This is a genomic window from Exiguobacterium sp. JMULE1, assembly GCF_013337175.1.
GTDB lineage: Bacteria > Bacillota > Bacilli > Exiguobacteriales > Exiguobacteriaceae > Exiguobacterium_A > Exiguobacterium_A indicum.
On the sequence record NZ_SGWC01000002.1, the window covers coordinates 864034 to 979376 of the forward strand.

Here is a 115343-nt window from a genome sequence, read left to right on the forward strand (position 1 = left end):
TTGCGGCAACGATGCCCGTCAACGTCTTGATTCGCGGTGAATCCGGAACCGGCAAGGAATTGTTTGCACATGCGATCCATGCAGCGAGCGAACGTAAATATGAACAATTCGTCCGCGTCAACTGTGCGGCAATCGCACCGACGTTACTCGAAAGTGAACTATTCGGGTACGAGGAAGGCGCGTTCTCAGGAGCGCGACGTGGTGGGAAGCGGGGATATTTCGAAGAAGCACACGGGGGTTCGCTATTCTTAGATGAGATTGGCGAACTACCACTCGACGTCCAGGCCAAACTATTACGGGTGTTACAGGAAAATGAAGTCGTTCGCGTCGGTGGGACGAAGGCGATTCCAGTCGATGTCCGGATTATCGCGGCGACGAATGCGAATCTAGAGCAAAAGATCATCATGAATGAGTTCCGAGAAGATCTCTACTACCGGATCAATCGTTTACCGATTCACATACCGGCACTACGTGAGCGACCGGATGATATCGCACCATTGACCTTGCACTTACTCCGTAAATTGAATCAAAGTTATGGACGATCGGTCGGACGGATCTCAGATGATGTACTTGAAGCAATGAAGAAGCAACCGTGGAAAGGAAATGTCCGCGAGCTTGAAAATGTCATCGGTCGCGCGTTGATTTTTACGGATAAAACAGAAACCGTCTTACGAAAAGGTCATCTTCAGCTTGTCGTGCCACAAACAACGAAAGTCACGACGAGACAGAAAAAGGAAATCAAGCATTTATCGGACGAGATGTCACACGTCGAAGAACGGTTGATTCGGGAAGCGCTTACTGCCTTTAATGGCAACAAAACAGAAGCGGCGAAACAACTCGGAATTTCTCTTCGGGCACTTTATTACAAAGTGGAACGATTTAACATCTATTCGTGAAGCGCAAATTTTTGCGTGCAATATATTGCAAAAAATGCAAAAGCGTGCAAAATTAAAGACGTTCTTGCTTAACCTACCGTCTCTTTTGAATTGGCACGAAAATTGCTATTACTATTTATGTATGACAGGTGAGGGGGGAATACGGTGAGATTCAGTGAAATGGTCGAGCAGGCAGCTCGACTCGAAGATTCCGTCGTTGCGATTGCAGCTGCGGATGACGAAGAAGTGATGGATGCTGTCGCATTAGCAATTGAGAACGATTTAGCACGTTTTCATTTGTTCGGGGATGCGACACGGATTCAGCAGATGATTCAAAAACGAGCATTACGAGAGTCACAGTTCGTGATCACGCACACTTCTACATCACAAGAAGCGGCAGAGCGTGCCGCTCATGCCGTTCGCAAAGGGGATGCGAGCGTCTTGATGAAAGGTCTTGTTCCGACAGCAACGTTCATGAAAGCTGTCTTGAACAAAGAAACGGGTCTGCGTTCAGGGAATGTCTTGTCGCATGTCGCCTTGTTCGAAGTACCGGGGCGTGAATCAGCAATCGGATTAACCGATGCAGCGATTCACATCCAACCGACACTCGAAGACAAAGTAAAGATCATCGAAAACGGTGTCTCCGCCTTACGAGCGCTTGGATACGGCTTACCAAAAGTCGCAGTCTTAGCAGCTGTCGAAGTCGTCAATCCAACGATGCAGGCAACGATTGATGCCGCTCTGCTAACACAAATGAACCGACGTGGTCAAATCAAGGATTGCCTTGTAGACGGACCACTCGCACTCGACAATGCCGTAAATCTCGTCGCTGCCCAGCAAAAAGGGCTAACGGGAGACGTAGCAGGTCAGGCGGATTTACTCGTCGTTCCGCAAATTGAAGTCGGAAACGTCATCTACAAATCACTCATGTATTTCGCACATGCCTCGGTTGCGGCGATTCTCGTCGGAGCGCGGGCGCCAGTCGTTTTGACCAGCCGTGCCGATACAGCAGAAGCAAAAATGTACTCACTAGCCTTTGCGCTATTAAATGCCCAACAGACGAAAAAAGTAAAACAAACAATCTGAGGAGGAACTTAAAATGGTCGAAACAAACGTAGAGTCACGCTTCAGCATCTTTGAAACAATGGAGATGGAAGATTACGAACAAGTCGTTTTTTGCCACGATAAAGTATCAGGATTAAAAGCAATCATTGCGATTCATGACACGACACTCGGACCGGCACTCGGTGGACTTCGCATGTGGAACTATGCATCAGACGAAGAGGCATTGATTGATGCGCTCCGTTTATCAAAAGGAATGACGTATAAGAACGCAGCCGCTGGGTTGAACCTTGGTGGTGGTAAAGCGGTCATCATCGGCGATGCGAAGACACAAAAGTCAGAAGCACTCTTCCGGGCATTCGGACGTTACGTCCAGTCACTGAACGGTCGTTACATCACAGCAGAAGATGTCAATACGACAGTTGCAGACATGGATTACATCCACATGGAGACAGATTTCGTTACTGGTGTCAGCCCAGCATTCGGATCAAGTGGTAACCCATCACCGGTTACGGCATACGGTGTCTATCGTGGAATGAAAGCAGCGGCAAAAGAAGTGTACGGAACAGATTCACTTGGTGGAAAAACGATTGCGATCCAAGGTGTCGGTAACGTTGCCTTTAATCTATGCCGTCATTTACATGAAGAAGGGGCGAAACTGATCGTCACAGACATCAATCAAGAAGCACTTCAACGTGCAGAAGAAGCATTCGGTGCCTTGATCGTCGCACCAGAAGACATCTACAGTGTCGAAGCAGATATCTTCGCACCATGTGCCCTCGGTGCGACATTGAACGACGAGACGATTCCACAATTGAAAGTCAAGATCATCGCCGGTGCAGCAAATAACCAACTCAAAGAAGACCGTCACGGTGACATGCTCGAAGAACGCGATATTTTATACGTACCAGACTTCGTCATCAATGCTGGTGGTGTCATCAACGTTGCCGATGAACTCGATGGATACAACCGTGATCGTGCCATGAAAAAAGTTGAACTCGTCTACGATGCGGTCACGAAAGTGTTCGAAATCGCAAAACGCGATCATTTACCGACATACCGTGCGGCTGAGAAAATGGCAGAAGAGCGTATCGCAACGATGCGCAGTGCCCGCAGCCAATTCTTGCGTCGTGATAAAAACATTCTAGGATCACGTGGCTGATCAGAGGAGGATATCCATGAGCGAACGTATTTTAACGATTAATCCCGGTTCGACGTCGACGAAGATCGGTATCTTCGAAGGGGCGAACCAGGTGTTCACGAAGACGTTACGCCATCCAGCGGAGGCGGTCGGAGGACCGCTTCCAGCGCAGCTGGAGATGCGTCGTCATGTGTTACTCGAAGTATTGTCTGAAGAGCAGATTGATTTGAAAGCGCTTACTGCAGTCGTGGGTCGCGGAGGACTACTCCGGCCGCTCGTCAGTGGTACGTATGCCGTCAATCGAGAAATGCGAGAAGACTTACTCAGCGGTATTTTTGGCGTCCATGCCTCGAATCTCGGCGGACTCCTCGCGGATGAGATTGCTCGGACACTCGATATCCCATCGTTCATCGTTGATCCAGTCGTCGTTGACGAACTCGAGCCGATTGCGCGGATTACAGGCTTACCTGAACTTGAACGAAAGAGTATTTTCCATGCTTTGAATCAAAAAGCTGTCGCGAAGCGGTACGCGAAGGAAATCGGGCGTCCCTATGAGGAACTGCGCCTGATCATCGCACACATGGGCGGCGGGATTACGGTCGGTGCGCACCAAGAGGGGCGTGTCATCGATGTCAACAACGGGCTCGATGGAGAAGGACCGTTTTCGCCAGAACGCAGCGGATCGCTACCTGTTGGTCAACTAGTAGAACTATGTTATAGTACCAAGTATAAACTTGAAGAGATGAAGCGTCTGGTCGTTGGGTCAGGCGGACTTGTCGCGCACTTGGGAACGTTTGACGCGATCGAGATCGAACGCCGGATTGAAGAAGGCGACGAAAAAGCGGCGTTGTTATATGACGCGATGGCGTACCGGGTCGCAAAAGAGATCGCTGGTCAAAGTGCCGTCTTGTTCGGTCAGATCGACGCGATCATCCTAACAGGCGGACTTGCCTATAGTGATCGGTTGACGCGTGCGATCGAAGAACGCATCGCCCACCTCGGTCAAGTCGTACGTAGTCCTGGTGAAGATGAGTTGCAGGCGCTCGCAGAAGGAGTGTTGCGTGTCTTACGTGGGGAAGAAGAAGTTAAGGAATATGGAGGCGAACCAACATGGCTAGAGAATTCGACGTCGTTGTCCTAGGTGGCGGACCCGGTGGATATGTCGCCGCGATCCGTGCGGCACAAGCCGGGAAGTCGGTAGCAATCGTGGAACAAGGAAAATTAGGCGGGACATGCTTACATCGTGGCTGTATCCCATCTAAAGCCTTTTTGAAATCAGCAGCAGTCTATCAGACGGTCAAACACGCTGCTACATATGGCGTGGACGTACCGGAATCGTTTTTACGATTCGAACAGGTCAAACAACGTAAACAAGAGATCGTAGATGGATTAGAAGCAGGCATTCAGCACCTGATGAAAAAAGGAAAGATTGAAGTCTTTCATGGTCGGGGTTCGATTCTTGGACCAAGTATCTTTTCACCGATGCCGGGAACGATCAGCGTCGAACCGGAAGAAGGCGAAGGTGAGTTGATCCTTCCGCGTCAATTGATCGTCGCGACAGGGTCACGTCCACGTCCATTGAACGGACTTGCTTTTGATTCAGAGTATGTCCTCAGTTCGGATGATGCACTCGATATGGCAGATTTGCCAAAATCGATCGTCATCATTGGTGGTGGCGTCATCGGTGTCGAATGGGCATCGATGTTGACGGATTTTGACGTCGCAGTAACGGTCGTTGAATTCAGCGATCGGATTTTACCGACGGAAGATGCGGCAGTCAGTCGTGAAGTCGCCCGTCAACTGAAAAAGCGGGGCGTCAAGATTCATACCGGCGCAGCTGCACAAAGTGACACATTCCGGATGTCAGAAGACGGTGTCTCGATCGCGATTGACCGTAATGGAGAACAAACGACGCTTGAAGCGGATAAGTTGCTCGTCGCGATCGGTCGAATGGCGAACGTCGAAGGCATCGGGATCGAAAACACGAATATCGTCGTCGAAAATGGCTTCATCCAAGTAGATGACCATTTCCGGACGAAGGATCAACATATCTATGCGATCGGAGATGTCATCGGTCGCTTACAACTGGCGCACGTCGCGTCAGCAGAAGGTGTCAAAGCGGTCGAGGCGATCGTCCACGGAACGACGACACCACTTGAATATGCGTTCGTACCACGTTGTATCTACAGCGTACCGGAAGCGGCATCGGTCGGTTTGACGGAAGACGAAGCAAAACGTGCCGGAATGGACGTCAAGGTAGGGAGCTTCTCGTTCAATGGATTAGGGAAAGCGCGGATCGAAGGAGAGGCGGCAGGCTTCATCAAGCTCGTCTCCGATGCGAAGACAGATGATCTCGTCGGCGTTCACATCGTCGGACCAAAAGCAACGGAACTGATCAGTGAAGGTGGATTAGCGCTCGTACTCAATGCAACGGCATGGGAAGTCGGACAGCTCGTGCATCCGCACCCGGCCTTGTCAGAAGCATTCGGTGAAGCAGCACTTGCCGTCGACGGACTCGCGGTTCACGCCTAAGGAGGAATTACGGATGGAAAAAATAGAATTCAAAGAATTAGTAGAACTCGGATTAACGGAACAGGACGCGATTCAGATGTTCGAAACGATGGTCCGTGCGCGGAAGATCGACGAACGGATGTGGAAGTTGAACCGAGCGGGTAAAATTCCCTTCCTCGTCTCATGTCAAGGACAAGAAGCGGCTCAAGTCGGTGCAGCGTTCGCCCTTGAAAAAGGAACGGACTACATTTTGCCGTATTACCGGGATTTAGGCGTCGTCTTACACTTCGGTCAAACGTCACGCGATATCATGCTGTCGGCATTCGCAAAGGCAGAAGATCCGAACTCAGGTGGTCGTCAAATGCCAGGACACTACGGTTCACGTGCCTTGAACATCGTCACGGGTTCAAGTCCGGTCACGACACAAGTCCCACATGCTGTCGGGATCGCACTTGCTGCGAAGATGCGTAAGGAACCACTCGTTGCTTACGTCTCGTTCGGAGAGGGCTCTTCAAACCAAGGAGACTTCCATGAAGGGGCGAACTTCGCCGGAATTCATAAACTCCCGGTCATCTTGTTCTGTGAAAACAATAAATACGCGATTTCGACACCACTTTCGAAACAGCTGTCGGCGAAACACGTCGCTGATCGGGCAATCGGCTACGGAATGCCTGGCTATACGGTAGACGGCATCGATCCACTCGCTGTCTATAAGGTCGTCAAGGAAGCACGCGAGCGCGGATTACGGGGAGAAGGTCCGACCTTGATCGAAGTTGAAGTCGAACGCCTCGTGCCACACTCATCCGATGATGACGATAAATCGTACCGTTCTGCTGAAGAACTCGATGCCTTAAAAGCACGTGACGGGATCAAACTCTTCCGTGCGCGTTTGATTGAAATGGGCGTCCTGACGGAAGAATCAGCGACTGAAATCGAACAAGCGATGGAGAAAGAAGTCGACGAAGCAACGGCTTATGCGGAAGCAGCAGCTTACGATGCGCCAGAAAATGCATTACGTTACGTGTACGACGAGGAGGAAACGAAATGACGACGTTAAGTTTAATCGAAGCGATCAATAGTGCAATCAAAGAAGAGATGGAACGCGACGAGTCCGTCTTCATCCTCGGCGAAGACGTCGGTGTCCGTGGTGGTGTTTTCCGGGCGACACAAGGATTGCTCGAACAATTCGGAGAAGAACGGGTCATCGATGCACCACTCGCTGAGAGTGCGATTGCCGGTGTCGGAATTGGAGCTGCGATGTACGGCATGCGTCCGATTGCTGAAATGCAATTCGCTGACTTCATCATGCCAGCGGTCAACCAAATCGTCAGTGAAGCAGCGAAGATTCGGTACCGTTCGAACAATGACTGGACGTGTCCGATCGTCATCCGCGCACCGTTCGGCGGCGGTATTCACGGGGCACTTTATCATTCTCAGTCGGTCGAAGCGATGTTCAACTCGACGCCTGGTCTGAAAATTGTCATCCCATCGAATCCATATGACGCAAAAGGATTGCTAAAGGCAGCGATTCGTTCGAATGATCCGGTCTTGTTCTTTGAGCACAAACGAGGCTATCGTCTGTTAAAAGGGGATGTTCCTGAAGGCGACTATACGGTCGAAATCGGTAAAGCAGACGTCAAGCGTGAGGGTGAAGACGTGACAATCATCACTTACGGACTATGTGTTCATATGGCACTTGAGGCAGCAACACGCCTTGAAAAAGACGGAATCGATGTCCACATCCTTGACTTGCGGACCGTCTATCCAATCGACCGCGAAGCAGTCGTCGAAGCAGCGAAAAAGACGGGGAAAGTCTTGCTCGTCACGGAAGACAATAAAGAAGGTAGCGTCATGAGTGAAGTGTCGGCGATCATTGCAGAAGAAGCATTGTTCGATCTCGATGCACCAATCGAACGACTCTGTGGTCCAGACGTCCCAGCGATGCCATACGCTCCGACGATGGAGAAGTTCTTCAACATCTCAAGCGAGAAAATTGAAGATAAAATCCGGACGTTACACGCATACTAAGGGGGAACTGACCGATGAAGACTGAAACACTTACGATGCCACAACTCGGGGAAAGTGTTACTGAAGGAACGATTTCGATGTGGCTCGTCAAACCGGGCGATACTGTCAAAAAATATGATCCGATTGCAGAAGTCATTACCGATAAGGTAACGGCAGAAGTCCCATCTTCGTTTGATGGTGTGATTGAAAAACTACTTGCAGAAGAAGGCGATACGTTGCAAGTCGGTGACGCGATCGTCACGATGCAAGTCAGCGGCGGATCAACGGAAGTCGCGGCGACTGAACAAGAAGTGCCAGCTGTCGAAGAGACGACGTCGGCTGATACATCGATGAAAAAACGCTATTCACCAGCGGTCTTGAAATTATCAGGCGAACACGGCATTGATCTTGAACAAGTGACGGGAACGGGAGCGGGCGGCCGGATTACCCGGAAAGATCTCTTGAAATTGATCGAGTCTGGATCGATCCCGACACCACAAGCAACGGAACCAAAACCGGAAGCGCAAGCGGCTCCGGTAGCGCCTCCGGCAGAAGCACCACCCGCACCAAAACGTCCGGTCATTGCACCACAACCGACGGAAACAGGCGACATCGAGATTCCGACTGCCGGTGTGCGTCAAGCAATCGCTTCGAACATGGTTCGCGCGAAGCACGAAGCGCCACATGCTTGGTTGATGATCGAAGTCGATGTCACGAACTTGGTCGAAGCACGTAATCGTCATAAAGATGCGTTCTTCAAACAAGAAGGGGTCAAATTGACGTTCTTACCATTCTTCATGAAGGCGACAGTCGAAGGATTGAAGAAACATCCAATCATGAACTCGACATGGGCGGGAGATAAGATCATTCAAAAGAAAGCGATCAACCTATCACTTGCTGTCGCGACGCAGGACGCTCTGTTCGTACCAGTCGTCAAGAATGCGGATGAACTAAGCATTAAGGGGATCGCACGCGCGATTGATGACTTCGGGAAACGGGCACAAGCCGGCACGTTGTCGTCTGCAGAGATGCAGGGCGGGACGTTTACGGTTAACAATACGGGCTCATTCGGTTCAATCCAATCAGCACCGATCCTTAACTTCCCGCAGGCGGCGATTCTATCCGTTGAATCAATCGTCAAACGTCCAGTTTGGGTGAACGGCATGTTTGCAGCACGCGACATGGTCAACCTCTGTATGTCGATCGACCACCGGGTGCTCGACGGACTCGTTGCCGGACAGTTCCTACAAACTGTCAAACAAGCGCTCGAATCGATTGATCCGAACCAACTTTCCTTATACTGAGTTTTTCCAGTTGACAGGGAAGAAGAAGCATCGTAATATAAGAATCAATTCAACACACGATAGCAAAGACGAAGAGAAGTAACTTGTGAAACGATTCAAGAGAGCTGATGGGTGGTGCGAATCAGTATCGGGCAACAAGCGAATGGCCTTCTGAGCTTCAGACCGAATCCCTTCAATGGGTAGTAGGCTCTGACGGGTTCCTCCCGTTATCGGGGTCGACGAATCAGGACAACGGTCCGGTTCGTTTCAAAGGGGACGGTGTCAGCATCGTCAACGAAGGTGGTACCGCGGGTCTTCCCGTCCTTCATGTTCTACATGAATGGGCGAGAAGACCCTTTTCGTATACAATCGAATCGAACAAATCGTAGAGTGAGTTAAGTAGCGAGACAACATCGGCGTTTCAGAGAGCGGAAGAATGGTGCGACTTCCGTACGGCGAGGTTTCGTGAATGGTCTCATGAGAGCGTGGCTGAACGAAGAAGTAGGTCGCGACGGATGCCCCCGTTATCGTAGGCTATGATGTCTCTTATTAGACGCATCAGACAGAGTGGGAACGGTCGAACCGTTCCAATCGAGAGGTGGCACCGCGAGATAATCGTCCTCCATGCAGCATACGCTGTGTGGGGGACTTTTTTATATTCCAGGAGGCGAACAGGGATGGTTCAGACAGACACACTTATTATCGAACAACTTGAACTAAACGGCGACGAGATGACGCCAATCATGATTTTTCAACAACTGAGCGGAACACAGAAATGTTTGCTTGAAAGTTCTGCGCATACGGATCAAGGACGGTATTCGATCATCGGTGTTGATCCGGTGGAGATGATTCGCGCAGAGGGACGGACCGTGACGCGGGAACAGTTGACGACAGGTCGATTGACGCAGGAAACGGGTGATCCAGTACGACTGATGCAACAGATGATCCTCCGGGGTGGAGTTGAAGAAGACCTTCCGTTTTTAGCGGGTGGGATCGGATATGTCGGTTACGACATGATGCGCGCCTATGAAACGCTCGGAGCGGTTCCGGAACAAACGCGCCAACTACCGGACGCGCTGCTCGCCGTATACGACCAAATCATCATGTTCGATCATCTCGAGCATCGTGTTCATTTGATTCAAACGTCACTTGGTGGCATCACTGATCGTGATGAATTACGTCAACGTTTAGCAGAACGGAAAGCGCAACTTGAGCAACCACGGGAGCGAACGGACATCGAGCGTCCACTCCGGGATGTCGTCTATGAACCGTTAATGGATCAAGAGACGTTTGAAGGACTCGTCGAACAAGCGAAGAGACACATCCGCCAAGGCGACGTCTTCCAACTGGTTCTCTCGCAACGACTTGATGCGACGTTCTCAGGTGATCCGTTCCAATTTTATCGGAAGCTCCGCAAGGACAATCCGAGCCCTTATCTCTTCTATATCGACTTAGGCGAAGCAATCGTACTCGGGGCCTCCCCGGAAAGTTTGGTCCAAGTCAAAGGGAATCGCGTGACGACGAATCCGATTGCCGGTACACGCCGCCGGGGGAAGACGAAAGAGGAAGATGGACGGTTAGCAGAAGAGTTGCTGCACGACGAGAAGGAACGAGCGGAACATCGAATGCTTGTCGATCTTGGACGCAACGACCTCGGTCGGATTTGTCAGATTGGTACCGTCGAGGTGACGCGATTCATGCAAATCGAGCGCTTCAAGAACGTCATGCACCTTGTCTCCGTCGTTGAAGGAACGTTAGCAGACGGAAAGACCGGCGCAGACGCACTCGTCTCTTGTCTACCGGCTGGGACGGTCACGGGAGCTCCGAAAATCCGAGCGATGCAGTTGATTGACCAGTACGAGCAGGTGAAACGAGAAGTATATGCCGGGGCTGTCGGCTATTTCGATGTTCGGGGGAATATGGATTTTGCCCTCGCTATCCGGACGATGGTGATCAAGGATGGTGTCGCTTCTGTTCAAGCAGGGGCTGGTATCGTTTACGATTCGATTCCACGCCTCGAGTACCAGGAGACGTTACACAAAGCGAAATCACTACTGGAGGTTTGGAAATGATCATCCTAATTGATAATTATGATTCTTTTACCTATAACCTATACCAATACGCATCCGTTTATACGGACGTTCACGTCATTCGAAACGATGCGGTCAGCATCGAAGAACTACGCGAGATGAAACCAGACGGCATCATTCTCTCACCCGGTCCCGGTCGCCCGGCTGACGCTGGCATCTGCATCGATCTCATTCGTCAATTATCGGGTCGAGTACCGATTCTCGGTGTCTGTCTCGGACATCAGGCAATCGGCGAAGCATTCGGAGGACGCGTCGTCGAAGCACCGGTCATCATGCACGGGAAGACATCGATGATTCGACAATCGGGACAACTCTTCGACGAAATGACGGAAACGTTAGAGGTCATGCGCTATCATTCGCTGATCGTCGCTCGAAACGACTTACCGACGGAGCTCGTCATCACGGCAGAAACGGATGACCGGACGATCATGGCACTCGAGCACCGGACGCATCCGACGTTCGGAATCCAGTTCCATCCGGAATCCGTCGGAACACCACAAGGACAGCAGATGATTGAACGATTCATTGAATTGACAAAGGAGTGACGAACGATGAAAGAGACGTTATTGAAACTAGCAGAAGCGAAACATTTACGATACGAAGAGATGCAACAGGCAGCACGCGAACTGTTTGCGGAAGACGTGACCGATAGCGAAATTGCCGCTTTTCTCGTCGCATTGAAAGCAAAAGGGGAGACTGCAGAAGAACTAGCCGGTCTCGCTTCGATCATGCGCGAGGTCGCCCTCGACATTCCAGTCACCGGCGATTTCATGGATAACTGCGGCACGGGAGGCGACGGCTCACAATCGTTCAACATCAGTACGACAGCCGCCTTCGTTCTAGCCGGTGCCGGCATGAAAGTCGCAAAGCACGGAAATCGGAGTGTCTCAAGTAAAACAGGCAGCGCTGATGTGCTCGAAGCACTCGGGGTTTCACTTGATACGACACCAGAGCGTTTAGCAGAACAGCTCGAGTCGAACGGAATCGCCTTCTTGTTTGCGCAACGGATGCACCCACGCGTCAAGCAAATCATGAAGGTCCGACGCGATCTGCGGATTCCAACGATCTTTAACTTGATCGGACCGTTGACGAATCCGGTCCCGCTCAAGACACAACTATTAGGAATTTACCGGGAGGATATGCTTGAGACGATGGCGTTGACATTGCACCGACTCGGGCGGAAGCGAGCAATCGTCTTACATGGTGCGAATGGAATGGATGAAGCATCCCTTGCCGGAACGAACCAACTCGTCTTACTCGACGAAGGTGAGCTGATCCGCTTCAGTCTTCACCCGGAGGAAGTCGGACTGAAGACCGCACCGCTTGAAGCAATTCGCGGAGGTAGTGCACAAGAGAATGCGGCGATTTTACTCCGTGTTCTTGGTGGAGAGCATGGTGCTTATCGCGACACGGTTCTACTCAATGCGGGAATTGCTCTCTTTGCAGCAAATCGGGCGAAAACGATCGAAGAAGGGATCGCCTTAGCAGCAGATAGCATCGACTCAGGACGGGCGATGGAACGATTGAATCAATTACGACAAATGACACGGGAGGAAGCAATCGGATGAATATCTTAGATCGCATCATCGAAACGAAACGGACAGAAGTCCTGCAATTAAAATTAACTGGTGTCGAACGGATTGATCGGGAGGCATTGAAGCCGTCGATTAAGCAACGACTAGCCGGAGCGGATTTATCCGTCATCGCGGAAATTAAACGAGCTTCGCCATCAAAAGGGGCCATCGCACTCGACGTCGACGTCATCGCTCAGGCCAAACAATATGAAGCGAGTGGGGCGACTGTCATCTCTGTCTTGACGGACGAGACGTACTTCAAAGGATCGATGGACGATTTAGCGGCAGTCGCTGCAGCAGTCGACATCCCGGTGCTTTGTAAGGATTTCATGATTGATCGGATTCAAATTGACCGGGCAAAAGCACATGGGGCACGGTTGATTCTCCTGATCGTCGCCGCTCTCGAGCAGGAGACGCTTGCTGACTTGTATGCATATGCTTACGCGGAAGGACTTGAGGTCTTAGTCGAAGTCCATGACGAAGAGGAGTTACGCCGGGCAGAGGCGATCGGTGCGCAAATCATTGGCATCAACAACCGGAACTTGAAAAAGTTCGAAGTCGATTTACAGACATCGGTCGGATTACTCGAACAAAAACAACCGGACGTCCGGTATATCAGCGAGAGTGGCATCAAGACAGTCGAGGAAGCACAGCGATTACACGCTGCCGGTGCAGACGGGATCCTCGTAGGTGAGACGTTGATGCGGGCAGACGATCCACAAGTCTTCATTCGAGAAGTGAGTGGCGTTCGCGTATGACACGGATTAAGTTCTGTGGTCTCCGGGAAAGAGAACATGTCGAAGCGGCAGTTCGCTTAGCGGACTACATCGGCTTCGTCTTTGCTAAAAGCAAACGACAGGTCACGCTAGAAGAGGCGGCGCGTCTTAGACGCGACATTCCGAGTACGGTCCAGGTCGTCGGTGTCTTCGTCTCCCCGACCTATCAGCAGGTGACCGACGCCGTCGAGCAAGTCGCGCTAGATCTCGTCCAAATTCATGGTGTCATTCCGGACGGAGAGATACCAGTTCCCGTCATTCAAGCGATTCCGGTAACGAACATCGCAGAAATAGAGCAACAGACGGAGTATTTGCTCGTCGACGCACCGGTTGCTGGAAGTGGCGAGACATTCGACTGGTCACGAGACATTCAAGCCGATCGTCCACTATTCATTGCCGGTGGCTTGACAGCAGGAAACGTCGGAGAAGCAATCAAACGATATCACCCGTTCGCCGTCGATGTCTCAAGTGGCATCGAGACGGATGGACGGAAAGATCCCATCAAAATGCAGGCATTCGCAGATGCCGTAAAGGAGAGAGAAGTATGAGCTACGCACAACCAGATACACTCGGACAATACGGTAAATACGGAGGACGCTACATCCCGGAAACATTGATGCACGCGGTGATCGAACTCGAAGAAGCTTACGCAACGGTAAAAGAAGATCCAGCGTTTCAAGCGCGAATGGACGAGTTATTGAAAGAATACGTCGGACGTGAAACACCACTTTATTTTGCCGAACATTTGACGCAAACGATCGGTGGCGCAAAGATCTACTTGAAACGAGAAGACTTGAACCATACTGGTGCCCATAAAATCAACAATACGATCGGTCAAGCGTTATTGGCTGAACGGATGGGGAAACGAAAAATCGTTGCTGAGACAGGGGCAGGACAACACGGTGTCGCGACTGCGACGGTCTGTGCCTTACTCGATCTCGAGTGTGTCATCTTCATGGGAGAAGAGGACGTCCGTCGTCAAGAGTTGAACGTCTTCCGGATGGAGTTACTTGGAGCAACCGTCATCCCGGTCACACAAGGCAGTCGGACACTTAAAGATGCCGTCAATGAAGCACTCCGTTACTGGGTCAAACATGTCGAAGACACGCATTACTTGATGGGTTCTGTTCTCGGACCCCACCCATTCCCGCAACTCGTCCGTGATTTCCAAGCGGTCATCGGAAAAGAGACACGACGTCAAATCATCGAAAAAGAGGGGCGTCTGCCAGAGGCGATCGTCGCTTGTGTCGGCGGCGGTAGTAATGCGATCGGGATGTTCCATCCGTTCATCGATGATACAGATGTAAAATTGTACGGAATCGAAGCAGCGGGCAGCGGAATCGACACAGAAAAACACGCAGCGACGATGACAAAAGGAGAGGTCGGTGTCTTGCACGGCTCGATGATGTATCTCTTACAGGATGCCCATGGTCAAGTACAAGAAGCGCACTCGATCTCAGCTGGACTGGATTATCCGGGTGTCGGACCGGAGCATAGCTTGCTAAAAGATATCGGTCGCGTCCAATATGAAGCGGTGACCGATGAACAAGCACTCGAAGCACTTCAGCTGTTGAGCCGCAAGGAGGGAATCATCCCGGCACTTGAGTCGGCACACGCCATTGCCTATGCGACACAACTCGCTGCAGAGATGGACAAGGAAGAAATTCTCGTCATCTGCTTATCAGGACGGGGCGATAAAGACGTCGTCACTGTCAGAAACGCACTAAAGGGGGAAGCGTGATGCGATTAGAAACAGCCATTCGTACCGTTACGAGCAAAGGGGAGAAAGCCTTCATTCCGTACGTCATGGGGGGAGATGGAGGAATCAATCAACTCCCGGAAATCCTGTCGTTTCTCGCTGAATCCGGAGCGACAGCGATTGAAGTCGGTGTTCCGTTTTCGGATCCTGTCGCTGACGGTCCAGTCATTCAAGAAGCGGGACTCCGGGCACTAGAAGCGAACGTTGGACTGAAGGATGTCCTCGAGGCAGTTCGCGTTGCTCGTCAGACCGTCGATGTTCCGGTCGTCTTGATGACGTACTTAAATCCGATTTTCCGCTACGGATTAACGGCGTTTCTAGCGACATGTCGCGAAGTCGGGGTCGACGGACTGATTATTCCTGATTTGCCGCTTGAGCAGAGCGAACAGTTCTTCGAACAAGAAGATAAGTCGGACATCGCGCTCGTTCAACTCGTCTCCTTGACGAGTCCGATGGAGAGAATCCAAAAGATTGCCGATAAAAGTGAAGGATTCCTCTATGCGGTCACGGTCAACGGAACGACAGGCGGACAGACGACGTTTGATACTGCGCTCGAAGACCACTTAGCGAACGTTGCAGCAAACAGTCCAGTACCTGTACTTGCCGGGTTCGGGATTAGTACACCGGAACATGTCAAACAACTGAGCCGCCCAGTCTCGGGGGTCATCGTCGGCAGTAAAATCGTCGATTTACTGCATCAGAACGATCGAGAAACAATTCAACAGTTGATGGCAGCACGTCTTGCGGCGACGCCGTCGCATTAATAAAAAGGAGCTGACTCAAAAGTCAGTCTCTACAAAGATAAGGGTGGCAGAATGATGATTTGCCACCCTTATCTCGTAACAAAAAGAATGACGCGTCACACACCACTCTTACAGGAACAGGCGCATTTATGCGCTGTTAGAGACGAACAAGACCCGCTTTTCTGCTTGAATGAAGCAGGAAAGATGGCTTGTGTCTCGCCTGAGGAAAGGGTGTGAAAAGACGCGTCATTCTTTTTTTGAGTCAGCTTCTTTTTCATATAGATGTCACTGTTGAACGAGCGACTTCTGCAAGTTGGTATACAGTGGTTCGAATCCGAGTTCCTCATAAAACGTTGCGGCACGGTCGTTGACCGCCCAGACGTTCAATCGAACCGCAGCAACACCTCGCTCGAGCGCGAGTTCTTCTGCCGCCTGCATCAACTGGCGACCAATTCCGGATGAACGATGGGAAGCGTTGACACCGACGTCAGTGATGTTCAAGATCCGGACAGGCGTGAATCGATTGGCTGCTGGCGCTGTCCACTTACCAAACAAGTAACCGGTGATGTCGTCTCCGTTGAGTGCCGTCAGACAGAGGTGTTGTTCTGAATCGAGCATTTGTCCTAATGACTCGAGCGTGTATGGCGTCAAAACATCCGGATGAAAATGAGACGATAACCGCTTATGATGCTCGAACGTCTCTGCCGTCAGTGCAAGCAGGGCAGGGAGGTCTGAAGTACGGCTCGTGCGGATCATCAAGCAATCACTCCGATCATCGATTTTGTTTGAGTACTTCGGCGACAAGTCCCGATACATACGGACTACCACGATCTTCTTTTTCGACCGATTCAATCATGATGGCAACGAGAAGATCTTTTTTGTCGTTATCGAAACCGACGAAGAAGCCATTCTCTTTTCCATCGGTTTCGCCTGCCTTTTTCAATTCTGCCGTACCGGTCTTACCGGCAACATCGACTTCCTTGATGTCAGCTGGGAGCGTATAACCGTTATGGACGACGTCATAAAGATCATCGCGAATCATCTTCGCGTCTTTTGCATCCAGCAGATCCTTTTTAAAGACTTGCTTCGTTTTTTCCTCTTGTAAAAGGGTCGGACGATAGATTGTTCCATCTGTCAGGAAAATTTCATACATCGACGCTAGATGTAGAATGTTCGTCAGCATCTGTCCTTGTCCGTAGGACGTATCCATCAGCTGTCCATCTGAAGCGATCGTCCCGTCGTTTGAGATTTGAGAAGCGCGTAACGGATACGCAAACGGTAGCTTCTCTCCGTAGCCGAGGGCTTCAAGTCCAGACGTGAACGCCTTCGTTCCGACCTGTTCGAGTGTGGAGCGGGCGAAATAGATGTTATCTGAATAAACGAGCGCATTGTGCAGATTCACAGGTGCTGGCGTCTCGTGAATCCGCGTGACGTTAAAACCATCGATCTTATTTTTCAGTCCATTGATCGTATAGGCTTTTTCCGGGTCGAGTGTTCCACTCTTTAAGCCAACGGCGGCCGTCAGGGGTTTTTGGGTCGAACCGGGTGCGAAAGCACTCGTGAATCGGTTCAACAATGGTTGATCCGGATCCTGCGTCAGTTCATCGAGTCGCGCTTGCGAGATCCCTGACATGAATTCAGAAGGATCAAAGCCCGGGGAGCTGAGTAAGACACGTGTCTCACCAGTCCGCGGATCGATTGCCGATGCCGTTCCTGGATCCTCTTTCATCGTGTCATACGTCTTTTTCTGAAGCGTAGCATCAATCGTCAACGGGATATCCTCACCATCGGACGGTTTCGTTTCAGCGACGGTGACGCTTGATCCGTCTTTCTTTTGTAGAATGATCGAAGCTCCGGCTTTACCGCGTAACCGATCATCAAGGACTTGTTCGAGACCCCGTTTCCCGACCTGTTCGCCAGCTTGGATTTTATTTTTTGATTCTTTAATCTCGTCTGCTGTCGCTGAACCGATATAACCGATCAAGTGTGAAGCGGCCTTCCCGAGCGGATATGTTCGGACTTCCGTCTCTTTGACGCTGATACCTGGAATGTCACGCAATTTCGCAACCGTTGCTTCGTCGGTCAGTGTTTTGAGCGGAACGAATTGTCCGTCCTTGACCCAACTTGCTTTTAAGGAATCTTCGACCGATGAGGTCGGGCGATCGAGCAACTCGGCAACTTGGTCGACATCTTTAAGTTGTCCTGCAGTTGCGCCGACAGCATATCCTTTACCAGAGGTCGCGAGCGGTTTATTGTTCGCGTCGAGTAAATCACCACGTTTGCCTTCTACGGTTTCTAACTGAACCTTGTCTTCTTTCTTAAAGTCTTTTAGAACAAACGAAGAGTCCCAGTCAATGAACCAGTTTTCTGTTTCTCCTTGTTTCTCGAATGTTAACGGGACTTGTTTATCATAAGCAACGGCTCCTGCCACCGTATCAAAGGAGATCCGCACGGGAAGGGACGCTTTTTCGTCATCCGTTGCTTCCTTTACTTTCTTCCGTTCGACGGATAACTTTTTGATATCAAGCGTTTTCGACAACTGTTTCGTCCGTTCGATGAATTCTTTTTTGCCGTATTCCTTTTTAGTAGCCGTACTCGCGTACGTATACATCTTATCGTAATCTTGTTTCTCCCAAAGTTTGATGTAGGCATCAAGCCGTTCTTCAGGTGTCGGCTGATCTTGACAACCGGCAAGCAGTGTCACGCCGAAAGATGCTGATAGAATCAGGGGAATGGTTCGTTTCATGTGATTGTCCTCCTATATGGATGAGAGCCTTGAATATACCGTACCACTCCTGTCAGGAGATTTCATCTGAAACAAAAAACCGGACTTCTCACGGGGAGAAGTCCGGTGAATCAAGCTTAGTTGAAGTAATTGAGTGGATTAACGCTGTTGGCAGCAGAAGTTCCGCTGTAGACGTATGGACCACGATGCATTTCGAAGTGGAGATGCGCACCGAATGCGTTACCTGTTGCACCAATCGTACCGATTTTCGATCCTTTAGCAATCGTCTGTCCGACTGAGACAGAGCGACTGTTTAGGTGTGCATATACCGTCGTGTACTGGATGCCGTTGACGGTATGTGTCATCATGACATGATTTCCGTATGCGCCGTAATAACGGGATGTGATGACTTTACCGGCAGCTGATGCATAGACAGGTGTGCCTGTTGGAGCACCAATATCGATACCGTTATGGAACGTGTAACCGTAAACGCCACTTGCAGCACCATACCCTTGCGTGATTGGACCACTTGCTGGACGCGAAAAACCAGTCGTTGCTTTTGACGAAGTCGTTGTGCTGTATTTTTTTACATATGTAGAAGAAACATAGCGTGAGGCGCCGCCGTACGAAATTTTCGTCCATGAACCGGAAACACCGAGATAATTGAATGTCTGTCCTGTATTGACGCTACCGACGATTTTATAAGCCGTTGATGGGCCAGTACGGACACGAAGTCCGTCTGCTGTGACCTTTACCTTATATGTCGTTGCAGCTTCAACTTTCGAAGCACTCGTTGTTGCAAAACCTGAAACTACCAAAGCTGTCATTGTCATTGTTGTAAGTAAACGTTTCATTGAGTGTATTTCCTCCTTAAAAATCTGAAGCGACAGAACGGATCATTACAAAATTGTAAGATTTTATGTATATTTATTTATTTTAGGGAATGATTTTTCGCCTGAGATGATTATAGCATCGTCAATAACACAAAAATATTTCAAATGTATTTCAAAATTATGCGTTATTAACATATATTGTAATGGATTAATAAGTAAAAAAGAACTGACGAAGAGTCAGTTCTTTTTTCGATGAACCTATACTGTTATTCAGCAGAAGAGGGTGAAAACACGGTTAAATGTTGCGGGAGCACCTCGACAGTCACAGGAACATGACCTGCTGTGTCCCCATCGGCATTAATCGGCAATTCTTCTTTCGAGCGAATTTCGACACGTGTCGTCGTGAAGTGTTCGATTTGATCGGCTTTTGATAATCCACCCGTGATGAGTTTAGGTAATGCTTGGAGCGCATCAAAGAATCCAAGCTTCGTAATGATGAAGCCATGCAGCAGTCCATCATCGACTTTTGCGTCTTCTGCAAACGATTCGAATCCTCCGACGGAATTCGTCAAGGCGATGATCAACAAGTGTGCTTCTCCATCAAATTGTTTCTCAGCAGAATCAATTTCAATCGGATAGGGACTATGATCCTTGAAGGCTTTTAGACCTTCAATGAAATAAGCGACCGATCCGAGTGACGTTTTTTGTTCGACACTGACCTCCTCAACGGCTTCTGCAATCAGACCAACAGCGATGACGTTCATGAAGTAATGGTCATCATATTTACCGATATCGAGCGGTCGGGCAGGGGCATCAGCTAAAATCTGGATTGCCTCTTCGGGATCCGTCGGGATGTGTAATGCGCGCGATAAGTCATTGACCGTTCCGAGTGGGACGATCCCGAGTGTTGGCCGATGCGGTTGCTCGGCGATTCCGGTGATGACTTCATTGACCGTTCCGTCACCTCCCATGGCGATGACAGCGTCGTAATTAGACTGGGCAGCATGACGCGCGAATTCCGTCGCATCGTGTTCTTTTTCCGTAAACCGAACGTCGACGGTTTCAAAGCGAGTAGCAAGCGTCTCTTCAGCGAGCGTCGCGTGTTTTTTTCCGAGTTCTTTACCAGAAGACGGGTTGATGATCAACATGGCTTGAGACAAGATGAATTCCTCCTTCAGGACAATCTGTTGACTTTTTCCCTGTCCGATGAAAACATAATCCCAATTCTTTTTTACAAATAAAAACACCGAGTAGGCACATGGCTTACTCGGTGTTGAAGTTCGAACTCAGAAGTGATTTATTGTGATGGTGGCACTTCACCAGCCGCAGGACGTGCTTCTTCTTCAACGTCCCAACACTCTGTATTTTCGATCCCGAGTGCTTTTGCTGAGAAGACAGGATCGAGTCCCTGTTTCCGTTGTTCCTGGTAGTCTTTGATGACTTTGAAGGCGATGCCGCTCAAGAGGAGAATCGCCGTCATGTTAATCAATGTCATGCCTGCCATGAAGAGGTCGGCAAAACTCCATACCATACCTAGGCTAAGAACAGATCCGATGAAGACGAAGCCCATTGTCGCAATTCGGAAACCGAAGACAGCTGCTGGACTTTGTTTGATGAACTCGATGTTCGTCTCACCGTAGTAGTAACTACCAACGATCGAACTGAAAGCAAACAAGAAGACACTGAGTGCGATGAATGGTGGAGCAATTGCACCAAATTCTTCGGAGAGCGCGTTTTGCAACATGCCGATTCCTTCGCCATTTCCAGCCGCATAACTATCACTGAGGAGAATGATCGATGCTGTCGCTGTACAGACGATCAATGTATCAAGGAATACACCAAGTGTTTGCAAGAAACCTTGTTTTGCTGGGTGTGAGACTTCAGCAGCAGCAGCGGCGTTCGGAGCAGACCCCATCCCGGCTTCGTTCGAGAACAATCCACGTCTGACACCGAGTGAGATCGCAGCACCGACCGAGCCACCGAATGCTTGCTCAATTCCGAAAGCACTTTTAAAGATCATTGCGAACACACCAGGAAGCTCCGTCAGGTTCGTGACGACGACATAAAGGGCAGCAAGCAAGTAAAGACCTGCCATGATAGGAACGATGATCGCAGAGAATTTCGCGACGCGGTGGACACCACCAAAGATGACGAGTCCCGTCAAGACGACAAGTACAACACCGACGATAGTTGTATTGATACCAAACGCATTGTCAAAGGCAGCAGCAATCGTGTTCGATTGAACCGAGTTGAAGATAAGTCCGAACGTAACGGCAATCAAGATTGCAAAGACAATTCCGAGAGCTCGGTTTTTCAAGCCTTTTTCGATGTAATAGGCAGGACCACCACGGTACGCGTTTGATTTCGTATCGCGTACTTTATAGACTTGAGCCAGTGTACTTTCGATGAGAGCTGTCGCACCACCGAGAAGAGCGACCATCCACATCCAGAAGACGGCACCGGGTCCACCAAGTGTGACGGCAATCGTGACACCGGCAAGGTTACCCGTACCAATCCGTGTCGCAGCTCCGATAAAGAATGACTGGAGAGAAGTGATGCTTTCCCCTTTGTCGTCTGTTGTTTGTTCACTTTTATCGAGCGTGACGCGGAACATCTCTTTTAAGTACGTGAACTGGATAAATTTAGTTCGGATCGTGAAGTAGATCCCACCGCCGATCAATACGGCAACTAGCACATACGCACCTAAAATATTGTTGGCGTAATCGACACTTCCTTGAATGACTTGCTGAATGGCGTTCATGATGGTGTATTCCTCCCAAAGAATAATAAAAGCTATACGCTAAATTATACGAATTTTCTGAAAATAAGCAACAACAAAATAAAATAAAATTTTAAAACTTAATAAGGTTAGCTAAAAAAACATATGATGAAATCTTATGAATGAACGAAAAACTGTCACTCTCGGTATCGAGAGTGACAGTCAAGTAAAGCTGGATCATCCATACTGTAGTAACTGTTCGTATAGGTCATCGAGTTGCTGTTGGATGCTTTTAGAAACGGTATCGGTCGGTTTTTCACGTTTTGCTAATTTCTGTTCAAGCCGCTCGATCTGCACTTCTAACTCGTGTTGTGACAAGCGTTTTGGTTTTTGAGGGGTTACGTGGAGTGAGGAAGACGTAGCGACCTTAGTACGCTTCTGTTGAGCATACGTATACGTACCATGATAACGCGTCAGACCATTTTCGAGCCACAGGATCTGCGGAAAAAGCCGATTCAAGAAATAGCGGTCGTGTGAGACGGCAATCAATGTACCAGAAAAATTCTCGAGTGCTTCTTCGAGTGTCTCTCTTGATTCAATATCGAGATGGTTCGTCGGCTCGTCGAGAATTAATACATTGATCGACGAATGAACGAGGACGGCGAGTTGCAATCGCACACGTTCGCCTCCGCTCAGTGACAAAATGGACCGAAAGACAGTTGGTCCAAAGAACAGGAACCGGGCTAGGATATGGCGGGCTTCCGCTTCTGGAACGGCAATCCGGTCTCTAAACCAGTCGATTAACCGCGCGTCCTCTTCGAAATGGGCATGCTGGGACAGGAAACCGATCCGATTCGATGGTCCACGCGTGAGTGTGCCTGCGTCAGGTGATAATTCGTCAAGCAGCAGTGAGAGCAACGTCGATTTTCCGCTTCCATTCGTTCCGACAATCGCGATCCGATCCTGTGCCATGATCTCGAACGAGACGTCATCAAAAATGTGGCGGGTTCCGTAAGCAAACGAGAGTTCTTCAGCGCGAAAAACGACTTGGCTCGTGTGATCAGTGGAAGAGAAGGAGACATCAGCGGTTTTGGCTTCGAGTTGTGGTCGTTTAATCCGTTCGATCCGCTCGAGTGCTCGTTCCATTGATTTTGCTTTACGGAATAATTTCTCACTCGGTGGAGACGCTTCGTTTGCCCATTGCCGGAGTCGACGAATCGCTTCCTTCATTTTCTTTATTTTTTTCTGTTGCTCTTGGTAGGCGTGGAACTGTTCCATCAAGCGACGTTCACGTTCGACGACGAACGCGCTGTAGTTCCCTATATAGGTTGTCAGTTCACCGTCCTCGAGTTCAACGATCGAGGTGACGACGGCGTCTAAGAAGACCCGGTCGTGAGAGACGAGCAGGATGGTTCCTGTGTAGTCCCGTAAGAACTGCTCCAGCCATTCCACGGCAGCTAAATCAAGATGGTTCGTCGGTTCGTCAAGAATGAGCAGATTTGGCTCCATGAGTAACATGCGACCGAGACAAATCTTCGTCTGTTCACCACCACTCAACTGGTGGAAAGGACGAGTGAGTAACGGACGAAGGTGTAACCCGTTCACCATGCGCTCGATTTTCGAGTCGAGTAGATAGCCATCCTTTTGTTCGAACGCATTCGTCGCTTCCGCATATCGTGCGAGTAACGCATCAAGATTCTCTGGTGCTGTCGCCATCATTTGCTCCAACTGTTGCATCCGAGAACGGATCGCGAGGATGTCTTCAAACGCTGTCCAAAGGACGTCGAGTCCGGTCATCGTTTCACTATATACAGGAAGTTGTTCCAAGTAGCCGATCGTCAAACCGTTCTTTTGATAGATGACACCACCGTCCGGTTGCTCAAGGCGAGCAAGCAAGCGGAGTAATGTCGTCTTACCACTCCCGTTTCGTCCAATCAGACCGACACGGTCGTATTCGTTTAAGAAGAGGGAAACATCCGTTAAGATCGTTTCGCCTCCGAATTGTTTGGTCAGGTGTTGAATGTCGCAAATCATCATAATCAATTGATCCTTTCGCGCGCATCAAAAAAGGAGAGCGCAAATAGCACTCTCCCTAACGTGTGAAAGATGCGCTTTGCAGTATTTTTCATTCATGAAGTTCTTAAAAAAGGACAGACGGGTGCCTTAGAACGCCATTTCATGAAAAATCGCGCGCAACAGATACAATTGTTCCATCAACCAGTGTTTGCACGCGGCAAAGTCCATCTTTTCACACCACCTTTCGTTTCAGATATCTCTAGTTTACTATTTTTTTGTCAGTTACGGAAGTCTGAATTATTTGAACACACCCGCGATTGAACTGAAGAAGTCACTGAGTCCATCGAATAATTTAGCGAAAAATCCTTTCGTTTCTTCTGATGTTGCGAACGCGTGGATGTCTTGCCCCGCATTTTTCAAACCACTCTCGATTTGTCCCCAGTTGATGTTCGCTTGCTCCATTTGATTGAATAGATTCGTCAACCGGTCCATTTGTGCGTCAGACAACTGGATATTGTTGTTTTGAATGACTTGGACGATCAGGTTTTCGACCTCGACTTTGGTTTCCGGTTTTTGATTGGCGATCTCAGCCTTGATCTCATTCATTAAGTCAGCGACTTTATCCGTGCCGACCGTTTTTCCGACGTCTGATGTGACCGATAATTCTTGCTGTGCTAAATCCTTGCGTTCGTCACTTAACTTAATTCCCGTCTCAGCGGAAGTTTGATCGTACGCTTTCATGATTCCTGTCAGTGCCGATGTCCCGGTCACCTTGTAGGGAGAAGTGATCGTGATGTCGGCATCTTTGACACCCGCTGTGACGAGAGCGTTGAGATACATATCCTTCGTCACCCACGTGATGTTCTCCGTCGAGACGGAAAGTCCATCTCCTTTTTCCGTCAGTTCGATCTTAGCTGACGAATACATGTTGCCACCTTTTTGCGACTGTGGAATGTTTTTCCCAAGATATTTTTCTTCGTCAGCAGAGGTTGCGATGATTGGCGTGATGCCTTCCGGTGCATTGAGACGGGAAAGCACCCAAGCCTTATCCTTTTCGCCGAGCGACTCACCGAGTGTGACGATCGTCTTATCAACGACTTGTTCGGCAGAAGCGGCTGTCGGAAGTAATAGAGCAGAAGCGATAACGGCTGATGCCATGATTTTTGTTGGTGTATGCATAATGAAATCCTCCAATTGTAAGTAACAGAATGAATTATAGTATCAGGTACTAAATTTAGTGTACGGTAACGATGTCTGTTCGGAATCGGTCTGCAGATGGAGACGGTATCCGTCTTCTGACACTCCATAGTATAGCGAAAAAAGGACAACTTGACTTCCGTTTTCAGCATGCTATAGTGGATGAGAATCGAATAATGACCACTAGGGGAGTCAGTAGGCTGACTGAGACGAACGAAGACGTTCGGACCCTTTGAACCTGATTAAGTTCGTACTTACGGAGGGAAGTGGCGTCAAGTCTTGTTCTTCTTGCGCCATGCCCGTGTGTTTCGGGGTGGTGTTTTTTCGTTTCATACCAAACGAGGAGGATGAGATCATGACATTCACACAAGAAATCAAACAAGCGGCACAAGCGTATTGGGATAGTAGTTTTACGCACCCGTTCGTACAAGGAATCGGGGAGGGGACGTTACCACTCTCGAAATTTCGGCATTACGTCATGCAGGATGCCTATTACTTAAAACACTTTGCGAAGATTCAAGCGAAGGCAGCGTCAAAAGCAGACGACTTCGCGACGATCGCGACACTTGCCGAACATGCTACTTCGACTTACGAGGCAGAGCTGAGCTTACATCAATCATTTTTTGAGCCGCTCAGTATTACGGCAGCAGACCTTGAAGCATTTGAACCGGCACCGACAGCATATGCGTACGTCTCGCACATGCATCATGCGAGTGAAGGAACGCTTGGTGAGACGATTGCTGCCATCTTGCCATGTTACTGGTTGTATTACGAAGTCGGGCAACAATTACTGACGTGTACACCGGAAGAAAAAATCTATCAGCAATGGATCGACACGTATAGCTCGGAATGGTTTGAAAAGGTCGTCTTGGAACAGATTGCACGGCTTGATGCGCTGGCGGAGCAAGCGAGCCCAACGGAACGCGAGCGGATGAAACGTCATTTCGTGACAAGTTGTTACTATGAGTTACTCTTCTGGCACATGGGGTGGACGGAAGAGACGTTCACGTCGGTCTACGAAACGATTCCAGCACGCCCGGTATCTTCTTAAACCAGTAGATGGTAGAATTAGGAATACCATCTAGTGAAAGTAGGGATTGGAATGGAAATCGTAGTCATCGCACTCGTGATCCTCGCGGCATATGCTATGCAACGAATGCTTGGTAAAGTCAAAGTAAGATTTGTAGGACTTATCATCCCAACGTTGATTGTGTTATCCGGTATATCCGCATCGACTCGAAACTTCAAGGTAGCGTATAGCATGGGAAGCTATATTTCTGCTGTTCTTGTCATCGTCGTCTATGCACTGCTGACTTATTGGTTATACCGCGTCTACCATCGTGCGAAAGAAGAAGCTGAATATCCGTATCAATCATTAAAAGACCGAGGCATCCTTTAAGGAGCTTCGGTCTTTTGGTGTATCACGTCATCATTTTTTCCAGTTTTTAAAGCCGTCACCGAATTCGAGATGCAGTTGATCGGTAAAGACACCGTTCTTAAAGACCGGCACATCAACCGGTAAAGTGCCTTGCGGTTTGAACGTTCCGAAGATTGCTCGGATACCTGCAGGCAGGTTCGGTCCCGCTGATTTTAGATTGCCTGCTTCGGAGTCTGGACCGTTTGGATCGCCTTTGAAGCCATAGACGAGGACGTGTGCCGGTGCGTCCGGTTGAACGGCGACATCGTATGGGTTACGGAGACTGAGCAGGACGGATGGTGTATCCGTTTGTTTCGCATAGCGGAAGATCGAAGCCGGAATCGCTTGTTCTGGTGCAGTAGGTAGTAGTTTAGCACTCGTGTTGACGTTGGAACCGACGATGATGTAATCTGCTGCATCGAGTTGCGCCCGTAATGTCGGGTTTTGGTCGAGCGGTAGCGTAGTAGCCGAGTAATTCGCTGTCGTCACGTGCCAGTTCCGATTCTTCGGTAGGGAAGCGATCGTTTTTTTCATGCTGTCCGTTTGATCCGCCGCAGGAGCGATCACAAGAACGTTGGCATTCTTTTTCGGTTTGAATGGTAAGGTCCGCTGATCATTTTTCACGAGTGTGACCGCGGCTTCCGTCATCGCACGTTCTTTTGCTTTATGCTCGGGACTACCGACGATTTGGTTCGATTGCGCGATTTTTTCAGCTAGGGATGTCGTGTCAGTCGTACCGTTCCAAATTCCGCGTTCTGCTTTCAGTGTCAGAATCCGCTCAACCGATTGATCGATCCGTTCCTCTGAGAGGCGACCATCTTTGACTGCTGCGATCACATCCTTGAAAATCCGGTCGAGTTTTGTGACATCCTGCTCGGAACGAAGGATCGTCGGCATGAGCGCGATATCGACACCGGCGTCAAACGTCTTTAAGACGGCTTCTGATTCCGTGAAGTTGTCGGCGATCGCCTGCATGTTCAACGCGTCTGTGATGACGATGCCATCGTAGCCAAGTTTTTCGCGCAGTACGCCCGTGATGACATCATCCGATAACGTCGCAGGTAAAGGGAAGGTACCATTTGTCGACGTGACGACTTCAGGTTCGATTTGCGGCATCCCGATGTGTCCTGTCATGATCATATCGATGTCTTCAGCAATAGCTCGCTTGAACGGTACGAGCTCGACTTGTTCTAGCTCCTGCAGGGACCGGTCAACGACCGGTAATCCATAGTGGGAATCGGTCGCCGTATCGCCGTGACCCGGGAAGTGTTTGGCGGTCGCCGCGACACCTTCAGACTGAATTCCCTTCATTAGAGCGGAACCGAGTGTGCCGACGAGCTCCGGATCACTCGAGAACGAGCGGACACCAATGACAGGATTTCCAGGATTGCTGTTGACGTCGAGAACCGGACCAAAGTTGACATTGATGCCGAGCGCACGCAGTTCCGAACCGATGATATGACCGGCATCATTCGCGTATGCACTACTGCGGGTCGCACCTAACGCCATGTTGCCAGGTAAGTTCGTCCCTGTTCCGAGCCGAGTAACGATTCCACCTTCTTGGTCGATCGTGACGAAGAGCGGAATATCGTTGCTAGCGTCTTGTTTGACGACTTCTTGCAGATCATGAACGAGTTTCGTCGTCTGTTCGGTTTCGCTGACGTTCTCAGCAAACAAGATGACGCCGCCTAAATCATAGCGATCGATGATGTTCGCGACTTCTGGGGCAAGCGACGTATGATTGCTGCCATTCCACTGCCGGAAGTCCGGCATGATCATCTGCCCGATTTTTTGTTCGAGTGTCATCGTGTCGATTTTGTGACTGATCCGATCGGCTGAAGATCCTGCCTCTGCCATGACAGGTAAACTACTTGAGACGAGTACTGCTGCGAGTCCGGCTGTTAACGTGAACTGTCCGATTTTTTTCATGATGTATGTCCTCCTTTAGTCAAACCGTGACTGGAATTCTTTTCAATACGGACAGTATAGCAAGGTGTTTGTTTTAAAACAATATTTTATTTGTAAACGATTTCAAATTGAAATAAATTTCAAAGATGTTTTTAGACAAACTGACTTGAATGAAAAAAAGTGACTCCCCCTGAAGAGGAATCACTTTCAAGTAAAGTCGATCGATTGATCAGCTATAGCGTTCCACGATGCTTGTCAGCTGACGTTCGACGAACGATTGATCCTGCAGTTCACTATTGGACAGACGCAGTTTGATCATCGACTCATCCGCACCAGCCATTTCACTGAATAATGAACCAAGACTGTGCGCACGACGGTCGACTTGGACGATTAAATCAATCCCTGAGCTGTCTTGAAGCATGATGATTTCGATCTCATCCAGTTTATGGGCGTAGTGTGTATTGCGAGCTGAATACTCAAGCTCCTGAGCAATCGGTAAATCTTTCCGGAATCGTCCAGGTAATTTTTCCGTATCGGCTTTTTTCAATCGGAAGCCAAGTGACTCCATCGCGTCTAAGACTGTCGCTTGGTAGCGGTTTGCTTCGACGATGACGGCGTCACGGTCCGATGGATCGACGGCTTGAGCGATGTCGAGTCCCGTCTCGATCCACGATTTCGATTGACTGACGGAGAGTGGTGTATTCAGCGGTACGCGTAATGTAAAGGGAATTTCCCGCTCGACACCCGCTTCAATCGTGAACTTCGCTTCATTTAAGGCAAATCGGTCGAGCGTGAAGGTCGTAAACGTCGTGCTATCATTGACTTCTTGTTTGTACTGCGTGTTGAATTCAAGATAAATTCGATCAATTTCTTGATCGACGTTTCCACCCTTGATATGGACGACACCGTGAATTTGACCGCCTGGTTCACAGCGGTCATCCGTCAAGCGTGTATCGACCGTTGCGGCACCGATTCCGATTTGTGAGAGAATTTTTTTGAACATGATGAATTCCTCCTTTTGATTACGTACGAATGATAAAGCGTGTAAACTTGTCGAACAGGTACGAATTTGCTACAGTTTCGAAAGAACATCAGAAAAGGACGGGACGACTAGTGGAACTACATGAATTAAAAGCGAGTCTTGCCTCGCAAATCACGCAAGGAACACTGATCCATGCAACGATAAGTAATCCGCGTCAAAAATCAAATGATCTCCGACGAATCAAGGTAAAACCGATTCTATTAAGAGATACGGTGATGATGCAGGTAGAGTTTCAATTTGAACGCGTTATGAAGCATGAAAATATTTTAATTGACGATTTCGTCGGACGACTCGATGACTGGTTCACGGAATTCCGTCAATTCTTATTCCGTTTTGAAGAAGAAGAATGGCAATTCCAGCTCTCGAAAAAGATGAAAGTCGCGATCAAGACATCCAAAAAGGAGCCGATGAAAGCTCTCTTGTCGCATGACCGAAAAAAAACCTATCTATTAGAAGACGGTGTGCCGGTTCCGTTTCTGATTCGCTTAGGCGTCATGACGGAAGCGGGTCAAGTCAAAAAACAGAAGTATGATAAGTTTAAACAAATCAATCGCTTTCTTGAATTCGTTGAGGATAGCATTGCTGCCTTGCCAAAAGGAAAAAAACTCCGGATCTTGGACTTCGGATGCGGGAAGTCGTATTTGACGTTCGCTCTCTATCATTATCTAAAAGTCGTCAAAGGATTCGACCTCGAAGTGACAGGTCTTGATTTAAAGAAAGAAGTCATCGAAGAATGTACGCAAATTGCGCGTGATCTGGATTATACCGATCTGACATTCCGCGTCGGGGACGTTCATGATTACACAGGGGAGACGGAAGTCGACCTGATGGTGACACTTCACGCTTGTGATGTCGCGACGGACGTCGCACTCGCACGAGCTGTCGACTGGAATGCATCAGTCATCCTGAGCGTACCGTGCTGTCAAAAGGAATTGAACCGTCAACTGGACTGTTCGCCACTCGATGTCATGCTCCAGCACGGACTGATCAAAGAAAAATTCGCATCACTGGCGACAGATTCGATTCGTGCTGAGTTGCTAACACTGGTCGGATATGAAGCGCAACTTCTCGAATTCATTGATCTCGAGCACACACCGAAGAACATCTTGATTCGAGCATACAAACAAAACAAGCGACCAACGGAAGAGAAAATCGATCGTTACATCGCGTTCCGTGATTTGTTGCATGCCCGACCATTTTTAGAAACTGAATTAAGCGGCAGACTTGGACAGATTTCACCGAAACTCGTACAATAAGAAGGAGAACGAATCAAAGGAGGCAATACGATGGATTTCCAAATGTATTTTGAAGATGTCGTCCAAACAGCCCGCAAAGAAGCGCAAGCTGCTGGATTTGAAGAATTAACGACGCCAGAGAGCGTGGATGAAGCAATGAAACGCGAAGGGCTAACACTTGTCCTTGTCAATTCGGTGTGTGGATGTGCTGGCGGGATCGCCCGTCCTGCTGCAGCGTACGTTAATCGGAAAGAGGGTATCAAGCCCGATCATTTCGTCACGGTATTCGCTGGACAAGATCGCGAAGCGACAGACCGTGCGCGTGAATACTTCGAAGGTTACCCACCTTCATCTCCATCATTTGCATTAATGCAAGATGGAAACATCCTCTCGATGGTCGAGCGCTTCGACATCGAATCGTTCACGGCGGAAGAGGTCGTCGAGAAACTTGAATCATTGATTGAAATCTACGCATAAGCAAAGAAGGCTCCTGATAAAGGAGTCTTTTTTTGCGTATTCATGAGATTAAAATAATAAATTTTAAAATTGAAAGCGTTTGCAAAATTGTATAAAAAGTCATTTATGCATGATTTATGAATAGAAACTCAAAAAAATTTATATATTTATGCTTTACAGTGAATAAATATTCGTATATCCTAAAAGCAATAGAACAGGTCAGGCTTTTCGGTATTGAATTGGACATACACATAAGTCATACTATTGTTAAAGTTCTGACAATTGAGCGTTGGAAGGGGAAAACTCGAATGAAAAAATTATTAGCAACGGCAATGGCAGGCATTCTGGCAGTCACGATGGCAGCATGTGGCGCGTCGGAAGAATCAACAGGTGGATCAAGCAAAAGCGATAAAGTATTGACGATGGGAACGTCAGCGGATTACTTCCCATTTGAATACATCGATACGAAAAAAGGAGAGGACATCGTTGGGTTCGACGTTGCGATCGCCAAAGAAGTCACGAAAAATCTCGGGTATGACTTAAAAATCGAAGACATGGAATTCGGTAGCCTACTTGGTGCCCTCAGCTCAGGTCGTGTCGATTTCGTCATGGCGGGTATGACACCGACAGAAGAACGGAAGAAAAATGCTGACTTCACAGACATTTACTTCGAATCGAAAAACTTGGTCATGACGAAGGATAAAGCGATCAGTTCGGAAGACGAACTCAAAGGCAAAAAAATCGGTGTCCAGCTTGGATCCATCCAAGAGGGACTCGCAAAAGATCGCTTCAAAGATAGCGAAGCGGTTCCTTTGAACAAAATCCCAGAAATCATTCAAGAATTGAATACAGGTCGGATTGATGCCCTCATCATTGAGGACGCAGTTGCCGTCAAATACATGGATCAAGATGCATCCCTGAAAACGTACCAGATTAAAGAAGATGGTCCAGCTGGATCAGCGATCGCCTTCAAAAAAGGGGACAAGATGCGTGACGATTTCAACAAAGAGTTGAAGAAGATGATTGACAGTGGTGAAATCGATAAATTGGCAGAAGAATGGTTCCAAAAAGAAGCAAAATAAGTCAAGTGCATGGGGGTGGGGGTAACCTCATCCCTTTTGTGCGACGTTAGGAGATTGATTATGATAGACTTTACAAAGATTCAAGATTCAATTCCATATATTCTTGAGGGGATTCCGGTCCTGTTCCAAGTCGTCATCGTGGCGGCCATTGCCGGGATGCTGATCGGAATCGTCGTCGCGGCACTGAAAATCACGAAGAGCCGTTTCCTCCGTTTCATTGGTCATGCTTACACAGCGATCTTCCGGGGGACACCATTGATTTTGCAACTTGCGATCGTCCACTTCGGATTACCACAGTTGACAGGGTATGTGACGACAGGATACCAATCGGCAATCATCGCCTTCTCCTTGAACTCCGGAGCATATATCTCGGAAATCATTCGGGCAGGGATTCAGGCTGTTGATCGTGGACAATGGGAAGCGGCAGATGCGCTTGGTATTTCGTATTTCAAACAACTCCGTTCGATCATTTTGCCACAAGCCTTTAAAAATATCCTTCCGGCGATCATGAACGAATTGATCACGTTGACGAAGGAATCGGCACTCGTCTCGACAGTCGGTGTGCTCGACGTCATGCGTCGTGCGCAAATCGTTGGAGGAGAAAAGGCGATTTATTTCGAACCGTTGTTGTTTGCCGGATTCGTATATTTTGTTCTCGTCATGGGATTGAGCTTGATAGGCCAACAAGTCGAAAAAGCTATGAGAAAGAGTGGGTAATCAGATGGAACCTATGATCCAAGTCACCGATTTGCATAAGCAGTTCGGAAAATTAGAAGTATTAAAAGGTATCTCGACGACAGTCACACGCGGTGAAGTCGTCGCTGTCATTGGACCGTCGGGATCCGGTAAATCAACATTTCTACGGTGTATCAACTTACTTGAGCAACCAACGAGTGGAACGATCATCGTCGATGGTTTTGAATTAACGAAACCAAAAGCGAACATCTCGAAAGCACGTCAGAACATCGGCATGGTGTTCCAACAATTTAACTTGTTCCCACATAAGTCTGTTCTTGATAACTTGACGTACGCACCAATCAACGTCCTTGGTATCTCAAAAGACGAGGCAGTCAAGCGGGCAGAGACATTGCTTGAACGTGTCGGTCTAGCTGAAAAACGCGATAATTACCCGAACCAGTTGTCAGGTGGACAAAAACAACGGGTCGCAATCGCACGCGCTCTTGCGATGGAACCGAACGTCATGTTGTTTGATGAACCGACGTCAGCGCTTGACCCAGAGATGGTCAACGAAGTACTGGACGTCATGAAACAATTGGCGGAAAGCGGAATGACGATGGTCATCGTCACTCACGAGATGGGCTTCGCCAAAGAAGTCGCGGATCGCGTCTTGTTCCTCGATGAGGGGATTCTGATGGAAGAAGGTTCACCGGTCGAACTCTTCGACAATCCGAAGACGGACCGGGCGAAAAAATTCCTCGAAAAAGTTTTATGAGCACAGCACGCTAACTCTGAAGAGGGTTAGCGTTTTTCGGTTTTTAGTAGAGAGGGGGATAAGAATGAAAAAATTGCTTGAAGGTCATCATACTCGTCTGACGCGTTTTCAGTCGGAAGATACCGAAGTGATGCAACGTCTGCTTGACGATGCAACGTTTGCTCGTCATTTCAGTGCGACGCCATATCGTCACTTATCGAAGGAAAAGATTGAACAGATGATGGCGACGGATGCTCCGGAGACGTTTCGGTTTGCGATTCGTAACTTCGAAGATGAACGGATGATTGGGGTGGTCGCATTAGAAGATATATTACCGACACACGGAACAGCATGGCTGATGATCGGCATCGATCCGGATTGTGAAGGACAAGGGTATGCGACGGATGCGCTACAGACGATACTAGAGTACGCCTTCTTAGAGTTGAACTTGTACCGGATTCAATTGACGGTCTTTGAGTATAATACACGTGCGGTTAAGCTGTACGAACGACTCGGGTTCGTACAGGAAGGAAGATACCGTGCCTTTTTACGACGAGACGGAGAGCGGCATGATATGTTACTGTACGGATTACTCGAACCGGAATGGAGAGATCGACAATGATTCAAGAAACGGAAATCTTCGTCCGGTCGTTTCACGCGACGGACTTTTCAGGTCATGATTATGCCCATATCGAACGGGTTCGCCGTTTAGCGTTACATATTGCCAAACAAGAAGGCGGGAACGTCAAAATCATCGAACTATCTGCCTTACTCCATGACGTAGCAGATAGTAAACTCGGAGGAACGGCAGAGACGGTCGCAACATTTTTGCAAGGAAAGGTGACGGAAGAAGAACAAGAACAGATTCTAGACATCATCACGAGCCTGTCCTATAAAGACGGTACACGCCCACCGATGCAAACAATCGAAGGGCAAATCGTTCAAGATGCTGATCGTCTCGATGCCATCGGTGCAATCGGGATTGCGCGCACATTTCAGTTCGCTGGTCGGTTCGGGGAGCCGATGCATGTACCTGGTCTAGCACCACGAGAACCGGGTGACCGAACGGGAGAGACGAGTGCCCTGAATCATTTTGAAGAAAAGTTATTCCGGCTAAAAGATTTAATGAATACGAACACAGCACTTCATTTAGCAGAGGAGCGACATCGCTACATGGAAGAGTTCGTTAATCGTTTTAAGCAGGAATGGGAGGGTGCTACGGGAGAAATAGGTGATATGTAAATCGATTTAAACACATAAGGCGCGTTGTCCGGTTCATTTTCCAGACAACGCGCTTTATGTTGTATTTAACTAAGGATGATGGCAGTAATTAACCCAAGTGCTGCGAACAGACCAACGATCGCACCACCTTCCTCGTGAGCTTCCGGCATCATCGTCGAAGCAAGCATCGCAATGATCCCACCGCTTGCGAAGCTACCGATCATGGCGAATTGCATGTCCGGGAGTTCTGCGAGAATCGTGTAGCCGGCGAGTGAGGCGAGGGCGGAGATCAACCAGACGACTCCCCACATCAGTAATACTTTGTTCTTCGAAAAGCCATCTTTTCGCAAACCGGTCGTACTCGATAAGCCTTCCGGGATGTTGCTGACGAAAATCGCCGCGACGAGTGCCGCGCTGACATTTCCCGATAACAGACTGGCACCGATCATGATTGATTCCGGGATCGCATCAAGAATCGTCCCGAAAAAAATCGCTGTTCCCGTGCCTTCGTTCCCACCAGACGAGCGTTTCCGTTTACTCGCGCCGCGTGACGAAACGAATAGGTCAAAGCCCGTAAAGACGAGTGCGCCGACGATGAAGGAGATTGCGACGACGAGCGTCGTTGACTTCTTTAATGCTTCATCGAGTAACTCGAACGTCGCTGCTCCAATTAAGATGCCGGTCCCAAACGACATGATATAACCAATCAGGCGTTGCTTTAAGGGTAAGTAGAGCCCGAATAGGGCACCGATGACAACGGCCCCACCTGCTAGCGCTCCCCAACCGAACGCTTCCCACATACGATCGCCTCCTTCTTGTCCTTTCTACCTGTTCTAGATAATTCATAAACATAGCGAAAAGAAAGAAAAAAGTTCGCGACGCATGCAAGGGGCTGACTTAAAAACAGAATGACGCGTTATTTCACGCCTTTTCCTCAGGGGAGATACAAAATCCTGTAGGAGTGGCGTGAAACGCATGATTCTTATCTTTGTGGAGACCGACTTCTTGAGTCATTCCATCTCAATCATTAGAACGGTTGTTTATTTAACCAATGTCCACCGTCAAGAGCGATACATTCTCCGTTCAAGTAGCGGGCTTGATCTGACACCATCCATGTTGCAAGTGTTGCGATCTCTTCCGGTGTCCCGAATCGACCGAGCGGGACGTTGCGGCGAATTCGTTCCGCGTGTTCCGGTGACAATGCGAGTTTATCAGCACCACCTGTCCGTTCGATCGGTCCCGGACTGATCGCGTTGACACGGGCTTGATATTTATAGCCCCATTCGACGGCAAGCGTCCGCGTCAAGTTCAGGACACCGGCTTTCGCAGCGGCGCTCGGAGCGACACCAGCGCCAGCCTGCCACGCATAAGACGCAACGATGTTGACGATTTGTCCGCCAACGACTTGATCTTCCTGCCATCCTTTGACCAGAGCGTGACAGCAGTTGAATGTCCCGTTGAGGACGATATCGATGACCGTCTTCCATCCATTCGGTGATAACTCGTCGGTCGGGCAGATGAAGTTCCCGGCAGCATTGTTGATCAATGCTTCGAGACGACCGAACCGTTCCCGTGCTTGATTGACAGCAGCCAGACAAGCGTCAGCATCACGGACATCCATCTGAATCGTCAGATGTTCGCCTTGAATCTGCTCCAATGCTTCATCCATCAGTCGCAAGCGTTCCGCGTCGCGTCCTGTAACGACGACGTTCCAGCCGGCTTCCTTTAAGGCGAGCGCCATCGCTTTCCCCATTCCGTTCGTTCCACCCGTCACCATGATCGTTTGTGTCATATTGATTCCTCCTTTATGTAATGAATGAACAGCCATTCATATTCTTTATTCAAAAAAGAAGGAGCGAACTCCTTCTTTTTCTGACTTATTGTGTTGCAAGAGCCGTATCTGTTAAGACAGGAACGACTTGTTTCTTACGTGAAACGACACCTTCAAGGTAAACAAGGTTGTTCGTCGCTTCAAGACCGTAAGCACGCTCGACGAGATTCGCTTCTTTCCCGAGGACGAGTCCAACAGAGTTGTTCGTCAAGATATCCGTGACGATGAAGACGAACAGATCAAGACCTTTTGCAAGGATGACTTCGTTGATCGCTGTTTCGAGTTCTTCTTGGCGAAGCAAGACTTCTGCTGTATCGACCGTGTTGACTTGAGCGATTTCGACTTTGAGTGTTCCCATCGTGAATTCTTTTGCATCAAGTGAGATCAATTCAGGAACGGATTTTTTCGAGAGATCAGCTCCAGCTTTGAGCATCTCAAGACCATAGACGTTCGCATCGACACCAGCGATTTCTGCGAGTTCACGTGCTGCGATGATATCTTGCTCCGTGCAAGTCGGCGATTTGAATAGGAGCGAGTCAGAAATGATCGCTGATAACATCAACCCAGCGATTTCTGGTTTGATGGCAACACCATGCTCTTTGTAGAGCTTGTTCAGGATCGTTGCTGTACAGCCGACCGGTTCTGCCCGGTAGTAAACAGGATCCGATGTCTCAAAGTTTGCGATCCGGTGATGGTCGATGACTTCTGTTACCGTAACCGCATCGATATCGTTCGCACTTTGTTGACGTTCGTTGTGGTCGACTAAAATGACGTGTGACGCTTCTGTCGCGACTTCTGTCACTAAACGTGGTGCTGAAACTTTGAACGTATCGAGTGCGAATAACGTTTCATCATTCATTTCACCGAGGCGGATGGCTTCGGCATTGACACCGAGTGCTTTCTTTAATTCTGCATAAGCGATTGCCGATGTGATCGTATCGGTATCAGGATTCTTGTGACCAAATACTAAAACTTTTTCCATGACGTGTTCACTCCTCAATGATTGTTGTCTCGCCCTATAGTGTATCATATCTCCGATTTAGAAAGCGTTCATTTTCACCATGATACCAGCGATTTTTTCACTCCAGAAGGGGTCTGACGCGTAAAAGACGTTCATGCCTTTTTGTTTGTTCCCAAGGTACGCCCCACGGTAATAACGTCCATCCCGATCGAGATAATCCTTTGCGATGAATCGACCGGTCTGCTCGATCGAGTCCGTCAAGGATTTATAGACGGTCGCATCTTCTCCCGGTGCGGAATCGGTCGCATTGACGCCGAACAAGTTATTTTTCTCGCGGGCAATCTCAGAACGTCCATAATCGGATTCGTGAATCGCATGTGCAAGCAGATAGGCCGCGTTGACACGGTATTTCTTTTCAACGGACTTAAAGACTTTTCCTTTACCGATCAAGGGACTGTCCGGTGCTTGCTCCTTGATGAACGCATCGAGTTGTTTGGCACTGAGACGCGTCGGTTTCGTCAAATCACGTGTTAATGTCTTCGATTCAACATATTTGCTCGTCCGAGGCGTCGTTTTCGTCGCTTCGCCGGCAACGATCAGTCCACCAAGTCCGCTGTCCGCGACGATGTAGTGAAGGAGTCGATCGCCCTTCGTCTGATAATACGATGCATTCGAGACACGTTCTGCCGGGAACGGACGTAAGCGGTCCGTTGGGACATGCCCCGTCACACCGGCGATACTGACACGACTCGTCTGTTCACCGAACTCAAGCAACTGGACACGTGTGCCAGAAGCGACGTAAGTGAGCCGTTTCTTTAACTCAGGGTCACGATGAATCGATAGGATACCACGATCGTCGACGATCCCAGTACCTGGTCCACCGAGGTAGACGTAGCGGTCGTCCGATGAACGTTTCACGGCACCACGCTGACCCGCATATTCCTTCGCCTCGGCGAACGTCTGGAACTTTTGCTCGTTGATTTTACCTTTTTCATAGCGCTCAGCCGAATAAGGCGCAGGTGGGGTTAAGACGGTCTTCGGTTCCTCGCGGAGCCAAAAGAACAAGAGAACTCCGATGAGGAAGAAAAAAAGTAATCCTTTTATCGAACCGGTCCGGCGCACGGGGCGACCGGGGCGGATAGTGCGTGTCGTCAAAGTAAATCACGTCCTTTAAAAAGCAATGGACATTCGTGTCCAACGTAGGTAGTCTAACAAAGAAAAACAAAAGGGGGTGAACCTGTTGCAAATCGGTTATCGCACGCTGAAGACAGCGGTCGCTGCTGCGCTCGCGATGTGGATCGCAGAACAACTCAAGCTCGACTATTACGTCTTCGCTGCCATCATCGCCATCTTGAGCATCCAGTCGACACGAAAGAAGACGTTCCGGTCTTCTTACGAACGCATCATGGCATCATTACTTGCCATCGTGCTTGGATTCATTCTATTCGAGGTCATCGGCTATCGTCCGGTGACGTTATTGATCTATTTCATTTTATTCCTTCCATCCGTTCAACGCCTCCGACTTCAGGACGGTTTCATCACGAGTGTCGTCATTCTGACACATTTGTATACGGAACGTCAGCTTAACGCGCACATCTTATTGAACGAATCCTTATTGCTTGGCATTGGTGTTGGTGTCGGATTACTTGTCAACATGTACATGCCAAGTCTCGATTTGTTGATTGACGACCGACGAGAAAAGATTGATCAACGGATCGCCGCCTTATTTTTTGAAGTCGCCGCTGCGATCGAGACAGGGCGGGTCAATCATCATGCGTTGACGCTTGACGAGACAGAACGTCTGTTACGTGAAGGAAAGGATGCCGCCTTAAAACGGATGGGAAACGCGATCGGTCGTCGGAACGATGATGAAGATTATGCCTACTTCCGGATGCGCGAACAACAATTCGAGTTACTGCGCGGTATCGTCCATCATGCCGAGGAACTCGTCCTCGTCGTCGAAGAAGGAAAAAAAGTCGCCGACTTCTTTCGGACGATTGGTGACAATGTCCGACCTGAAGCCGACGCAATGGTGTACATTTCAGAACTAGAGGCATTATTGACACGTTTTCGTGCCTCTGCCTTACCCGTCACGCGGGAGGAATTTGAGGTCCGCTCTGCCTTACTGCACATGCTACAAGAAGCGGAGCAGTATTTACGTTTAAAACAACGCTACGTCAATCAAAAGAAATAAAACATCGTCGAGGCGAACGTACCGATCAGGAAGATTGCTAAAATCCCGATCGTCGTCCATTTGATGATGCGTTGTTGTTTCGATGGTTTTGCCATATCCACTACTCCTCTCTTACATCAACTGATTACTGCCATTGTACAAACAACCTTTCAGAAGTGCAAATGACGATGGGGATGGTATACTAAAAAAGCGCTAGTGGATTGAAACATATTAGGAGGAGGGTTTTGTCATGGTCAATGAACAACGCGTATTAGATACGTTTTTAGAACTTGTCCAGATCGATTCGGAATCAAAAGAGGAGGCACGCATTTGTGCCCATTTGAAAAAAACGTTCGAGGATCTCGGATGTGATGTGTTCGAGGATGACGCTTCATCCAAGACGGAACATAAAGGAAACAATTTAATCGTCACACTTCCGGCAACAAAAGAAGGCGTCGATAAAATTTATTTCACTTCCCATATGGATACGGTATTCCCGGGTCAAGGCATTAAACCGATCATCGAGGACGGTTACGTCAAGACGGACGGCACAACGATTCTTGGGGCAGATGATAAAACCGGTCTCGCATCTCTGATCGAACTCGTGCATGTATTGAATGAAACGAAACAACCGCACGGGAAAATTCAGTTCGTCATCACAGTCGGTGAAGAATCTGGACTTGTCGGTGCGATGGTGCTTGACCCATCAAAAATCGATGCCGATTATGGTTTTGCACTCGATTCAGATGGAAAAGTCGGAGACATCATCACGGCTGCCCCAACACAAGCAAAAGTCAATGCGAAGATTTTCGGGAAAACAGCGCACGCTGGTGTAGCACCGGAAAAAGGTGTCTCGGCGATTACGATTGCGTCAAAAGCAATCGCGAAGATGCCGCTCGGTCGGATTGATGAAGAGACGACAGCGAACATCGGACGGTTCAGCGGTGGTGGTCCATCAACGAACATCGTTTGTGATTATGTCGAAATCTTCGCGGAAGCACGGTCACTCGTCGCTCCGAAGATGGAAGCACAGACAGAGAAGATGAAAGCGGCGTTCGAAGAAGCGGCAGCAGAGCTTGGTGGTCGTGCTGAAGTCGAAGTCAAAGTCATGTACCCAGGCTTCAAGTTCGAGGATGGAGATCAAGTCGTCGAAGTCGCGAAAGCAGCGATCACACAACTCGGACGCACGCCACGCCTCTTACACTCTGGTGGTGGATCAGATGCCAACGTCATTGCTGGTTTTGGTATCCCAACGGTCAACTTGGCGGTCGGATATGAAGATATCCACACGACGAATGAGAAGATGCCAATCGAAGAACTCGTCAAAACAGCGGAACTTTGCGTGACGCTAGTTGATTACATCACGAACAAATAAGCTGATGAAACACAAAAAAGAGTGTACCGCAACATTGCGGTACACTCTTTATCATTGTACGATTAAACTACTTGAGGACGATCAACATATTCCATAGACTCTAGAACGAGTTCTTCTGTACATAATAAGGTCGAAGCGATTTCATCGATTTGAATCGACTTTCCGTATTTTTGCCGATAACTCTCGTTCAGTTTGCGGGCTTCCCGGACGATGCGGGCATAGGTCCGTTCAATCTTAGTCATGGAAAAAACCACCTTCCAAATCTGAATAGGTACAGTTTACCATGCTTCAACAGAAGAAAGGTGTATTTTGTGTATAAAAAATGCTAATTTTACGAAAAGGGGAAAAAGATGGAATTTTATTTTTTAGGGACAGGAGCCGGTATGCCGTCGAAACAACGAAACGTCACATCGATTGCCTTGTTACACCCCAAAATGACATGGTTGTTCGATTGTGGAGAGGCGACGCAACATCAAATCTTACACAGCCCGATCAAGCCACGAAAAGTCAACGCGATCTTCATCACCCATTTACACGGAGACCATATCTTTGGGTTACCGGGGTTCATTAGCACAAGAGCAGCGCTGGAAGGAACGACACCGCTAACGATCTATGGACCGACCGGGATCAAAGAATGGATGGACGCGACATTACGCATCACAGGAACATATCTACGTTATCCACTCCGGATCGTTGAAGTCGAAGACGGTCAAACCTATGAACAGGACGGATTCCGCGTGACGGTGCGGTCGCTTGAGCATCGTTTCCCGGCGTTCGGTTATCGACTCGAAGGTCCCGAGGAAAGAGGCGCCTTGCGTGTGGATGCACTGAAGGCACTAGGAGTGCCATCCGGTCCGATCTATCGCCGAATCACACTGGAAGAAACCTTCGAATTCGATGGAACGGTCTATCCATCGTCCGACTTTTTAGAGTCACCAAAACCGGGTGTCAAGCTAGCTGTTCTTGGCGATACGATGCCGTGCGCGGCCTCGGTCGAACTGGCGCGAGATGTTGATGTATTAGTTCATGAAGCGACGTTTGCCGATCGGGAAATCGAACATGCGGGACGCTTCGGTCACTCGACCGCTCGACAGGCAGCTGTCATTGCAGAAACGGCACAAGCGAAAAAGCTTCTATTGACGCACGTATCCGCTCGTTATGTCGATCAAGAGGAAGTACTGGAACAAGAGGCACGAGAAGTATTCGCGAACAGCCATCTCATGTTTGATCACCGGGTCGTCCCGGTCAAAGGATAGACGATGGACTTTCTCATTCTATGGGCACTCTTTTTACTGGCTGCTAGCGGATTAGGTTTTTTACTCGAACGTCGGACGGAAAAAGAAAAATACTTGTACATGAAGTTCGTTTTTTATGCGTGTCTCGGTGCCGTGTCGTTTCCAGTCTATGATATTCAGTTACCGCTCGGCATCATCATTTTCCTGATCGTCCTGCACCCGAAAAAGAACTCGCGTTATAAACGGTACATGGCACTCTTTGGGTTCTTATTCTTCCTGTTCCAACTCTTTCTCGGTCCGTTTGATGCGGGGATGTTGCGGGAAGAAACACAACAGATTGGTCGCGTGACGATCACGGATGACTCATTCGACAATTTCCTTTCTCAAATCGAACGTCGTGTCGGTGAAGAGGGACTGCGGATGGAACAAAGTCAGTTGATGTTCGATCGGGGCGGGAATCTCCGTAACGCCTCGTTTGAGATGCTCGTCGAAACACCGAAACGTTTCATTCGTTACGATGTCAGTTACCAGGAGCTGACAGGAACGATTTCCTATCGACCACGTGAAGAGTTGACGACAAAATCGTTGACGTCGTATTACCAGAAACTGATTGATGCGAATCAATCGTTTGAGACGTTGCGAAAGCTTTCGATTCATGAGATCTTACATGATTCCAAAACACCCTATGTCGAGATGGATCTCGATGGGCTCTATGAAACGTTTAGTCTACAGGATGCAACGGTCTTCTTGATTGATGACGAAGGGAAATTGATTCCGTACGTCAATACAGGGGACGATGTCTTAGCGAATGCGGTCCGTTTGACGTATTACCGTTCTGACGGTCAATCCTTACGAAATAAAACCATTCTGTTATACAATTACAGCTTTGAGACATCAAGGCGAAAAGGAGTCGTACGATGAAAAAATGGCTATTTGCTGCAAGTATCGTGTTACTTGCCGGTTGCGCGGAAGCAAAAGAGGAACAACAAACAGCGTCTTGTGAGGCGGAAGTCAAGGTATCGGTCGTGGATCACGTCAAGGATAAAACGTTATTTAATAAAGACGTATGCTTGAACGAAAAAGATACGGCACTTGATGCACTTGAAGATACGACGCTCGATGTCGTCAAAACAGGCAAAGGTGAGATGGCATATGTCACGGCAGTCGATGGGATTCGAGAGAAATCAGCTGGAACAGGTAGTGGCTGGGTCTTCGGAGTCAACGGCAAACCGGGCGAAGTCGGTGCTGGAAGTTATGAACTGAAAAAAGGAGATCGTCTCGAATGGCGATTTGAAAAAGATGCAATGGCTTATTTTGAGTAAACCAGAACGGGAGCGACTTCACCCAGTGAACGTCGCTCTCTTTTTCATCGGGATGATTACGATCCCGTTCGTCCTCACACATGATCAATCAGTGATCGTCGTCTATCATCTGCTCTTGTTTTTATTCGTTCAAGAACGGACTGTGTTTCGCTATTTAGTCCTCCCGGCTCTTTATGCCGTCATGATGTGTGTCCCGCTTCTTTATGGTGCAAGCATCGACACGGTGGCAATCTATGAAACGACGGTCCAAGTGACGCTATTCATCACGTCGAGTCAATGGATTTTTACGTTGGTTCGACTCGAGCAGATGGGACCGTTGTTTCGTTTCTTACCTCGACTGACACGATTGACGGGTATGGTGCTGGCACTGATTCCGTCTTTCTTACGCACTTGGCCCGAAGTCAAGATGAGTCATCCGAATGCGTCGCTTGCTGTTCGACTGGAGCGGATGGCCGCCTATCATATCGTACCGATCGAAGCGGTGCCGTCTCGCTTAAGACCGATCACGCGACGTGATGTTCAGACAGGCTTATTGCTTGCGGCAGGACTGGCTCTTTGTCTGACACCATGGGCAATCATTTCGGCGATGATTTTGCCCGTAGCACTATTATTTACAAAAGGGGGAATCCGGGATGCCTATCATGTATACCGACACCGATCGCGAAGAGCGACTACGTCAACAGGCGGGCGAACATGAACAATTGATATTGACACCGGAGCGGTTGCTTCATGGACGTGTCCGAGATCTTCTGGCGACGGATTCCTTGTTTCGAGCAGGAGAACTCGCGACCTTGCTTGGGCTAGAAGCTTTTTTTGAAGCGGAGTCGAGTGAACTCTCATCCGGAGAACAACAGCTCGTCGGACTCGGTCATGCGTTGTCTTCGTCACCAAAGAGCTTGTTCTTGTCGGAACCGTTTCTCTTTCTTGATCATGTCAGGCGAAAGCGATTGATGGGATTGCTTGAAGAAATCGAAAGACGGTTTGATTGTCAGATCCATTGCTCGATGACGATACAATCCGACTTGGCGATCACGAGTCGCGCAACTGAACTGACAGGTCGTGTCCTGAATCGGATCGAAAACGTCCAACACCGTTATCCGTTACAGACACGCTATGCACTCGTGACAGCAAAATTGTCGTTTCATCAAGGTGAACGCATTGCGATCATCGGTGCGAACGGTAGTGGGAAATCGACGTTACTACGACTCGCGCTCGGTGTCGAGCGACCACTATACGGAAAAGTCCGACGGTCAGGGGAGACACATTATGTACCAGCGCATCCGATGCTTGCGCCATTAGACGATCGAAGCGGCAGTTTTACGACGCAAAAAAAACGTCTCTTGGACGGTATCGATTGGAGTAAAGACAGCTATTACTTTGATGAACCGACGGCTGGACTTGATGACAGCGCACGAATGGCTTTCGTCGCATCGTGGAAGCAGAATTCGGCGAATCTGATCGTCATGGCGACGCATGATCCAGTTCTCATTCAGGCAGCAGAGCGGATCATTTATCTCGTGCACGGAGAGGTTGCTTTCGATGGACCGACGAAGGATTTTTTACAAGAAAGTCGGTTGTTCGTATGATTTTCGCAACGGTTCTAATCGTCTGTCTGTTTTTAGTCATGTTCGAGAGACTTCAGATGACGGATCAACGATTACGGTTCATCGCCATCATCACGGCAGCGGCAATCGTCGGACGATTGTTGTTCTCCAGTTTGCCGAACGTCCAGCCGGCAACGGCACTCGTCTTATTAGTAGCCGTCTTCATCCATCCGATCGTCGGAGCCATTTCTGGGATGCTTGTCGTCGTGTTAACGAGCTTATTTCTCGGAAGCGGTCCGTTCGTCCTCTTTCAAGCGCTGGCGTATGCAACGATTGCCAGTTTAGGATTTGTTCCGTTTCTTCGATCCCGGATCGTATTGACTGGGTATGGATTTCTCGCTGGTTTCTTATATGGATGGGTGAGCAATCTCGGGTTCTTGGTATTGACCGGATTCTCGTGGCAAGCTTTTTTGACACTGCTTGTAGCCGGAGGAACGTTTGATATGCTTCACGGATTCAGTAACGCGATATTCATTTGGATATTGTTTCCGATTTTTTTACGAATTATGCATTCATTCGATGAAAAGAGGGGTACAGAATAGTAACATACCGAACAGGAGGGAAGGCATATGCTGGGATCGTCGATTTCGCTTGCTTATGTCGTCATGTTGCTCATCGTCTCGAGTGTCGGCTTAGTGTTTGGCAGTATTCTGTTGATGAAAGGTACGATTAGAGGACGTTATGCTGCTTGTTACTTACTTGCTGCCGCCATCTTCCCAAGCGCCATGCTCATTACCTCATCAGAAGGATTACTTTGGCAACATTTACGATTCGAGAGTTCATGGTTCCTCGCGATTGTCTCCTGGTTACTCGTCTTATCGACGGGCTACATCGTCTCGATCACGGGTGCGCTCGTCATTCGTTATCTGTATCGCTATACGACGACCTTTGATCGCGTCAAACGTTATGCGACGCGGCGTTTTCGTCATCACGAGGCATAAATACAAAAACGGAAGAACCAGCTATCTGGTCCTTCCGTTTTTTTCATGAATTCGCGTACAGGAGTTCTTCTTCTGTCGACGATTCTTGCTGGCGAGCAGGGTCTTGAATGCGACCGGTCACTTCTGTCAGGAGACGGCGTGGCAAGAGACGGGACAAGGAAACCATGGCGCGGTTGCTTGCACCTGGAACGACGACGCGGCGTCCTTTGAGCATGCCACGGTACCCGGCGAATGCGACGAGGTGTGACGGCATACTCTTAAACGGTAGCGTGATGTTCGCCCGATCGAAGAAGTTCGTATCGGTCGGTCCCGGGCAGAGACAAGTCACACTGACACCCGAGCCGTCGACTTCTGTCGCAAGTGCTTCCGAGAACGACAGGACATAGGCTTTCGTTGCGTAGTAGACACTCATGTAAGGTCCTGGCATGAAGGCAGCGACCGACGCGACATTCAGGATGCGTCCGAAGCCACGTTCAACCATTCCTGGTAAGAGACGTTTCGTCAAATCCGTCAAGGCGACGACGTTGACCTGGATCGAGTTAATGTCTTCTGTTGGATCGATTTCCGCAAAGCGTCCTGACGTGGCGAAGCCGGCGTTATTGAACAATAGATCGACTGTCAATTCTTGTTCCTCTAAGTATTGCACGAGACGATCAACGCTGTCGCTTAGTGATAAATCAGCAGCGAATACATAGACTTTGATCTGATAGCGTTTTTCAAGGACCTGTTGAAGCTCCTTCAATTTTTTCTCATTGCGGGCAACGAGTACACAATCGAAGCCATCTCGCGCCGCGAGAACAGCGAGATCGAGTCCGATTCCACCCGATGCACCGGTAATCAGTGCCGTTTTTCGTAACATAGGACATTCCTCCATTCGAAATCGTGAATCTGAGTCTAGTGTATACCATTCCATACCGTTCCCGCGAATCCTGTTTCGTAAGCATTTACTTTTCTTATCACTGGTCCAACCAGTATGATAGAACAGTAGAGGGGAAGTGGAACAGATGAGGAAAAAAGTAACCGTCGCCTTGTTGCTCGCGACGTTTTTAGCCGCGATCGAGGGGACGATCGTCGCAACAGCAACACCTGTCATGGCGAGTGAATTGAACGGGGCGAAATTAGTCAGTTGGATCTTTGCCGGGTTCTTGTTGTTCATGGCGGTATCAACACCGATTTACGGCAAGATGGCAGATTTATATGGTCGAAAACGAGTTCTGTTATTCGGAATCGGCGTCTTCACCGTCGCTTCGTTAGCCTGTGGACTTGCTCAATCGATGGAGATGTTGATCGTCTTCCGCGCCGTCCAAGGAATCGGGGCAGGAGCCGTATTGCCGATCGCGATGACGATCATCGGTGATTTGTATACATATGAGGAACGGGGGAAAATCCAAGGAGTGCTCAGCGCTGTCTGGGGGATCTCGGGTGTCGCTGGACCACTCGTCGGTGGATTCCTCGTCGAATCGCTTTCGTGGCGGTATATTTTCTTACTAAACGTACCGTTTGCGTTATTGTCTTTCTTCATGATCGTCGTTTACTACAAAGAGACGGTCCGTGAAACGGAGCGGAAAATCGATTACCGGGGCGCGTTATTGTTTGCGCTCGGGATGAGTGCGTTTCTATACGGTTTATTGTCGGGGAGTGAGTCGGAGACGTTCTTGCGTCCGATCATTCTAGCGAGCTTTTTCATTAGTTTCGTGTTGTTGTTCACGTTCTATCGGGTCGAGAAAAAGGCGAGCGATCCACTCTTACCACCAGCAGTCATTCGCCATCCGGTCATTCTCGTGATCAACTTAGCGGTCTTCTTTTCCGCCTGGGTGCTCGTCTCGATGTCAGCGTATATTCCGATTTTTGCCCAAGGGGTACTCGGGAAGAGTCCGACCGAGGCCGGTTTCATGTTGATGCCGCTGTCGCTTTTTTGGACGCTGACCGCCATCATCGGTGGACGGACGATTGGTGTCGCCTCGCCCCGGTACCGGACGATGACAGGAATGGGATTGCTGATCGTCGGTACTGTGATTTTATCGTTAATCACGCGCGAATCAAGTGATGTCTTCATCTATCTTGCTGTTTCGCTGATCGGAATTGGTTTTGGTCTCTCACAGCCTGTCTTTATGGTCGTCTTGCAGACTTCCGTCGATTGGTCACTTCGTGGCTCAGCGACGGCCGTCAACTCGTTCTTGAGTACGACGGGACAGACGCTCGGTGTTGCGATCTTCGGTACGATCTTCAACCTATCCATCCTTCGTTCGTTTTCAGCGTCGGACACGCTCTCAGGGTACGCGATTGATCCATTTTTCCAATCGAGTACGGCAAAAACGTTCGGACAGGATGTGCAGTATGCGGCAGAAATCGCGTTATCACATGGATTACGTTACGTCTTCATCGGTGGCGTCCTTTGTGCGATTCTCGCGTTCGCGATGACATGGCGTTTACCGAAAGTTCGACCTGACGATCCACGATCGTAATGAAAAAGCGAACCAGGATGATGATCATCCTGGTTCGCTTTTGTCATTAAGAAGATTGACTAGTGGCACTCTCACGCTGGGCGAGTTGTTCGCGAATATCGCGTTCGTTGCGTCGGAGGAACAATCCGATTCCGATCAATAGTAAAGCGGCACCGGTGATTTGAATCCATGTCAGCTTCTCATCGAACAGATAGTATCCGAAGATCATCCCCCAAACCGCTTCGCCAAGGATCGTGATGCTGACGATGCTGGCGCTGACACGAGCGAGCGCCCAGTTGAATAAATTGTGACCGAGTAACGTCGGGAAGACGGCAAGAAGAATATACAGCCACCAATCTTGTTGGAACGCAGCGACGAGATTCGTCGATTGAATCAACGATAACAAAAGCAAGACGAGCGACGCGACAGCGTAGACACCGAACGAATAGAGGTTCGTCGAGACGCTCGTGCGAACATGTTGACCGAGCAACCAGTAACCAGCGACTAAAATCGTTGCGAGCAAGGCAAGACCGTCCCCGATCAAGGCACGCATGCCGACGGCGATATCTCCGTAAGCGACGAGACCGCCACCAAATAAGGCGACAGCGACGAACAGGAGTGCCTTGCGTGACGGGTGTTGTTTGAAGAATAACGCGTTACCGGCAAGGACAAAAATCGGACTCGCGGTCACGAAGAGCGTCGAGCTCGCAACTGTCGTATAATCAAGAGAGAGGAACCACAGCCAAAAATGCCCGGCGAGCAAAATGCCACTTAATAGCATATGCCGGATCGTTGACGAACTGAGTTGCAAAAGTTCCTTCAATCGAATGAGCGGGAGCAACAACAAGGTCGAGAACAACATGCGGTAAAAGGCGACAGCCTCAATCGGGGTCTCCGCCCACTTGACGAAGATTGCCGATGTTGAAATAAAGAATAAAGCCATGAATAACGTAAAATAGGGCATGGGTACCTCCACATGTCTGAAGTAAGGAAATGAGGGTGAAGCGTGTGCAATTGATCATTGCTGAAAAACCAAAACAAGCTGAAAAACTGGCAGCACCGTATCCGTCCGTGAAGCGGGACGGCTACATTGAAATCAAGCCGTGTGACCGGTTTCCGCAAGGAGCAAAACTCGCCTATGCGGTCGGACACTTATGTGAACTGCAGGAGCCGGCGCATTATGACGCCAAATGGAAACGATGGAACTACGATCATCTGCCGATCATCCCGGAACGATTTGATTACCGACTGGCAAAAGGTAAGAGTAAACCGTACCAAGTCATCAAGAAATTATTGAATGAGCGGACGACGACTTCCATCATTATAGCATCGGATGCCGAGCGAGAGGGAGAGGCAATCGTCCGATTGATCTTACGTCTCGCGAACAACGCGAAACCACTGCAACGACTCTGGATTTCGAGTTTGACGCCTCAAGCGGTTGATCATGGGTTTGCGAACCTGCTCGATGGTAAGGAAACAGAGAACATCTTCCATGAGGCGATGAGTCGCGCTTGCGCCGATTGGCTGATCGGGATGAATGCGTCCCGTGCGTATACGACGTTACTGAAGAAGAAGGGCATCGCCGACGTTTTTTCCCTCGGACGAGTCCAGACACCGACGCTTGCACTGATCGTTGAACGGGAAAAACAGATCGAGAATTTCTTACCGGAGACGTACTACGAAGTCGAGGCGGATTTTACGCGATACAAAGGAAAATATATCAATGCGAAGAAACAGACGAAGCTGAGTGACCGGGAACAGGCACAAGCGATCGTGGATCGGACGAAAGGAACCGGAATCGTCGCATCGATCGAGAAAAAACGGCAGACGGAACGTCCACCGTTTTGGTTCAGTTTGTCGCTCTTACAAACAGAAGCGAGCCGACGGTTTGGTCTCGGTGCAAAAGAGACGCTCGATATCGCGCAAAAACTCTATATCCGTGGTTGGATCAGTTATCCGCGAACGGACTCTTCCTTCGTGACGAAAGAGGAGGCGGGACAGTTCCCGGTCATTCTTGATCGGTTATTGAAGCAAGCGGAATATAGCCCAATCAAGGATGTCCTGACGAACAATCCAGCTAACGATAAACGCTACGTCAATCCGGCAAAGGTCAGCGACCACTATGCGATCATTCCAACAGAAGAGGCGGGTGCCGTCGCGAAGCTCTCTGGACGAGATGCGCAAGTCTACGATTTAATCGTTCGCCGTTTCCTTGCTGCCTTTGCACCGGACGCTGTCTCGGAGAAAACGGAAATCGTGACGACGCGTGAGATGGACCGTTTTTTGACACGCGGCAGTCGGACGATTGATCCGGGCTTTAAACAGGTCTTACAAATCGAGTCAAAGGAAGTCGAATTACCAGCCGTCGAACAAGGACAAGAGATGCCGATCAAAGGCTGTCGTCTGCTTGAGAAACAAACGGAGCCGCCGAAACGCTATACGGAAGGGACACTCATCCTCGGCATGAAAACAGCTGGCAAATTACTCGAAGATGAGCTACAAGCGATCATGAAGGAAGTCGAGGGACTCGGGACGGAAGCAACCCGTGCCGGAATCATCGACGGACTAAAACGACGCGAGTACATTAAACTTGTCAAAAAAGAGATTCATCCGACGCCAAAAGGTCGAATCTTGATCGATGCCGTGACGGGAAGTATTCTTGCTTCACCAGAGATGACAGCGAAGTGGGAAAGCCGTCTCGAGCAAATCGGCAAAGGAGAAGCATCTGCTGCCCAGTTCATTGAACAGGCGAAAAAATTATCAGAGCATCTCGTCGTCGATGCCAAACAACGGATCGAACAACTCGCTGTTGATCCGACGCAAGTCAAGAGTAAGTCTCCGCGGGGTGCAACGAATCGTCCGGTCGGTCCGTGCCCACTGTGTCAATCAGCGGTGCTTGATCGTGGGAAGTTTTATGGCTGCAGCGGCTATCAGAAGAACAACTGTGGCTTTACGTTACCGAAAACGATCCTTGGTGCCAAATTGACACAAACGGAAGTCAAAAAAGTACTCGCAGGTCAAAAAACAAAGCCACTCGAGATGAAAAAGAATGCGCGCCAGTTTAAGGCGATGCTTTATCTCGAGCGCGATCAATTAAAATTCGAATTCACGAAAGGGGAAGACTGATGCAATACGAACTGATTCAAAATCAATCATTTCGTCCTGTCTTTGAACGACTGTTACAGGAAGGGCGCCGCTTGACGGTCTGGTTTCCGGATCATATCGAGGTACAGTCAGCAGAAGGACTGGTCGAAGAAGCAGAAGAACTGTTTGGTGTAACAGCGGAAGTGATCGATGATCCACAATCATTCGGCAAGCATATCCTGCTTCCGTACTTGACGGAAGTCGAGCACCGGGAAGATGGATTCATCCGCTACGAAGCTGAGCTGACGGAAGAATTACGCCAACTCGTCCGCGAATTGACATTACCGATGTTGACGGAGGGCGACTTCGAAGTGTTGTATTCATATCAAATCGAGACGGAGACGGAACGCTTCTTCGTTGAAGACTGGTTCCAAGCTGACTTACAAAAACTACCTAACTAGGTGAAACTTTCTTGATCAGGATGACGTAATATAGCTTAACGTCATCATACTGTTCAATTGGAGGGTTCATCATGTTTACAGTAGCATTCATGGAAAGCGAATTGGGAGGCGACGGCTTCTTCTCGGGCATGCCGATTTTCATGGTCGGATTTTTTATTCTCATCATCGGGTTCATTCTGTTCGGAGTTATCTCTGCAGCCTCAAAGGGAATCTCAACGAATTCATTGACGCAACAACTGCGCGAGCATGCGGCGCGTCTCGTCAGTCCGAATGAATCGGATGCACTGAATTACGTCGCTTACTTAGAAACGTTGACAAGTTTTCCGGTGGAAAAGACTAATCTCGAACCGTTCCGGATTGCGACCGGTATCTTAAGGCTCATTCAGGGAACAGATCAGATTTCCGAAACGACGAAAAAACAAGTCGTCGCCCAATACTTACGGCTCGGCATTTTGGATGCGGATCATTTAGCGGACGAACAGCCGGTCCGGAGTCATAGTCATAGCCATCACCATCATCATTAAAAAGGGTCCTCAGGGGCTCTTTTTTTGTTGAAAACGATCGAATCGTGACATCTAATTGTCATATACAACGATTTAAATTAAAGTTGTATGAAATTGAAATCTTTTTGAGCAGAATGCTGTGTATCGATTGAAAAAAGTTTACAATGAATGGACGGGAATACCTTTATTGCTGGAGAAGGATAAAGGGAAAGGAGTTGAATTCCTTTAATGAAAACATGGCTGAATCGAACGATTGGACGGCAAATCATGTCTGCGTTTTATGTGATTTTTCTGACACTGCTGTTAACGACAGGTGGTGTCTACCTATATACGAAACAACAGGTGGATGAATCACGGCAAGAATTAAAGATGTTAAACGAACATCGGACACGGGCGACGGATTTGTACGAATCATGGCAAAGTATGCAGTACGAAATGCGGGGCTTCGTCTTGCTTGGTGACGAAGAAATGCTGAAGGAAATCGAAGAAAAGAAAAATGGTATCAATCAACAAACGACGTGGTTCGAGCGAAATGCACGTTTTAAAGAAGAACGACAGTATGCAACGGACGCACGGGAACTCTACACGGCGTATACCCAACGCGTCATGCCAAGCCTCGTCAATTATGTCGCGGCGAAAAAAGACGGCAAAGTGACGGAGCCGTTCTTGAAGATGCCGACGCTTGGAAAAGTCACGAAATCAAAACCACTCGATCCACAGCGAAAGTTCAACATCAAGACGAAGAGTGCGGCTGATATGAGTTCAAGTATCGTTGATATGGAGAGCGTTTTTACAAAATATCGTAATTCCTTAAACGATCAAGAGATGGCGGCACAAGAGCGGCTTGGTAAACAAGTCAACTCGTCGCAAATTCTCGGAGCAGTCAATATCGCAATCCTCTTATTGATCACGCTCGTTTTCGTCCGACCATTCGTCCGCCGCTTGACGCGTCAGTTGCGTCAGTTGAACCGGGAAAGTGGACGACTCGCTAAAGGTGAAGATGCGACGCCGATCGTCATCACGAATCGTCAAGATGAGATTGGTGAATTGACGACAACGTTCAACCAGATGGCAGCCGCCATTTCCGGGCAAAAACATCAACTTGTCGCAAGTAACGACGAACTCCAAAGTCAACAAGAAGAATTAATTGCTCAGCAAGAAGAACTGCAATCGCAACAGGAAGAGCTCGAAGAAGCACTCGACATCACGTTACGTAACGAGACCCATTTGCGTTATCGCAATGAGTTGACCGAGACACTCGCGTCTCGCGAAACGTTGACGGCGTATCCGGCGATCATCGAAAAATTGATCACAATTACCGATGCGGAGCTCGGAGCGATCGTCTTCTTAGAGCAAGACCGCTATACGAATCTCGTCTCGTACGGGATGACGAAGGAGCAAGAGTATCAGTTATTACATGCTTCGACGTCATTACTCGAACGCGCCCGTCTAAACAAACGTGCCGTTCGTTCAAGTAAACAAGTCGCGAGTCATCATCCGCTCCCATATCCGTACACGATGTACGAAATCGTCGTACCGGTGATGGATCCAGCGACGAACACAATGATTGCAAGCATTTATCTCGTCCGTTACCGAGATGCCTTTACGGAAGAGCAGACGAACGAAATCTGGTCGTTCTCCCGTCAATTGGCACTCTCCTTGCTCCGGATGCGTGTCTTTGAAGAAGTCGAACGAGAACGGGAAAAGACGTCCAAACTTCTCCATTCGATTCGGGAAGCGGTCATCTATATCGAAGGAGAGACGATTTTTGCCAATAAACCATTGCTCGCTTTATTCCATCATCCGGCGCACGATCAAGTGGTGGAAGAAGGATTGATGACGCTCGACGTCAAAATCGAAGAGTTGGCAGTGCAAGTCGATCAACATGAGGCGTTCTTAACCTACATGGATCACGTCTGCAGTCAGGAAATTCCGACGGAGAGCTTGGCGTTGTCCTTAAACAAGGAAGAGCGATTCGTCACGCTGTATGCAGAGGAAATTCATTACGGTGGTTGTTTCCGCGGTACGATGCTCGTCTTACGTGACGTGACGGCAGAGACAGCGATCGACCGGATGAAATCGGAATTCGTCTCGACCGTCTCGCATGAGTTGCGGACACCGCTTGCCTCGATTTACGGCTACACGGAATTGATGCTCGCGCGCGACGTCCAGGAATCAAAACGTCAACGGTATCTCGAGACGATTCATGCAGAAACCGAACGGTTGACGAATCTCGTCAACGACTTCCTCGATGTCCAGCGCATGGAATCGAGTCAGCAACAGTATGACTTTAAACCGCTTGATCTGACGAAAGTCATTCAGGAAACGGTCGAGTTCCATACCGCTTCGGCAAAAGATCACGAGCTTGTCCTTGATTTTGAAGAAACGACGACGGGTCGGATTCATGCCGATGAACAAAAAATGCGCCAGTTGTTCACGAACCTGATCAACAATGCGATCAAGTATTCACCAGATGGTGGTCAGATCACGATTACGATGCGTCAAGTCGAAGACCGGGTTCAGTTGAAGATCGAAGACGAAGGGATTGGTATTCCGCGTCACGCGCTACCACAACTGTTCAGTAAGTTTTACCGAGTCGATAATTCGGATAGTCGAAAAATCGGCGGTACGGGTCTCGGTCTTGCGATTTGTCAGGAAATCGTTCGTTCGCATGAAGGAATGATTCATGTCGAATCAACGGAAGGTGTCGGGTCGGCGTTCATCGTCGAACTACCGATCGTCCAGTCCGTCGTACCGGTCACGGAATCGGCAGATGAATGTTAATGTCAAAAACGTTCTTTGATTGAAAAATCAAAGAACGTTTTTTGTTGGTTTCCTCTGCAAAACGGGAATTAACTACTATCAAACAGAAAGGAAGTGAGGAGATGCAGCGAAGCAGATGGCCTTGTTAAGTCCGACGATCACTCATGCTTTGGATCCTGATCGAAGCTAGTAGTTCGTTCATTCCAGCTTATGTGATTGAGCGCTTTTACTGGGAAGACCGGGGAATGAGCATTGCCGACGTCGTCATCGCAGAAATCGTCTTTGCTTGGGTCATGTTGATTGGTGAGGTCCCGTTCGGTTTGTTATCTGACCGGTGGGGCAGAAAGCCGTTCATTCTGACTGGTTTTGTATGTGAGTGGTTATCGTTTACGGTGTTGCTTGAAGCCTACTCATTATCCGCTTTTCTTTTGGCGATGGTCCTTGCCGGCATCGGTGGTGCAGCACTTAGTGGAGCGCTTGAAGCCCACGTCTATGAAACATTGCGAATGCATAGGAGAGAAGAGCGATTCGAGACGGTCTGGCGACTGATTTCAATCGGTGGTTTATTGATATCAGGACTCGCAGCACTTGTCGGGAGTTACGCTGTGCGATCGGTAGACTTGATTTGGCACTATCACGTGTCCTGGTGGGTATTGCTCGGAACAGTACTACTGACGTTTTTCTTAAAGGAAGCATCGCGAGAACAAGACGGAGAGACGAGTTCATTAAAGACATTGCTAAACGGTTTTTCGTTTCGACGCGTCTACGTACGAATTCTTTGTCTTGTCTTGTTATACGGGGCGACGATTGATTTCGTTGATGAGTTTTGGCAACTCTATCTACGGGATCAAACGATACCGATGGTCCATTTCGGATTCGTCTTCGCGTTATTCCAAATCATGCAGGCGATTGGTGCGTCCTTATCTCGGTTCCGATCGCCCGTCGGATGGGCGATGATCTATATCGTGTGTCTTGCCGGATTGTCGGTTGCCTCTCCGCTCGTCAGTATCGGTTTACTCGGTATGCTGTACTTGTGCTATGGCTGGGCTGAGCCTTATGTGACCACTGTCATCCAAGATGTTGCGCCGACAAATGGACGCGCAACGTTTACGTCGCTGATCTCAGTCATTGAACGTTTAGCTGTGCTTGGAACCGGTACGCTATTCGTCTTCGTCGAACGTGTCTTCTCGCTTCAGATGACCTATGCTGCGCTCGGTCTCGTCTCACTTATATTGCTTCTGTTGTATAGTGTGACGCGAACGCGTCAGAACTGAATCAAAAAAAGGACAAAGGTGCATTGACCTTTGTCCTTTTGACTGTCATTTATTACGACACGTGTCGTTGCTCCTGAGAGGAACGTGCCAATACCTGGCGAGCCGGTTGCCACATCAACAAGGAGAGGGCTCCTGCGAGCGCATAGACAAGCTCGATCGCAAACACATCGGCAAGCCATCCGAACAGCAGACTACCGAGACAGAAGCAGAGTGCATACACGGTTTGTTGCACGCTATAGACATACGGTAACCGTTCGAGTGGTGTCGTCGTCTGCAACAACGTATTAATCTCGATCGCCCGGACCTGACTTGCGAAGCCTTGGAACAGACAAGCGATCACGGCAAGTGTGACGATTGGAGCGAAAGCAAACAAGAAGGTCGCCCCAATCGAAAAGGCGATACTACAATAAAGCAACGAACGCGTTCCACGACGACGTAACATCATGTAACTACCGGCGATCATGCTCAGCAGATAGAAGGCATTTAGAATGCCCCACCAGCGTTCCGATAGCTGGAAATGTGTATCGATGTAGACGAGAAACAGAGCAGAAATCCACGCCGTACTGACGAACGCATCGATTCCGACGAGGTAGGTGTTGGCTTTCGCGAAAGAATGCGATCGCGTGTAGCGAATACTCGACCGGAAGGAGACGTCTTCTTCTTCCATCGAAGGGTCGGGTAGAGAGCGGACACTTCGATAGAACAGATAGCTGATGAGACTGGCACCTAAAAACAGACCAGCCGAGACGGACAAGACGGAAAGAGGCGATAACCAGCTGACCAGGATGGCGCCGAGCGGCCACATGATAAGTTGAATCACTTGATTCGAACCTTGTACGAGACTGTTAGCTTTCTGGACATCCTGACACAGTCGAGGGATGAAGGCACTTTCGATCGGACGAGCAAATCCATCGAAGAAAGCGATACACCCAACGAGTGCGAGGATAAGTGGCAGTGGTAAATCAAATCCCCAGATGATGCCTAATAGAATCGTCTTGAGGAGTTGACTGCCGAATAACAAGGAGGCATGGGGAACACGTTGAGCGACTTGGGCGAATAAGAAGCCGCTTCCTGTCATGCCTGCTGTGACGAGAACGGGAAACAGGGCAGCGAGACTCGCTTGCCCTGTCGTTTGATAGATCATCGCGATCAGGGAGACGATATAGAGCGCATCTCCCGCATTCGCAATCCATTGACTGACCAATAAAAGCGTAAACCGGTTCATTCTGAATGACCTCCATATCGTACGTATTTAGTTAGGAGTGAGAATTCAGAATGACTTACATTGGACGCCCTCATTTCATGTTTTTTTCTAGTGTAAGAGGAAAAAAATGGATTGTCAATCAGAATCGTGACGGGAGTTCCGGGCAACGAGTGTAAAGGGATCGACCATCGACGTCGCAGCGGCTTCGTCTTGAGCACGAGATGCCGATAGCTTGATTGGTTTTAGTTGCTGGCGGAAGCGGAAAGCCCGTTCGAGTCGACTCATGAATAGATTGCTGAAAAAGACGACTAATGCTAGCCCAATCAGTGGAACAAGGAACATATGATTGAGCCAAGACGTCGCTGAAAACTGGTTATAGTAATAACCGAACATCGAGGACCACTCAAAAATCGTTGGGGCAGTTCCTACATGTAAATTAACCGTTCCAGCGAAGAAAATTTTGAAAAGTGATAAGTGAACGAGTAACATCAACGTTTGGATGAACTGTTGCATAAAAACGATTGTCAACGTTGGAACAAGATGTGGCCAAATGTGGCGTCTGAACCGATGCCACGGACTGCCACCAAGCGTCTGGGCGACAATCATGAACTCTTGACTAAGTAACTGACGGGTCTCAGCAATCAGATAAAGCGATAAAGAGGGGAGACCAAGCAAAATCAAGACGATCAACTCGAACGATACACGGTCGAACAACGGTGGGATAGCAGTCGAATCAAAGAACGTAAGTGATGGAAGCAAAAGGAGCAACGCGACAAGAGAGAGCGGTAAAACTAAAAATCCATCAAGAATAAGTTTTAAGTATCGATTGACGCGAGCACTTCTAAAAGCTAGCGGAATCGCAATCACTAGCGAAAGAAACATTCGACCGAGCGCAACAATCATACAAATACCGGCTGTCCATTTAAATCCTTCAATCATCAATTGAAAGAGGTCATAGCCAGAGCGGTCTGTACCGAGCCATTGATCACTTGACGGTTTTAGTGGTGACGTCGCAAGGAACGTACCGTCTTCAGCATACCGGTTCGAGATTTGATCGACTTGACCATCACGGAAGATCGTATTTCCAAAACTAAGCAGCAGTAAACCAGTAAGTAAAAATAAACATAGCCAGAAGACAGGATCTCGCATCAAAGTACGACGCATCAAATCCCCCCTTTCCAGGCGTTAGGAATAAGCCATTCTGCCAACAAATCAATGATAAAAATCGGCAGATAGATTAAAAACAAGATGACCATCAAAATCGGCATTTGTCCATTATAAAAGACGAACCGGAACATACCTTGGACTTCGAATGTGTATTCAATGATCACGAGACTCGATAAGACCGTAATGATATTCGCTCGGAAAAACAGATAAAACCGATAGATCACTGTCGGAATCAAGTGTTTCCAGAAAAGAGCGGCAGGATGAATGCCTTTAGCCCGTGCGAGTTCAAGGAAAGGAGCAGCTTCCTGTTCGAGTACTTGCGTCGTCAACCATTTGATGAAGAAGAATAGTGTTGTCAACGTTAGGGTAAGAATCGGTAAAAAACGAATGTACTCAGCATAGGATCCCGCAATTTCGATTTTGTCATACCCGGTCGTTTTAAACAGATAGAGGACAAGGAATTGCGAAAGAATGATCCAGAACAGATCCGGAACCATCTCAAGCGTCCGAGTCGTTTGTTTCAGCATCATGCGTGTTTTGCGACCACTCCGATAAAACAAATAAGCATAAAAAATCGCACACACAGCGGAGACCAGCATAGCTGTCGTAAAGATGATCAACGTCTCTTTAATAAAGGGACTGATGGTAGGAAGCAACAAGAATTCCTTTTGAGCGGTTACGTTGAAATAGGTGATCTCATCAAGTTTCGTTAATTGAGCAAATTGCTGTTTCAGACCTTCCCAGTAGCTTGCTGGGTTGAATTTCATTTGCGCGACGAGCGCCGGAAGAGCGCTGATCGCAATCAAGACAAAAAAAGCCACGATGAGCTGAATTGATTTTCGGGCGATAAACACCATGAGGTAAAAAACTCCTTTCTTTGGATCCTCAGCCGATGGCGAGGATCCGATCATTGCCAATCTGGATCAACTGACTGTTCATATGTTTACGGCGCAGTACGTAGCGTTCGAACTGTTGTGTTGCGATGAACGAATCACGCGTCGAGACCGTCGAGAGCGTCATCAGGACATGTTTTAATTGTGGTTGTCCTTCTTGTAATGAGAGATGCGTCATTCGGTTCGCTCCGTCGAGTCGATTGAGGAACAGTTCAATCTTACAGCCTTCCTTGATCAATTCACTAATCAAGAACGCCGCTTGTTCAATGAACGTCTCAAATTGTTGGTGGAGACCATAACCGCTCGGGGCCGATAAGTTCAAGGCAATCGTGAACGTATCCTGATTGCTCGTTTCGAACACTTTCGCCTGCAGACGACCGGTCTTCGCCGTCGCATACCAATCGATCTCTTTTGACGGTTCCGCCGTATAAGGTTTTGCACCAAGCTGAACCAGTTTGTTCTTGAGCGGTGAGTAGCGGTCCGGTCGATCACCGATCCGTAAACGTTGTAAAAGAAGCGGCGTCGCTTGCGCTGTCAAGGACGGCAAGACTGTAAACGACGGATACGTATCGAACGTGAAGAGATAAACGCCCATCTTCCACGGCAAACGAATCGTCAAGATGATCTCATCGAATTCGGCTGGTCCACGACGAACCGTCTGAATTGGGATCGTCACTGCGTCTTCAGAGTCAATCACTGCATGAAACGTCGCCGGGTGAAGTGGATCCATCTCCGGAAAGATGACTCCACCATCCGTGTGCAAACGAAGTGTCGCTTCGAGTCCAAGCTGACTCAAGGATTCGACACCGAAGACTTGTAAATGGAGTGTCGTCTGTTCCTGGTTGAACATCAATGATTCATAGTGCTTCCATTCAATTGCGACGTCCCGTCGGAGCTGCTTTTCTGTTCGCCCGACGACGAAATGAATCGTCGCCAAAGCTGCGAACAGAAATCCGAGGACGGAAAGACGCGGAATGAAGAGGAATATGAACGTCATCGTGACGTACAGTGGAAAAAGTCGGCGTTCAAGCCAAAACGGGACGGAACGTTCAATCTGCATGATTCGTCACCCCATCTCGACCGGAACCGGCACGTCGTCCAGAATATGCGTCAAAACAGCCGCTTTCGTCGTCTTGATTCCACCTTCGAGTGTCAGTGTCAGGCGATGGGATAGGACGTGTTTTGCAAGATATTTGATATCTTCCGGGATGATGAAGTCGCGTTGATTCAAGAACGCGTAGCTTTGCGAGGCGCGAAGTAATGCAATCGCTCCACGCGGACTGACACCGACTTCAATGAGTTCATGGTTTCGTGTCGCTTGAACGATGTGTAATAGATAATCAAGCACGTCTTGCGATGCATGGACGCGGCGTGCCTCTTCCTGCCAGGAAATCAAGTCGCCGCCTGACGCGATGCCGACAGCTGACCGACGGACGTTCGTCAGAATTTCAGACAATAAGCGCCGTTCGTTCTCAAAATCCGGATAACCGACTTCGATCGCGACCATGAACCGGTCGAGTTGGGCGTCCGGTAGTGGGAACGTTCCTGCCGATTCGATCGGATTTTGCGTCGCGATGACGAAGAATGGGGCTGGCATCTGATAGGTCGTTCCACCAATCGAGACCTGACGCTCTTCCATCGCTTCAAGTAATGCCGATTGTGTCCGCGGAACGGCACGATTGATCTCATCGATCAAGACGACGTTCGCAAACAAGGGACCGCGTTTATTCTCGAACTCCTGCGTCTTTAAGTTGAAGAAGTCCGAACCGATGACATCGGACGGAAGCAAATCCGCCGTAAACTGGATCCGCGAGAAGGCACTCTCGAAGCTCTGAGCGAGCGCCTTGGCGAGCATCGTTTTCCCCGTTCCCGGTACATCTTCTAGTAGAATATGTCCTTCTGCGATGAGTGCCGTCAGACAAAGATCGATGACGTCCGGTTTACCGAGATAGATCGAATTGAGTTGGTCTTTTAATTGTTGTAGTTTCATAGGAAATCCCTCCAAAGTTAAATGGTTGAGTAGCGTGCTAGTTGTTGTTCGAAGCGTAGAATTTCATCATCCGTGACGATCGTTTCCGACATATCACCGTAGCGAATATTCCGATATAACTGAAAATCGACAGCGACTTCAATCCGACGTAACCAGTCTTCAAGCGTTTCGTTCGGACGACGTTGCTGACTGCGCGGTAAGTGTTGCTCAAAACGAATGACGAGATCACGGACACGTGAAGACGAATACGATGAATACAGATAAGGCGATTTTCTTAAAGAAGCAGGACGAAAGATTGATTGAGCGAATGGAACGTCATCCGTTACTTCTCCGGTAGACCTGCGCCGTTTTTTCACGCGACGCGACTGACTGAGTTTCCAGACCATGAAACTAAACAAGCTGATTAAAATGACATATTGTAGATAAGAAAAGGGGGAGTCAGAGGCATCCGCTTTAAGGGATTTCCAGAGCTTTTTTGGACCAGGTCGTGGATCAATCGGTTCAAAAGGCATTTTGCCTTTTGTGTTAGTAGGTGAGTGACCGTTTTTAAAACTAATTTCGCCGTTCGCTTCAGTTTCTGCAATCGAAGGCTTTTTAAAAGGATCTGGCATGATGTAATGCGTATAGACGTACGTCGTGACGGTTTGAAACAAGAACAGACCAATCAGAATGACACCAAGCGACATGATAAAGCGTTGCCGTAACACAAGCGATCCTCCTTCCTGTTTTTAAGGAAAAAATATCCATATGTACTTAGGAAGATTTTAGCATACACGCTTAACAAATAAAAACAATTTTCTGAAAATAAAGATAAGGTGAGACGATTCATTTTCAAGTGGTAAGGGTATGATGGAATCAGTGGTTCTTGAGAGAGAAAGGATGTTTTGTATGAAATTGATTATTTTTGGAGCGACGGGTCAAACGGGGCAAGAACTGGTCAAGCAAGCGATTGATCACGGTCATGAGGTCACAGCATTCGTCCGTAGTCCGGAAAAACTGACACTACGTGACGAACGGTTACACGTCGTTAAAGGCGACGTGCTCGATCAAGAAGCGGTGACGGCTGCTGTTGCCGGGCAAGAAGCTGTCCTGACGGCTCTTGGCACTGAAAGTCTTGCATACAGCGGCTTTTTAGAACGGAGTCTCGTCCGGATCGTGACAGCGATGAAAAAACAGGGGGTAGACCGGATCGGTTATGTTGCGTCTGCCGGTGTTGATGATGAATTACCGGGTGTACAAGGGATGCTCGCTCAGCGGATTCTGAAAAATCCACTGAAGGATCACCGCCAAGCGATCGCGCTTTTGCAACAAGCGGATTTGAACTATACGGTGGCCCGACCACTCCGTTTACTGAACGGTCCGTTGACGGGGCTTTATCGTCAAGCAGATACAGGTGTACCGGAAGATGCGAAACAGATCAATCGCGCAGATGTGGCGCATTTCCTCTTACAGGCAATCGAGACAGAAGATCATATCAAATCGAGTGTCGGTTTAGCAGAATGAAGAAAAAAAGACTCTCCCACATACGGAAGAGTCTTTTTTGATTGCTTATTGTTGACGATAGACGGAGACCGAACCACCGTTAACGAAGAATTGACCGTAGCCATCTTGATTGATCGTGACCGACTTCGTGTTGTTTCCAGTGATGTCTGTCCAAACTTCTCCTTTGTTCTGAAGCCCGACGTACATCCACTTGCTACCGCCAGGACCATCCGAAAGGATTGTCGCAAGACCTGATTTTGCCCGGTCTGAGACACCTTCACGTGTCCAACCGATGATGTCTTGGTTATCGAGGTAATCATTTTGTTTCCCGAACGCGAAGTCCTTCCGTGCTTTAAGTAACGGATCAATCTTCGAAGCGAGTGCTGGAATTTCGCGATTCGACGTACCCTTTGTACCATAGTAGTCACCATAGAAGACCGACGGATAGCCTTGTTCACGTGTCAGGATCATCGCGTAAGCAAGCGGTTTGAACCATGACTGAACCGTTGATTCAAGCGATTGTCCAGGCTGCGAATCATGGTTCTCTACGAGTGTGACGGCTTGGACTGGATTGCTCTTGACGAGAGTACCATCAAAGATCGTCCGCATGTCGTAATACCCGCCGCCTTTACTTGCCTGTTCGAACTTATAATGAAGCGGCGCATCAAAGACGGATTGTTGATAATTCGTCCGGCTTAAGTAGTTTTGCAACGTGCCGAGATCGTTCTGCCAGTACTCTGCGACTGTAAACAATGGTTTGCCCGTCGTCTGACGAACATTCGCGAGCCAGTCCGCTAAGTAACCGTGTTTGATATGCTTGACGGCATCGAGACGGAACCCATCAAGACCAAGTTCGTTGACGTACCATTTACCCCAGTTCTTCATTTCTTGCTGGACTTCTGGATGATCGAAGTCGAGATCCGCATACATCAAGTAATCGTAGTTGCCATTTTCAGTTGAGACATCCGTATCCCACGCTTTACCGGTACCGCGGAACTTGTAGATGGCACTCTTAGAACGTGATTGATCCCAGTCCGTGCCGTCGAAGTGGTACCATTTCCACTTGAAGTTCGAGTAGAGGTTATTTCGTGCTGCAAAATTGAAACCCGTCCATGCCTGGATTTGATAATCGCCAGAGACTTCTTGATTACGGTTACCCGGGTTGACTTCGACTGCCGTGACGGCTTCCGTGAAATCGGCGCCACCTTTATGGTTCATGACGACATCACCATAGACATCGATTCCAGCGGTATGCAATTGTCCGATCGCCGTTTTTAATTGCGCCTTTGTGCCGTATTTCGTACGGACCGTTCCTTTTTGATTGAACTCACCTAAATCGTATAGATCGTAGGCGCCGTATCCGACATCATTTTGCGAGGTACCTTTGTAAGCAGGGGGAATCCAGACCGATGTGATTCCGAGCTGATCAAGCTTTGTTGCGTCACTCCCGAGACGGTTCCAATGGTTACCGTCATTTGGCACATACCATTCGAAATACTGCATCATCGTTCCGTTGTCTGCCGTTGCGCCGACTGCAATCGGTTGCGCAAGTGGCGCTAAAAAAGCAGCGGATGCGACGGTTGCTAAAATCCATCTTTTTTGTTTCACGTAAAGACCTCCTTATGATTTGTGAAAGCGCTTGCATTATTTATTATAGGGAAGCTTCAGACAGGAGGAATATCGTCCCGGATTCTTATTTGTAAGTCTCTTTTGTTCGTGACTTTTGACCCTAGAATATTTCTTCTGAAGAATTATTTTGATGAGATTGACGTCATGAATGAAAAAAATCAGGACCATCTAACCGTTGCCTTTCGATGAATATTCTGAACGACGACTCACCTTTAAAAAAGCAGGTCTATCGTCCATCTTCCACCAGGAATGGATTCGGTGTGAAAATGAGCGTGTAACACCAGCTCTCATACATACCATTTAAGGGGGAACACACATGAACTGGAAGTCAAAGGTCACAGGTGCGCTTGCCGCAACACTTGCACTCGGGTCAATCGTCTTTACACCGGTCACAGCAAAAACAGTTGATCCAAAACAAGTTTCAGCAGGTCCGCAGATGGTCACGTCACAATCGACGATCGATGCGTACTATCTACCAGCAGCGGGGAAGACAGGGGCAGCGTTGAAGGCATCGCTGCACGATATCATCGACAACCATACACAAGTGTCATACGACACGGTATGGACAGCACTGAAAGAAACGGATCAAGATCCAAATAATGCGAATAACGTCATCGAGTTATACACGGGGAAATCGATTGCGAAAAGTAACAACGGTGGGAATGTCGGTCAATGGAATCGTGAACATGTCTGGGCAAAGTCGCACGGTGACTTTGGTACGACGAACGGTCCTGGAACAGACTTGCATCACTTGCGTCCGGAAGACGTCGTCGTCAACAGTGCACGTGGGAATCTTGACTTCGACAATGGCGGTACGAAATACAGTGGTTGCGATTGCTACCGTGATGGCGATTCATGGGAACCACCGAACCGCGTCAAAGGTGACATCGCACGGATGATCTTCTACATGGCGGTTCGTTATGAAGGTGGCGGAGAAATCGATCTCGAAGCTTCAGAAAACGTCAATAATGGTACGAACCCGTTACACGGCAAATTGTCGACGCTGAAAGCATGGAATAAGCTTGACCCAGTTGATAGCTTCGAGAAACGTCGCAACGATGTCATCTTCGAGAAGTGGCAAAAAAACCGGAATCCGTTCATCGATCATCCGGAATACGTAACATCAATTTGGGGAAATTGATAACGAGTCAGTAAATAGGAAAGGGGCTGACTCAACAGTCAGTCTCTACAAAGATAGGGGTGGCAGAATGATGATCTGCCACCCCTATCTTGTAACAAAAAGAATGACGCGTTTCACGCAACTCCTACAGGGAAAAGCGCATCTTTGCGCTGACAGAGACAAATAAGACCCGCTTTCCTACTTGAATAAAGCAGGAAAACTGGCTTGTGTCTCGCCTGAGGAAAGGGCGTGAAAAGACGCGTCATTCTTTTTTGAGTCAGCCTTTTTTCATTGAGTCCGAACCTGTTATGCTGAAACTTTTTTGGAGAACCATTCGTATTGCCTACCGTAAGCCATTTTTTAGTAGAGAGGTCGTACGGTATGATCAAACGCACGTTTAACAAACGAAACATCAAATGGATGGTCGGTGGGGGACTAGTCGCTTGTGTCGCCTTCTGGTACAGTGTCGGTATTTTCGTCAATAAAGGGGAACGGCCACTCGCTGATGGGACGTCACCGTATGTCATCGTCCTCGGTGCGGGTGTCAAAGGAGAAAAACCGTCGCAAATCCTACATAACCGGATTCAGGCAGCTGCGGCATATGGGAAACAACATTCAGAAGTCCGCTTCATCTTGAGCGGTGGACAAGGTCCGGATGAAGATATTTCAGAAGCAGAGGCGATGCGTCGCGGGATGGTGGCATCTGGGATTGCTGAAGAACGGTTGATCCTTGAAGCCGACTCGACATCAACGACGGAAAATCTACAATTTTCAAAAGCGTTGTTGCCAAAGGACGTTCGTCGCGTCTCGATCGTCACGTCAGACTTTCATCTGTACCGTGCGCGACAAGAGGCGAAACAACTTGGTTTACAGACGGATGCGATTCCGGCTGAAACGCCACTTTCAGGAGTCCTTCGATTTGGAATGCGCGAACGCGTTGCGATCGTTGTTCAATTCCTACGCTAAAAACCCCGACATGCTGAACATGTCGGGGAGAAAGAAGAAGTGCATTGAATGATTAGATGCCTTCACCTTTATGTTTTTCCTCGGAAGATTGAGAATCATTTGCTTGTTTGTCGGAAGCATCATGCTCAGCAGGTGGTTCTTCTTTGCCGAGTGCGACATCCTTCGCTTCGACGACTTTATTGCTGATTGCATTCAAGTCACCTTTCGTCTCATTTACTGTCTCTTTCACCGTCGAGGCATCTGATTTCACCGTTTCAAGCTCTGTGTTCACTTTGTCATAGACATTTTGAACGTCAGATGCGACTTCTTGAATGATGCTTGAAGCACTCTTCACTTGATTGATGACTTGTGATGCTTTACCTGACGGATCTTCCTTAATAGAAGAAGCGAGGGTAGAGACGGAATCTTTCGCCCCCCGTAAACTCTGTTTCGTATTTTGGCGAGACGAAGAACTAAGTAGCGTCAATAGACCGCCGACAAGGGCACCGAGCAACATCCCTGTGACGAGATTGATTTGACGACCTGATGATTCTTCCTGATCGAACTGGCGATTCGGATGTTCTGCGTGTGCTGCGTGTGGATCATGTTGAAGCTTCGGTTCCATGATGAACACTCCCTTGAGATAATATTTAACCATGATATGGATATACCCTTGTGAGTGAATAAAAAACATTTAAAAATAACATGTATTTGAAATGAATATAAAAAAGACCATCGTGATATGATGGTCTAAGAGGTTCATTTGTTGGATGAATCATCATCATTTTCGTGACGAAGTTTTCGGTTGATTTCATCATAATCGATTTCGATATCATCTTTGTTGCCTTTGTAGCCATATCCTTTCGAAATGACGATGATCGAGGCGACCAAGACGAATACGATGATGAGAATGGAGACGACATATAACCACATAGTCCACTCCTCCTTTCGTTCACTTTCTAGTATGACGGAAAACGCAGCTTCCGTCTAAACGAAATTGTAGGTTGTGTGCTAAACTGATGTCAGATAAACATGTTAAACGGAACGAGGTGACGGCGTATGAGTATTTTGGTCGTAGATGATGAGTTAACGAATTTAATGCTCCTAGAGCGATTGTTAGAAAATGAAGGCTATGACGTCGTCAAGGCGATGAGTGGGGAAGAAGCAATCGAATTGATGGAGGATCCGTTATTCATCGAACAGTTGGACGTCGTTCTTCTCGACGTCGAAATGCCAGGAATCAGCGGAATCGAGGCGACACGTTTGATTCGAAAACGGTTTGGTCTTGATGAATTACCGATTCTGATCGTTTCCGGGCGATCAAACGAAGAAGATATCGTTGATGGACTGAATGCAGGAGCATCGGATTATACGACGAAACCGATCCGTAAAACGGAATTGCTCGCGCGAGTTCGTAACGCGATTGGTCTGAAGCAAGCAATCGATGCGCGAAAACGATATGAAAAAGTATTACAGGAAGACTTTGATTTGGCGCAAAAACTGCAACAGAGTGTGCTCAGTGCGAATATCGAAGACGATGAGATCCGCATCATGGCGACGTATATCCCTTCTAAAAAGCTCGCGGGAGATATGTACGCCTGGTACCGCATCTCTCAAAATAAATACGGCATCATCTTGTTTGACGTCATGGGACACGGTGTCTCTTCTGCGCTGATCACGATGGGAATGAGTTCGATTTTGTTCGAACTCGTGCACCGGATTGGTGATCCAGCACAAGTACTTGAAGAATTGAATCAGCAGATGAGTCGTTTGTTCCCGGGAGACGAGACAGAAATCTATTTCACTGCCGTTTACCTCTACATCGACCTAGATGAGATGAAGCTCAGCTATGCGAACGCAGGGCACCCACCTGGTTTGTTACGCATGAATGATCGAATCATTCCGCTTGAGAATACGGGACTTCCTGTCGGTATGTTCGAAGACTCGACGTATTCGAGCAAGACGATCGACATCGTCTCACCAGGATGTGTTTACTTGTACACGGATGGTTTCATGGAACTCTACAGTAAAGGCATTGATGAAGGAATCCATGCCATCCAGAATCTGATCGAACAACAAGGACCGAACATCCATCAGTTGATTCAACCGGATCAGAGCGATGAAGCGGATGACCTATGTCTCGTGACGGTCGAAATCAATTAACCTGTAAATGAAAAGACTCAGCGACGGAAGCACCGTCGCTGAGTCTTTTTTGAGTCATACAAGCTCTGGATCTACTTGAACTAAAAGAACCTTCTCCGCCATAAGATGAAGGCGGCAAGACCAGAGAAGAAGATCATCATACCGAAAACAATCCAGAATCCGATGACTTCTCCTTCCCATGGAACGTGGACGTTCATCCCGAACATCCCGGAAATCATCGTCGGAATCGAGATGACAATCGTAATTGAGGCAAGGAACTTCATAACGAAGTTGACGTTGTTCGAGATGACAGAACCAAACGTATCCATCGTCGAACTGATGATGTCTTTATAAATTTGAGCCATCTCCATCGCTTGTCGGTGTTCGACGAAGACGTCTTCCAGTAAATCTTCATCATCTTCATGTTTCTCAAGACTCGGTGTCTTAATGATTCGGTCGAGCACACCATCGTTCGATTTCAAGGACGTCATGAAATAGACCAATGATTTTTGAAGATTCATCAATTGAAAGATTTCTTGATTTCGCATCGAACGTTGAAGTTCTTCCTCAAGTTCGTCCATACGACGATCGATTTGACGCAAGAAACGTAAATACGAGGAACTGACTTTATAGAGAATCTGGAATACGAAGCGCGATCGGTAATTCGTCCGGAATCCTCGCAACTTACCACTCGAGAATAACGTCAGGACATCGAGCTGTTGCGAACAAACGGTGATGAAATGACGGGATGTCACGATGATACCGAGCGGAATCGTATTATAACGGCGTCCTGATGATTCTTCTTCGATGTAGGGAACGTCGACGATCATCAGTAGACCTTCTTCATCTTTTTCAAAACGTGGTTTTTCTTCCACGTCCAAAGGGTCATATATGAAATCCTCTGGAATATTCGTAGCAGCGATGACTTGGTCGGCTTCGTCCTTTGTCGGATTGACAAGATGGATCCAGGAACCCTTCGTGAACTCCTGTATCTCGTTGACTGCCCCGGTGACATCGCTTCGATAAATCGTCAACATATTGTCTATCCCTCCTGCTCTTCACTGTCTCATTATAGAAATAGATGTGACAGCGTGTAAATGATTCTCCGATTTTTTTTACGAAGATTAGTGATAAGATGAAAACAGAGGAGGGGAAGACATGCCTTTTTTTAATGCTAAGAAGCTCGAAGAACTTCAATCGATTGCGGGTGGGGATCACGCGTTCCTTCAAAAAATCGGAGAAACGTATATCGCGCAGTTCGATCGAAAGTTTCCTGAACTAAAAGATGCCGTCGCCAAGCAAGATGCTGAGCAAACTGAAAAGCTCGCTCACTTGCTAAAAGGTGCTTCCTATTCCGTTGCCGCTGATGATTTAGCTGATGATTTCGAACTGCTTGAAAAAGAAGCAGAATCTGGTTCAATGACCGGAACACAAGAAATCGTCGATCGGATTGAGCAATGCATGGTGGAATTCCGTGTCGTCTGGCTCGATGTGTTTACTGGAAAAAATCTTGACGCGCTGCGTTGAGCAATCGAATAGATCAAAAAAGCCGACATGCTGTCGGCTTTTTTCTTATAAGACGTATGAATCGACCGTTTCGATCAAACGACCGATTTCCGGTTTCGTGATTTGTGCATTGACACCAACCGACTCACCTTTATGGCGTAAATCGTCGGAAATCAAGGAAGAGAAGACGATGATTGGCAATTCCGCATAACGATCATCTTCACGGAGTCGTTTCGTCAAGTGTAGTCCATCCATCTTCGGCATCTCGATATCGGTGATCAGGAGGTCGCAGTTGCTTCCGTTTTCAAACGCATCAAAAGCGTCCTTACCATTGATGAACCATTTCAGACCATGGTAACCGGCTTCCTCGAGTGTTTCGATGATCAATGTCCGAAGCATTTCCGAGTCTTCGGCGATCCAGATGACTTTGTCGGACCGGTCACGGGACTGGACGCGACGCCCTTCTTCGCGGGCGAAGATATCCTTGCGTGAGAGCTCAAGTGCGATTTTTTCGTAGTCGAGCAAGATGATCATCTTGTCGCCCGTTTTGACGACACCGTTCGTTAATCCCTCAATGCCACGAGCGAGTTCGTTTGGTGTATCGATCTGTTCCCATGAGATACGACGGATTTCCGTCACGGAATCGACACGCAGGACGCTCTTTTCCCCATTAAATTCACAGATGATCAATCGATCCTCGGTTGCTTCATCGTGAGGAACACCGATGACGGTCGGCAAATCGATGACCGTCATGACTTCGCCACGGAGTTCAATCAATCCTTTGACAGCATCCGGTGTACCTGGGAGTGGTGTCATCGGGAGCGGAACGATGATTTCCCGGACCTTCATGACGTTGATTCCAAACGTGTATGGTCCGCAATGGAAGATGACGATCTCGAGTTCGTTCGTGCCGGCTTCTAATAAAATATCGTGCTGATTATACATATGGTTGTGCCCCTTTCCATTACCTTCACTTCACTTCTGACTAGTTATCGGCATGCTACGCTGAAAATTCTAGTTCTGAATTGACAAAAAAAGTGTTGTAATCGCTTTCATAATATGTTAAGCAAAAAGTTTGGCATTTGTCAGACCAATTGATTACAATAAGCTATGCAGCCACACACTGAAATGAGAGAGATAAAAATAAATGGAGGTAGAGTGGAATGACTACAGCAACAACCTACACATTTTTACTAGATGGACAATGGCATGAAAGTGAATCAAAAGAGACAATTGAAATCTCTTCACCATATAAAGAGGATCTTGTCGGTCGCGTTCAAGCGATGACGAAACCGGAAGTCGATCGTGCCATCGCTTCAGCGAAAGCGGCACAAGCAGAGTGGGCAAAACAACCAGCGAACAAACGGGCTGAATTGCTTCACGCTTGGGCAACGGAACTCGAAAAACGTGCGGACGAAATCGGTGAAGTCATCATGCGCGAAGTCGGTAAAGGACGTGCAGATGGCGTCAAAGAGGTCAAACGGACAGCTGAAATCATTCGCTACACAGCGGAAGAAGGTCTCCGTTTCGACGGTCAGATGATGCAAGGGGATTCGTTCCCTGGTGGTAGCGCGAAAAAAATCGCGGTCATCAAAAAAGCACCACTCGGCGTCGTGCTTGCAATTTCACCGTTCAACTACCCAGTCAACTTGGCAGCAGCGAAACTCGCACCTGCCCTCATGACAGGAAACGCCGTCGTCTTCAAACCGGCAACACAAGGTTCGATCAGCGGTATCTTGATGGTCGAGGCACTCGTCGCAGCAGGTCTTCCAGCTGGACTCGTCAACATCGTCACAGGTCGTGGATCGGTCATCGGTGATTACTTGACGGCTCACCCAGGCATCAACATGATCACATTTACTGGTGGTACAGGCACAGGACAACATTTGTCGCGTCAATCGGCAATGATTCCACTTGTCCTTGAACTTGGTGGAAAAGACCCAGCGCTCGTTCTTGAAGATGCGAATCTGTCACTTGCGGCAGACCATATCATCAGTGGGGCGTTCTCTTACTCAGGTCAACGTTGTACAGCAATCAAACGCGTCTTCGTTCTTGATCACCAAGCGGATGCACTCATCGAAGAACTCAAGACACGAATCGCGAAATTGACAGTCGGTTCACCTGAACAAGACAGTGTCGTCGTACCGCTCATCGATACGAAATCAGCGGACTTCGTCGAAGGCTTGATCACGGACGCAACAGACAAAGGCGCAACACTCGTCACAGGTGGCGGACGTACGGCGAACTTGATCGAACCAACACTTCTTGACAACGTGACACGCGATATGCGCGTTGCTTGGGAAGAGCCGTTCGGACCAGTTCTTCCAATCATCCGTGTCAACTCGGTCGACGAAATGATTGCATACTCAAACGAATCAGAATACGGTCTTCAAGCAAGTGTCTTCACAGAGAACATCGATGCTGCGTTTGCAGTAGCGGATGCGCTTGAAACAGGTTCTGTTCAAATCAATGGTCGGACGGAACGTGGTCCTGACCACTTCCCATTCATCGGTGTGAAATCATCGGGTCTCGGCGTTCAAGGCGTCGGACGTAGCCTCGCTTCGATGACACGCGACAAATTAACAGTCCTCAACTTAAAATAAGTTTCTGACCGACCTTTCAATCTGCGGAAAGGTCGGTTTTTTGTGCATCCATTTCTCGCGCTTTAACGTAAGCTAGAAAACAAATGTTACCCTTTGACGCACAAAGTTTGGCGCTATAGCTTCATTCTCTCTATAATGAAAGAAAATGGACGAGAGAAAAGAGGCGTGTAGGTATGACTGTATCAGACGAAATCATCCCGATTCCGATTCCGACACCATTTCCGGTTGGAGACGTGAACTGCTATGTACTACGAACGGAAGGGGAAAACATCCTCATTGATTGTGGACCGGATACGCTTGAAGCATGGCAAACGATGCAACGGACGCTTGCGCGACATGAACTTCAGGTCGAGGATTTAGATCGTGTCATCGTGACACATCACCATGCGGATCATGCTGGGATGGCACATCGCTTTTCAGAGAAAGGCATTCCCGTCTATGGACATGCGCGATTACGCCCATACTTGGAACAGGACGAGACCTTCTTAAACAACGGGGACGTATTCTTGCGTCGATTGGCGACATCGTTTGGCGTTCCGCTAGCGATTCAAGAGATGTTACCAAGCTATCAATCTGCCTTGAAATGGCTTGGAAAAGGTCAACTTGATTTCACATTAAAAGAAGGCGACGCGATTACGCCGTCTGGGCGATACCGGGTCATCGAACTACCGGGGCATGCAAGTGACCAAATCGGAATACTAAGTGACGATGGTGTGTTGTTCGCGGCTGATCACCTGCTCGACCGGGTCGAGCCGAATCCATTGCTCGAGCAACCACAACCAGGTGATGATGTGCTCGTAAAACGTCCTGTTCTTGCGTATTTTGACTCTTTAGAAAAATTACAAAGTGAGCAGATTCGAATCGCCTACACTGGACATGGTGCTCCGATTCGAGATGTTGCGGTACTCGTCGAAGAACGATTGATGCAACGCAAAGCACGTGGTGATCAGCTCTTGAAGTATTTTACGGGAGAACATACGTTATTCGAATTAGCACAAGTGACGTATGGAAACCGATTAAAAAAATCATTCCCTCTTGTCATGAGTGAGATGAAAGCACGCCTCGATACACTCGTCGCCCGCGGTGCGATCACGGTCGAGAAACGATCAGGTATCCTCTACTATTCAAAAGCGGAGGAAGTCTAATGCAACTCATCAACCGGACGATCGTCATCACAGGTGCTTCAAGTGGACTCGGGGAAGCACTGGCGCGCACTCTGCATAAAGAAGGCGCAAACTTGATTTTAATTGCACGACGCGAGGATCGATTACAAACGTTAGCATCTGAACTCCAGGCAGACTACCTGGTCTACGATTTGGAAAAGGCGCCTGAAATTCTTGCGAAAACACTCGCAAATCGTTATGGACGGATTGATATTTTGATTAATAACGCAGGTTTCGGGGAATTCAGCTTCCTAGCCGATACCTCGATTGAAACGATTGAATCGATGCACCGGATCAACGTCTTAAGTCCCGTTCGCTTAACGAAGGCATGTCTGCCATTACTCAGAAAGGGTGGCATGATCGTCAACGTGGCCAGTCAGGCCGGAAAACTACCGACACCGAAATCGACGATCTATTGCATGACGAAAGCAGCGATGTTGCAGTTTTCGAACGCGTTACGTCTGGAGTTACGTCCAAAAGGCATCCACGTCATGACGGTCAATCCAGGGCCGATCGCGACAGAATTTTTTGTCCGTGCGGATGTCGACCGGAAGTATGAGCAAAATGTCGCTTCCATCGTCCTATCGAAAGAACGACTAGCTTCGACTGTCGTCCGAGCAATAGAGCGACGTAAACGTGAAGTCAATGCACCATGGTGGATGGAGTTATCGGCAAAAGGGTACGGCGTGATACCACGGTTGATTGAGTGGTTAGGAAAACCGGGCTTCGATAAAAAGTGATGACGGAGGAGAACGACAAATGAAAACAAAGGTAATCAGCTTTCTTGCCCTAGGTACGCTGCTCGCAGGCTGTGGTACTCCGGATGCGACACCGGAGCCGAAGAATGTCTTAGGGACTTCTTATCAGACGATCGAAAAAGAAGCGGAAAAATCAACGGTTCGGATGTATATGTGGGGCGGCGATGACGGCATCAATGCCTACATCGATGAGTATGTAGCACCGCGTCTGAAGAAGGAACACAACATCACGTTAGAACGGGTCCCGATCGAGACGGCGGATATCATTCAAAAACTGCGTGCTGAGAAACAGGCAGGTAAGGAAAAAGGTGTCATCGATGTCGTCTGGATCAATGGCGATAATTTTTTAAATGCTAAAAAAGATGATTTACTCTATGGAGAAATCACAAAAGTCCTCCCGAACATGAAATATGTTGATGCTGCCGCACAGAGTTCAGATAGTGGTACGAAAACAGACGGACTTGAAGCCGCATGGGGGAAAGTTCAATATACGTTGCACTATGACGCAGCTGACGTGAAGTCGCCACCGACCGACTTGAAAGCACTGAAGTCATGGGTCAAGGAAAATCCAGGACGTTTCACTTATCCGGAAGTGACGGACTTTACGGGGAATGCCTTCGTCCGCCACGTCATGTATGGTGTCGAATCGAATGAAACTTTAAAAGACCCGAAAGCAGACTTCAAGAAGACATGGGCTTATTTGAACGAAATCAAACCGTATCTCTGGAAAAAAGGGAAGACCTATCCAAAGACACTTGCCCAACTCGATCAGTTATACGCGAAGGGAGACGTTGATTTCACGATGGGCTTCAACGAACGACGGGCTGAACAAGAAGTGAAGACAGGAACGTTTCCGAAACAAACACGTCCGATCGTCTTGAAGGATGGATCAATCGCGTCGACGCATTTCCTTTCCGTACCGTTCAACGCACCGAATCCGAAGGGCGCACTCGTAGCGATCAATACGTTGTTATCACCAGAAGCACAGTTGAAAAAATATGATGCGACGTATTGGGGAGACGGAACGAGTCTTGATTTGTCGACACTTGATTCATCAGAACAAAAGCAATTCGCTGATGTACCGGCTGCACCGTCGACACCAAAGCCAAGCGTCTTTGAAGGAAAGGTCCGGACGGAACTCGACCCATCCATTTTCGAGATGATCCGTAAGGAATGGCCGTCTCGTGTGGCGCGGTAACGCATATCCTGCTGCACTCTTGATGGCAGGGATGGTCTTATATGGGTTATGGGTCAGTATCTCGATGACGTCACTTTCCGACTACCGCGAGCTACTGACGGATGAGGTCTTTTTAGAGAGTCTAGCCGTCAGCAGTTACGTGGCCATCATCAGTACGGTGCTCGCGCTGATCATTGGTGTGGTGCTCGCAAGGCTCTTGAGCAGAACACGACTAGCTGCGTTACTTGCGATTCCTTTATTCATCCCTCATCTAGGAGCAGCATACCTCGCGATTCTCTATTTGAGTGATGTGCCTGTCATCGGACCGCATGAAGGGAATTATTTTAGTGTCATCCTGACGTATCTGTATAAAGAAATTCCGTTCGTGTTTTTTTATCTCTTACCGGTGGTCCGGCGCCTTGATTCGCGTTATCAAGAACTCGGTATGATGCTCGGTTTATCACCAGTGCGCCGCTTCTGGCATGCGCGGGGCGTTTTCCTACTCGTTCCGATGCTTGAGGCAGCATTTATCTTGCTTGCCTTCATCCTGTTCGCATATGAGATTCCAGCACTGCTCGGCGTGACCTATCCAAAATTACTTGGCGTCTATGCATTCGATTTGTATACACAAGGCGATTTATCGGAGCAACCACTCGCTTTTGCAATGAGTGTCGTCTTGACGGGAGGACTCTTCCTCCTGCTATTGCTTATGACTGGTTTGACACGCCCACTGGCAACGAAGATCAGTAGGGGGCGAAGCGAATGATGAAAAAAATCAGTGTGACCGTATTCGTTGTACTCCTGTTCATCGTTCCTTTAATTGGTTTGATTCCAGGAGAGTGGAATTGGAATCCGCGCCTAGAAGCGACGCTCGGCACGACCGTCGCGATGATTTTTGCCGTCGTATTGTTAAATCATCTCTTCGGATACATGGCAGGAAAAGCGATTGCCTTTCAAACGGGGAAACGGATTCGTATAGCAGAGTTCTTGATTAGTTTGCCGCTGTTCGTTCCCGTGTTATTGCTATCATTCGGTCTCTATTTGACATGGATCCGTCTTGGTTTGGCAGATCGATTTTTTGGTGTCCTGCTCGTGTTGCTTCTGCCGACCTTACCCTATACAGTTCGCTTGTACACGAACGGATTTCAGGCGCTCGGAGAACGGATGCTTGAACAGATGGTCTTGATTGAGGGAAACCGGTTCAAGCGTTGGTTCTATTTGACGGGACCGATGCTTCGGTCGACGTTACAATCCGTGACGCTACTCGTCACGGTGATCACCATCAGTCAGTACGCACTGGTTGCGTTGATTGGTGGCGGAATCGTCCGCATGATTGCACTGGAAGTTTTTCCGGCGTATTCCGGTAATTCTCAGGGAGCGGCTCGTCTAGCGACACTGTGGTTGATCGGGTTGCCCATTCTCTTTTATGCTGGACAAGCCGTTATTTTTTCTAGTTGGATACGAATCGTACGGAGGCGTTTAAATGGAAGTCACGATACAACAAGTCAATAAACGATTTGGAACGAAGCATGTATTGTCTGATATCGATGTAAATATCGCATCTGGACAATGTGTGGCCTTAGTCGGACCGAGTGGTAGTGGGAAAACGACGCTTCTCCGCCTGATTGCAGGTCTTGAGCGCGTGACGAGCGGAATGATTCAGTTCGGCGACCGAGATGTCACTGTTCTTTCGCCGAATCAACGTGGTGTGACGATGATGTTTCAACGGTCGCTATTGTTCCCACATTTGAACGTCGAACAAAACATCCGTCTCGGTGCAAAACAATTAACACCGATCGAGCTCGAATCCTGGTTACATCGCGTCGGACTCGAGGGAAGAGGGAAAAGTGCTGTCCATGAACTGTCAGGGGGCGAACAGCAGCGAGCGAGTTTAGCTCGTGCGCTGGCGAGTCAACCGGACTTCTTGTTGCTCGATGAACCGTTCTCGAGTCTAGATGTACCGAGACGACGGGAACTTCGGGCATTGATTCGGAAGTTGACCGAGGAACAAGGTGTCACGACGCTCCTTGTCACACACGATCGGGAAGAGGCAATGGCGATGGCAGATGTCGTTTATGTCTTAGAGCACGGACGAATCGTCGATCATGGCACTCCAATCACACTTAGTCAGACAAGTCCGTTTTTTGGCGAAGGCATTCAGATTGAAGAAACATGGCATCCGCTGACGGCAGTCAACTTGGTCTCAAGACCGACGAAGGAAACGGATGAACGTGTTACGATTACGAAAGAACTCATTCAATACGGCGTTCGCTTCTACGAAGTCGAACGAGCATCCGGAGAACGGCTCGTGCTTTCTTCAGACGAGACGATTCATGAGAAAGAAGGCTATATCGTTAGAAAGGAGGGGTGACATGTTAGATACGCGTGCGCGTAAAATCGTTCAACCCCTGTTTGATCAAGGGGCGACCTTATTTAAGAAAATTGGATTATCGGCGACACAGGTGACGATCATCTCCGGCATCATCGGTGGTGCGACGGGATTTTTCGTTTATAACGATATGATGGGAACGGCGATTGTCTTATTGTGGATCTCGGGCATGCTTGATGTCATCGATGGAACGATGGCACGAAAAGAAAAGACAACTCCGATTGGTACGATTCTTGACCTTGTGCTCGACCGGATCGTCGAGCTGTCAGTGCTGATTGGTCTTGCACTCCGATTTCCGGAAACGCAGGTCGTTATTCTGTTGCTCGTCGCATCATTCGTCATTGGGATGACGATGTTCCTCGCAATCGGAGCGGTCAGTGAAAATTACGGCTACAAGTCGTTTCAATATCAACCGGGACTCGTCGAGCGGACGGAAGGGTTTTTATTCCTAACAGCGATGATCCTGTTCCCAAGCGCCATCATTTGGATCGCAATTGTCTTTTTGATTGCTGAACTCTATACGGTCGGGGAGCGATTCCATCAAGCTTCGAAGGTGTTACGATGAGTGAACAAGAGATGATCATGACTGTGGATCGAGCGGGCAACCTGCTCGGACCTCGTCCACGATCAGAAGTCCACGCAAACGGCTTGTGGCACGAAACGTTTCATTGTTTCGTTTACGATCCAAAGCGGGACGTCGTGCTGCTCCAGCAACGGTCTGAACAAAAGAAGGACTTTCCAGGAATGCTTGATATCACGGCAGCGGGTCACTTGCTTGCGAATGAGACAGTCGAGGATGGTGTCCGGGAACTCGAGGAAGAGATTGGTTTGACGTGTACGTTTGATCAATTGATACCGCTTGGCATCCAGGAAGAGGAGTTTCGGGATGCGTCACTATGGGACTGTGAGCGATGCCATGTCTTTCTTGCTCGAAGTGATCAAGCGATAGACGCATACGTCCTCCAGGAAACAGAAGTGAAGCGATTGATTGCTTTTTCGATCGAGCAGTTTGAGCGAATCGCTGACATGTCCATCGAGCGTATTCAGGACACGACAGGCGAGTGGTTCGATCGTCGTCAATTCGTTCCGCATCCTTCTTCTTACTGGAGACATGTACGACAAGGAATCGAGCAATTACGTAAATAGAAAGAATGGGAAAGAAATAACGCATGAAGACCTACGATCGAATGTGATTTCGCTCGTAGGTCTTTTTTTAATCGTACATTCGTTCGACGCAAGAGTAGCGAAATTAAGATATATTTGAGATAATTAAGTATATATACAAAAGAAGGAAAGAAGGTGCAGCCAGTGGCATTACGATTTGCACTACTCGGGCTGCTGACCCAAGGGGAAGCGACCGGTTACGATTTAAGCGCGACTTTTAAAAAACAGATGATCCACTTCTGGACCGCACACCATACTCAAATATACCGAGAGTTGTTGAAAATGGAAGAGGCAGAGCTCGTGACGAGTGTTCATATCGTCCAAGAAGACTTGCCGGACAAGAAAGTCTATTCGATTACCGATAAAGGGCGTACGGAGCTCGTTGAATGGTTACGGACACCAAATGAATTCAAACCGAAGATGAAGGATGAGAACTTGATGCGGGTGTCGCTCTTGCATCTGCTCCCACCAGAGGAAGCCGTTGCTTATTTGGAAGAGTCGAAGCGGCACCATCAATTTGCCGTCGAGATGATGCATAGTTGGCGTCACGACCACCTCGAGAACGGTGCAACACTAGGGGAGACCTTGACGAGTGAGTACGGCTTGCGTATGATGTTGAATTACTTGGATTGGTGTGACTGGGCAATCGCGGAAATCAAAAAGAACGAAGCAAACGTCTAACAATATTGGCTCGACTGTCATGTAGATGGCGGATTCGAGCCAGTTTTATTTTGTAATAGGATTTAGTAAGGAGAGAATCGATGTACTTTAATGACTATGAAGACTGGATTGAGGAAGAGGCGGAAGCATTATTTCGCTTACATGAAGAACCGCTGATACGAGAAGCGATCTCGTATTCGCAATTTACGGCGTATGTAGAAGAGGCACTCCTTGAACCATTATTGCTGAAATTACGTTGGCTCGGAGAAGCAGAAGAAGAGGAGATTCTAGAACGAGCGGATTCAATCGTTTGGGAGAATGCCTCAGGTCATTCGGAAGCTTCCCTTCGGCGAGATGTGTTACGACGGGTCGTCAAGCGAGACTTTACTGCGCATATCCTCGCGTACCTCACACCAATTCTTGAAGCGAGACAAGCCACTTATGAGGCGGAATTGAAGCAGCTTCAATTGGCGCATGCTGAACAAATAGATGAGGTCAAACAACACGAGCAACAGATTGAACTCGGACCGCCACCTAAAAAAGTCAAAAAATGGTGGTACCTCAAAGAAAAAGAAGTAGCACGTTCCTATACGGAGGAAGAACGATCTGCATTGCAAGCCCAACAGCAACAACTCGAGGACGAGTTAAAGCGACTCGAACAAAAAAAACGTGAGACTGAAGCTGATCTCGAACGATTGGATTCACTTCACCGATTGTAATTCACGCCAAAAAAATGGAGCAGACGACGTTATGTCGTTTGCTCCATTTTGTATAAAGGTATCGTATTAAGCTTGTGTCGCAAGTTTCGCAAGGACAAGTTTCGCGACCGCTTCACTTGAAGCCGGGTTTTGTCCTGTGACGACGTTGCCGTCGATGACTGCGAATTCCTTACCAGCATCCGATGTCAGGAAAGTAGCGCCTTCACCACGAAGTGTCGTCTCAAGCAAGAATGGTACTTTATCTTCGAGACCTGTCGATTTTTCTTCTTCGTCTGTGAAGCCGTTGATTTGACGACCTGATACGAAAGGTTTGCCATCGATCATGACGTGTGCAAAGGCCGCTGGACCGTGACAGACCGATGCGACGACGCCATCTTTTTTGATGACAGCTTCAATGGCACCTGCCACTTGTGGGTTATTCGGGAAGTCGACGACCGCACCGTGACCACCTGGGAAGTAAACAGCATCAAATGATGCTGGATCGACTTCTGAGAGTGCTTTCGTGTCGTGCAACGCACGGCGTGCATCTTGGAATTTCGGCAAGATTTCTTTGACGATCGATGCTTTATCGATCGGGACGTCGCCACCTTTGATCGAAGTGACCGTCACGTCATGTCCTGCATCCTTAAACAGGTTGTATGGTGCTGCGAACTCTTCGAACCATAATCCTGTTTTGTGACCATTCATGTCATCTGCACTTGTTGATACGATTAAAATACGAGCCATAATAAAACTCCTCCTCTGTATGAACGTTACAAAGAAGGAGTTTCCCGGAGATATGAAGAGTTAAACCTCACCGGTGTTCCGTATAGTGATGAACCGGCAGTGTAGCAAGTGCCTGATCGATTTGAGCTTGCGAGATCGGCTCTTTCATCGCTTGGACGTTTGCCTGAAGCTGTGACGCGCTTGACGCGCCAGGAAGGACGATATCGACCTGTTGATCGATGGCTTGCAACGCAAGCGCCGGAAGCGGGAAATCTTGAAGTTTTTGTAGACTTGCCTCAAGCGTTTCCTTATCGAATTGTTCGAACCGATCAACCGACTGCAGGCGTGAAGCACTCTCATGTGTCAAGAGTCCTTTTGCCAGTGGACCACGGGCAACGACTTGGATGTTTTTCTCTTTTAAGCGTGGCAACAACTCTTCGATGCGGCGATCGAGCAACGAATAAGGCGTCATCAAGTAAGAGAAATTACTATGCTCGAGCCAATATTCGATGACATTCGGGCGCAGTGACGACAGACCATATTCCTTGATCTTCCCCTCTGCTTTTAAATCTTCCATTGCGCGGATCGACGCATCGATGTCATCATCAATCGTACCGCCATGGACGTAATACAGATCGAGATAAGGAGTTTCAAGACGATTCAAACTTTCAAGACAAGCTTGCTTCAGATAGTCATAACTCGGATCCCATGTCCAACCGGTTCCGGTCGCGTTCATCCGATTCCCACCTTTTGAGGCGAGGAACAATCGACTGCGATCCTCTTGTGAGAAGGTTTGACCGATGATGGATTCGACCGCTCCGTTCGCATAGACGTCCGCTGTATCGAAGTGCGTGATTCCAGCATCAAGTGCCGTCCGCAGGATTGCTGTTGCTTCCTCCTGGCCGCGCTTTAAGATCGTCATCGTACCTAATCCTAATGACATGTTCAATTCCCTCTTTTCTTAGATGAACTATAAGTTTGGAACTTCTGCATTCTAGTGTATCATATCTGATGAAAAAGACGATTTCGAAGTCTTGCGGCAATACGTCGGAAACGGCATACTAATCATGACAGAGAACGTAAACTAAGATAGAAGAGGGGAACACATCCGATGGAAGAAAAAACGATTGAACGTGAAGTGATCTATGAAGGAAAAGTCTTTGACGTCGAGAAACATGTCGTCACGTTACCGAACGGCAATACCTCGGTCCGTGAATTGGTCTATCATAATGGTGCCGTCGCGATCATTGCTTTTGATGAACAAGGTGATTTGATCGTCGTGGAACAGTACCGGAAGGCGTTCGAGAGTCTATCGATCGAGATTCCAGCAGGAAAACTCGAGAAAGGCGAAGATCCACTTGATTGTGCCGGACGCGAATTAAAGGAAGAAACAGGATACGTCGCGAAAGAGTTACGACATGTCTTTGATTTTTACGGTGCGCCTGGTTTCTGCAGTGAGCGTGTACATATCTATGAAGCGATTGGTCTGACTGCCGGTGATCGTCAACTCGATGAGGATGAGTTCCTTGAGAATAAGACATTGAAGCTCGAAGAAGCACTCGAACTCGTTGCAAACGGAACGATCGTCGACGCGAAAACGATCATGGCAATCCAGCATTGGCAAATTCGTACTTTAAAATGATTCTCATTTAAATGATTTTCAGTTGATAATCATTTTAATTTGAAAAAAGACTGATTATCAGCTATGATAATAGCATCAGTTCGAACAAAGGGGGCGTTATGATGGAAAGTCGTGTAGAACGCATCAAAAAACAGCTAAGCGGTAAAGGATATAAGCTGACTCCCCAACGTGAAGCGACTGTGCGTGTCCTGCTCGAACACGAGTCGGATCACCTCAGTGCCGAAAATGTCTTTCTCCTTGTAAAAGAAAAGAACTCCGACATCGGACTTGCGACGGTTTACCGGACGCTCGAATTATTGACGGAGCTTGAAGTCGTCGATAAGGTCAACTTCGGAGATGGCGTATCCCGGTTTGATTTACGACAAGAAGGTGCGAGTCATTCGCATCACCATCTCGTCTGTATCGAATGCGGATCCGTCGAAGAGATTTTAGACGATATGCTAGAAGAAGTAGAGAAAGAAATCGTGTCCCGATTCCACTTTAAAATCAAGGATCACCGCCTGACATTCCATGGCGTCTGCCGTGTCTGCCAAGAGCGTCATGCTCGGGAAGCGTTGGAACAATCGCAAACACAAACAGTCTGACCGTCCGACGAAATTTCGGATGGTTTTTCTTTTTCAATTTTATAGGTCAGACCTCTTCACAACGGTTTACACCTTTGATATGATGGGAAAGTAAGCGATTTCGTAAACGAAGAGGATGAGTTCAGTGCGTGAACAACTGGAAGCATTTATCAATTATTTAGTGATTGAACGGCAAATGTCCGCGAATACGGCAGCTGCGTATCGAAATGATTTAAATCAATACTTACAGACGCTTGAAACAGCGGAAGTTTCCTCGTTCGAACAGGTTCACCGACATCATATCGTCGACCATATTGAACGATTGCTTGAAGCACGAAAGTCACGATCGACGGTTCGCCGGGCGACGAGCTCGATCCGTTCGTTCCATCAATATTTGGTCGAAGAGAGACTTGCAACACATGATCCGTCTCGTCATCTTGATTTACCGAAACCGGAGAAAAAGTTGCCCGTCGTCTGGAGTCAAACGGACGTCGAACGCTTGCTTGATTCGGTCGTCGGTGTCGATCCGCTTACACGACGAGATGCAGCAATGCTTGAGCTTCTCTATGGAACAGGCATGCGCGTCAGCGAACTGCTCCAACTGAAGTTGAACGATTTGCAACTCGAACTCGGGTATCTGTCGTGTCTTGGGAAAGGGAACAAATCCCGGATCATCCCGATGAGTACGACATCGATTGAAAGTGTCAGGACATATCTTGACCTCGCGCGCAATAGTCTCGGCGGTCAAAAGACGGACGATGTCTTCTTAAACAGTCGCGGTGATCGTTTGTCACGGCAAGGGTTTTGGAAGATGATCAAGCGACGGGCAAAGGAAGCGGGTATTGAAAAAGAGATCACACCGCACGTCCTGCGCCATTCGTTCGCGACCCATCTACTTGAAAATGGTGCCGATTTACGCGTCGTACAAGAAATGCTAGGACACGCTGATTTGTCGACGACACAAATGTATACACACGTTAACAAAGCACGACTTCACGACGTGTATAAGAAACATCATCCACGGGCATGATGGTTCTATCTTTTAAAGGTCTGACTTCAGACAAATGATGCGTTTTGTCTAGTCCCTTTCCGGGAAAAATCGTAACGGGAATCGCACAACTACAGCTCGTATATAGGAGGAACAGCAAATGGCTCAATCATTTAAACGTGTATTTTTGATCGTCATGGACTCCGTAGGAATCGGAGAAGCACCGGACGCTGAACAGTTCGGAGATCTTGGTTCGCATACGCTCGGTCACATCGCGCGTGAACGCAACGGACTCAACATGCCGAACATGGCAAAACTCGGTCTCTCGCATATCGAACCGATCGAAGGTATCTCAGCTGAAGAAGCACCGCTTGCGGCATACGGAAAAATGCAGGAAGTATCTGCAGGGAAAGATACGATGACAGGGCATTGGGAGATCATGGGACTCCGGATCGATACACCATTCCGTGTCTTCGAAAAATTCCCGGATGATTTGATTCATCGCCTAGAAGAGTTCTCAGGTCGGAAGATCATTGGGAACAAACCGGCTTCTGGTACGGAAATTCTCGACGAACTCGGACAAGAACATGTCGAGACAGGCGCCTTGATCGTCTATACGTCGGCAGACTCTGTCCTTCAAATCGCAGCACACGAAGAAGTCGTGCCATTAGAAGAATTGTACCGGATTTGTGAATACGCACGTGATATCACACGGGATGACCCGTACATGCTCGGTCGTATCATCGCGCGTCCATTCCTTGGTGAAGCAGGAGCGTGGGTCCGGACAGCGAACCGTCACGACTATGCACTTAAACCATTCGACCGGACGGTCATGAACGAACTCGAGACGGCAGGACTCGATGTCATCTCGCTCGGTAAGATTGCTGATATCTACGATGGAGAAGGCGTCACGGATGCAATCCGGACGAAGTCGAACATGGACGGGATGGATCAGCTCGTGAAACAACTTGATCGTGATTTCAACGGACTTTGCTTCTTAAACCTTGTCGATTTCGATGCGCTGTTCGGACACCGTCGTGATCCGCAAGGCTACGGACAAGCACTCGAAGAGTTCGATGCGCGACTTCCGGAAGTGTTTGCTCGCTTAAACGAAGACGATCTCTTGATCATCACGGCTGACCACGGAAACGATCCGGTTCATGCTGGGACTGACCATACACGGGAATACGTACCATTGCTTGCCTACCATAAAAATGGTGTTGCAAAACCGCTCGGTATCCGTGAAACGTTCGCTGATCTTGGAGCGACGGTCGCAGAAAACTTCGCCGTCAAGATGCCGGCACATGGAACAAGCTTTTTAACAGAACTATAATTCGAGGGAGCGATTCAGATGACAGTCAACTGGAATGAAACACGTTCGTTTTTAGAAAGCAAGATGCAGGCAAAACCGGAGATCGGATTGATTCTCGGTTCAGGACTAGGTGTCCTTGCGGATGAGATCGAAAACCCGATCGCGATTCCATATCATGAAATCCCGAACTTCCCGGTATCAACGGTCGAAGGACACGCGGGACAACTCGTCTTCGGTACTCTTGAAGGGAAACAAGTCGTTGCGATGCAAGGGCGATTCCACTTCTACGAAGGATATTCGATGGACATGGTCACGTTCCCAGTCCGTGTCATGAAAGCGATCGGTGTCGAGACATTGATCGTCACGAACGCAGCGGGTGCTTGTAACGAAGCGTTCGAACCAGGTGATTTGATGTTGATCACGGATCACATCAACTTCTTCGGTACGAACCCATTGATCGGGAAGAACGTCGATGAGATGGGACCACGTTTCCCGGATATGTCGAAGCCGTATGATGCGGAATTACTTCGTCTTGCACAGGAAACAGCGGACGAGCTCGGAATTCGTGTCCGTCAAGGTGTCTACTTCGGAAACACTGGTCCAACGTATGAGACGCCAGCAGAAGTCAAGATGGCACGGATGCTTGGTGGCGACGTCGTCGGTATGTCGACGGTCCCTGAAGTCATCGTTGCCCGTCATTCCGATATGCGAGTCCTTGGGATCTCATGTGTCTCGAACATGGCAGCAGGTATTCTCGACCAACCGTTACATCATGATGAAGTCATCGAAACGACAGAACGTGTCCGGGCACACTTCCTATCACTCGTTCGCGGTTCGATCAAAAAAATGTAACGACTGTTTATAAAACTCACAAACCACTCCTGAGGAGGAACTAGATTATGCGTATGGTAGATTTGATTGCAACAAAACGAGACGGTGGCGAACTCGCAACAGCTGATATTCAAGCAATGGTAGAAGGATTCACGAATGGTGAGATTCCAGATTACCAAATGTCAGCGATGTCGATGGCGATTTTCTATCAAGGAATGTCAGATCGTGAAATCGCTGATTTGACGATGGCGATGGTCAACTCGGGCGACGTGATCGACCTTTCACGTATCCACGGGAAAAAAGTCGACAAACACTCGACAGGCGGTGTTGGTGACAAAATCAGTCTGATCGTCGCACCACTCGTTGCGTCAATCGGCATTCCGGTTGCGAAGATGAGCGGTCGTGGACTCGGTCATACAGGTGGAACCATCGACAAACTCGAAGCGTTCCCTGGTTTTGACGTCGAGCTTTCAGAAGAAGCGTTCGTCTCACAAGTCAACGACATTAAGATGGCAATCATCGGTCAAACGGGTAACCTGACGCCTGCAGACAAAAAACTCTACGCCCTTCGTGACGTCACGGCGACGGTCAACTCGATCCCATTGATCGCAAGTTCAATCATGTCGAAGAAGATTGCAGCAGGAGCAGACAGCATCGTACTCGACGTCAAGACGGGTTCTGGTGCCTTCATGAAATCGTTCGAAGATGCAAAAGCACTTGCGACAGAGATGGTTTCGATCGGTAAGAGTGTCAACCGTAAGACGGTTGCTGTCATTACGGACATGGATCAGCCGCTCGGCTTTGAGATCGGAAACGCAAACGAAGTCAAGGAAGCGATTGAAGTCCTTCAAGGGAAAGATGTCCGTGATTTGAAAGTCATCGCCTTGACGATTGCATCACACATGGCAGTCCTCGGTGATTTCTACCCGACGTTTGACGAAGCATATGCGGATCTCGAAACACGTCTCGGTAACGGAGCAGCACTTGACGTCTTTAAGAAGTTCATCGCAGCTCAAGGTGGCGACGCGTCTCTCGTTGACGACATGACAAAAGCACTTGAAACGAAATACGAAAAAACATTCGTCGCTTCAAAAGCAGGTTATGTCTCTGAAATCATCGCTGACGAAGTCGGTGTTGCAGCAATGATCCTCGGTGCAGGACGCGCGACGAAAGCAGATGAGATCGATCACGCAGCAAGCGTTACGTTGCACAAGAAAGTCGGCGACCGTGTAGAAGTCGGCGATGTCATCGCAACACTTCGTTCAAACAAAGAAACACTCGATCAAGCAATCGAAAAAATGGATCACGCGTACCATATCAGTGAAACGAAACCGGCAGAACGCCCGCTCGTTCACGCTGTTATCCAGTAAGCAATCCAATCAGCAATACTTGAGTAGTGGACGTCGTCCGCTACTCTTTTTTTATGGTAAAATTATAAGTGTAAAAATATGGGAGGGGAGTATATGAAACGTTGGATAATCGGAATTTCCAGTCTAGTTGGAATCATCGGAGGTAGTGCCTTATTGATCACTTTCGCTTTTACACAGGACATGAACTCGGATGGAACGAAAGAGACTGAAGTACAGCGGAAAGCAAAAACTTACTTAGAACAGCATCTTCCGGAAGCGAAGGTGACCGGTAGTCTTTACGACAACATGGGCAATTTTCCATTTGAATATGCCGCACGCGCGATAGACGAAAAAACGAATACTGAGTTTTTCGTCTATCAACAAGAGGAGTCGGGGAGGTTCGTTGACTCGTATCATGCGTCACTTTGGGAAGATCGGTTAGAGCGGCGGATCCCGTCGCCGACTCTCGAACAACTGAACAATCAATTGAGCGTAACCGTACTTTATGACAACGATAAAATACAGCAGCTAGGTGACGCGCGTTTTGATTCAAAGGCTTATTTACGGAAGGAAGTCGCTCCGACGCTCTTAGTGGACGTTCCACGCAAGCGACACGAACAGGATAAAGCGCAGATCACAGCGTGGGCAAAGTCGTTGCGCGAACAAAAGATCCTTCAACACATGACAGTCAAGGTTGACTATATCTCGAAAAAAGGGGAATTGCTTGAGAACGGAGATTCGCTCTTCGTGAAGCTGTAAGATGGATTGAAAAACAAGATGTGCGGTTCCCTTTCGATTTGTTATACTGGAAATACTTGTAATGAATAAGGGGGAACTTTCATGAAACCACCACGTTTACAAAAAGGGGATAAGATTGCCATCGTCTCACCGGCGTCTGCTGTCGCAGCATACGTACCGCGTCGTCTCGCCCGCGGTATCGCAACACTTGAAAAAATGGGCTTTGAGGTCGTCTTGATGCCGAACGCAACAGCTGTCCATAGTCATACGGCAGGAACGATCGGGGAACGGCTACAAGATTTACATATGGCGTTCGCTGATCCGTCGATCAAGGCGATCATCTCGACGATCGGTGGGTTTAACTCGCACCAGCTACTCGACGAACTCGATTATGAATTAATCCGGAACAATCCGAAGATCTTCGTAGGTTACAGCGATATCACGGCACTGTTTGCTGGGATCTATCAGCAGACAGGATTGACGACGTTCGTCGGACCCGCACTGCTGACACAGTTCGGTCAATTCGATGGTCTTGATCCGTATACAGAAGAATCGTTCAAACGTACGTTCATGCAGACGGAGCCGATTGGCCGGATCGAAGCGTCTGAGGAGTGGACAGATGAGGTTTTACGCTGGGATGTCGCGGACGACCGAAGACGAGAACATCAAGTGAACGCAGGGTACACGATCGTTAAGACCGGTGTCGCAGAAGGTCCGATTCTGACGGGGAACACTGGAACACTTTTACTGCTTGCCGGAACACCTTACTTGCCATCGTTTGACGGTGTCGTCTTGATGCTTGAGGATGACGAGAGTGAGACACCAGAAACGATCGACCGGTATTTCACGCAATTGCGACACATGGGTGCGTATGACAAGATTGCGGCACTCGTCGTCGGACGCTTCCCGCGAAAAGTCGATTTTGACCCGGACTTCCCGCTCAAGGACATCATTCTGCGCGCGACGCGAGGCTATGATTTCCCGATCATTCTCGATGCGGACTTCGGGCATACGGATCCCGTCACGACACTCGCGAATGGGGTGCAGATTCGTGTCGAAGCAACGGATTCGGTGACACTCGATGTGTTAGAGGCAGCCGTCGAGTAAAAAGGTCTGCACGACGCCTTGAAATTTGGTACACTGTACCATGGAATCACGATCTTGAATCGTGACGAATCTCCTGCTGAAAAGCACGAAAGGTTGGTCAAACATGCAAAAAACTGGTCATATCTTATTAGAAGATGGAAATAAAATTGAATTCGAATTGTTCAACGATGAAGCACCGATCACGACTGAAAACTTCGAAAACCTTGCGAACTCGAACTTCTACGATGGATTGAACTTCCACCGTGTCATCCCAGGCTTCGTCTCACAAGGCGGATGCCCAATCGGAAACGGTACAGGCGGTTCAGGAAAAACGATTCCTTGTGAAACGTCAACATCATACCCACACAAACACAAGGCGGGTTCACTCTCGATGGCACACGCTGGTCGTAACACAGGATCAAGCCAGTTCTTCATCGTACACGAGCCACAACCGCACCTCGACGGCGTACACACGGTCTTCGGACAAGTGACTTCAGGTCTCGAACATGCACAAAAAATGAAGCAAGGCGCTGGCATTAAAGAAATCCGCGTCGAAGCGTAAGTTCTTGCTCCTCTTCGAACGTTCGAAGAGGAGTTTTTCTTTTTTAGAACCGGGTACAATCAGTAAGGGAACTCAACTCGAAAAGGAGTGTTTGTCATGCGTTTAGAAGGAAAACGAATCATCCAAGTCGTCAGCAATGACTTCGAGGATTTAGAATTATGGTATCCAGTCCATCGCTTACGTGAAGAAGGCGCAATCGTCGACATCGTTGGTGAGAAGGCAGATGAGACGTATATCGGGAAGTACGGTGTTCCGATCAAATCGAATAAGACGTTCGATGAGATCAATCCAGCAGAATACGATGCGATTCTTGTTCCGGGTGGTTGGTCACCCGATCTGTTACGCCGCTTTGACTCTGTCCTGAACATGGTGCGTCATTTTGACCAGAACAAACAACCGATCGGTCAAATCTGCCACGCTGGTTGGGTGCTGATCTCTGCCGGCATCTTAAAAGGCGTCAACGTCACGAGTACGCCAGGGATCAAGGATGACATGACGAATGCGGGTGCGATTTGGCATGATGAAGCCGTCGTCGTCGACGGACATATCGTCTCGAGTCGTCGTCCGCCCGATCTACCGGACTACATGCGTGCCTTCATCCAAGTGATGGAAGAACAAGCGTGATTCAGATGCAGGGGACGTCACGAGACGGACTCCTGCATTTTCATGGATTATGAAAAAAATGCAGTAATTCTGTGTGAGAAGGTGTAGAATGAATGAGTCTCAGTCGTTCATACTCCTGAGAGTTGTTGAAATTAGGAAGGTGTAGAATCACATGCTAGTAAAATATAAGAAGTTGAATGAACGGACCGCGATGGGGCTGATCGCCTTTTCGTGCGAAGTGAAGGATCCGAAGTATTTGCTTGAAACGGTTCAAGCCTATGAACAGGAAGAAGACCAACGCTTGTATTTGTACAAACAAGATGAGGATTTCGTCGGTGTCATCGGGTTTCAATTAATGGATGGCCATGCTGAATTGAAACATATCGCATTATCACCGTCTTTCCGTGGAGAACGGATGTCGTATCTCCTACTCGATGAAGCAGCCAAACTTCTTCGAACGGATATTACGGGTGCGACCGAAGAGACGCAACGCCTCGTCGACAAATGGAAAAATCAATAAAAAGACCGGTCCATGGCTCAGATGGACCGGTCTCTTCGGTTTTGTAGCGCTTCTTGTCGTGCCGTGACGACATCCGTACGATCGCGCAAACGGTGTTTATGCGTCACATAGTCGAGATCAGGTGCTGTCGCTTCAAGTGCGACGGTTCGGATGACGTCCGGGAAGACAGGTAACGGGATGTGCCGATAGATCTTATTCGTAAAATGGTCGCGATGATCGAGCAAATATGAGACGTCGATCCCGGACGCAATCAGTGTTGCCCGGTGGCGTTCGATTTTATCGAATGCTTTCGCATATGTCCGCTGTGCCCCAGTCGTATTGCCGCGGCGGTGATGATAGCGGGCGACGGCCAGCTGGATCAGACCGACAAGCGCCTCGTCCTGGCGTTGTCCTTCTTGCCAGACTTCCTCTAAGATTTCATGGCACTCGAAGTAATCGTGCCGGATGTTGAATTCAAATACGAATCGTTCAATCGGATTCATGGAATCACCTCTTCCTTGGAATATAACATAGTCGAACCCACCAGTTGTATGGTATACTAAGGCGCAAAAAACGTTGATGGGCAGGGAGAATCATGGAATCATACAGTGTAAAGATGGATGCGTTTGAAGGCCCGCTGGACTTGCTGTTACACTTGGTTGGTAAATTAGAAATCGATATTTATGATATATCCGTTTCCATGGTGACGGATCAATATGTGTCCTATATCCGTGCGATGCAGCATCTTGAACTAGATGTTGCTAGTGAATATCTTGTCATGGCAGCGACGCTGTTGCAACTGAAAAGCAAACAACTCTTGCCGATCGAACAGACGGAATACGATGAGATTCCTGATTTCGAGGAAGAACCGACACGAGAAGGTCTGATTCAACAGTTGATCGAGTATAAAGCATATAAGGAAGCAGCACTCGTCCTGAAAGAAAAGGAAGAGGCACGCCTTGAACTGTTCTCGAAACAACCAGAGGATTTGATGCGTTATCTCGACACGGATGCACAAGAGTATAACGGTACGTTATCACTGAGTGATTTATTACGTGCTTACGAAAAAATGCGCCAACGGGAAGCCTGGAAGGTACGCCGTTCGAAGACGGTCAAACGGGAAGAACGTTCACTCGAGCAACAGATGGAGTCCGTTGCCCGGTACGTCGCGACCCGTGAGCGTACGACATTCTTCGGTTTTTTTGCGGAGCAACCGACGGTCGAAGAACTAGTCGTCAGCTTCCTCGCTGTTCTTGAGCTCGTGAAGCAACGGGTCATTGATTGTGAACAGATGACCGATGATATCCTATTGCGGAGCATGGTGAAGGAGGAGAGTCAGATTGGCGTATGAACAAATCATTGAGAGCCTGTTATTCGTCGTCGGAGACGATGGAATCGATCCGCGTGGTCTCAGTCAAGCGCTAGAGATCAGTGAAGCGGCAGCGCGTGAACAGTTGCTGGCTCTTCAAACGACATTCGAAGCAGAGCAGCGTGTGTTGCAAATCGTGGAGTCGGGTGGTGTCTTTAAGATGGTGACACGAAAAGAGATGTCGCCATATATTCAGGCATATGCGGGTTCGCTCGCAGAAGATTCCTTGTCTCGAGCAGCGATGGAGACACTCGTCATCATCGCATACAAACAACCTGTCACACGTGCTGACATCGAAGTCGTTCGTGGTGTGAAGACGGAGCGTGTCATCCATACGTTAAGTGCAAAAGGTTTGATTGAAGAGGCGGGACGCGCTAAAGGCGTCGGTCGCGCAAAATTGTATAACGACGGATCATTTCCTGGACCATTTTGGTCTGAACGATAAGGCCGGTCGGTCGCGCAAAATTGTATAAAACGACGGATCATTTCCTGGACCATTTTGGTCTGAACAGTATTGAAGAGTTGCCGCCACTCGAGTTCGAAGAAACGTTCGAATCGGATGGAGATCTCTTCTTCCGGAATGATCCTTCATTAGAGGAGAGAGTGAATTAATGGAACGGTTACAAAAAATCATCGCACAAGCAGGTGTCGCTTCGCGGCGTAAAGCAGAGGAATTGATCACAGCAGGTCGCGTCAAGGTCAACGGAAAAGTCATCACGGAGCTTGGAACGAAAGTCGGAGCACGTGCCGAAGTCGAAGTAGACGGTGTTAAGCTCGAACGGGAAGAACACGTCTACTACATGCTCTATAAACCAACAGGTGTCGTTTCGACGGTTGAAGACGACAAAGGACGTAAGACGGTCGTCGATCTCGTACCACCCGGACACCGTGTCTTCCCAGTCGGTCGACTCGACTACAATACGAGCGGTCTTCTTTTAATGACGAATGACGGTGAATTCTCGAACCTCTTGCTTCACCCGAAATATAAGGTACCGAAGCGTTATATCGTCAAAATCAAAGGTGTACCAGAATACTTCCACGTCAAAGGTCTTGAAAAAGGTGTCGTCTTACCGGATGGTTTCAAGACAGGTAAAGCACGTGTCGAGATGCGCGATATCGATAAGAAGAAAAATACAGCGATTCTTGAAATGGTCATCTACGAGGGACATAACCGTCAAGTCCGTCAAATGGTCGAGACACTCGGTTCGGAAGTCTTGAAGTTGAAACGTGAACAGTTCGGTTTCTTGACACTGGCCGGTCTTACTTCTGGCGAGTGGCGTGAACTTTCAAAAAAAGAAGTCAATCAATTGCGTGAGCTAGCGGATCCAGCCGCTCCACCTACGAAAAGACGTAAGAACACAAAAAAACGTTAATTTGTAAAGCGAGAAGCTCATCCTCCGGGTTGAGTTTTCTTTTTTTGTGACAAAACGATTAACGAATTTCACATTTTGTCAACGGTAAAGCGATTTCAAGTACAATATGGGTGGAGGCGGTAAAATATGAAAAAAACGAAACAAAATCCGGAAGAACGCTTAGCAGCGGCCCAGCAAAAAAAGAAGAAACGCTCCTTCTGGCGTCTGATGATCATGACGATTGTCTTGTTCGCCGGAGCAGTCGTCATCATGCAATTCGTCGATCAAGCGACACGTGATAAAAACGGTCGTGTCATGGCAGGCGATGATGCCCCTGGTTTCGCACTCGTCGATCTATATGGTGAGAAACAGCACTCGATGGACGAATACAAAGGAAAAGGACTTTTACTCAATTTCTGGGGAACATTCTGTGAACCATGTAAGAAAGAGATGCCATTGATCAATGACAACTATCAGATGATGCAAGACCAAGGCGTCAATTTCGTAGCGGTCAATGTCGGTGAAACACCAGTTCGTGTCTCAAGCTTCATCAAGGATATTGGCGGAACGGACTATCCGATTCTCATGGATACGAACAGTTCGGTCGAGAAGGCTTACGGGATCTACAACTTACCTGTGACGTTCATCATCAATAAAAAAGGTGAAGTCGTCGAGAAGTATGAAGGTGAGATTGATCAAGCGAAGCTCGAAGAGATGGTGAAGAAGGCGAACGAGTAACGCATCGAAGGGGGATTTAAGGATGCAGGAGCAAGAAGATTTCAAACAACTGGACATGCGTTACGAAGAAGCGGAGCTTCGATCGAAACGTAAAAATCCATCTTGGATCGACCGGGCATGGACGTTCTTCTCGTCTGTCAAGGTCGGGTTATGGTTGATTGCCTTGATCATCATCGCGAGTGGGGTCGGTACGATCTTCCCGCAAGAGATGTATATTCCACAGGCAACACCACCAGAAGAGTTTTACCAAAAGGAATACGGCACGGCAGGGGACATCTACTATACGTTAGGATTCCATAATCTATTTGAATCGTGGTGGTATATCGGATTAATCACGCTTTTATTACTCTCGATCATCATCGTGTCGATTGACCGATTCTTCCCGCTCTACCGAGCACTGAAGAAACAACCGGTCATCCAGTCGGACCGTTTCATGAACGGTCAGCGATTTGGCGCGGAAGCGACTGGCGATATCAAAAAAATCGATGCGATTGCACCGTTGCTTGAGAAAAAAGGCTATAAAGTCCGTCGTCAAGATGGGGCACTCTTAGCGGAAAAGCAGCGGTTCGGACGATGGGGTCCATACATCAATCATATCGGACTCGTCTTATTCTTCGGTGGTGCGATGCTTCGAGTCGTACCAGGGATGCACGAAGATGAATTGCTTTGGCTCCGTGAAGGAGAGACGTTGCCGATCGAAGCGACGGACAATCAGTACTACTTGAAAAATGAAGCGTTCAACATCGAGTTCTATGATCCTGAAAAGGTCGATGAGAAGTTCAAGAAATCACTTGAAGCAGCAGGCGGAAACGTACCGAAGAACTATGATACGAAGATGACGCTGTACAAGAAAGTCGGTGAAACATCCGATTTCAAACCGAAGCTTGAAGAAATCAAGTCAGGTGAGACGGCAGTCAACCGCCCATTCGAATTCGATGATTATCAAGTCTTCCAGGAACAGTACGCGGCAGATCCGGAATTCAAGACGATGTCGTTTAATATCGTCAACCAGAAAACGGACAAAGTCGTCGATACGATCAAGGTCGACTTGCGTGATCCGAAAGAAACATATGCTTTAAAAGATGGGTATGAGGTCGAACTGAAGGACTTCCTTCCGGACTTCGTCGTCAAAGATGGTCAGCCAACGACGAACTCGGGACGTCCAGTCAATCCTGCCTTCGTCTTTAGTATCAAGTCACCTGAACACCCGAAAGGTGAACGGAGTTTGATTGGGATCAAATTGAACGTCGGTGGAGATGAGAACCAGTACAAGATGGCATTCGCCGGTACGGAACTCTCAAACATCTCGGGTGTCCGGATTAAAAAAGATCTGACGCTACCGTTCCTGTTTGCAGGTGGTATCATCTTCATGGCAGGCCTATTGATCGGAATGTACTGGCCGCACCGTCGTCTCTGGTTACGTGAGAAGAACGGTCGCATCCAGATTGCTGGATTTACGAACAAAAATGCATTGGGGCTTCAAAAAGAAGCTAATCTCGCGTTGACGGAAGTCGGTCTGCCAGAACTTGAGGATCGACAAAAGTTGCGGGAAGAGGGGGAAGCTAAATGAATTTGCTTCAGTTGAGCAGTAACCTGCTCCTTACATCATTCATCGTCTACCTCGTCAGTACAGGATTCTTCGCTGTAGCGACGAGTGGTAAAAAAGGACCGACGCGTTCTGGTAAGATCGCCTTTACGCTCGCGATCATCGGGTTCCTCGCGCAGCTCGGATATTTCTTCACGCGCTGGGCTGGAGCTGGGCATGTTCCAGTCTCGAACTTATATGAATACACGACATTCTTCGGCATGATGATGGTGCTTGGATTCTTGATCGTTTATGCCATCTACAAAAACAACGTCCTTGGCTTGATTGCGATGCCAGTTGCCTTGCTCGTCATCGCCTATGCGTCGATGTTCCCGGATGAAGTCCAACCGTTGATCCCAGCACTACAAAGTGTTTGGCTCAAAATCCACGTCACGACGGCGGCGCTCGGCGAAGGGATTCTTGCCGTCAGCTTTGCGACGGGATTACTGTATCTGATTCACGCGACAGATTTCAGCAAGGAATCGAAAACTCGGACATGGCTTGAAGTCGTCATGTTCTCGCTCGCATGTGTTGTCGGTTACATCTTAGTTGGGCTGTTGTTCAAAGCGACAGGTTCTGCGTCGACGATCGAATACGTGGCGAAAAACGGTGCAACGATGACGCATGACTATGTCATGCCAGTCTTGACAGGTCCTGAAGGCGGAAAAGTCTTATCGGGTTCAGGTGCCGTCATCGAATTACCAAACTTCTTGAACGCGAACAAAGTCAATACGGTCTTATGGTCGATCATTGGCGGTGTCGTCTTATACGTCTTGCTTCGCTTCGTCATTCTTCGCAAGCGTCTTGCTGAAAGCTTAAAGCCGATTGCGCGTAAGATTGATCTTGAGACAGCAGATGAGATCAGCTATCGTTCTGTTGCGATTGGTCTTCCAATCTTCATCCTAGGCGGTCTGATCTTCGCAATGATCTGGGCGCAAATGGCATGGAGCCGTTACTGGGGCTGGGATCCGAAAGAGGTATGGGCACTTATTACGATGCTCTTCTACGTCTTTTATCTCCATATGCGCATCCAGCGTGGTTGGATTGGTAAAAAATCAGCTTGGTTATGTGTCGGAGGATTTGCCGTCATCATGTTCAACCTTGTCTTCGTTAACCTTGTTGTAGCAGGATTACACTCGTACGCATAAGAAAAAGCAAGCAGCGGACCCGGAAACGGTCCGCTGCTTTTTCGTGTGCGTCTGACCGAAGTGTGCCTTTTCGGAGAAATCAGCCGGAGCAAGCCATTCTTTTCGTTTCATAGTATACTAAAAGAGTAGTAGGATAGAGGAGTAGAGTTTAGTTCATAGGAGGAGACAGCATGTCAGAAGAAGCACGTATTTTAGTCGTCGACGATGAAGAACGGATTCGTCGCCTGTTGAAGATGTATCTGGAGCGGGAAAATTTCACGATCGAGGAAGCAGACAATGGAGAGACGGCGCTTGAAATGGCGCTTGAGACAGAATACGATGTCATTCTCCTCGACTTGATGATGCCGAAGATGGACGGGATGCAAGTCTGTGAAGAACTGCGGAAAACAAAAGCGACGCCAATCGTCATGTTGACGGCAAAAGGCGAAGAGACGAACCGCGTCCATGGGTTTGAGATGGGGGCAGATGATTATATCGTCAAACCATTCAGTCCACGTGAAGTCGTCTTGCGTGTCAAAGCTATTCTTCGTCGGGCAAGTGCGACGAAATTCCTCCACACGGATGCGAAAACAAAAGATGTCATCGTCTTCCCACACTTGACGATCGACAATGATGCGCACCGCGTGACGGTCGAGTCGCAAGAAGTCAATTTAACACCAAAAGAATACGAACTCCTGTATTTCTTAGCAAAACAAACGGATAAGGTATTCTCGCGAGAACAATTACTCAAGGAAGTCTGGAACTATGAATTTTTCGGAGATCTGCGGACAGTCGATACACACGTCAAACGTCTGCGTGAAAAGCTGAATCGTTTGTCTCCGAACGCCGCTCAAATGATCACGACGGTCTGGGGTGTCGGATACAAGTTCGAGAATAGTCCGACCTGACGATGAAATGGTTGCAAAGCGTTGTCATCAAACTATGGGGAACGATTCTGTTACTCGTTTCGGTCGTCTTGATCGCCTTGACGATCTTGTTACTTGAATTTTTCAACTCGTTCCATATCGAACAGGAACGGGGGCACTTGGCAAAGCTCGGTCAACAAGTCGAGACCGTCTTTCAGGCGCACTCCGGCATCGAGGAAGGGTCGAGTACTGCTGTTGAAATCACGGATATCTACGGGGCGACACTGATCGCAAAGACGCAGGATGATTCCGTCGAAGCGAATATCTCACAAGCGAAGGCGAACCGAATCATCAAGGAGCTCGAACGTCAGAACTGGAAAGCAATTGACGGTGAAGAAGGCGAGACGGCGATTGGTAACTATGAGACCTTTGATGGAAAAGCAGCACTCGCGTATCGGGCACCGCTCATTACGGATAGTGGCAACGGAACGATCTACTTGATCGAGCAATTGACGAACATCGAACAGGCGAATGAGGGTGCACGTCAAATCATTCAACTCTGTGTCCTGTTAGCGATCATCGGAACGACCGTCTTTGCCTTCTTCCTCTCGACACGAATCACGGCGCCACTGCGGACGATTCGTCAAGCTGTCGTTGAGGCCGGTGAAGGAAAGTTTGATCAGAGCCTGACGCAACGTTCACGGGATGAGATCGGTGACTTAGCGCTTGCGTTCAATGAAATGAGTAGTCAACTCAATCAATACGTCACCGATCTCGACAAGGAGCGGCATTTACTCTCCTCGATTCTGCGCTGTATGGCAGACGGTGTGTTGACGTTCTCGAAATCAGGTGAGCTCCTCGCGACGAATCCACCGGCTGAAGCCTTTTTGGCGGGTTCTCCCGTACCGGATGAACTGATTGAGTTATTCCAGACGGTCATGCGTGAAGAGACGGAGATGACGGTCTCCTTTGAACGAGAGGGACGCTTCTACATCATCATCGTCAGTCCGTTACTCGAACAAGAAGAACAGATCGGAGCGGTCGCCGTCCTGCGTGATATGACGGAAGCGCAGCAACTCGAGAAGATGCGTGCTGATTTCGTCGCGAACGTCAGTCATGAACTGCGGACACCACTCGTCATGTTGCAAGGGTACTCAGAAGCAATCGTCGATGGGATGACCGAGAGTGATGAGGCAACGAAGGAATTCGCTTCGATCATTTACGACGAGTCCCAGCGACTGTCGAGACTCGTTAACGATCTTCTTGATCTTGCGCGAATGGAAGCGGGATATCAGGAGTTACGGATTGAATCCGTCGAAGCAATCCCTTTTGCGAAGCGGGTGATCAAGAAGTTCAAACAGATGGGACGCGATAAACAAGTTACCTTCTCGGTTTCTGGTCCGAACATCGCGTTTGAAGCAGACCCTGATCAGATGGAGCAAGTCTTGACGAACCTGCTTGGGAACGCCCTGCGTTATACGGAGAACGGTGAAATCAAGATTAAGATTGATGAAGATAGGGAAAACATTACATTATCCGTCATTGATTCGGGTGACGGAATCCCAGAAGAAGATCTACCGTTCGTCTTTGACCGTTTTTATAAAGCGGATAAAGCGCGGACACGTGGCAAGACGGGTACAGGAATCGGTCTTGCGATCGTGGCGAATGTCGTCCGAGCTCATGGTGGTGAAGTCGAAGTCGACAGCCGCTTGGGAGAGGGAGCGACTTTCCGGATCCGATTACCGAAAAAACAAGGGAAGCGAACATTATGAGTCGCTTCCTTTCGCTATAGGAGTGAATGAAACATGAAAATTTACACGAAGTCTGGTGACGAAGGAGAAACATCTCTCGTTGGTGGAAGAGTCAAAAAAAATGATCGGTTGATTAGCTTGATGGGAGAACTCGACGAATTGAACAGTTTCGTCGGACTTGCCCGGACGAAAGCATCGTCAATCGAGGTGCGTGAGCAACTGACAGTGATCCAGCACGCCTTATTCGATTGTGGTAGTGACTTGATGTATGTCGAGCCGCGCCCGTCACGTTTGAGTCAAGAAGCGACGGTTGATTTAGAAAGTTGGATCGACACGTTAACGGAGTTATCACCGCCGCTCGATAAGTTCATCTTGCCTGGCGGAACGGAAGCAGCTGCAACGTTACACGTGGCACGGACGGTCTGTCGTCGCGTTGAACGTTCGATGATCGATGTTCCTCAAGCGGCTCATTTGTTACCGTTCATCAACCGACTCAGTGACTTCTTCTTTACAGCAGCCCGTTACGAGAATGCCGTCAAACAAAAAGCAGATATTGAATATGTCCGCAGTGCGCATGTATTCAAACGAAAGGATGGAGAGCAATGAGTCAGTCATTTAGTACATGGAAAAAGGAAGGAACGAGCTACCATCTCGTTCCGACCGACAAATTCAAGACGACGACGATTCTCGTCACATTTTCAGCACCGTTAGAAGCGAAGACGCTGACAAGCCGTGCAATCCTACCGTATATCATGGAAAAATCGACAGCCGCTTATCCGTCGATGAAAGCGTTACGTGAGCCGCTTGAAACACTATATGATGCGGGACTTTATGCGGACGCGTCGAAGTTCGGAGAAGAGCATGTCATCTCATTCCAACTCGATGTCGTCCGGGGAGAACTCGTCCATCATCCGTCGTTGTTAAAAGAAGCACTCGAATTGCTCGAGCAAATGGTGCTGTATCCAGATTTGACGGAAGGTGGCTTCCGTGAACAGTTCGTCAAACAAGAAAAACGATTGCATGCCTTACGGATCAGTTCACTATATGACGATAAAATGCGCTACGCACAGCAACGTCTTCTCGAATTGATGGCACCAGGTGAAGCCGTCGCGTTGCCATCGCTTGGAACACTCGAAGAACTCGAACAGATCACCCCGTCATCCTTGCGTGATACATACCGTTCGATGATCGAAGACGACCGGATTGATGTCTTCGTCGTCGGACATGTAACGAAGGAGGAGATGGAAGACGCTCTATCATTCTTGCCATCGCATTCTGAAAAAATCAGTCATTACATTCCGGCCCAAAAAGCAGTCAATGGTGTAAAACGGTCGAGTGAAACGCAACCGATCAAACAAGGTAAATTGCATCTTGGTTACCGGGTAGCGGTCGATCCGACATCTGCTGACTCGATTCGGATGCAAATCGTCAATGGTCTGTTCGGTGGCTTCCCGCATTCAAAACTGTTCATGAATGTCCGTGAAAAAGAGAGTCTCGCCTATTATGCGGCTTCACGGTATGCGGCATTGAACAGTGCACTCTATGTTTATGCCGGGGTCGACACGAAAGAAGCAGAACGTGCCGAGAAGATCATCTTGGAACAACTCGTTGATTTGAAAGCAGGACAGTTCACGGATGAAGAATTGACACAGACGAAGGCGATGTTGATCAATGCGCGCCGTCAAATCCTTGATCAGCCAGGTCAACTGATTGGTTGGTTGAATGGTTCGAAGATGCGTGGACTGACACTGGAAGATGAGATTCATATCATTGAAACGGCGACACGTGAAGACGTCGTTCGATTAGCAGCGGTAATCGATCTTGATGCCGTATATCTATTGCGAGGTGAAGCATGATGGAACAACTAACCTATCACGATACAGACGAAACGGTATACCACGAGCAGCTCGATAACGGCTTATCCGTCTATTTGTTGCAAAAAAAAGGATACGAAAAGACGTATGCGACGTTTACGACGCGTTATGGTTCGATTGATCAACGATTCAAAAAAGGCGAGGAATGGATCACGGTACCGGACGGCATCGCCCATTTCCTCGAGCATAAGATGTTCGAATCCGAAAAAGGGGACGTCTTCCAAGAGTTCGGTCGTCTCGGTGCCTCTGCGAACGCCTTTACCTCGTTCTCGCGGACAGCGTATTTGTTCTCAGCGACGTCGTTGATCGAACAAAACCTCGAGACGTTGATCGATTTCGTACAAGATCCCTACTTCACGCCGGAAAGCGTTGAAAAAGAGAAAGGGATCATTACGCAAGAAATCCAGATGTATCAAGATAATCCGGGATGGCGCCTGTTCTTCGGTCTGATCGAATCGATGTATGCATCGCATCCAGTTCGGATCGATATCGCGGGAACTCCGGAATCAATCAATCAAATCACAGCCGATGACTTGTACACGTGCTACCGTACGTTCTATCATCCATCGAACATGGTGTTGTTCGTCGTCGGAAACATCGATCCGGAAGAGACACTGGCATTGATCAAGGCGAACCAAGCGAAGAAAGACTATACGGATCGCCCGGCAATCGAACGAGATTACGGTCAAGAGCCGCATGGCGTACATCGTCCACGTTTTGAACTCGAGCTCGACGTTAAGACACCAAAGGTATTGATCGGTTACAAGGACGAATCGCTTCGCGGCGAGGCACAAGTCCGCCGTGAGTTAACGAGTGAACTGCTGTTACACCTCTTGTTCGATCAGACATCATCGACGTATTTGGAACTGTATGAAGACGGTCTGATTGACGATACGTTCAGCTTTGATTACTCGAGTGAGGAAGAGTTCGCCTTTGCGACGTTTGGCATGGAGACAGAGGATCCAGACAAGTTCATCCAAGCGTATGAGACACTCCTGCAAACGCGTCCTGACTTCACGGAAGATGAAGTCACGCGCAAGCGGAACATGATGCAAGGGAAATTCCTCCGTGCCTTGAATTCACCGGAATTCATTGCGAATCAGTTCTCGCGTCACGCACTTGCCGGTACGAATCTGTTCACGCTTCCGACATTGATTGCTTCGATTACGAAAGAAGAGATTGAAGCCCGTTTCGACGAGTTGTTCGCCATTGAAAACCGGGCGATCTCAATCGTCAAACCGTACGCGTGATGCGAATCCTCATCACCGGTGCGAGTGGCGCCATTGGTCTTGCGGCAGCAAAACAACTTGCTGCCGCCGGACATGAATTGGTGCTTCAGACGTATCGACAGCAATCGGTTTTAGAACGGATGATAGAGGAGTGGCAAGGCGAGCACCACATCCTGACTGCGAATTTAGCAGACGAGAAGGACTTGCAGGCATTTTGTGCGGCATTACCTGTCGTCGATGCCTTCGTCCATTGTGCCGGAACGAGTTATAGCGGTCTATTGCTCGATCAATCAGCAACATCAATGCACGAACTCTGGAAAATTCATGTCGAGGCGTTGATGCGCATCAGCCAAACCGTGACACGGACGAAACCGTTTACGTCGAAGCTTGCGATCGTCGTCATCAGTAGTGTGTTAGGAGAACAAGGTGTCGCGGGTGAGGTCGTCTATTCGACATGCAAGGCGGCACAGCTTGGATTCGTCAAGGCATACAGTAAGGAACTTGGACCGATGCATGGACGCATCAATGCGATTACGCCGGGGTGGATCGATACGCCGATGAACGCGATTTTTTCTGAGGATGAAAAGGCAGAAGCGATTGCTGAAATTCCTGCCGGACGATTCGGAAAAGCAGAGGAAGTGGCTACTGCGATCCGTTACTTAGTGCAACCCGAATCGAGTTATGTATCGGGAGCCATCCTTAAAATAGATGGCGCGTGGATGTAAGCATTGGAATTTCAGTTCAGGAATGCTTTTCATTTTTCAAAAAATCATTTAACATGAGGAATGGATAATCGTATCAATAGAGGAGGATGGGCGCGTGAGTGAGTTCGAGCAATGGTATCTCGAATATGAATTAAAGGTCAATCGTCCCGGTATACTCGGGGACATTGCTTCGTTGATGGGAATGTTACATATTTCGATCGTGACGATCAATGGTGTCGATCATCAACGACGCGGTATGTTGCTCCAAACGAAACAACCGGATCAAATTCCACGACTCGCCGCTATTCTCAAGACGATGTCAACCATAGAGGTCATCAAACTACGAAAACCAAAACTACGTGACCGAATCGCGATTCGTCACGGGCGCTATATCGATCAAAGCAGTGATGAACGAAAGACGTTCCGCTTCGTTCGGGAAGACTTAGGGATTCTCGTCGATTTCATGGCAGAGCTATGTAAACAGGATGGGCACTTGTTGATTGGTGTCCGCGGCATGCCACGCGTCGGTAAGACGGAGTCGATCGTCGCAGCGAGCGTCAGTGCAAATAAGAAATGGCTGTTCCTATCGTCGACGTTGATTAAACAGACGGTTCGAACATCGTTGTTCGACGACGAGCGGACGGGTGATTATGTTTACATCATCGATGCGTTAGTGTCACAACGAAATTTCGATGAACGACACTGGCAAATCCTGCGGGAAGTCATGCGTCTACCCGCGACGAAGATCGTCGAACATCCGGATGCGTTCGTCAAATCGAGTGAGTATACGTGGGATGATTTTGATTACATCATTGAATTACGCAACACGACTGAAGAAATCATTGTGACTGAACTGCCTCGTTCCCATGGGGGAAATGATTGGTTCAACTTTGAATAAGTATGAAAAATGGAAGGTGTGTTACCGATGACCGAGCTCGGAACCTACTTAAAGGAACAACGGGAGGCGCTAGGCGTCTCTCTCGAACAAATTCAAACGACGACAAAGATTCAAAAGCGTTACATCGTCGCGATCGAAGAAGGCAATTATGATCAATTGCCGGGAGCCTTTTACGCCCGGGCCTTCATCAAGACATATGCGGAAGCACTCGGTCTTGACGTCGATGAAGTCTTTACGACTTATAAACGTGATCTTCCGGAACCGGAAGCACAACCGGTCGTCGAACTGTCACGGCGCGCGACGTATTCGAAATCCAGTGCTCCGAAAAAGAGCGTTGCGAAGCGTTGGATTCCGAACATCATCATCATCGTACTAATCTTTGCGATCGGTACTGCCTTGTATTATGGTCTGCAGACGTTCCTCGACGGTAACGAAGAGGCGAAGACGTCCGCACCGAAGCAAAATGATGTCACGATCGATCAAGGGGACGCGCCAAGTAAAGAGACGGATGCGCCTGCGAAGACGGAAGAAGAGCCGAAGGAAGAACCGGCGAAACAGGAAGAAACAAAAGAAGAACCTAAAAAAGAGGCACTTGCTGCGAAATCGACATCTGGTCAAGATGTCACGTATGAAGTCGCAACGAAAGATACGATGAGTGTCTCGATTCAAATCAAGAAAGATGCCTCTCCGTCGCCATTCGTCGGTGTGCGTGATACATCACTTGAAGGAAAAGCACTCGCGCCAGACCACATCAACGCATCGGATCCGAATCCGATCGTCGTGAAGGACGCGAAGACGGACTTGATCCGCATCCGGATTGGTTCGATTAAAGGGATTGATAAAATCGTCGTCAATGACCAAGAACTGAAACTGAACCGTTCGCTTCTCGTCCAAAACATCTATCTAAAGAAAGTAGCCACGCCGTAATCCGGCGTGCCTTCTTTTAGATGGTATGTCATTTACATATGAAATGAAGGAGGAGGGCGTTACATGAACTTACCGAATCAATTGACAGTATTACGCGTTTTATTAATTCCCGTGTTCGTCATCGTACTTGCGATTGATCCGAACTGGGGACAGTGGGATGTGTTGGGAGCTGAGCTTCCCGTCTCACACTTCGTTGCAGCTATCATCTTCCTTGTTGCTTCACTGACGGACTGGCTCGATGGATATATCGCTCGTAAACAAAAATTAGTAACGAACTTTGGAAAATTCATGGATCCACTTGCCGACAAGATGTTAGTTGCAGCTGCTCTCGTCTACTTGGTGGAACTTGGATTCGTCGCAGCATGGATCGTTGTCATCATTCTCTGTCGAGAGTTCGCAGTCACGGGTCTTCGTCTCGTCGCATCTGACGAAGGGATCGTCCTTGCTGCCGGAAACTCTGGGAAAGCCAAGACATGGGTCCAGCTGACATCAATTACGGCATACTTGTTGCACGATATCATCTTTGCGATGTGGAACATTCCGTTCGCAGATATTACGATGTGGCTTGCTTTGATCTTGACGATCTACTCAGGCGTCGAATATTTCTCGAAAAACATTAAGTTAATTACGAAATCCATGTAAGATGGATCAATTTAGACTGTTCGTCATACCGAACAGTCTTTTCTTATACTTCAAGAAGGTGAGGAATCAACATGAAAGCAGAAATCATCGCAGTCGGAAGCGAACTCCTCCTTGGGGAAATCGCGAACACGAATGCACAGTACCTTTCCGAATGGTTAGCGAGTGCCGGAATTGACGTTCATTATCATACAGTCGTCGGTGACAATCGCGAACGGATGCAAGAAACATTCCGTCAGGCACAACAGCGGGCAGATCTCCTCGTCATCACAGGAGGTCTTGGACCGACGGAAGACGATTTGACGAAAGAGGTGCTCGCTGATCTCCTCGGACGTGATCTCGTTCTCGATCAAGCGGCGTACGAACGAATCGAAGGGTTTTTAAAGACACGTCAACGAGAGATGACGATCAACGAACGAAAACAAGCATTAATCATCGATGGTGCAACGGTTTTACGTAATGATGCAGGACTTGCTCCCGGTATGTCGGTCCAAACGGAGCATCACCAATATATCGTCTTACCCGGTGTGCCACGCGAGATGAAGCAAATCCTCAAAGATCACTTCAGTCATCTATTCGGTCAAGAAACGATTCGTTCTCGAACGTTACGATTCTTCGGAATCGGTGAATCGGCTTTAAACGACCGTCTAGAAACGTTGATCAAGGAAGCTACCAATCCATCGGTCGCACCGTATGCGGAGCTCGCTGAAGTCCGGTTGCGCCTGACGGCTAAAGCACTCGATCAACAGGAAGCCGATCGTATGCTCGATGAACTCGAACAACACGTCCTTGCTGAAGTCGGCATGTACTTTTATGGATATGGGGAGACGAGTCTGCCGGAAGTCGTCCTAAAACGGTATCAAGAAGCAGGATTGACACTTTCGCTCGCCGAATCACTGACGGGAGGAGCTGTCGCGAGTGGTCTCGTTGATGTCAGCGGTGCGAGTCAAGTATTGCGCGGGAGCGCTGTCGTCTATGATGATGCAGCGAAGCAAGCCGTGTTATCGGTACCAGAGGATTTATTACGAGAGCATACTGCTGTCAGTAAAGAGGTAGCGATTGCGATGGCTGAAGGGGCACGAGAACTGTATCAATCCGATATCGCCGTCGCCTTGACGGGGGAAGCAGGTCCGACGAGCAACAGTGGAAAAGTGGTCGGAACGGTCTATTGTGCTGTTGCGGACGCACATGGAACACGGATCGTCGAATGGCAATATCCATCGTTCGACAGAGGCATGATTCGACTGCGCGCCGTCAAGGATACCTATTTCCTTTTACTGAAACATCTCGAAAAATCATCAGAGTAAGAAAAATGATCGAAGTGCAAGTATGCGAATAAATGTTCGTAAAATGCTTGTCATTCGGTCTCAAAAGAAGTACAATAATCTCAGTAAGATAATTAAAAGGAGGCCTGCTACGTGAGTGATCGTAAAGCAGCACTTGAGATGGCGTTACGCCAGATAGAGAAACAGTTCGGTAAAGGTTCTATCATGAAACTCGGAGAAAATGCGGATCAGAAGGTATCAGTAATCTCTTCTGGATCGATTACATTAGATATTGCCCTAGGTGCAGGTGGATACCCACGTGGACGGGTCATCGAAGTATACGGACCTGAATCGTCAGGTAAAACGACGGTTGCGCTTCATGCAATCGCAGAAGTTCAAAAACAAGGCGGACAAGCCGCATTCATCGATGCGGAGCATGCGCTTGATCCAGCATATGCAAATAAACTCGGTGTCAACATCGATGAGCTCCTCTTGTCACAACCGGACACTGGGGAACAAGCACTTGAAATCGCGGAAGCACTCGTTCGTTCTGGTGCGGTCGATATTCTTGTCGTCGACTCTGTTGCGGCACTCGTACCAAAAGCAGAGATCGAAGGCGAGATGGGTGACTCACACGTCGGTCTTCAAGCACGTTTGATGAGCCAAGCGCTTCGTAAGTTGTCTGGTGCAACGAATAAATCGAAGACGATCGTCATCTTCATCAACCAAATTCGTGAAAAAATCGGTGTCATGTTCGGTAACCCGGAAACAACTCCAGGTGGTCGCGCACTCAAATTCTACTCGTCTGTACGTTTAGAAGTGCGTCGTGCAGAAGCGTTGAAAAACGGTACGGACGTCGTCGGTAACAAAACGAAGATTAAAGTCGTCAAAAACAAGATCGCACCTCCGTTCAAACAAGCGGAAGTCGACATCATGTATGGTCTCGGGATTTCGAAAGTCGGCGAGTTGATCGACATCGGAACAGACCTTGATATCGTTCAAAAGAGTGGTGCATGGTACTCGTACAACTCTGAACGTCTCGGTCAAGGGCGTGAGAACGCGAAACAATACATGGTCGAGCATCCGGAAGTCGCAGCAGAGGTCGAACGTTTGATTCGTGAACACCACGGTCTCGTCGATCGCGAAGAGCCGGTTGATTTCGAAGCAGAACAACCAGAAGATCTATTTGCTGAATAAACCGTTTCAGAGAGGATTCGCGTGCGAATCCTCTCTTTTTTAGTGTAAAAGAGGAAAACAGTGGAATTCTTTCCCGTCCGTTCGTTGACAATGAACGAGTGCTATCCTTACAATATAGATGTACGTTTTTTAGACAGCTTCGATGAAATACCGAAATGAACTAAGAAACACCTTGCAAAGGGGAGGTGAACCCATGAGTACACTGACTTGGATTGTCATACTTCTCCTCACTTTGCTGATCGCATTCATCGTAGGCTACTTCTTGCGGAAATCGATTGCAGAAGCGAAAATTCAAGGCGCAGAAACGGAAGCGAACAAAATCGTCGAACGTGCGCGTGAATCGGCTGAGGCAACGAAAAAAGAAGCAGTACTCGAAGCGAAAGATGAAGCATTCAAACTTCGTAACGAAGTGGAAAAAGAATTGCGTGAACGTCGCCAAGAGCTAGCGAAACAAGAAGCCCGGTTGCTCCAGAAAGAAGAGACACTCGATCGCCGTGTTGACGCTATCGACCGTAAGGAAGATCAGATCAATACACGTGATGCAGAGATCGCGAAACGGAAGCATCAAGCTGAAGAACTAGAGCGCAAAGTAGAGGACCTGTATGAACAGGGACGTCAAGAGCTTGTCCGCGTCGCGAATTTATCGCAAGACGAGGCAAGAACGATCATCATGGATGAGACGAAACAGGCTGCTTTACATGATGCAGCCATTCTTCAAAAAGAAATCGAACAAAAAGCAAAAGAAGAAGCCGACAAGAAAGCACGTAACATCTTGTCACTTGCGATTCAACGGTTCGCCGCTGAACATATCGCAGAGACTACTGTATCGGTCGTCAACTTGCCGAACGATGAGATGAAAGGTCGGATCATCGGACGGGAAGGCCGCAACATCCGTACGCTCGAGACCTTGACTGGGATCGACTTGATCATCGATGATACGCCGGAAGCCGTCATTTTGTCTGGTTTTGACCCAATTCGTCGCGAAGTCGCTAAAATGGCGCTCGAGAAATTGGTTCAGGATGGTCGGATTCACCCGGCCCGTATTGAAGAGATGGTCGACAAATCCCGTCGTGAAGTCGACGAGCGGATTCGAGAAATCGGAGAAGAAGCGACGTATGATGTCGGAATCCACGGCATTCATCCGGACCTTGTCAAAATTCTCGGTCGCTTGAAGTACCGTACGAGTTACGGACAGAACGTCCTGTATCACTCACTTGAGGTTGCCCACCTTGCAGGTATGATGGCAGCTGAACTTGGAGAAGATGTCACGCTTGCGAAGCGTGCAGGTCTTCTGCATGATATCGGGAAAGCGATCGACCACGAAGTCGAAGGCAGTCACGTTGAGATCGGAGTCGAGCTCGGTACGAAGTACAAAGAGCATCCAACCGTCATCAACGCGATCGCATCCCACCACGGGGATACGGAAGCGACATCTGTCATTTCCGTCTTGGTCGCAGCTGCGGATGCATTATCTGCTGCTCGTCCAGGTGCACGTCAAGAGACACTCGAAAGTTATATCCGCCGTCTCGAACGCCTCGAGGAAATCTCGGAATCGTTCGACGGTGTCGAAAAATCATTTGCGATCCAAGCGGGTCGTGAAGTCCGTATCATCGTTCGACCTGACGTCGTCGATGATGTACTGGCTCACAAGATGGCGAGTGACATCCGGAAAAAAATCGAAGAAGAACTCGATTATCCGGGACACATCAAAGTCACGGTCATTCGGGAAACACGGGCAGTCGAATACGCGAAATAAGTGGAGTGGCGGGCGACCGCCACTTTTTTTAATGAACGGGAGGAACAGCAATGAAGATTTTATTCATCGGAGACGTCGTCGGTGCACCCGGTCGACACATCCTGCAACAATTCACAGCACGCCTGAAAGCGAAGTATAACCCGAACGTCATGCTCGTCAACGGCGAAAACGCGGCACACGGACGCGGCATCACGAAGTCGATCTATCATCAATTCCTTGAACTCGGATTCCACGGAATCACGATGGGGAACCACACGTTTGATAACCGCGACATCTTTGACTGGATCGACGACGCGGATCGAATCGTCCGTCCGGCGAACTATCCGGAAGGCACGCCAGGTCGTGGGATGATGATCGTCAAAGCAGGTAATAAAAAGATTGCCGTCATCAACGTCCAAGGAACGGTCTTCTTACCACCACTCGGTGACCCTTTCCGTACCGTCGATGCACTGATTGCGGAAGTCGAAGGAAAAGTTGATGCCATCTTCGTTGATGTCCATGCGGAAGCAACGAGTGAGAAAATTGCGATGGGCTATCACCTCGACGGTCGAGTACAGGCTGTCGTCGGGACACATACGCACGTCCAGACAGCAGATGAGCGTGTCCTTGACGGAGGAACGGCTTACATCACGGATGTCGGGATGACAGGTCCGCTGAACGGCGTGCTCGGAATGCGCCAGGAAGATGTCCTACGAAAATTCAAGACACAGCTCCCAACACGGTTTGAAGTTGCCGAAGGACGGGAACAACTAAATGGAGTCTTGATTCATATCGATGACACAACCAAAAAAGCAACGAAGATTGAACGGATTCATCTGACGGATCAGTCAGTATTCTTCGACTGATTGCCATTTCTGGATGGGGAGGTACACGCATGGACGTCCTGAAAGTATCAGCTAAGTCGAATCCAAACGCGGTAGCAGGTGCGCTCGCGGGTGTCATTCGAGAGAGAGGTTCCGTCGAGATTCAGGCCATTGGTGCGGGAGCGCTCAATCAGTCTGTCAAAGCCGTCGCCATCGCACGCGGATTCGTGGCGCCTTCTGGCATCGACTTGATTTGTATCCCAGCCTTCACAGACATTTTGATTGATGGGGAAGAGAGAACCGCCATCAAACTCATCATCGAACCACGATAACGAATTGGACATAGGTCCTATTTGCAAGTAGACCATTTACTCGACTGGAGTAGATGGTCTTTTTGCTGCGCCTGCGAAATTTTCTCACCTTTCCACCGAGGGAGCATTGTACTACTTCCGGTAAATCGGTATCATGAGGGAGGATAGAGAGAACTATCATTTCAGGGGACAGAGAAGGAGCGAACGTCGATGTATAATCAGTTATCATGGAAAGTTGGCGGTCAGCAGGGAGAAGGGATCGAATCAACAGGCGAAATCTTTGCGATTGCCTTGAATCGACTCGGCTATTACCTGTATGGTTACCGTCACTTTTCGTCACGTATCAAGGGAGGACATACGAACAATAAGATTCGTGTCGCGACACAGGAAGTCCGGACGATTTCCGATGATCTCGATATTTTGGTCGCATTCGATCAAGAGACGATCGATGTTAACTTCCATGAATTGCGTCAAGGTGCCATCATCATCGCGGATGCGAAATTCAATCCGACGAATCCGGACGAAGCACGCGCTTCCTTGTATGCGATTCCATTTACGGAAATTGCAGCTGATCTCGGTACGGCTTTGATGAAGAACATGGTCGCGATTGGTGCATCGAGCGCGATTCTCGGCATTGCACCGGAGCGTTTCCAAGCCGTCGTCGAACAGATTTTCGGTCGAAAAGGTCCAGACATGGTCGAGAAAAACTTAGCGGCAATCCGTGAAGGAGCAGCAGCGTTTGAAGCACTTGCAGGAGAGGGCGAGCGTTTCGTCTTGGAACCGGCTGACGGAAAACAACGGATGTTCATGATCGGAAACGATGCGATCGCCCTTGGTGCAATCGCCGGTGGAGCGCGTCTGATGGCAGCTTACCCGATCACACCATCATCTGAGATCATGGAATACTTAATCAAGAAACTGCCGCAGTTCGGCGGAACGGTCGTCCAGACGGAAGACGAGCTGGCAGCAGTCACAATGGCAATCGGTGCGAACTACGCAGGTGTCCGTGCTTTGACGGCGTCTGCTGGTCCAGGATTGTCATTGATGGCGGAAGCGATCGGATTATCCGGGATGACGGAAACACCGCTCGTCATCGTCGATACACAACGGGGCGGTCCGTCAACCGGTCTACCGACGAAACAGGAACAGTCTGACCTGATGGCGATGATCTACAGCACGCATGGTGAGATTCCAAAGGTCGTTTTGGCACCGTCAACGGTCGAGGAAGCGTTCTACGATGCAGCAGAGGCATTCAACATCGCAGAGGAATACCAGTGTCCTGTCATTCTATTGACGGATTTGATGCTGTCTCTTGGAAAACAATCGGTCGAACCACCGGATATGTCACGCGTTGAGATCCGACGCGGGAAGTTGATCCAGGAAGACTTACCGGAACTTGAAGGAAAAGCGTACTTCAAACGCTACGAAGTGACGGAAGATGGGATCAGTCCACGTGTCATTCCAGGCGTCAAGCACGGAATTCACCACGTAACAGGTGTTGAGCACAATGAGGAAGGACGTCCGTCGGAAGCGACGAAGAACCGAGTCGATCAGATGACGAAGCGACTCCGTAAGCTAAACACGTTCCGCTTACAGGATGCCATTCTCGTAACGGAGCATCATGCAGAACCGGATATCTTATTCGTCGGTTTCAACTCGACACGTGGAACGATCGAAGAGATCATGCCACGACTCGAAGCACAAGGAATCAAAGTTGATCACTTGCATATCCGTCAAGTCCATCCGTTCCCAAGTGAGCTCGTCACGCCGCACTTAGAGCGGGCAAAACGAGTCATCGTCGTCGAGTACAACGCAACGGGACAACTGGCGAAGCTGATCCAGATGAACTGTGGACATGCATCGAAGATCGAGCATATCCTGAAATTCAATGGCGACCCGTTCTACCCAGCAGAGGTCGTCGAGCAGGTCGTAGGAGGGGTATATCATGGCAACCTTTAAGGATTTTAGAAATGATGTCAAACCAAACTGGTGTCCAGGGTGTGGAGACTTCTCGATTCAAGCAGCGATTCAGCGTGCTGTCGCGAACGTCGGTCTCGAACCAGAAGAGTTGGCATTGATTTCCGGGATCGGCTGTTCTGGTCGGATATCCGGTTATATCAATACGTATGGCTTCCACGGCGTTCATGGACGGTCCCTTCCGATTGCCCAAGGTGTCAAGATGGCGAACCGCGAATTGACGGTCATCGCGTCTGGTGGCGACGGGGATGGATTTGCGATCGGCATGGGACATACGATTCATGCATTCAAGCGCAATGTCGACATGACGT

At 48.6% G+C, this 115343-nt stretch carries 117 protein-coding genes, 1 pseudogene, 1 riboswitch and 2 other annotated features (2 of these 121 only partly in view); of the genes and pseudogenes, 88 read left to right on the forward strand and 30 right to left on the reverse strand.

Features of this window, described 5'->3' with window-relative positions; all coding sequences use genetic code 11:
• From EXW93_RS04600 to trpA, 15 genes are all read left to right on the forward strand, one after another.
• Nucleotides 1-896, forward strand: partial view of a sigma-54-dependent Fis family transcriptional regulator gene (locus tag EXW93_RS04600; RefSeq protein WP_023467591.1) — the 3' portion only. It extends 760 nt beyond the left edge of the window; only the last 896 of its 1656 coding nucleotides appear in the window; its start codon lies off the left edge, out of view; the stop codon is at nucleotides 894-896.
• Nucleotides 897-1040: 144 nt separating this feature from the next.
• Nucleotides 1041-1961, forward strand: coding sequence for a phosphate butyryltransferase (gene yqiS, locus EXW93_RS04605; RefSeq protein ID WP_041255026.1), 921 nt, complete (start codon nucleotides 1041-1043; stop codon nucleotides 1959-1961).
• Between the two features lie 13 nt (nucleotides 1962-1974).
• Nucleotides 1975-3099 (forward strand): Leu/Phe/Val dehydrogenase, encoded by a 1125-nt coding sequence (locus tag EXW93_RS04610; RefSeq protein WP_023467593.1) that lies wholly within the window; start codon nucleotides 1975-1977, stop codon nucleotides 3097-3099.
• 16 nt (nucleotides 3100-3115) lie between these two features.
• Nucleotides 3116-4219 (forward strand): butyrate kinase, encoded by a 1104-nt coding sequence (buk, locus tag EXW93_RS04615; RefSeq protein ID WP_055966846.1) that lies wholly within the window; start codon nucleotides 3116-3118, stop codon nucleotides 4217-4219.
• Nucleotides 4189-5610: a dihydrolipoyl dehydrogenase gene (gene lpdA / locus EXW93_RS04620; protein ID WP_023467594.1), complete on the forward strand. Its 1422-nt coding sequence runs from the start codon at nucleotides 4189-4191 to the stop codon at nucleotides 5608-5610. The genes buk and lpdA overlap by 31 nt, the downstream gene beginning before the upstream one ends.
• 13 nt (nucleotides 5611-5623) lie before the next feature.
• A complete protein-coding gene (locus tag EXW93_RS04625) occupies nucleotides 5624-6637 on the forward strand; it encodes a thiamine pyrophosphate-dependent dehydrogenase E1 component subunit alpha (RefSeq protein WP_023467595.1) in 1014 nt (337 codons plus the stop codon).
• Complete coding sequence (locus tag EXW93_RS04630) at nucleotides 6634-7617, forward strand: alpha-ketoacid dehydrogenase subunit beta (protein ID WP_023467596.1); 984 nt, start codon at nucleotides 6634-6636, stop codon at nucleotides 7615-7617. Before EXW93_RS04625 ends, EXW93_RS04630 begins: the two co-directional genes overlap by 4 nt.
• A 14-nt stretch (nucleotides 7618-7631) precedes the next feature.
• The gene (locus EXW93_RS04635) at nucleotides 7632-8900 is read left to right on the forward strand and encodes a dihydrolipoamide acetyltransferase family protein (RefSeq protein ID WP_023467597.1); all 1269 of its coding nucleotides are present in this window, start codon (nucleotides 7632-7634) and stop codon (nucleotides 8898-8900) included.
• Between the two features lie 56 nt (nucleotides 8901-8956).
• Nucleotides 8957-9208, forward strand: a binding site (T-box leader).
• Nucleotides 9209-9256: 48 nt separating this feature from the next.
• Nucleotides 9257-9505 (forward strand) — a binding site (T-box leader).
• A gap of 51 nt (nucleotides 9506-9556) precedes the next feature.
• Nucleotides 9557-10951: an anthranilate synthase component I gene (gene trpE / locus EXW93_RS04640; protein ID WP_174316065.1), complete on the forward strand. Its 1395-nt coding sequence runs from the start codon at nucleotides 9557-9559 to the stop codon at nucleotides 10949-10951.
• Nucleotides 10948-11514, forward strand: coding sequence for an anthranilate synthase component II (locus EXW93_RS04645; protein WP_023467600.1), 567 nt, complete (start codon nucleotides 10948-10950; stop codon nucleotides 11512-11514). The genes trpE and EXW93_RS04645 overlap by 4 nt, the downstream gene beginning before the upstream one ends.
• 6 nt (nucleotides 11515-11520) lie before the next feature.
• Nucleotides 11521-12537: an anthranilate phosphoribosyltransferase gene (gene trpD / locus EXW93_RS04650; protein WP_023467601.1), complete on the forward strand. Its 1017-nt coding sequence runs from the start codon at nucleotides 11521-11523 to the stop codon at nucleotides 12535-12537.
• Entirely contained in the window at nucleotides 12534-13301 is a 768-nt protein-coding gene (trpC, locus tag EXW93_RS04655; protein WP_041255028.1) for an indole-3-glycerol phosphate synthase TrpC, read from the forward strand. Before trpD ends, trpC begins: the two co-directional genes overlap by 4 nt.
• On the forward strand, nucleotides 13298-13867 hold the full coding sequence (locus EXW93_RS04660; RefSeq protein ID WP_041255030.1) for a phosphoribosylanthranilate isomerase: 570 nt from the start codon (nucleotides 13298-13300) through the stop codon (nucleotides 13865-13867). The genes trpC and EXW93_RS04660 overlap by 4 nt, the downstream gene beginning before the upstream one ends.
• Complete coding sequence (gene trpB, locus EXW93_RS04665) at nucleotides 13864-15060, forward strand: tryptophan synthase subunit beta (RefSeq protein WP_023467602.1); 1197 nt, start codon at nucleotides 13864-13866, stop codon at nucleotides 15058-15060. The genes EXW93_RS04660 and trpB overlap by 4 nt, the downstream gene beginning before the upstream one ends.
• A complete protein-coding gene (trpA, locus tag EXW93_RS04670; protein ID WP_023467603.1) occupies nucleotides 15060-15842 on the forward strand; it encodes a tryptophan synthase subunit alpha in 783 nt (260 codons plus the stop codon). The genes trpB and trpA overlap by 1 nt, the downstream gene beginning before the upstream one ends.
• Nucleotides 15843-16106: 264 nt before the next feature.
• Here the strand turns inward: trpA and EXW93_RS04675 are convergent, their stop codons facing one another.
• From EXW93_RS04675 to EXW93_RS04705, 7 genes are all read right to left on the reverse strand, one after another.
• Nucleotides 16107-16577 carry a GNAT family N-acetyltransferase gene (locus EXW93_RS04675; protein ID WP_023467604.1) on the reverse strand — a complete coding sequence of 157 codons (471 nt, stop codon included), beginning with the start codon at nucleotides 16575-16577 and terminating at the stop codon, nucleotides 16107-16109.
• Nucleotides 16578-16593: 16 nt separating this feature from the next.
• A complete protein-coding gene (locus EXW93_RS04680; protein WP_023467605.1) occupies nucleotides 16594-18567 on the reverse strand; it encodes a penicillin-binding transpeptidase domain-containing protein in 1974 nt (657 codons plus the stop codon).
• 116 nt (nucleotides 18568-18683) lie between these two features.
• Complete coding sequence (locus tag EXW93_RS04685; RefSeq protein ID WP_023467606.1) at nucleotides 18684-19400, reverse strand: M23 family metallopeptidase; 717 nt, start codon at nucleotides 19398-19400, stop codon at nucleotides 18684-18686.
• Between the two features lie 245 nt (nucleotides 19401-19645).
• Nucleotides 19646-20539, reverse strand: coding sequence for a diacylglycerol/lipid kinase family protein (locus EXW93_RS04690; protein ID WP_023467607.1), 894 nt, complete (start codon nucleotides 20537-20539; stop codon nucleotides 19646-19648).
• Between the two features lie 137 nt (nucleotides 20540-20676).
• Complete coding sequence (locus EXW93_RS04695) at nucleotides 20677-22140, reverse strand: alanine/glycine:cation symporter family protein (RefSeq protein ID WP_023467608.1); 1464 nt, start codon at nucleotides 22138-22140, stop codon at nucleotides 20677-20679.
• 195 nt (nucleotides 22141-22335) lie between these two features.
• A complete protein-coding gene (abc-f, locus tag EXW93_RS04700) occupies nucleotides 22336-24135 on the reverse strand; it encodes a ribosomal protection-like ABC-F family protein (RefSeq protein ID WP_174316066.1) in 1800 nt (599 codons plus the stop codon).
• A 276-nt stretch (nucleotides 24136-24411) separates the two neighbouring features.
• Nucleotides 24412-25293, reverse strand: a complete 882-nt coding sequence (locus EXW93_RS04705) for a DUF1002 domain-containing protein (RefSeq protein ID WP_174316067.1) — start codon at nucleotides 25291-25293, stop codon at nucleotides 24412-24414.
• 193 nt (nucleotides 25294-25486) lie between these two features.
• A riboswitch (TPP riboswitch) is annotated at nucleotides 25487-25593 on the forward strand.
• Nucleotides 25594-25666: 73 nt separating this feature from the next.
• On the opposite strand from EXW93_RS04705, the gene tenA reads away from it, so the two are divergent.
• On the forward strand, nucleotides 25667-26362 hold the full coding sequence (tenA, locus tag EXW93_RS04710) for a thiaminase II (RefSeq protein ID WP_174316068.1): 696 nt from the start codon (nucleotides 25667-25669) through the stop codon (nucleotides 26360-26362).
• Between the two features lie 51 nt (nucleotides 26363-26413).
• Nucleotides 26414-26710, forward strand: a complete 297-nt coding sequence (locus tag EXW93_RS04715; RefSeq protein WP_156323186.1) for a hypothetical protein — start codon at nucleotides 26414-26416, stop codon at nucleotides 26708-26710.
• A gap of 30 nt (nucleotides 26711-26740) precedes the next feature.
• Here the strand turns inward: EXW93_RS04715 and EXW93_RS04720 are convergent, their stop codons facing one another.
• Nucleotides 26741-28657, reverse strand: coding sequence for a glycoside hydrolase family 3 protein (locus EXW93_RS04720; RefSeq protein ID WP_174316069.1), 1917 nt, complete (start codon nucleotides 28655-28657; stop codon nucleotides 26741-26743).
• 208 nt (nucleotides 28658-28865) lie between these two features.
• Nucleotides 28866-29639, reverse strand: a complete 774-nt coding sequence (locus EXW93_RS04725) for a sporulation protein (protein WP_023467614.1) — start codon at nucleotides 29637-29639, stop codon at nucleotides 28866-28868.
• 110 nt (nucleotides 29640-29749) lie between these two features.
• Here EXW93_RS04725 and EXW93_RS04730 point away from each other — a divergent pair, with 110 nt between their 5' ends.
• The 7 genes from EXW93_RS04730 to EXW93_RS04760 all read left to right on the forward strand — a co-directional run bounded on the left by EXW93_RS04730 (nucleotide 29750) and on the right by EXW93_RS04760 (nucleotide 35125).
• Complete coding sequence (locus EXW93_RS04730; protein WP_023467615.1) at nucleotides 29750-30934, forward strand: class I SAM-dependent methyltransferase; 1185 nt, start codon at nucleotides 29750-29752, stop codon at nucleotides 30932-30934.
• A 30-nt stretch (nucleotides 30935-30964) separates the two neighbouring features.
• The gene (locus EXW93_RS04735) at nucleotides 30965-31390 is read left to right on the forward strand and encodes a BrxA/BrxB family bacilliredoxin (protein ID WP_023467616.1); all 426 of its coding nucleotides are present in this window, start codon (nucleotides 30965-30967) and stop codon (nucleotides 31388-31390) included.
• A 287-nt stretch (nucleotides 31391-31677) separates the two neighbouring features.
• On the forward strand, nucleotides 31678-32451 hold the full coding sequence (locus EXW93_RS04740) for a transporter substrate-binding domain-containing protein (RefSeq protein ID WP_023467617.1): 774 nt from the start codon (nucleotides 31678-31680) through the stop codon (nucleotides 32449-32451).
• Nucleotides 32452-32508: 57 nt separating this feature from the next.
• The gene (locus tag EXW93_RS04745) at nucleotides 32509-33168 is read left to right on the forward strand and encodes an amino acid ABC transporter permease (protein ID WP_041255309.1); all 660 of its coding nucleotides are present in this window, start codon (nucleotides 32509-32511) and stop codon (nucleotides 33166-33168) included.
• Between the two features lie 13 nt (nucleotides 33169-33181).
• Nucleotides 33182-33904, forward strand: a complete 723-nt coding sequence (locus tag EXW93_RS04750; protein WP_041255311.1) for an amino acid ABC transporter ATP-binding protein — start codon at nucleotides 33182-33184, stop codon at nucleotides 33902-33904.
• Nucleotides 33905-33968: 64 nt separating this feature from the next.
• Nucleotides 33969-34505, forward strand: coding sequence for a GNAT family N-acetyltransferase (locus EXW93_RS04755; protein ID WP_023467620.1), 537 nt, complete (start codon nucleotides 33969-33971; stop codon nucleotides 34503-34505).
• Nucleotides 34487-35125, forward strand: a complete 639-nt coding sequence (locus EXW93_RS04760; protein WP_041255032.1) for an HD domain-containing protein — start codon at nucleotides 34487-34489, stop codon at nucleotides 35123-35125. Before EXW93_RS04755 ends, EXW93_RS04760 begins: the two co-directional genes overlap by 19 nt.
• A 65-nt stretch (nucleotides 35126-35190) precedes the next feature.
• Here the strand turns inward: EXW93_RS04760 and EXW93_RS04765 are convergent, their stop codons facing one another.
• The 4 genes from EXW93_RS04765 to EXW93_RS04780 form a co-directional block, all read right to left on the reverse strand.
• A complete protein-coding gene (locus tag EXW93_RS04765; protein WP_023467622.1) occupies nucleotides 35191-35904 on the reverse strand; it encodes a ZIP family metal transporter in 714 nt (237 codons plus the stop codon).
• 227 nt (nucleotides 35905-36131) lie between these two features.
• On the reverse strand, nucleotides 36132-36896 hold the full coding sequence (gene fadH / locus EXW93_RS04770; RefSeq protein WP_058712928.1) for a 2,4-dienoyl-CoA reductase: 765 nt from the start codon (nucleotides 36894-36896) through the stop codon (nucleotides 36132-36134).
• 85 nt (nucleotides 36897-36981) lie between these two features.
• The gene (locus tag EXW93_RS04775; RefSeq protein WP_023467624.1) at nucleotides 36982-37917 is read right to left on the reverse strand and encodes a manganese-dependent inorganic pyrophosphatase; all 936 of its coding nucleotides are present in this window, start codon (nucleotides 37915-37917) and stop codon (nucleotides 36982-36984) included.
• 57 nt (nucleotides 37918-37974) lie between these two features.
• Nucleotides 37975-39051 carry an N-acetylglucosaminidase gene (locus EXW93_RS04780; RefSeq protein ID WP_058712927.1) on the reverse strand — a complete coding sequence of 359 codons (1077 nt, stop codon included), beginning with the start codon at nucleotides 39049-39051 and terminating at the stop codon, nucleotides 37975-37977.
• A gap of 76 nt (nucleotides 39052-39127) precedes the next feature.
• Between EXW93_RS04780 and EXW93_RS04785 the strand changes: the two genes are divergently transcribed.
• The gene (locus EXW93_RS04785) at nucleotides 39128-40090 is read left to right on the forward strand and encodes an aromatic acid exporter family protein (protein ID WP_235147627.1); all 963 of its coding nucleotides are present in this window, start codon (nucleotides 39128-39130) and stop codon (nucleotides 40088-40090) included.
• A 229-nt stretch (nucleotides 40091-40319) separates the two neighbouring features.
• Nucleotides 40320-41444: a M20/M25/M40 family metallo-hydrolase gene (locus EXW93_RS04790; RefSeq protein WP_029341139.1), complete on the forward strand. Its 1125-nt coding sequence runs from the start codon at nucleotides 40320-40322 to the stop codon at nucleotides 41442-41444.
• 62 nt (nucleotides 41445-41506) lie between these two features.
• On the opposite strand, the gene EXW93_RS04795 is transcribed toward EXW93_RS04790, so the two are convergent.
• On the reverse strand, nucleotides 41507-41686 hold the full coding sequence (locus EXW93_RS04795; RefSeq protein WP_023467629.1) for a hypothetical protein: 180 nt from the start codon (nucleotides 41684-41686) through the stop codon (nucleotides 41507-41509).
• Nucleotides 41687-41794: 108 nt separating this feature from the next.
• Between EXW93_RS04795 and rnz the strand changes: the two genes are divergently transcribed.
• Genes rnz through EXW93_RS04830 form a run of 7 tightly spaced genes read left to right on the forward strand, consistent with a single transcriptional unit; the run spans nucleotide 41795 to nucleotide 46546 of the window.
• Entirely contained in the window at nucleotides 41795-42700 is a 906-nt protein-coding gene (gene rnz / locus EXW93_RS04800; protein ID WP_058712926.1) for a ribonuclease Z, read from the forward strand.
• Between the two features lie 3 nt (nucleotides 42701-42703).
• The gene (locus tag EXW93_RS04805) at nucleotides 42704-43600 is read left to right on the forward strand and encodes a hypothetical protein (protein WP_058712925.1); all 897 of its coding nucleotides are present in this window, start codon (nucleotides 42704-42706) and stop codon (nucleotides 43598-43600) included.
• Nucleotides 43597-44001: a DUF4430 domain-containing protein gene (locus tag EXW93_RS04810; RefSeq protein ID WP_055966801.1), complete on the forward strand. Its 405-nt coding sequence runs from the start codon at nucleotides 43597-43599 to the stop codon at nucleotides 43999-44001. Before EXW93_RS04805 ends, EXW93_RS04810 begins: the two co-directional genes overlap by 4 nt.
• On the forward strand, nucleotides 43979-44698 hold the full coding sequence (locus tag EXW93_RS04815) for a hypothetical protein (protein WP_058712924.1): 720 nt from the start codon (nucleotides 43979-43981) through the stop codon (nucleotides 44696-44698). The genes EXW93_RS04810 and EXW93_RS04815 overlap by 23 nt, the downstream gene beginning before the upstream one ends.
• Nucleotides 44634-45587 carry an ATP-binding cassette domain-containing protein gene (locus EXW93_RS04820; RefSeq protein ID WP_241492553.1) on the forward strand — a complete coding sequence of 318 codons (954 nt, stop codon included), beginning with the start codon at nucleotides 44634-44636 and terminating at the stop codon, nucleotides 45585-45587. The genes EXW93_RS04815 and EXW93_RS04820 overlap by 65 nt, the downstream gene beginning before the upstream one ends.
• Nucleotides 45584-46147: a hypothetical protein gene (locus tag EXW93_RS04825; RefSeq protein ID WP_058712923.1), complete on the forward strand. Its 564-nt coding sequence runs from the start codon at nucleotides 45584-45586 to the stop codon at nucleotides 46145-46147. The genes EXW93_RS04820 and EXW93_RS04825 overlap by 4 nt, the downstream gene beginning before the upstream one ends.
• A 27-nt stretch (nucleotides 46148-46174) precedes the next feature.
• Nucleotides 46175-46546 carry a hypothetical protein gene (locus EXW93_RS04830; protein WP_023467636.1) on the forward strand — a complete coding sequence of 124 codons (372 nt, stop codon included), beginning with the start codon at nucleotides 46175-46177 and terminating at the stop codon, nucleotides 46544-46546.
• Between the two features lie 43 nt (nucleotides 46547-46589).
• On the opposite strand, the gene EXW93_RS04835 is transcribed toward EXW93_RS04830, so the two are convergent.
• Complete coding sequence (locus EXW93_RS04835; RefSeq protein ID WP_023467637.1) at nucleotides 46590-47405, reverse strand: SDR family NAD(P)-dependent oxidoreductase; 816 nt, start codon at nucleotides 47403-47405, stop codon at nucleotides 46590-46592.
• 145 nt (nucleotides 47406-47550) lie between these two features.
• Between EXW93_RS04835 and EXW93_RS04840 the strand changes: the two genes are divergently transcribed.
• Nucleotides 47551-49011, forward strand: a complete 1461-nt coding sequence (locus EXW93_RS04840; protein WP_058712922.1) for an MDR family MFS transporter — start codon at nucleotides 47551-47553, stop codon at nucleotides 49009-49011.
• 46 nt (nucleotides 49012-49057) lie between these two features.
• Here EXW93_RS04840 and EXW93_RS04845 read toward each other — a convergent pair whose 3' ends face one another.
• Nucleotides 49058-49954, reverse strand: a complete 897-nt coding sequence (locus tag EXW93_RS04845; RefSeq protein ID WP_023467639.1) for a DMT family transporter — start codon at nucleotides 49952-49954, stop codon at nucleotides 49058-49060.
• A gap of 44 nt (nucleotides 49955-49998) precedes the next feature.
• Between EXW93_RS04845 and EXW93_RS04850 the strand changes: the two genes are divergently transcribed.
• From EXW93_RS04850 to EXW93_RS04870, 5 genes are all read left to right on the forward strand, one after another.
• A complete protein-coding gene (locus tag EXW93_RS04850) occupies nucleotides 49999-52116 on the forward strand; it encodes a DNA topoisomerase III (RefSeq protein ID WP_058712921.1) in 2118 nt (705 codons plus the stop codon).
• Nucleotides 52116-52535: a hypothetical protein gene (locus tag EXW93_RS04855; RefSeq protein WP_047390976.1), complete on the forward strand. Its 420-nt coding sequence runs from the start codon at nucleotides 52116-52118 to the stop codon at nucleotides 52533-52535. The genes EXW93_RS04850 and EXW93_RS04855 overlap by 1 nt, the downstream gene beginning before the upstream one ends.
• 71 nt (nucleotides 52536-52606) lie before the next feature.
• Nucleotides 52607-53059, forward strand: a complete 453-nt coding sequence (locus EXW93_RS04860; RefSeq protein ID WP_058712920.1) for a hypothetical protein — start codon at nucleotides 52607-52609, stop codon at nucleotides 53057-53059.
• Between the two features lie 207 nt (nucleotides 53060-53266).
• A complete protein-coding gene (locus EXW93_RS04865) occupies nucleotides 53267-55822 on the forward strand; it encodes an ATP-binding protein (RefSeq protein WP_058712919.1) in 2556 nt (851 codons plus the stop codon).
• Nucleotides 55823-55965: 143 nt separating this feature from the next.
• Complete coding sequence (locus tag EXW93_RS04870; protein WP_058712918.1) at nucleotides 55966-57075, forward strand: MFS transporter; 1110 nt, start codon at nucleotides 55966-55968, stop codon at nucleotides 57073-57075.
• Nucleotides 57076-57127: 52 nt separating this feature from the next.
• Here EXW93_RS04870 and EXW93_RS04875 read toward each other — a convergent pair whose 3' ends face one another.
• The 6 genes from EXW93_RS04875 to EXW93_RS04900 form a co-directional block, all read right to left on the reverse strand.
• Complete coding sequence (locus EXW93_RS04875; protein WP_023467645.1) at nucleotides 57128-58300, reverse strand: MFS transporter; 1173 nt, start codon at nucleotides 58298-58300, stop codon at nucleotides 57128-57130.
• Nucleotides 58301-58414: 114 nt separating this feature from the next.
• Nucleotides 58415-59443, reverse strand: a complete 1029-nt coding sequence (locus tag EXW93_RS04880) for an ABC transporter permease subunit (protein ID WP_058712917.1) — start codon at nucleotides 59441-59443, stop codon at nucleotides 58415-58417.
• Nucleotides 59443-60303 carry an ABC transporter permease subunit gene (locus EXW93_RS04885; RefSeq protein WP_058712916.1) on the reverse strand — a complete coding sequence of 287 codons (861 nt, stop codon included), beginning with the start codon at nucleotides 60301-60303 and terminating at the stop codon, nucleotides 59443-59445. The genes EXW93_RS04880 and EXW93_RS04885 overlap by 1 nt, the downstream gene beginning before the upstream one ends.
• A gap of 28 nt (nucleotides 60304-60331) precedes the next feature.
• On the reverse strand, nucleotides 60332-61399 hold the full coding sequence (locus EXW93_RS04890) for a DUF58 domain-containing protein (RefSeq protein WP_058712915.1): 1068 nt from the start codon (nucleotides 61397-61399) through the stop codon (nucleotides 60332-60334).
• Between the two features lie 6 nt (nucleotides 61400-61405).
• Complete coding sequence (locus EXW93_RS04895; protein ID WP_029341157.1) at nucleotides 61406-62329, reverse strand: AAA family ATPase; 924 nt, start codon at nucleotides 62327-62329, stop codon at nucleotides 61406-61408.
• Between the two features lie 17 nt (nucleotides 62330-62346).
• On the reverse strand, nucleotides 62347-63036 hold the full coding sequence (locus EXW93_RS04900) for a hypothetical protein (protein ID WP_058712914.1): 690 nt from the start codon (nucleotides 63034-63036) through the stop codon (nucleotides 62347-62349).
• Between the two features lie 181 nt (nucleotides 63037-63217).
• Between EXW93_RS04900 and EXW93_RS04905 the strand changes: the two genes are divergently transcribed.
• Nucleotides 63218-63832 carry an NAD(P)-dependent oxidoreductase gene (locus tag EXW93_RS04905; RefSeq protein ID WP_023467651.1) on the forward strand — a complete coding sequence of 205 codons (615 nt, stop codon included), beginning with the start codon at nucleotides 63218-63220 and terminating at the stop codon, nucleotides 63830-63832.
• A 45-nt stretch (nucleotides 63833-63877) separates the two neighbouring features.
• Here the strand turns inward: EXW93_RS04905 and amyS are convergent, their stop codons facing one another.
• Nucleotides 63878-65419, reverse strand: a complete 1542-nt coding sequence (gene amyS / locus EXW93_RS04910; protein WP_058712913.1) for an alpha-amylase — start codon at nucleotides 65417-65419, stop codon at nucleotides 63878-63880.
• A gap of 337 nt (nucleotides 65420-65756) precedes the next feature.
• Here amyS and EXW93_RS04915 point away from each other — a divergent pair, with 337 nt between their 5' ends.
• Nucleotides 65757-66581 (forward strand): endonuclease I family protein, encoded by an 825-nt coding sequence (locus tag EXW93_RS04915; protein ID WP_035398221.1) that lies wholly within the window; start codon nucleotides 65757-65759, stop codon nucleotides 66579-66581.
• A gap of 360 nt (nucleotides 66582-66941) precedes the next feature.
• Nucleotides 66942-67526 (forward strand): YdcF family protein, encoded by a 585-nt coding sequence (locus EXW93_RS04920; protein ID WP_023467654.1) that lies wholly within the window; start codon nucleotides 66942-66944, stop codon nucleotides 67524-67526.
• A gap of 52 nt (nucleotides 67527-67578) precedes the next feature.
• On the opposite strand, the gene EXW93_RS04925 is transcribed toward EXW93_RS04920, so the two are convergent.
• Both EXW93_RS04925 and ytzI read right to left on the reverse strand, forming a co-directional pair.
• Complete coding sequence (locus EXW93_RS04925; protein WP_023467655.1) at nucleotides 67579-68130, reverse strand: hypothetical protein; 552 nt, start codon at nucleotides 68128-68130, stop codon at nucleotides 67579-67581.
• Between the two features lie 134 nt (nucleotides 68131-68264).
• A complete protein-coding gene (ytzI, locus tag EXW93_RS04930) occupies nucleotides 68265-68438 on the reverse strand; it encodes a YtzI protein (RefSeq protein WP_023467656.1) in 174 nt (57 codons plus the stop codon).
• A 126-nt stretch (nucleotides 68439-68564) separates the two neighbouring features.
• Between ytzI and EXW93_RS04935 the strand changes: the two genes are divergently transcribed.
• Nucleotides 68565-69668 (forward strand): PP2C family protein-serine/threonine phosphatase, encoded by a 1104-nt coding sequence (locus tag EXW93_RS04935; RefSeq protein WP_023467657.1) that lies wholly within the window; start codon nucleotides 68565-68567, stop codon nucleotides 69666-69668.
• 80 nt (nucleotides 69669-69748) lie between these two features.
• Here EXW93_RS04935 and EXW93_RS04940 read toward each other — a convergent pair whose 3' ends face one another.
• On the reverse strand, nucleotides 69749-70684 hold the full coding sequence (locus EXW93_RS04940) for a magnesium transporter CorA family protein (RefSeq protein WP_023467658.1): 936 nt from the start codon (nucleotides 70682-70684) through the stop codon (nucleotides 69749-69751).
• Between the two features lie 121 nt (nucleotides 70685-70805).
• Between EXW93_RS04940 and EXW93_RS04945 the strand changes: the two genes are divergently transcribed.
• Entirely contained in the window at nucleotides 70806-71174 is a 369-nt protein-coding gene (locus tag EXW93_RS04945) for an Hpt domain-containing protein (RefSeq protein WP_023467659.1), read from the forward strand.
• Between the two features lie 45 nt (nucleotides 71175-71219).
• On the opposite strand, the gene EXW93_RS04950 is transcribed toward EXW93_RS04945, so the two are convergent.
• Nucleotides 71220-72098 carry a chemotaxis protein CheV gene (locus EXW93_RS04950; protein WP_055967060.1) on the reverse strand — a complete coding sequence of 293 codons (879 nt, stop codon included), beginning with the start codon at nucleotides 72096-72098 and terminating at the stop codon, nucleotides 71220-71222.
• A gap of 218 nt (nucleotides 72099-72316) precedes the next feature.
• Here EXW93_RS04950 and EXW93_RS04955 point away from each other — a divergent pair, with 218 nt between their 5' ends.
• From EXW93_RS04955 to EXW93_RS05005, 11 genes are all read left to right on the forward strand, one after another.
• On the forward strand, nucleotides 72317-73756 hold the full coding sequence (locus tag EXW93_RS04955) for an NADP-dependent glyceraldehyde-3-phosphate dehydrogenase (protein WP_023467661.1): 1440 nt from the start codon (nucleotides 72317-72319) through the stop codon (nucleotides 73754-73756).
• Between the two features lie 173 nt (nucleotides 73757-73929).
• A complete protein-coding gene (locus EXW93_RS04960; RefSeq protein ID WP_055967066.1) occupies nucleotides 73930-74901 on the forward strand; it encodes an MBL fold metallo-hydrolase in 972 nt (323 codons plus the stop codon).
• Complete coding sequence (locus tag EXW93_RS04965) at nucleotides 74901-75659, forward strand: SDR family NAD(P)-dependent oxidoreductase (protein WP_174316070.1); 759 nt, start codon at nucleotides 74901-74903, stop codon at nucleotides 75657-75659. Before EXW93_RS04960 ends, EXW93_RS04965 begins: the two co-directional genes overlap by 1 nt.
• A 19-nt stretch (nucleotides 75660-75678) precedes the next feature.
• On the forward strand, nucleotides 75679-76875 hold the full coding sequence (locus tag EXW93_RS04970) for an ABC transporter substrate-binding protein (protein ID WP_035398210.1): 1197 nt from the start codon (nucleotides 75679-75681) through the stop codon (nucleotides 76873-76875).
• A complete protein-coding gene (locus tag EXW93_RS04975; RefSeq protein ID WP_174316071.1) occupies nucleotides 76862-77620 on the forward strand; it encodes an ABC transporter permease in 759 nt (252 codons plus the stop codon). Before EXW93_RS04970 ends, EXW93_RS04975 begins: the two co-directional genes overlap by 14 nt.
• Nucleotides 77617-78366, forward strand: a complete 750-nt coding sequence (locus tag EXW93_RS04980; RefSeq protein ID WP_254606180.1) for an ABC transporter permease subunit — start codon at nucleotides 77617-77619, stop codon at nucleotides 78364-78366. The genes EXW93_RS04975 and EXW93_RS04980 overlap by 4 nt, the downstream gene beginning before the upstream one ends.
• Nucleotides 78338-79225, forward strand: coding sequence for an ABC transporter ATP-binding protein (locus EXW93_RS04985; protein ID WP_174316072.1), 888 nt, complete (start codon nucleotides 78338-78340; stop codon nucleotides 79223-79225). Before EXW93_RS04980 ends, EXW93_RS04985 begins: the two co-directional genes overlap by 29 nt.
• A gap of 1 nt (nucleotide 79226) precedes the next feature.
• On the forward strand, nucleotides 79227-79808 hold the full coding sequence (locus EXW93_RS04990) for a CDP-alcohol phosphatidyltransferase family protein (protein ID WP_023467668.1): 582 nt from the start codon (nucleotides 79227-79229) through the stop codon (nucleotides 79806-79808).
• A complete protein-coding gene (locus EXW93_RS04995; RefSeq protein WP_023467669.1) occupies nucleotides 79805-80389 on the forward strand; it encodes an NUDIX hydrolase in 585 nt (194 codons plus the stop codon). The genes EXW93_RS04990 and EXW93_RS04995 overlap by 4 nt, the downstream gene beginning before the upstream one ends.
• 162 nt (nucleotides 80390-80551) lie before the next feature.
• Nucleotides 80552-81088: a PadR family transcriptional regulator gene (locus tag EXW93_RS05000; RefSeq protein WP_023467670.1), complete on the forward strand. Its 537-nt coding sequence runs from the start codon at nucleotides 80552-80554 to the stop codon at nucleotides 81086-81088.
• Between the two features lie 80 nt (nucleotides 81089-81168).
• Entirely contained in the window at nucleotides 81169-81786 is a 618-nt protein-coding gene (locus EXW93_RS05005; protein ID WP_174316073.1) for a hypothetical protein, read from the forward strand.
• 66 nt (nucleotides 81787-81852) lie between these two features.
• Here EXW93_RS05005 and EXW93_RS05010 read toward each other — a convergent pair whose 3' ends face one another.
• Both EXW93_RS05010 and EXW93_RS05015 read right to left on the reverse strand, forming a co-directional pair.
• Nucleotides 81853-82512, reverse strand: a complete 660-nt coding sequence (locus EXW93_RS05010; RefSeq protein WP_023467672.1) for a type 1 glutamine amidotransferase domain-containing protein — start codon at nucleotides 82510-82512, stop codon at nucleotides 81853-81855.
• A gap of 67 nt (nucleotides 82513-82579) precedes the next feature.
• Complete coding sequence (locus EXW93_RS05015) at nucleotides 82580-83434, reverse strand: aldo/keto reductase (RefSeq protein ID WP_174316074.1); 855 nt, start codon at nucleotides 83432-83434, stop codon at nucleotides 82580-82582.
• Nucleotides 83435-83602: 168 nt separating this feature from the next.
• Here EXW93_RS05015 and EXW93_RS05020 point away from each other — a divergent pair, with 168 nt between their 5' ends.
• The 11 genes from EXW93_RS05020 (at nucleotide 83603) to EXW93_RS05070 (ending at nucleotide 92685) form a co-directional block, all read left to right on the forward strand.
• Nucleotides 83603-84133 carry an NUDIX domain-containing protein gene (locus EXW93_RS05020; protein WP_023467674.1) on the forward strand — a complete coding sequence of 177 codons (531 nt, stop codon included), beginning with the start codon at nucleotides 83603-83605 and terminating at the stop codon, nucleotides 84131-84133.
• A 101-nt stretch (nucleotides 84134-84234) separates the two neighbouring features.
• The gene (gene fur / locus EXW93_RS05025) at nucleotides 84235-84717 is read left to right on the forward strand and encodes a ferric iron uptake transcriptional regulator (protein ID WP_023467675.1); all 483 of its coding nucleotides are present in this window, start codon (nucleotides 84235-84237) and stop codon (nucleotides 84715-84717) included.
• Between the two features lie 124 nt (nucleotides 84718-84841).
• A complete protein-coding gene (xerD, locus tag EXW93_RS05030; protein WP_023467676.1) occupies nucleotides 84842-85726 on the forward strand; it encodes a site-specific tyrosine recombinase XerD in 885 nt (294 codons plus the stop codon).
• Between the two features lie 118 nt (nucleotides 85727-85844).
• Nucleotides 85845-87017: a phosphopentomutase gene (gene deoB / locus EXW93_RS05035; RefSeq protein WP_055967084.1), complete on the forward strand. Its 1173-nt coding sequence runs from the start codon at nucleotides 85845-85847 to the stop codon at nucleotides 87015-87017.
• 18 nt (nucleotides 87018-87035) lie between these two features.
• The gene (locus EXW93_RS05040) at nucleotides 87036-87848 is read left to right on the forward strand and encodes a purine-nucleoside phosphorylase (protein WP_029341181.1); all 813 of its coding nucleotides are present in this window, start codon (nucleotides 87036-87038) and stop codon (nucleotides 87846-87848) included.
• 47 nt (nucleotides 87849-87895) lie between these two features.
• Nucleotides 87896-89197 carry a pyrimidine-nucleoside phosphorylase gene (locus tag EXW93_RS05045; RefSeq protein ID WP_055967087.1) on the forward strand — a complete coding sequence of 434 codons (1302 nt, stop codon included), beginning with the start codon at nucleotides 87896-87898 and terminating at the stop codon, nucleotides 89195-89197.
• A 93-nt stretch (nucleotides 89198-89290) separates the two neighbouring features.
• The gene (locus EXW93_RS05050) at nucleotides 89291-89935 is read left to right on the forward strand and encodes a hypothetical protein (protein WP_058265156.1); all 645 of its coding nucleotides are present in this window, start codon (nucleotides 89291-89293) and stop codon (nucleotides 89933-89935) included.
• 81 nt (nucleotides 89936-90016) lie between these two features.
• Nucleotides 90017-91021: a S66 family peptidase gene (locus EXW93_RS05055; RefSeq protein WP_023467681.1), complete on the forward strand. Its 1005-nt coding sequence runs from the start codon at nucleotides 90017-90019 to the stop codon at nucleotides 91019-91021.
• A 103-nt stretch (nucleotides 91022-91124) separates the two neighbouring features.
• Complete coding sequence (locus EXW93_RS05060; protein ID WP_023467682.1) at nucleotides 91125-91562, forward strand: peptidylprolyl isomerase; 438 nt, start codon at nucleotides 91125-91127, stop codon at nucleotides 91560-91562.
• 96 nt (nucleotides 91563-91658) lie between these two features.
• On the forward strand, nucleotides 91659-92186 hold the full coding sequence (locus EXW93_RS05065; protein WP_035398198.1) for a type 1 glutamine amidotransferase domain-containing protein: 528 nt from the start codon (nucleotides 91659-91661) through the stop codon (nucleotides 92184-92186).
• Between the two features lie 151 nt (nucleotides 92187-92337).
• Nucleotides 92338-92685, forward strand: a complete 348-nt coding sequence (locus tag EXW93_RS05070) for a GNAT family N-acetyltransferase (RefSeq protein ID WP_023467684.1) — start codon at nucleotides 92338-92340, stop codon at nucleotides 92683-92685.
• A 17-nt stretch (nucleotides 92686-92702) separates the two neighbouring features.
• Here EXW93_RS05070 and EXW93_RS05075 read toward each other — a convergent pair whose 3' ends face one another.
• Nucleotides 92703-93167, reverse strand: a complete 465-nt coding sequence (locus EXW93_RS05075) for a DUF309 domain-containing protein (RefSeq protein WP_058712906.1) — start codon at nucleotides 93165-93167, stop codon at nucleotides 92703-92705.
• Between the two features lie 92 nt (nucleotides 93168-93259).
• Between EXW93_RS05075 and EXW93_RS05080 the strand changes: the two genes are divergently transcribed.
• The 22 genes and pseudogenes from EXW93_RS05080 to EXW93_RS05185 form a co-directional block, all read left to right on the forward strand.
• Nucleotides 93260-94015 carry a segregation/condensation protein A gene (locus EXW93_RS05080; protein WP_023467686.1) on the forward strand — a complete coding sequence of 252 codons (756 nt, stop codon included), beginning with the start codon at nucleotides 93260-93262 and terminating at the stop codon, nucleotides 94013-94015.
• Nucleotides 94005-94645, forward strand: a pseudogene (scpB, locus tag EXW93_RS05085) (SMC-Scp complex subunit ScpB). The gene EXW93_RS05080 and the pseudogene scpB overlap by 11 nt, the downstream one beginning before the upstream one ends.
• Entirely contained in the window at nucleotides 94645-95406 is a 762-nt protein-coding gene (locus tag EXW93_RS05090) for a pseudouridine synthase (RefSeq protein ID WP_023467688.1), read from the forward strand. The pseudogene scpB and the gene EXW93_RS05090 overlap by 1 nt, the downstream one beginning before the upstream one ends.
• Nucleotides 95407-95532: 126 nt before the next feature.
• The gene (resA, locus tag EXW93_RS05095) at nucleotides 95533-96123 is read left to right on the forward strand and encodes a thiol-disulfide oxidoreductase ResA (protein WP_023467689.1); all 591 of its coding nucleotides are present in this window, start codon (nucleotides 95533-95535) and stop codon (nucleotides 96121-96123) included.
• Between the two features lie 22 nt (nucleotides 96124-96145).
• Nucleotides 96146-97693: a cytochrome c biogenesis protein ResB gene (gene resB, locus EXW93_RS05100; RefSeq protein ID WP_254606181.1), complete on the forward strand. Its 1548-nt coding sequence runs from the start codon at nucleotides 96146-96148 to the stop codon at nucleotides 97691-97693.
• A complete protein-coding gene (gene ccsB, locus EXW93_RS05105; protein ID WP_055967096.1) occupies nucleotides 97690-98856 on the forward strand; it encodes a c-type cytochrome biogenesis protein CcsB in 1167 nt (388 codons plus the stop codon). Before resB ends, ccsB begins: the two co-directional genes overlap by 4 nt.
• 170 nt (nucleotides 98857-99026) lie before the next feature.
• On the forward strand, nucleotides 99027-99743 hold the full coding sequence (locus tag EXW93_RS05110) for a response regulator transcription factor (protein ID WP_023467692.1): 717 nt from the start codon (nucleotides 99027-99029) through the stop codon (nucleotides 99741-99743).
• Between the two features lie 2 nt (nucleotides 99744-99745).
• Nucleotides 99746-101473, forward strand: coding sequence for an ATP-binding protein (locus EXW93_RS05115; protein WP_023467693.1), 1728 nt, complete (start codon nucleotides 99746-99748; stop codon nucleotides 101471-101473).
• Nucleotides 101474-101506: 33 nt separating this feature from the next.
• On the forward strand, nucleotides 101507-102058 hold the full coding sequence (locus EXW93_RS05120; protein WP_029341191.1) for a cob(I)yrinic acid a,c-diamide adenosyltransferase: 552 nt from the start codon (nucleotides 101507-101509) through the stop codon (nucleotides 102056-102058).
• The gene (gene yfmF / locus EXW93_RS05125) at nucleotides 102055-103308 is read left to right on the forward strand and encodes an EF-P 5-aminopentanol modification-associated protein YfmF (protein ID WP_174316075.1); all 1254 of its coding nucleotides are present in this window, start codon (nucleotides 102055-102057) and stop codon (nucleotides 103306-103308) included. The genes EXW93_RS05120 and yfmF overlap by 4 nt, the downstream gene beginning before the upstream one ends.
• A complete protein-coding gene (gene yfmH, locus EXW93_RS05130; RefSeq protein WP_235147631.1) occupies nucleotides 103305-104576 on the forward strand; it encodes an EF-P 5-aminopentanol modification-associated protein YfmH in 1272 nt (423 codons plus the stop codon). The genes yfmF and yfmH overlap by 4 nt, the downstream gene beginning before the upstream one ends.
• Nucleotides 104576-105280: an elongation factor P 5-aminopentanone reductase gene (ymfI, locus tag EXW93_RS05135; RefSeq protein ID WP_174316076.1), complete on the forward strand. Its 705-nt coding sequence runs from the start codon at nucleotides 104576-104578 to the stop codon at nucleotides 105278-105280. The genes yfmH and ymfI overlap by 1 nt, the downstream gene beginning before the upstream one ends.
• 94 nt (nucleotides 105281-105374) lie before the next feature.
• Nucleotides 105375-106157, forward strand: a complete 783-nt coding sequence (locus EXW93_RS05140) for a DUF3388 domain-containing protein (protein WP_023467698.1) — start codon at nucleotides 105375-105377, stop codon at nucleotides 106155-106157.
• 27 nt (nucleotides 106158-106184) lie between these two features.
• Nucleotides 106185-107084 carry a helix-turn-helix domain-containing protein gene (locus EXW93_RS05145; protein ID WP_035398676.1) on the forward strand — a complete coding sequence of 300 codons (900 nt, stop codon included), beginning with the start codon at nucleotides 106185-106187 and terminating at the stop codon, nucleotides 107082-107084.
• A gap of 63 nt (nucleotides 107085-107147) precedes the next feature.
• Nucleotides 107148-107726, forward strand: a complete 579-nt coding sequence (pgsA, locus tag EXW93_RS05150; protein WP_023467700.1) for a CDP-diacylglycerol--glycerol-3-phosphate 3-phosphatidyltransferase — start codon at nucleotides 107148-107150, stop codon at nucleotides 107724-107726.
• 71 nt (nucleotides 107727-107797) lie between these two features.
• Entirely contained in the window at nucleotides 107798-109030 is a 1233-nt protein-coding gene (locus EXW93_RS05155; RefSeq protein WP_035398191.1) for a competence/damage-inducible protein A, read from the forward strand.
• A gap of 111 nt (nucleotides 109031-109141) precedes the next feature.
• Nucleotides 109142-110185 carry a recombinase RecA gene (gene recA, locus EXW93_RS05160; protein ID WP_023467702.1) on the forward strand — a complete coding sequence of 348 codons (1044 nt, stop codon included), beginning with the start codon at nucleotides 109142-109144 and terminating at the stop codon, nucleotides 110183-110185.
• A gap of 193 nt (nucleotides 110186-110378) precedes the next feature.
• On the forward strand, nucleotides 110379-111941 hold the full coding sequence (rny, locus tag EXW93_RS05165; RefSeq protein ID WP_023467703.1) for a ribonuclease Y: 1563 nt from the start codon (nucleotides 110379-110381) through the stop codon (nucleotides 111939-111941).
• Between the two features lie 50 nt (nucleotides 111942-111991).
• A complete protein-coding gene (locus EXW93_RS05170; RefSeq protein ID WP_023467704.1) occupies nucleotides 111992-112786 on the forward strand; it encodes a TIGR00282 family metallophosphoesterase in 795 nt (264 codons plus the stop codon).
• Between the two features lie 29 nt (nucleotides 112787-112815).
• Nucleotides 112816-113076, forward strand: a complete 261-nt coding sequence (locus EXW93_RS05175) for a stage V sporulation protein S (protein ID WP_023467705.1) — start codon at nucleotides 112816-112818, stop codon at nucleotides 113074-113076.
• 189 nt (nucleotides 113077-113265) lie between these two features.
• On the forward strand, nucleotides 113266-115014 hold the full coding sequence (locus EXW93_RS05180; protein ID WP_075642055.1) for a 2-oxoacid:acceptor oxidoreductase subunit alpha: 1749 nt from the start codon (nucleotides 113266-113268) through the stop codon (nucleotides 115012-115014).
• Nucleotides 115001-115343 carry the beginning of a 2-oxoacid:ferredoxin oxidoreductase subunit beta gene (locus EXW93_RS05185; RefSeq protein WP_174316077.1) on the forward strand. The gene runs 524 nt beyond the window's last position, so the window shows 343 of its 867 coding nt (coding positions 1-343); it begins with the start codon at nucleotides 115001-115003; its stop codon lies off the right edge, out of view. Before EXW93_RS05180 ends, EXW93_RS05185 begins: the two co-directional genes overlap by 14 nt.

Bases quoted from the DNA above. Each gene is read 5' to 3' on its own strand.
- EXW93_RS04610 (WP_023467593.1), top strand. From the start codon at position 1,975: ATGGTCGAAACAAACGTAGAGTCACGCTTCAGCATCTTTGAAACAATG.
- buk (WP_055966846.1), top strand. From the start codon at position 3,116: ATGAGCGAACGTATTTTAACGATTAATCCCGGTTCGACGTCGACGAAG.
- lpdA (WP_023467594.1), top strand. From the start codon at position 4,189: ATGGCTAGAGAATTCGACGTCGTTGTCCTAGGTGGCGGACCCGGTGGA.
- EXW93_RS04625 (WP_023467595.1), top strand. From the start codon at position 5,624: ATGGAAAAAATAGAATTCAAAGAATTAGTAGAACTCGGATTAACGGAA.
- EXW93_RS04630 (WP_023467596.1), top strand. From the start codon at position 6,634: ATGACGACGTTAAGTTTAATCGAAGCGATCAATAGTGCAATCAAAGAA.
- EXW93_RS04635 (WP_023467597.1), top strand. From the start codon at position 7,632: ATGAAGACTGAAACACTTACGATGCCACAACTCGGGGAAAGTGTTACT.
- trpE (WP_174316065.1), top strand. From the start codon at position 9,557: ATGGTTCAGACAGACACACTTATTATCGAACAACTTGAACTAAACGGC.
- EXW93_RS04645 (WP_023467600.1), top strand. From the start codon at position 10,948: ATGATCATCCTAATTGATAATTATGATTCTTTTACCTATAACCTATAC.
- trpD (WP_023467601.1), top strand. From the start codon at position 11,521: ATGAAAGAGACGTTATTGAAACTAGCAGAAGCGAAACATTTACGATAC.
- trpC (WP_041255028.1), top strand. From the start codon at position 12,534: ATGAATATCTTAGATCGCATCATCGAAACGAAACGGACAGAAGTCCTG.
- EXW93_RS04660 (WP_041255030.1), top strand. From the start codon at position 13,298: ATGACACGGATTAAGTTCTGTGGTCTCCGGGAAAGAGAACATGTCGAA.
- trpB (WP_023467602.1), top strand. From the start codon at position 13,864: ATGAGCTACGCACAACCAGATACACTCGGACAATACGGTAAATACGGA.
- trpA (WP_023467603.1), top strand. From the start codon at position 15,060: ATGCGATTAGAAACAGCCATTCGTACCGTTACGAGCAAAGGGGAGAAA.
- EXW93_RS04675 (WP_023467604.1), bottom strand. From the start codon at position 16,577: ATGATCCGCACGAGCCGTACTTCAGACCTCCCTGCCCTGCTTGCACTG.
- EXW93_RS04680 (WP_023467605.1), bottom strand. From the start codon at position 18,567: ATGAAACGAACCATTCCCCTGATTCTATCAGCATCTTTCGGCGTGACA.
- EXW93_RS04685 (WP_023467606.1), bottom strand. From the start codon at position 19,400: ATGAAACGTTTACTTACAACAATGACAATGACAGCTTTGGTAGTTTCA.
- EXW93_RS04695 (WP_023467608.1), bottom strand. From the start codon at position 22,140: ATGAACGCCATTCAGCAAGTCATTCAAGGAAGTGTCGATTACGCCAAC.
- abc-f (WP_174316066.1), bottom strand. From the start codon at position 24,135: ATGATGATTTGCGACATTCAACACCTGACCAAACAATTCGGAGGCGAA.
- EXW93_RS04705 (WP_174316067.1), bottom strand. From the start codon at position 25,293: ATGCATACACCAACAAAAATCATGGCATCAGCCGTTATCGCTTCTGCT.
- tenA (WP_174316068.1), top strand. From the start codon at position 25,667: ATGACATTCACACAAGAAATCAAACAAGCGGCACAAGCGTATTGGGAT.
- EXW93_RS04715 (WP_156323186.1), top strand. From the start codon at position 26,414: ATGGAAATCGTAGTCATCGCACTCGTGATCCTCGCGGCATATGCTATG.
- EXW93_RS04720 (WP_174316069.1), bottom strand. From the start codon at position 28,657: ATGAAAAAAATCGGACAGTTCACGTTAACAGCCGGACTCGCAGCAGTA.
- EXW93_RS04725 (WP_023467614.1), bottom strand. From the start codon at position 29,639: ATGTTCAAAAAAATTCTCTCACAAATCGGAATCGGTGCCGCAACGGTC.
- EXW93_RS04735 (WP_023467616.1), top strand. From the start codon at position 30,965: ATGGATTTCCAAATGTATTTTGAAGATGTCGTCCAAACAGCCCGCAAA.
- EXW93_RS04740 (WP_023467617.1), top strand. From the start codon at position 31,678: ATGAAAAAATTATTAGCAACGGCAATGGCAGGCATTCTGGCAGTCACG.
- EXW93_RS04750 (WP_041255311.1), top strand. From the start codon at position 33,182: ATGATCCAAGTCACCGATTTGCATAAGCAGTTCGGAAAATTAGAAGTA.
- EXW93_RS04755 (WP_023467620.1), top strand. From the start codon at position 33,969: ATGAAAAAATTGCTTGAAGGTCATCATACTCGTCTGACGCGTTTTCAG.
- EXW93_RS04760 (WP_041255032.1), top strand. From the start codon at position 34,487: ATGGAGAGATCGACAATGATTCAAGAAACGGAAATCTTCGTCCGGTCG.
- EXW93_RS04765 (WP_023467622.1), bottom strand. From the start codon at position 35,904: ATGTGGGAAGCGTTCGGTTGGGGAGCGCTAGCAGGTGGGGCCGTTGTC.
- fadH (WP_058712928.1), bottom strand. From the start codon at position 36,896: ATGACACAAACGATCATGGTGACGGGTGGAACGAACGGAATGGGGAAA.
- EXW93_RS04775 (WP_023467624.1), bottom strand. From the start codon at position 37,917: ATGGAAAAAGTTTTAGTATTTGGTCACAAGAATCCTGATACCGATACG.
- EXW93_RS04790 (WP_029341139.1), top strand. From the start codon at position 40,320: ATGGTCAATGAACAACGCGTATTAGATACGTTTTTAGAACTTGTCCAG.
- EXW93_RS04795 (WP_023467629.1), bottom strand. From the start codon at position 41,686: ATGACTAAGATTGAACGGACCTATGCCCGCATCGTCCGGGAAGCCCGC.
- rnz (WP_058712926.1), top strand. From the start codon at position 41,795: ATGGAATTTTATTTTTTAGGGACAGGAGCCGGTATGCCGTCGAAACAA.
- EXW93_RS04805 (WP_058712925.1), top strand. From the start codon at position 42,704: ATGGACTTTCTCATTCTATGGGCACTCTTTTTACTGGCTGCTAGCGGA.
- EXW93_RS04810 (WP_055966801.1), top strand. From the start codon at position 43,597: ATGAAAAAATGGCTATTTGCTGCAAGTATCGTGTTACTTGCCGGTTGC.
- EXW93_RS04815 (WP_058712924.1), top strand. From the start codon at position 43,979: ATGCAATGGCTTATTTTGAGTAAACCAGAACGGGAGCGACTTCACCCA.
- EXW93_RS04820 (WP_241492553.1), top strand. From the start codon at position 44,634: ATGCCTATCATGTATACCGACACCGATCGCGAAGAGCGACTACGTCAA.
- EXW93_RS04825 (WP_058712923.1), top strand. From the start codon at position 45,584: ATGATTTTCGCAACGGTTCTAATCGTCTGTCTGTTTTTAGTCATGTTC.
- EXW93_RS04830 (WP_023467636.1), top strand. From the start codon at position 46,175: ATGCTGGGATCGTCGATTTCGCTTGCTTATGTCGTCATGTTGCTCATC.
- EXW93_RS04835 (WP_023467637.1), bottom strand. From the start codon at position 47,405: ATGTTACGAAAAACGGCACTGATTACCGGTGCATCGGGTGGAATCGGA.
- EXW93_RS04840 (WP_058712922.1), top strand. From the start codon at position 47,551: ATGAGGAAAAAAGTAACCGTCGCCTTGTTGCTCGCGACGTTTTTAGCC.
- EXW93_RS04845 (WP_023467639.1), bottom strand. From the start codon at position 49,954: ATGCCCTATTTTACGTTATTCATGGCTTTATTCTTTATTTCAACATCG.
- EXW93_RS04855 (WP_047390976.1), top strand. From the start codon at position 52,116: ATGCAATACGAACTGATTCAAAATCAATCATTTCGTCCTGTCTTTGAA.
- EXW93_RS04860 (WP_058712920.1), top strand. From the start codon at position 52,607: ATGTTTACAGTAGCATTCATGGAAAGCGAATTGGGAGGCGACGGCTTC.
- EXW93_RS04865 (WP_058712919.1), top strand. From the start codon at position 53,267: ATGAAAACATGGCTGAATCGAACGATTGGACGGCAAATCATGTCTGCG.
- EXW93_RS04870 (WP_058712918.1), top strand. From the start codon at position 55,966: ATGCTTTGGATCCTGATCGAAGCTAGTAGTTCGTTCATTCCAGCTTAT.
- EXW93_RS04875 (WP_023467645.1), bottom strand. From the start codon at position 58,300: ATGAACCGGTTTACGCTTTTATTGGTCAGTCAATGGATTGCGAATGCG.
- EXW93_RS04880 (WP_058712917.1), bottom strand. From the start codon at position 59,443: ATGCGTCGTACTTTGATGCGAGATCCTGTCTTCTGGCTATGTTTATTT.
- EXW93_RS04885 (WP_058712916.1), bottom strand. From the start codon at position 60,303: ATGGTGTTTATCGCCCGAAAATCAATTCAGCTCATCGTGGCTTTTTTT.
- EXW93_RS04890 (WP_058712915.1), bottom strand. From the start codon at position 61,399: ATGCAGATTGAACGTTCCGTCCCGTTTTGGCTTGAACGCCGACTTTTT.
- EXW93_RS04895 (WP_029341157.1), bottom strand. From the start codon at position 62,329: ATGAAACTACAACAATTAAAAGACCAACTCAATTCGATCTATCTCGGT.
- EXW93_RS04905 (WP_023467651.1), top strand. From the start codon at position 63,218: ATGAAATTGATTATTTTTGGAGCGACGGGTCAAACGGGGCAAGAACTG.
- EXW93_RS04915 (WP_035398221.1), top strand. From the start codon at position 65,757: ATGAACTGGAAGTCAAAGGTCACAGGTGCGCTTGCCGCAACACTTGCA.
- EXW93_RS04920 (WP_023467654.1), top strand. From the start codon at position 66,942: ATGATCAAACGCACGTTTAACAAACGAAACATCAAATGGATGGTCGGT.
- EXW93_RS04925 (WP_023467655.1), bottom strand. From the start codon at position 68,130: ATGGAACCGAAGCTTCAACATGATCCACACGCAGCACACGCAGAACAT.
- ytzI (WP_023467656.1), bottom strand. From the start codon at position 68,438: ATGTGGTTATATGTCGTCTCCATTCTCATCATCGTATTCGTCTTGGTC.
- EXW93_RS04935 (WP_023467657.1), top strand. From the start codon at position 68,565: ATGAGTATTTTGGTCGTAGATGATGAGTTAACGAATTTAATGCTCCTA.
- EXW93_RS04940 (WP_023467658.1), bottom strand. From the start codon at position 70,684: ATGTTGACGATTTATCGAAGCGATGTCACCGGGGCAGTCAACGAGATA.
- EXW93_RS04945 (WP_023467659.1), top strand. From the start codon at position 70,806: ATGCCTTTTTTTAATGCTAAGAAGCTCGAAGAACTTCAATCGATTGCG.
- EXW93_RS04950 (WP_055967060.1), bottom strand. From the start codon at position 72,098: ATGTATAATCAGCACGATATTTTATTAGAAGCCGGCACGAACGAACTC.
- EXW93_RS04955 (WP_023467661.1), top strand. From the start codon at position 72,317: ATGACTACAGCAACAACCTACACATTTTTACTAGATGGACAATGGCAT.
- EXW93_RS04960 (WP_055967066.1), top strand. From the start codon at position 73,930: ATGACTGTATCAGACGAAATCATCCCGATTCCGATTCCGACACCATTT.
- EXW93_RS04965 (WP_174316070.1), top strand. From the start codon at position 74,901: ATGCAACTCATCAACCGGACGATCGTCATCACAGGTGCTTCAAGTGGA.
- EXW93_RS04970 (WP_035398210.1), top strand. From the start codon at position 75,679: ATGAAAACAAAGGTAATCAGCTTTCTTGCCCTAGGTACGCTGCTCGCA.
- EXW93_RS04980 (WP_254606180.1), top strand. From the start codon at position 77,617: ATGATGAAAAAAATCAGTGTGACCGTATTCGTTGTACTCCTGTTCATC.
- EXW93_RS04985 (WP_174316072.1), top strand. From the start codon at position 78,338: ATGGAAGTCACGATACAACAAGTCAATAAACGATTTGGAACGAAGCAT.
- EXW93_RS04990 (WP_023467668.1), top strand. From the start codon at position 79,227: ATGTTAGATACGCGTGCGCGTAAAATCGTTCAACCCCTGTTTGATCAA.
- EXW93_RS04995 (WP_023467669.1), top strand. From the start codon at position 79,805: ATGAGTGAACAAGAGATGATCATGACTGTGGATCGAGCGGGCAACCTG.
- EXW93_RS05005 (WP_174316073.1), top strand. From the start codon at position 81,169: ATGTACTTTAATGACTATGAAGACTGGATTGAGGAAGAGGCGGAAGCA.
- EXW93_RS05010 (WP_023467672.1), bottom strand. From the start codon at position 82,512: ATGGCTCGTATTTTAATCGTATCAACAAGTGCAGATGACATGAATGGT.
- EXW93_RS05015 (WP_174316074.1), bottom strand. From the start codon at position 83,434: ATGTCATTAGGATTAGGTACGATGACGATCTTAAAGCGCGGCCAGGAG.
- EXW93_RS05020 (WP_023467674.1), top strand. From the start codon at position 83,603: ATGGAAGAAAAAACGATTGAACGTGAAGTGATCTATGAAGGAAAAGTC.
- fur (WP_023467675.1), top strand. From the start codon at position 84,235: ATGGAAAGTCGTGTAGAACGCATCAAAAAACAGCTAAGCGGTAAAGGA.
- deoB (WP_055967084.1), top strand. From the start codon at position 85,845: ATGGCTCAATCATTTAAACGTGTATTTTTGATCGTCATGGACTCCGTA.
- EXW93_RS05040 (WP_029341181.1), top strand. From the start codon at position 87,036: ATGACAGTCAACTGGAATGAAACACGTTCGTTTTTAGAAAGCAAGATG.
- EXW93_RS05045 (WP_055967087.1), top strand. From the start codon at position 87,896: ATGCGTATGGTAGATTTGATTGCAACAAAACGAGACGGTGGCGAACTC.
- EXW93_RS05050 (WP_058265156.1), top strand. From the start codon at position 89,291: ATGAAACGTTGGATAATCGGAATTTCCAGTCTAGTTGGAATCATCGGA.
- EXW93_RS05055 (WP_023467681.1), top strand. From the start codon at position 90,017: ATGAAACCACCACGTTTACAAAAAGGGGATAAGATTGCCATCGTCTCA.
- EXW93_RS05060 (WP_023467682.1), top strand. From the start codon at position 91,125: ATGCAAAAAACTGGTCATATCTTATTAGAAGATGGAAATAAAATTGAA.
- EXW93_RS05065 (WP_035398198.1), top strand. From the start codon at position 91,659: ATGCGTTTAGAAGGAAAACGAATCATCCAAGTCGTCAGCAATGACTTC.
- EXW93_RS05070 (WP_023467684.1), top strand. From the start codon at position 92,338: ATGCTAGTAAAATATAAGAAGTTGAATGAACGGACCGCGATGGGGCTG.
- EXW93_RS05075 (WP_058712906.1), bottom strand. From the start codon at position 93,167: ATGAATCCGATTGAACGATTCGTATTTGAATTCAACATCCGGCACGAT.
- EXW93_RS05080 (WP_023467686.1), top strand. From the start codon at position 93,260: ATGGAATCATACAGTGTAAAGATGGATGCGTTTGAAGGCCCGCTGGAC.
- EXW93_RS05090 (WP_023467688.1), top strand. From the start codon at position 94,645: ATGGAACGGTTACAAAAAATCATCGCACAAGCAGGTGTCGCTTCGCGG.
- resA (WP_023467689.1), top strand. From the start codon at position 95,533: ATGAAAAAAACGAAACAAAATCCGGAAGAACGCTTAGCAGCGGCCCAG.
- resB (WP_254606181.1), top strand. From the start codon at position 96,146: ATGCAGGAGCAAGAAGATTTCAAACAACTGGACATGCGTTACGAAGAA.
- ccsB (WP_055967096.1), top strand. From the start codon at position 97,690: ATGAATTTGCTTCAGTTGAGCAGTAACCTGCTCCTTACATCATTCATC.
- EXW93_RS05110 (WP_023467692.1), top strand. From the start codon at position 99,027: ATGTCAGAAGAAGCACGTATTTTAGTCGTCGACGATGAAGAACGGATT.
- EXW93_RS05115 (WP_023467693.1), top strand. From the start codon at position 99,746: ATGAAATGGTTGCAAAGCGTTGTCATCAAACTATGGGGAACGATTCTG.
- EXW93_RS05120 (WP_029341191.1), top strand. From the start codon at position 101,507: ATGAAAATTTACACGAAGTCTGGTGACGAAGGAGAAACATCTCTCGTT.
- yfmF (WP_174316075.1), top strand. From the start codon at position 102,055: ATGAGTCAGTCATTTAGTACATGGAAAAAGGAAGGAACGAGCTACCAT.
- yfmH (WP_235147631.1), top strand. From the start codon at position 103,305: ATGATGGAACAACTAACCTATCACGATACAGACGAAACGGTATACCAC.
- ymfI (WP_174316076.1), top strand. From the start codon at position 104,576: ATGCGAATCCTCATCACCGGTGCGAGTGGCGCCATTGGTCTTGCGGCA.
- EXW93_RS05145 (WP_035398676.1), top strand. From the start codon at position 106,185: ATGACCGAGCTCGGAACCTACTTAAAGGAACAACGGGAGGCGCTAGGC.
- pgsA (WP_023467700.1), top strand. From the start codon at position 107,148: ATGAACTTACCGAATCAATTGACAGTATTACGCGTTTTATTAATTCCC.
- EXW93_RS05155 (WP_035398191.1), top strand. From the start codon at position 107,798: ATGAAAGCAGAAATCATCGCAGTCGGAAGCGAACTCCTCCTTGGGGAA.
- rny (WP_023467703.1), top strand. From the start codon at position 110,379: ATGAGTACACTGACTTGGATTGTCATACTTCTCCTCACTTTGCTGATC.
- EXW93_RS05170 (WP_023467704.1), top strand. From the start codon at position 111,992: ATGAAGATTTTATTCATCGGAGACGTCGTCGGTGCACCCGGTCGACAC.
- EXW93_RS05175 (WP_023467705.1), top strand. From the start codon at position 112,816: ATGGACGTCCTGAAAGTATCAGCTAAGTCGAATCCAAACGCGGTAGCA.
- EXW93_RS05180 (WP_075642055.1), top strand. From the start codon at position 113,266: ATGTATAATCAGTTATCATGGAAAGTTGGCGGTCAGCAGGGAGAAGGG.